Annotated in this window: 107 protein-coding genes and 1 riboswitch (1 of these 108 running past the window's edge); of the genes, 17 read left to right on the forward strand and 90 right to left on the reverse strand. The window is 72.6% G+C overall.

Translation table 11 applies throughout. From position 1 onward, the window contains the following. Positions 1 to 4 precede the first annotated feature (4 nt). The 3 genes from ACGIF2_RS00990 to ACGIF2_RS01000 all read right to left on the reverse strand — a co-directional run bounded on the left by ACGIF2_RS00990 (position 5) and on the right by ACGIF2_RS01000 (position 2,997). On the reverse strand, positions 5 to 736 hold the full coding sequence (locus tag ACGIF2_RS00990) for a class I SAM-dependent methyltransferase (RefSeq protein ID WP_396042541.1): 732 nt from the start codon (positions 734 to 736) through the stop codon (positions 5 to 7). Positions 737 to 855: 119 nt separating this feature from the next. Beyond that, positions 856 to 2,043 carry an aspartate aminotransferase family protein gene (locus ACGIF2_RS00995; RefSeq protein ID WP_396042543.1) on the reverse strand — a complete coding sequence of 396 codons (1,188 nt, stop codon included), beginning with the start codon at positions 2,041 to 2,043 and terminating at the stop codon, positions 856 to 858. A 213-nt stretch (positions 2,044 to 2,256) separates the two neighbouring features. Next, on the reverse strand, positions 2,257 to 2,997 hold the full coding sequence (locus ACGIF2_RS01000) for an SDR family oxidoreductase (RefSeq protein WP_396042545.1): 741 nt from the start codon (positions 2,995 to 2,997) through the stop codon (positions 2,257 to 2,259). Positions 2,998 to 3,094: 97 nt separating this feature from the next. Here ACGIF2_RS01000 and ACGIF2_RS01005 point away from each other — a divergent pair, with 97 nt between their 5' ends. Next, entirely contained in the window at positions 3,095 to 3,646 is a 552-nt protein-coding gene (locus ACGIF2_RS01005; protein WP_396042547.1) for a TetR/AcrR family transcriptional regulator, read from the forward strand. A gap of 168 nt (positions 3,647 to 3,814) precedes the next feature. Beyond that, complete coding sequence (locus ACGIF2_RS01010) at positions 3,815 to 4,672, forward strand: class I SAM-dependent methyltransferase (protein WP_396042549.1); 858 nt, start codon at positions 3,815 to 3,817, stop codon at positions 4,670 to 4,672. A 2-nt stretch (positions 4,673 to 4,674) separates the two neighbouring features. Here ACGIF2_RS01010 and ACGIF2_RS01015 read toward each other — a convergent pair whose 3' ends face one another. Both ACGIF2_RS01015 and ACGIF2_RS01020 read right to left on the reverse strand, forming a co-directional pair. Further along, positions 4,675 to 6,114, reverse strand: a complete 1,440-nt coding sequence (locus tag ACGIF2_RS01015) for an MATE family efflux transporter (RefSeq protein WP_396042551.1) — start codon at positions 6,112 to 6,114, stop codon at positions 4,675 to 4,677. Positions 6,115 to 6,223: 109 nt separating this feature from the next. Continuing rightward, entirely contained in the window at positions 6,224 to 6,670 is a 447-nt protein-coding gene (locus tag ACGIF2_RS01020; protein WP_396042553.1) for a MarR family winged helix-turn-helix transcriptional regulator, read from the reverse strand. Between the two features lie 522 nt (positions 6,671 to 7,192). Between ACGIF2_RS01020 and ACGIF2_RS01025 the strand changes: the two genes are divergently transcribed. Further along, complete coding sequence (locus ACGIF2_RS01025) at positions 7,193 to 8,230, forward strand: nucleoside hydrolase (protein ID WP_396042555.1); 1,038 nt, start codon at positions 7,193 to 7,195, stop codon at positions 8,228 to 8,230. A gap of 43 nt (positions 8,231 to 8,273) precedes the next feature. Here the strand turns inward: ACGIF2_RS01025 and ACGIF2_RS01030 are convergent, their stop codons facing one another. The 3 genes from ACGIF2_RS01030 to ACGIF2_RS01040 form a co-directional block, all read right to left on the reverse strand. Further along, entirely contained in the window at positions 8,274 to 8,891 is a 618-nt protein-coding gene (locus tag ACGIF2_RS01030; RefSeq protein ID WP_396042557.1) for a VanZ family protein, read from the reverse strand. A gap of 210 nt (positions 8,892 to 9,101) precedes the next feature. After that, entirely contained in the window at positions 9,102 to 9,551 is a 450-nt protein-coding gene (locus ACGIF2_RS01035; RefSeq protein WP_396042559.1) for a hypothetical protein, read from the reverse strand. Positions 9,552 to 9,572: 21 nt separating this feature from the next. Further along, positions 9,573 to 10,991 carry a DHA2 family efflux MFS transporter permease subunit gene (locus tag ACGIF2_RS01040; RefSeq protein ID WP_396042561.1) on the reverse strand — a complete coding sequence of 473 codons (1,419 nt, stop codon included), beginning with the start codon at positions 10,989 to 10,991 and terminating at the stop codon, positions 9,573 to 9,575. A 121-nt stretch (positions 10,992 to 11,112) separates the two neighbouring features. Between ACGIF2_RS01040 and ACGIF2_RS01045 the strand changes: the two genes are divergently transcribed. Beyond that, positions 11,113 to 11,814 (forward strand): TetR/AcrR family transcriptional regulator, encoded by a 702-nt coding sequence (locus ACGIF2_RS01045; protein WP_396042563.1) that lies wholly within the window; start codon positions 11,113 to 11,115, stop codon positions 11,812 to 11,814. Between the two features lie 68 nt (positions 11,815 to 11,882). Here ACGIF2_RS01045 and ACGIF2_RS01050 read toward each other — a convergent pair whose 3' ends face one another. Next, positions 11,883 to 12,413: a MarR family winged helix-turn-helix transcriptional regulator gene (locus tag ACGIF2_RS01050; RefSeq protein WP_396042565.1), complete on the reverse strand. Its 531-nt coding sequence runs from the start codon at positions 12,411 to 12,413 to the stop codon at positions 11,883 to 11,885. Positions 12,414 to 12,529: 116 nt separating this feature from the next. Between ACGIF2_RS01050 and ACGIF2_RS01055 the strand changes: the two genes are divergently transcribed. The 5 genes from ACGIF2_RS01055 to ACGIF2_RS01075 all read left to right on the forward strand — a co-directional run bounded on the left by ACGIF2_RS01055 (position 12,530) and on the right by ACGIF2_RS01075 (position 18,475). After that, entirely contained in the window at positions 12,530 to 13,606 is a 1,077-nt protein-coding gene (locus ACGIF2_RS01055) for an FUSC family protein (RefSeq protein ID WP_396042567.1), read from the forward strand. A gap of 167 nt (positions 13,607 to 13,773) precedes the next feature. Continuing rightward, a complete protein-coding gene (locus tag ACGIF2_RS01060) occupies positions 13,774 to 14,886 on the forward strand; it encodes a glutamate--cysteine ligase (protein WP_396042569.1) in 1,113 nt (370 codons plus the stop codon). Positions 14,887 to 15,001: 115 nt separating this feature from the next. Continuing rightward, positions 15,002 to 15,844, forward strand: coding sequence for a putative protein N(5)-glutamine methyltransferase (locus ACGIF2_RS01065; RefSeq protein WP_396042571.1), 843 nt, complete (start codon positions 15,002 to 15,004; stop codon positions 15,842 to 15,844). 4 nt (positions 15,845 to 15,848) lie between these two features. Further along, positions 15,849 to 17,951 carry an ABC transporter ATP-binding protein gene (locus ACGIF2_RS01070; RefSeq protein ID WP_396042573.1) on the forward strand — a complete coding sequence of 701 codons (2,103 nt, stop codon included), beginning with the start codon at positions 15,849 to 15,851 and terminating at the stop codon, positions 17,949 to 17,951. A gap of 113 nt (positions 17,952 to 18,064) precedes the next feature. Next, positions 18,065 to 18,475 carry a hypothetical protein gene (locus tag ACGIF2_RS01075; RefSeq protein WP_396042575.1) on the forward strand — a complete coding sequence of 137 codons (411 nt, stop codon included), beginning with the start codon at positions 18,065 to 18,067 and terminating at the stop codon, positions 18,473 to 18,475. Between the two features lie 28 nt (positions 18,476 to 18,503). Here the strand turns inward: ACGIF2_RS01075 and ACGIF2_RS01080 are convergent, their stop codons facing one another. Further along, positions 18,504 to 19,451: an aldo/keto reductase gene (locus tag ACGIF2_RS01080; protein ID WP_396043330.1), complete on the reverse strand. Its 948-nt coding sequence runs from the start codon at positions 19,449 to 19,451 to the stop codon at positions 18,504 to 18,506. Between the two features lie 183 nt (positions 19,452 to 19,634). On the opposite strand from ACGIF2_RS01080, the gene ACGIF2_RS01085 reads away from it, so the two are divergent. Beyond that, positions 19,635 to 19,979: an RNA polymerase-binding protein RbpA gene (locus ACGIF2_RS01085; RefSeq protein WP_066588806.1), complete on the forward strand. Its 345-nt coding sequence runs from the start codon at positions 19,635 to 19,637 to the stop codon at positions 19,977 to 19,979. Between the two features lie 90 nt (positions 19,980 to 20,069). On the opposite strand, the gene ACGIF2_RS01090 is transcribed toward ACGIF2_RS01085, so the two are convergent. The 10 genes from ACGIF2_RS01090 to ACGIF2_RS01135 form a co-directional block, all read right to left on the reverse strand. After that, the gene (locus ACGIF2_RS01090) at positions 20,070 to 20,864 is read right to left on the reverse strand and encodes a polyprenol monophosphomannose synthase (RefSeq protein ID WP_396042577.1); all 795 of its coding nucleotides are present in this window, start codon (positions 20,862 to 20,864) and stop codon (positions 20,070 to 20,072) included. Continuing rightward, on the reverse strand, positions 20,861 to 22,450 hold the full coding sequence (gene lnt, locus ACGIF2_RS01095) for an apolipoprotein N-acyltransferase (RefSeq protein ID WP_396042579.1): 1,590 nt from the start codon (positions 22,448 to 22,450) through the stop codon (positions 20,861 to 20,863). Before lnt ends, ACGIF2_RS01090 begins: the two co-directional genes overlap by 4 nt. 342 nt (positions 22,451 to 22,792) lie before the next feature. Beyond that, entirely contained in the window at positions 22,793 to 24,442 is a 1,650-nt protein-coding gene (locus ACGIF2_RS01100; RefSeq protein WP_396042581.1) for an amidohydrolase, read from the reverse strand. Between the two features lie 20 nt (positions 24,443 to 24,462). Beyond that, positions 24,463 to 27,324: a DEAD/DEAH box helicase gene (locus ACGIF2_RS01105; protein WP_396042583.1), complete on the reverse strand. Its 2,862-nt coding sequence runs from the start codon at positions 27,322 to 27,324 to the stop codon at positions 24,463 to 24,465. A 22-nt stretch (positions 27,325 to 27,346) separates the two neighbouring features. Next, a complete protein-coding gene (locus ACGIF2_RS01110; protein ID WP_396042585.1) occupies positions 27,347 to 28,261 on the reverse strand; it encodes a diacylglycerol/lipid kinase family protein in 915 nt (304 codons plus the stop codon). Then, positions 28,258 to 29,106, reverse strand: coding sequence for a twin-arginine translocase subunit TatC (tatC, locus tag ACGIF2_RS01115; protein WP_396043332.1), 849 nt, complete (start codon positions 29,104 to 29,106; stop codon positions 28,258 to 28,260). Before tatC ends, ACGIF2_RS01110 begins: the two co-directional genes overlap by 4 nt. Positions 29,107 to 29,150: 44 nt before the next feature. After that, entirely contained in the window at positions 29,151 to 29,483 is a 333-nt protein-coding gene (tatA, locus tag ACGIF2_RS01120; protein WP_396042587.1) for a Sec-independent protein translocase subunit TatA, read from the reverse strand. A gap of 93 nt (positions 29,484 to 29,576) precedes the next feature. Further along, entirely contained in the window at positions 29,577 to 29,903 is a 327-nt protein-coding gene (locus ACGIF2_RS01125; RefSeq protein ID WP_396042589.1) for a hypothetical protein, read from the reverse strand. 17 nt (positions 29,904 to 29,920) lie between these two features. Further along, positions 29,921 to 30,892 (reverse strand): helix-turn-helix transcriptional regulator, encoded by a 972-nt coding sequence (locus tag ACGIF2_RS01130; RefSeq protein ID WP_396042591.1) that lies wholly within the window; start codon positions 30,890 to 30,892, stop codon positions 29,921 to 29,923. After that, on the reverse strand, positions 30,885 to 31,928 hold the full coding sequence (locus tag ACGIF2_RS01135) for a helix-turn-helix transcriptional regulator (RefSeq protein WP_396042593.1): 1,044 nt from the start codon (positions 31,926 to 31,928) through the stop codon (positions 30,885 to 30,887). Before ACGIF2_RS01135 ends, ACGIF2_RS01130 begins: the two co-directional genes overlap by 8 nt. 33 nt (positions 31,929 to 31,961) lie before the next feature. On the opposite strand from ACGIF2_RS01135, the gene ACGIF2_RS01140 reads away from it, so the two are divergent. Then, positions 31,962 to 33,140 (forward strand): DUF3866 family protein, encoded by a 1,179-nt coding sequence (locus ACGIF2_RS01140; protein WP_396042595.1) that lies wholly within the window; start codon positions 31,962 to 31,964, stop codon positions 33,138 to 33,140. A 45-nt stretch (positions 33,141 to 33,185) separates the two neighbouring features. Here the strand turns inward: ACGIF2_RS01140 and ACGIF2_RS01145 are convergent, their stop codons facing one another. The 24 genes from ACGIF2_RS01145 to pyrR all read right to left on the reverse strand — a co-directional run bounded on the left by ACGIF2_RS01145 (position 33,186) and on the right by pyrR (position 57,596). Then, positions 33,186 to 33,701, reverse strand: a complete 516-nt coding sequence (locus ACGIF2_RS01145) for a PH domain-containing protein (protein ID WP_396042597.1) — start codon at positions 33,699 to 33,701, stop codon at positions 33,186 to 33,188. Then, on the reverse strand, positions 33,698 to 34,549 hold the full coding sequence (gene hisG, locus ACGIF2_RS01150) for an ATP phosphoribosyltransferase (protein ID WP_396042600.1): 852 nt from the start codon (positions 34,547 to 34,549) through the stop codon (positions 33,698 to 33,700). The genes ACGIF2_RS01145 and hisG overlap by 4 nt, the downstream gene beginning before the upstream one ends. A 62-nt stretch (positions 34,550 to 34,611) precedes the next feature. Next, positions 34,612 to 34,875 (reverse strand): phosphoribosyl-ATP diphosphatase, encoded by a 264-nt coding sequence (locus ACGIF2_RS01155; protein ID WP_396042602.1) that lies wholly within the window; start codon positions 34,873 to 34,875, stop codon positions 34,612 to 34,614. Next, the gene (gene ribH, locus ACGIF2_RS01160; protein WP_396042604.1) at positions 34,872 to 35,348 is read right to left on the reverse strand and encodes a 6,7-dimethyl-8-ribityllumazine synthase; all 477 of its coding nucleotides are present in this window, start codon (positions 35,346 to 35,348) and stop codon (positions 34,872 to 34,874) included. The genes ACGIF2_RS01155 and ribH overlap by 4 nt, the downstream gene beginning before the upstream one ends. Then, entirely contained in the window at positions 35,345 to 36,742 is a 1,398-nt protein-coding gene (gene ribB, locus ACGIF2_RS01165; RefSeq protein WP_396042607.1) for a 3,4-dihydroxy-2-butanone-4-phosphate synthase, read from the reverse strand. The genes ribH and ribB overlap by 4 nt, the downstream gene beginning before the upstream one ends. Next, positions 36,739 to 37,356: a riboflavin synthase gene (locus tag ACGIF2_RS01170; RefSeq protein WP_396042609.1), complete on the reverse strand. Its 618-nt coding sequence runs from the start codon at positions 37,354 to 37,356 to the stop codon at positions 36,739 to 36,741. Before ACGIF2_RS01170 ends, ribB begins: the two co-directional genes overlap by 4 nt. Next, a complete protein-coding gene (gene ribD, locus ACGIF2_RS01175; RefSeq protein WP_396043334.1) occupies positions 37,356 to 38,399 on the reverse strand; it encodes a bifunctional diaminohydroxyphosphoribosylaminopyrimidine deaminase/5-amino-6-(5-phosphoribosylamino)uracil reductase RibD in 1,044 nt (347 codons plus the stop codon). The genes ACGIF2_RS01170 and ribD overlap by 1 nt, the downstream gene beginning before the upstream one ends. A gap of 141 nt (positions 38,400 to 38,540) precedes the next feature. After that, positions 38,541 to 38,674, reverse strand: a riboswitch (FMN riboswitch). Between the two features lie 74 nt (positions 38,675 to 38,748). After that, positions 38,749 to 39,414, reverse strand: a complete 666-nt coding sequence (rpe, locus tag ACGIF2_RS01180) for a ribulose-phosphate 3-epimerase (RefSeq protein ID WP_396042611.1) — start codon at positions 39,412 to 39,414, stop codon at positions 38,749 to 38,751. 19 nt (positions 39,415 to 39,433) lie between these two features. Beyond that, positions 39,434 to 40,969, reverse strand: a complete 1,536-nt coding sequence (locus ACGIF2_RS01185; protein WP_396042613.1) for an RsmB/NOP family class I SAM-dependent RNA methyltransferase — start codon at positions 40,967 to 40,969, stop codon at positions 39,434 to 39,436. Further along, a complete protein-coding gene (locus tag ACGIF2_RS01190) occupies positions 40,966 to 41,967 on the reverse strand; it encodes a methionyl-tRNA formyltransferase (RefSeq protein WP_396042615.1) in 1,002 nt (333 codons plus the stop codon). Before ACGIF2_RS01190 ends, ACGIF2_RS01185 begins: the two co-directional genes overlap by 4 nt. A gap of 9 nt (positions 41,968 to 41,976) precedes the next feature. Then, complete coding sequence (locus ACGIF2_RS01195) at positions 41,977 to 42,627, reverse strand: HAD family hydrolase (RefSeq protein ID WP_396042617.1); 651 nt, start codon at positions 42,625 to 42,627, stop codon at positions 41,977 to 41,979. Beyond that, a complete protein-coding gene (locus ACGIF2_RS01200; RefSeq protein WP_396042619.1) occupies positions 42,624 to 44,837 on the reverse strand; it encodes a primosomal protein N' in 2,214 nt (737 codons plus the stop codon). The genes ACGIF2_RS01195 and ACGIF2_RS01200 overlap by 4 nt, the downstream gene beginning before the upstream one ends. 72 nt (positions 44,838 to 44,909) lie before the next feature. After that, entirely contained in the window at positions 44,910 to 46,118 is a 1,209-nt protein-coding gene (gene metK / locus ACGIF2_RS01205) for a methionine adenosyltransferase (protein ID WP_396042622.1), read from the reverse strand. A gap of 26 nt (positions 46,119 to 46,144) precedes the next feature. After that, complete coding sequence (gene coaBC / locus ACGIF2_RS01210) at positions 46,145 to 47,356, reverse strand: bifunctional phosphopantothenoylcysteine decarboxylase/phosphopantothenate--cysteine ligase CoaBC (RefSeq protein ID WP_396042624.1); 1,212 nt, start codon at positions 47,354 to 47,356, stop codon at positions 46,145 to 46,147. 40 nt (positions 47,357 to 47,396) lie between these two features. Next, positions 47,397 to 47,660, reverse strand: a complete 264-nt coding sequence (gene rpoZ / locus ACGIF2_RS01215; protein ID WP_396042626.1) for a DNA-directed RNA polymerase subunit omega — start codon at positions 47,658 to 47,660, stop codon at positions 47,397 to 47,399. 40 nt (positions 47,661 to 47,700) lie between these two features. Then, positions 47,701 to 48,270 carry a guanylate kinase gene (gmk, locus tag ACGIF2_RS01220; protein WP_396042628.1) on the reverse strand — a complete coding sequence of 190 codons (570 nt, stop codon included), beginning with the start codon at positions 48,268 to 48,270 and terminating at the stop codon, positions 47,701 to 47,703. Positions 48,271 to 48,320: 50 nt separating this feature from the next. Next, the gene (mihF, locus tag ACGIF2_RS01225; RefSeq protein ID WP_396042630.1) at positions 48,321 to 48,632 is read right to left on the reverse strand and encodes an integration host factor, actinobacterial type; all 312 of its coding nucleotides are present in this window, start codon (positions 48,630 to 48,632) and stop codon (positions 48,321 to 48,323) included. Positions 48,633 to 48,710: 78 nt separating this feature from the next. Next, positions 48,711 to 49,571, reverse strand: a complete 861-nt coding sequence (gene pyrF / locus ACGIF2_RS01230; RefSeq protein WP_396042632.1) for an orotidine-5'-phosphate decarboxylase — start codon at positions 49,569 to 49,571, stop codon at positions 48,711 to 48,713. A 2-nt stretch (positions 49,572 to 49,573) separates the two neighbouring features. After that, complete coding sequence (carB, locus tag ACGIF2_RS01235; RefSeq protein ID WP_396042634.1) at positions 49,574 to 52,930, reverse strand: carbamoyl-phosphate synthase large subunit; 3,357 nt, start codon at positions 52,928 to 52,930, stop codon at positions 49,574 to 49,576. Further along, on the reverse strand, positions 52,930 to 54,117 hold the full coding sequence (gene carA, locus ACGIF2_RS01240; protein WP_396042636.1) for a glutamine-hydrolyzing carbamoyl-phosphate synthase small subunit: 1,188 nt from the start codon (positions 54,115 to 54,117) through the stop codon (positions 52,930 to 52,932). The genes carB and carA overlap by 1 nt, the downstream gene beginning before the upstream one ends. Beyond that, positions 54,114 to 54,653, reverse strand: coding sequence for a hypothetical protein (locus tag ACGIF2_RS01245; protein ID WP_396042638.1), 540 nt, complete (start codon positions 54,651 to 54,653; stop codon positions 54,114 to 54,116). Before ACGIF2_RS01245 ends, carA begins: the two co-directional genes overlap by 4 nt. Before the next feature lie 11 nt (positions 54,654 to 54,664). Then, entirely contained in the window at positions 54,665 to 56,011 is a 1,347-nt protein-coding gene (locus tag ACGIF2_RS01250; RefSeq protein ID WP_396042640.1) for a dihydroorotase, read from the reverse strand. Further along, on the reverse strand, positions 56,008 to 57,000 hold the full coding sequence (locus ACGIF2_RS01255; RefSeq protein WP_396042642.1) for an aspartate carbamoyltransferase catalytic subunit: 993 nt from the start codon (positions 56,998 to 57,000) through the stop codon (positions 56,008 to 56,010). Before ACGIF2_RS01255 ends, ACGIF2_RS01250 begins: the two co-directional genes overlap by 4 nt. Continuing rightward, on the reverse strand, positions 56,997 to 57,596 hold the full coding sequence (pyrR, locus tag ACGIF2_RS01260; protein WP_396042644.1) for a bifunctional pyr operon transcriptional regulator/uracil phosphoribosyltransferase PyrR: 600 nt from the start codon (positions 57,594 to 57,596) through the stop codon (positions 56,997 to 56,999). Before pyrR ends, ACGIF2_RS01255 begins: the two co-directional genes overlap by 4 nt. 253 nt (positions 57,597 to 57,849) lie before the next feature. Here pyrR and ACGIF2_RS01265 point away from each other — a divergent pair, with 253 nt between their 5' ends. Beyond that, positions 57,850 to 60,069, forward strand: coding sequence for a putative bifunctional diguanylate cyclase/phosphodiesterase (locus ACGIF2_RS01265; protein ID WP_396042646.1), 2,220 nt, complete (start codon positions 57,850 to 57,852; stop codon positions 60,067 to 60,069). 101 nt (positions 60,070 to 60,170) lie between these two features. Here ACGIF2_RS01265 and nusB read toward each other — a convergent pair whose 3' ends face one another. The 28 genes from nusB to ACGIF2_RS01405 form a co-directional block, all read right to left on the reverse strand. Beyond that, entirely contained in the window at positions 60,171 to 60,587 is a 417-nt protein-coding gene (nusB, locus tag ACGIF2_RS01270) for a transcription antitermination factor NusB (protein WP_396042648.1), read from the reverse strand. 1 nt (position 60,588) lies between these two features. Continuing rightward, positions 60,589 to 61,152, reverse strand: coding sequence for an elongation factor P (gene efp, locus ACGIF2_RS01275; RefSeq protein WP_396042650.1), 564 nt, complete (start codon positions 61,150 to 61,152; stop codon positions 60,589 to 60,591). A 130-nt stretch (positions 61,153 to 61,282) separates the two neighbouring features. Further along, positions 61,283 to 61,720, reverse strand: coding sequence for a hypothetical protein (locus ACGIF2_RS01280; protein ID WP_396042652.1), 438 nt, complete (start codon positions 61,718 to 61,720; stop codon positions 61,283 to 61,285). Between the two features lie 100 nt (positions 61,721 to 61,820). Further along, positions 61,821 to 62,456 (reverse strand): hypothetical protein, encoded by a 636-nt coding sequence (locus ACGIF2_RS01285; RefSeq protein ID WP_396042654.1) that lies wholly within the window; start codon positions 62,454 to 62,456, stop codon positions 61,821 to 61,823. A gap of 69 nt (positions 62,457 to 62,525) precedes the next feature. Then, positions 62,526 to 62,978 (reverse strand): type II 3-dehydroquinate dehydratase, encoded by a 453-nt coding sequence (locus ACGIF2_RS01290; RefSeq protein WP_396042656.1) that lies wholly within the window; start codon positions 62,976 to 62,978, stop codon positions 62,526 to 62,528. A gap of 25 nt (positions 62,979 to 63,003) precedes the next feature. Continuing rightward, entirely contained in the window at positions 63,004 to 64,137 is a 1,134-nt protein-coding gene (aroB, locus tag ACGIF2_RS01295) for a 3-dehydroquinate synthase (protein ID WP_396042658.1), read from the reverse strand. Then, positions 64,134 to 64,694, reverse strand: coding sequence for a shikimate kinase (locus ACGIF2_RS01300; RefSeq protein ID WP_396042660.1), 561 nt, complete (start codon positions 64,692 to 64,694; stop codon positions 64,134 to 64,136). The genes aroB and ACGIF2_RS01300 overlap by 4 nt, the downstream gene beginning before the upstream one ends. Next, positions 64,694 to 65,884 (reverse strand): chorismate synthase, encoded by a 1,191-nt coding sequence (gene aroC / locus ACGIF2_RS01305; RefSeq protein WP_396043336.1) that lies wholly within the window; start codon positions 65,882 to 65,884, stop codon positions 64,694 to 64,696. Before aroC ends, ACGIF2_RS01300 begins: the two co-directional genes overlap by 1 nt. Positions 65,885 to 65,941: 57 nt before the next feature. Then, positions 65,942 to 66,721: a type 4a pilus biogenesis protein PilO gene (locus tag ACGIF2_RS01310; protein ID WP_396042662.1), complete on the reverse strand. Its 780-nt coding sequence runs from the start codon at positions 66,719 to 66,721 to the stop codon at positions 65,942 to 65,944. Between the two features lies 1 nt (position 66,722). Beyond that, positions 66,723 to 67,418 carry a PilN domain-containing protein gene (locus tag ACGIF2_RS01315; RefSeq protein ID WP_396042664.1) on the reverse strand — a complete coding sequence of 232 codons (696 nt, stop codon included), beginning with the start codon at positions 67,416 to 67,418 and terminating at the stop codon, positions 66,723 to 66,725. Beyond that, positions 67,415 to 68,479 carry a type IV pilus assembly protein PilM gene (gene pilM, locus ACGIF2_RS01320; RefSeq protein WP_396042666.1) on the reverse strand — a complete coding sequence of 355 codons (1,065 nt, stop codon included), beginning with the start codon at positions 68,477 to 68,479 and terminating at the stop codon, positions 67,415 to 67,417. The genes ACGIF2_RS01315 and pilM overlap by 4 nt, the downstream gene beginning before the upstream one ends. Before the next feature lie 82 nt (positions 68,480 to 68,561). After that, positions 68,562 to 69,350: a prepilin peptidase gene (locus tag ACGIF2_RS01325; protein ID WP_396042668.1), complete on the reverse strand. Its 789-nt coding sequence runs from the start codon at positions 69,348 to 69,350 to the stop codon at positions 68,562 to 68,564. Further along, on the reverse strand, positions 69,347 to 70,954 hold the full coding sequence (locus ACGIF2_RS01330; protein WP_396042670.1) for a hypothetical protein: 1,608 nt from the start codon (positions 70,952 to 70,954) through the stop codon (positions 69,347 to 69,349). Before ACGIF2_RS01330 ends, ACGIF2_RS01325 begins: the two co-directional genes overlap by 4 nt. Positions 70,955 to 70,974: 20 nt before the next feature. Further along, positions 70,975 to 71,682, reverse strand: a complete 708-nt coding sequence (locus ACGIF2_RS01335; protein WP_396042672.1) for a type II secretion system protein J — start codon at positions 71,680 to 71,682, stop codon at positions 70,975 to 70,977. Beyond that, entirely contained in the window at positions 71,675 to 73,447 is a 1,773-nt protein-coding gene (locus tag ACGIF2_RS01340; RefSeq protein ID WP_396042674.1) for a prepilin-type N-terminal cleavage/methylation domain-containing protein, read from the reverse strand. The genes ACGIF2_RS01335 and ACGIF2_RS01340 overlap by 8 nt, the downstream gene beginning before the upstream one ends. A gap of 157 nt (positions 73,448 to 73,604) precedes the next feature. Next, on the reverse strand, positions 73,605 to 74,084 hold the full coding sequence (locus ACGIF2_RS01345) for a type II secretion system protein (protein ID WP_396042676.1): 480 nt from the start codon (positions 74,082 to 74,084) through the stop codon (positions 73,605 to 73,607). A gap of 177 nt (positions 74,085 to 74,261) precedes the next feature. Further along, on the reverse strand, positions 74,262 to 75,488 hold the full coding sequence (locus tag ACGIF2_RS01350) for a type II secretion system F family protein (RefSeq protein WP_396042678.1): 1,227 nt from the start codon (positions 75,486 to 75,488) through the stop codon (positions 74,262 to 74,264). Beyond that, positions 75,488 to 76,948: a PilT/PilU family type 4a pilus ATPase gene (locus ACGIF2_RS01355; protein WP_396042680.1), complete on the reverse strand. Its 1,461-nt coding sequence runs from the start codon at positions 76,946 to 76,948 to the stop codon at positions 75,488 to 75,490. The genes ACGIF2_RS01350 and ACGIF2_RS01355 overlap by 1 nt, the downstream gene beginning before the upstream one ends. 139 nt (positions 76,949 to 77,087) lie before the next feature. Beyond that, the gene (locus tag ACGIF2_RS01360) at positions 77,088 to 78,767 is read right to left on the reverse strand and encodes a GspE/PulE family protein (RefSeq protein WP_396042682.1); all 1,680 of its coding nucleotides are present in this window, start codon (positions 78,765 to 78,767) and stop codon (positions 77,088 to 77,090) included. A 99-nt stretch (positions 78,768 to 78,866) separates the two neighbouring features. Beyond that, complete coding sequence (locus tag ACGIF2_RS01365; RefSeq protein WP_396042684.1) at positions 78,867 to 79,742, reverse strand: shikimate dehydrogenase; 876 nt, start codon at positions 79,740 to 79,742, stop codon at positions 78,867 to 78,869. Then, positions 79,739 to 80,971: an endolytic transglycosylase MltG gene (gene mltG, locus ACGIF2_RS01370; RefSeq protein ID WP_396042686.1), complete on the reverse strand. Its 1,233-nt coding sequence runs from the start codon at positions 80,969 to 80,971 to the stop codon at positions 79,739 to 79,741. Before mltG (ACGIF2_RS01370) ends, ACGIF2_RS01365 begins: the two co-directional genes overlap by 4 nt. A 56-nt stretch (positions 80,972 to 81,027) precedes the next feature. Then, on the reverse strand, positions 81,028 to 82,179 hold the full coding sequence (mltG, locus tag ACGIF2_RS01375) for an endolytic transglycosylase MltG (protein ID WP_396042688.1): 1,152 nt from the start codon (positions 82,177 to 82,179) through the stop codon (positions 81,028 to 81,030). Further along, on the reverse strand, positions 82,172 to 82,792 hold the full coding sequence (gene ruvX / locus ACGIF2_RS01380) for a Holliday junction resolvase RuvX (protein WP_396042691.1): 621 nt from the start codon (positions 82,790 to 82,792) through the stop codon (positions 82,172 to 82,174). The genes mltG (ACGIF2_RS01375) and ruvX overlap by 8 nt, the downstream gene beginning before the upstream one ends. A 1-nt stretch (position 82,793) precedes the next feature. Continuing rightward, positions 82,794 to 85,484, reverse strand: a complete 2,691-nt coding sequence (gene alaS, locus ACGIF2_RS01385; protein ID WP_396042693.1) for an alanine--tRNA ligase — start codon at positions 85,482 to 85,484, stop codon at positions 82,794 to 82,796. Positions 85,485 to 85,592: 108 nt separating this feature from the next. Further along, positions 85,593 to 85,958, reverse strand: coding sequence for a hypothetical protein (locus ACGIF2_RS01390; RefSeq protein ID WP_396042695.1), 366 nt, complete (start codon positions 85,956 to 85,958; stop codon positions 85,593 to 85,595). After that, entirely contained in the window at positions 85,955 to 86,323 is a 369-nt protein-coding gene (locus ACGIF2_RS01395; RefSeq protein WP_396042697.1) for a DUF948 domain-containing protein, read from the reverse strand. The genes ACGIF2_RS01390 and ACGIF2_RS01395 overlap by 4 nt, the downstream gene beginning before the upstream one ends. A gap of 190 nt (positions 86,324 to 86,513) precedes the next feature. Continuing rightward, positions 86,514 to 87,140, reverse strand: coding sequence for a 30S ribosomal protein S4 (rpsD, locus tag ACGIF2_RS01400; protein WP_396042699.1), 627 nt, complete (start codon positions 87,138 to 87,140; stop codon positions 86,514 to 86,516). A 227-nt stretch (positions 87,141 to 87,367) separates the two neighbouring features. After that, a complete protein-coding gene (locus tag ACGIF2_RS01405; protein ID WP_396042701.1) occupies positions 87,368 to 88,774 on the reverse strand; it encodes a replication-associated recombination protein A in 1,407 nt (468 codons plus the stop codon). A gap of 70 nt (positions 88,775 to 88,844) precedes the next feature. Here ACGIF2_RS01405 and ACGIF2_RS01410 point away from each other — a divergent pair, with 70 nt between their 5' ends. Continuing rightward, positions 88,845 to 91,091, forward strand: a complete 2,247-nt coding sequence (locus ACGIF2_RS01410; RefSeq protein ID WP_396042703.1) for an MMPL family transporter — start codon at positions 88,845 to 88,847, stop codon at positions 91,089 to 91,091. Positions 91,092 to 91,160: 69 nt separating this feature from the next. On the opposite strand, the gene aspS is transcribed toward ACGIF2_RS01410, so the two are convergent. The 3 genes from aspS to ACGIF2_RS01425 are packed head-to-tail and all read right to left on the reverse strand — an operon-like array spanning position 91,161 to position 95,334. Then, positions 91,161 to 92,987: an aspartate--tRNA ligase gene (aspS, locus tag ACGIF2_RS01415; protein ID WP_396042705.1), complete on the reverse strand. Its 1,827-nt coding sequence runs from the start codon at positions 92,985 to 92,987 to the stop codon at positions 91,161 to 91,163. Positions 92,988 to 93,046: 59 nt separating this feature from the next. After that, positions 93,047 to 93,691 carry a hypothetical protein gene (locus tag ACGIF2_RS01420; protein WP_396042707.1) on the reverse strand — a complete coding sequence of 215 codons (645 nt, stop codon included), beginning with the start codon at positions 93,689 to 93,691 and terminating at the stop codon, positions 93,047 to 93,049. Beyond that, positions 93,688 to 95,334: an MFS transporter gene (locus tag ACGIF2_RS01425; RefSeq protein ID WP_396042709.1), complete on the reverse strand. Its 1,647-nt coding sequence runs from the start codon at positions 95,332 to 95,334 to the stop codon at positions 93,688 to 93,690. The genes ACGIF2_RS01420 and ACGIF2_RS01425 overlap by 4 nt, the downstream gene beginning before the upstream one ends. A gap of 135 nt (positions 95,335 to 95,469) precedes the next feature. Between ACGIF2_RS01425 and ACGIF2_RS01430 the strand changes: the two genes are divergently transcribed. After that, the gene (locus ACGIF2_RS01430; protein WP_396042711.1) at positions 95,470 to 95,937 is read left to right on the forward strand and encodes a PPOX class F420-dependent oxidoreductase; all 468 of its coding nucleotides are present in this window, start codon (positions 95,470 to 95,472) and stop codon (positions 95,935 to 95,937) included. A gap of 3 nt (positions 95,938 to 95,940) precedes the next feature. Here ACGIF2_RS01430 and ACGIF2_RS01435 read toward each other — a convergent pair whose 3' ends face one another. From ACGIF2_RS01435 to ACGIF2_RS01450, 4 genes are all read right to left on the reverse strand, one after another. Next, entirely contained in the window at positions 95,941 to 96,735 is a 795-nt protein-coding gene (locus ACGIF2_RS01435; RefSeq protein ID WP_396042713.1) for a hypothetical protein, read from the reverse strand. A gap of 251 nt (positions 96,736 to 96,986) precedes the next feature. Next, on the reverse strand, positions 96,987 to 98,042 hold the full coding sequence (locus tag ACGIF2_RS01440; protein ID WP_396043338.1) for an Rv2578c family radical SAM protein: 1,056 nt from the start codon (positions 98,040 to 98,042) through the stop codon (positions 96,987 to 96,989). A 91-nt stretch (positions 98,043 to 98,133) separates the two neighbouring features. Continuing rightward, positions 98,134 to 99,513, reverse strand: coding sequence for a histidine--tRNA ligase (gene hisS, locus ACGIF2_RS01445; protein ID WP_396042715.1), 1,380 nt, complete (start codon positions 99,511 to 99,513; stop codon positions 98,134 to 98,136). 5 nt (positions 99,514 to 99,518) lie between these two features. Then, the gene (locus ACGIF2_RS01450) at positions 99,519 to 100,238 is read right to left on the reverse strand and encodes an MBL fold metallo-hydrolase (protein ID WP_396042717.1); all 720 of its coding nucleotides are present in this window, start codon (positions 100,236 to 100,238) and stop codon (positions 99,519 to 99,521) included. 165 nt (positions 100,239 to 100,403) lie between these two features. Between ACGIF2_RS01450 and ACGIF2_RS01455 the strand changes: the two genes are divergently transcribed. The 3 genes from ACGIF2_RS01455 to ACGIF2_RS01465 all read left to right on the forward strand — a co-directional run bounded on the left by ACGIF2_RS01455 (position 100,404) and on the right by ACGIF2_RS01465 (position 103,656). After that, positions 100,404 to 101,156: a peptidylprolyl isomerase gene (locus tag ACGIF2_RS01455; protein WP_396042719.1), complete on the forward strand. Its 753-nt coding sequence runs from the start codon at positions 100,404 to 100,406 to the stop codon at positions 101,154 to 101,156. Further along, positions 101,153 to 102,862: a DUF349 domain-containing protein gene (locus ACGIF2_RS01460; RefSeq protein ID WP_396042721.1), complete on the forward strand. Its 1,710-nt coding sequence runs from the start codon at positions 101,153 to 101,155 to the stop codon at positions 102,860 to 102,862. Before ACGIF2_RS01455 ends, ACGIF2_RS01460 begins: the two co-directional genes overlap by 4 nt. Positions 102,863 to 103,005: 143 nt before the next feature. After that, positions 103,006 to 103,656, forward strand: coding sequence for a hypothetical protein (locus ACGIF2_RS01465; protein WP_396042724.1), 651 nt, complete (start codon positions 103,006 to 103,008; stop codon positions 103,654 to 103,656). Here ACGIF2_RS01465 and ACGIF2_RS01470 read toward each other — a convergent pair. The 11 genes from ACGIF2_RS01470 to ACGIF2_RS01520 all read right to left on the reverse strand — a co-directional run. Further along, positions 103,605 to 105,929 (reverse strand): RelA/SpoT family protein, encoded by a 2,325-nt coding sequence (locus ACGIF2_RS01470; protein WP_396042727.1) that lies wholly within the window; start codon positions 105,927 to 105,929, stop codon positions 103,605 to 103,607. The genes ACGIF2_RS01465 and ACGIF2_RS01470 overlap by 52 nt on opposite strands. Positions 105,930 to 106,007: 78 nt before the next feature. Beyond that, complete coding sequence (locus ACGIF2_RS01475) at positions 106,008 to 106,553, reverse strand: adenine phosphoribosyltransferase (RefSeq protein ID WP_396042729.1); 546 nt, start codon at positions 106,551 to 106,553, stop codon at positions 106,008 to 106,010. A 9-nt stretch (positions 106,554 to 106,562) separates the two neighbouring features. Next, positions 106,563 to 107,660: a protein translocase subunit SecF gene (secF, locus tag ACGIF2_RS01480; protein WP_396042732.1), complete on the reverse strand. Its 1,098-nt coding sequence runs from the start codon at positions 107,658 to 107,660 to the stop codon at positions 106,563 to 106,565. Next, complete coding sequence (secD, locus tag ACGIF2_RS01485) at positions 107,660 to 109,612, reverse strand: protein translocase subunit SecD (protein WP_396042734.1); 1,953 nt, start codon at positions 109,610 to 109,612, stop codon at positions 107,660 to 107,662. Before secD ends, secF begins: the two co-directional genes overlap by 1 nt. A gap of 90 nt (positions 109,613 to 109,702) precedes the next feature. After that, positions 109,703 to 110,116 (reverse strand): preprotein translocase subunit YajC, encoded by a 414-nt coding sequence (gene yajC / locus ACGIF2_RS01490; RefSeq protein ID WP_396042736.1) that lies wholly within the window; start codon positions 110,114 to 110,116, stop codon positions 109,703 to 109,705. Between the two features lie 136 nt (positions 110,117 to 110,252). Beyond that, complete coding sequence (ruvB, locus tag ACGIF2_RS01495; protein ID WP_396043340.1) at positions 110,253 to 111,299, reverse strand: Holliday junction branch migration DNA helicase RuvB; 1,047 nt, start codon at positions 111,297 to 111,299, stop codon at positions 110,253 to 110,255. Positions 111,300 to 111,315: 16 nt separating this feature from the next. Continuing rightward, a complete protein-coding gene (gene ruvA, locus ACGIF2_RS01500) occupies positions 111,316 to 111,933 on the reverse strand; it encodes a Holliday junction branch migration protein RuvA (protein WP_396042738.1) in 618 nt (205 codons plus the stop codon). Positions 111,934 to 112,024: 91 nt separating this feature from the next. After that, positions 112,025 to 112,597 carry a crossover junction endodeoxyribonuclease RuvC gene (gene ruvC / locus ACGIF2_RS01505; protein ID WP_396042740.1) on the reverse strand — a complete coding sequence of 191 codons (573 nt, stop codon included), beginning with the start codon at positions 112,595 to 112,597 and terminating at the stop codon, positions 112,025 to 112,027. A 66-nt stretch (positions 112,598 to 112,663) separates the two neighbouring features. Beyond that, the gene (locus ACGIF2_RS01510; protein WP_396042742.1) at positions 112,664 to 113,419 is read right to left on the reverse strand and encodes a YebC/PmpR family DNA-binding transcriptional regulator; all 756 of its coding nucleotides are present in this window, start codon (positions 113,417 to 113,419) and stop codon (positions 112,664 to 112,666) included. A gap of 55 nt (positions 113,420 to 113,474) precedes the next feature. Beyond that, complete coding sequence (gene pdxT, locus ACGIF2_RS01515) at positions 113,475 to 114,086, reverse strand: pyridoxal 5'-phosphate synthase glutaminase subunit PdxT (RefSeq protein WP_396042745.1); 612 nt, start codon at positions 114,084 to 114,086, stop codon at positions 113,475 to 113,477. 21 nt (positions 114,087 to 114,107) lie between these two features. After that, positions 114,108 to 114,333, reverse strand: partial view of a pyridoxal phosphate-dependent aminotransferase gene (locus ACGIF2_RS01520; RefSeq protein WP_396042747.1) — the end only. 974 nt of this gene lie beyond the right edge of the window; 226 of the gene's 1,200 nt are visible here — the last part of the coding sequence; the start codon falls outside the window, past its right edge — the gene reads right to left on this strand; the stop codon is at positions 114,108 to 114,110.

A 114,333-nucleotide genomic window follows, 5' to 3' on the forward strand; every position in this document is an offset into this window, starting at 1 on the left:
CCCGTCAGCGCCGGAAGAGCCCTGCCCACAGGAACGGCTCGCCGAAGGTCGCGGAGTCGTCCGGCTGGGCGTGCATGCGGCGCAGCGCGAGCTCGTCGAGCCAGTCGAACGTGGTGCGCAGCTCGTCGTCGGAGTAGGCCAGGCCGCCCGCCAGGCTGCCCGTGCGGTACAGGTCGACGTCGGGCGCCTGCGTCCCCATCGCGCCGGCGGCGAAGCACGAGAGCGCGAAGTGGCCGCCGGGGCGCACCATCGCCTCGAGCAGCGACCGGTAGCTCACGCGCCGGTGCGGGGGCAGGTGGTGGAAGCAGCCGCTGTCGTAGACCACGTCGTAGGGCTCGTGCCCGTCAGGCCACGCGAAGATGTCGGCCTGCACGAAGCGCACGGAGACACCGGCCTCGTCGGCCCGTTCGCGCGCCCAGGTCAGTGCGGTGTCCGACAGGTCGAGCGCGTCGACCTCGGCGCCCTGCTGCGCGAGCCACACGGCGTTGCGACCAGGGCCGCACCCCAGCTCGAGCACGCGGGTGCCCGGCCCGATCGGCAGCAGACCCTCGTCGTGCCACGCCACGAGGCTCTCGTCCGGGGCGCTGCGGAAGAACGGCACCGACCGGTCACGGTCGGTGTAGAACGTGTCCCACCAGGCCGCCCCGCCGCGGTCGGTCCACCGGTCGGCCTGCTCCGCGAAGAGCAGGTCGAGCAGCTCCATGACGTCGTCGACGGTCTGTACAGAACGGTTCACGTAGACCCCAGAAATAGGCGCTGACCTGCGAATTCGCAGGTCTCTATTGTACCCCGCCCGGCCCTCCGCGGGGTCCTGGAACCGTCGGTGGCGCACGCCGGATCGGCGCGGTCAGACGGTCAGGTGCGCGCCCGCACCGCGTCCAGGAACCCGTCGATCTGCGCGGGGGTGACAACCAGCGGTGGGTACACGCGGATCGTGTCGTGCGCGAGGTGGGCGCCGACGAGGTAGCCGCTGTCGAGCAGCGACGACTGCGTCTGCGCGGCGGTGCCGGGTGCGACGTCGAACGCGCACATCAGCCCGCGGCCGCGCACAGCCCGCACACCGTGGCCGGACGCGGCGAGCGCGGCCAGTCCGGACGTCAGCTGCGCCCCGCGGTCGACCGCGGCCGACAGCAGGTCCTCCGACTCGATGGCCTCGATGACCGCGAGCAGGACCGCGGCGCCGAGCGGGTCGTCCTGGTGCGACTGCGCGTACCGAAGTCCCGCCTGCTCGACCCGGTCGGCGACCTCGCGGGTGACCACGACGGCGCTGACCGGGTAGCCGTTCCCAGCCCCCTTGCCGACAGCGACGACGTCCGGGCGCACGCCCAGGTGCTGGAACCCGAACCAGCGCCCGGTCCGGCCGAAGCCGGTGGTGACCTCGTCCACGACGAGCAGCCCTCCGGCCGCGCGCACCGCGTCGACCACGCGCGCGACCCGTTCGGCGTCGGGCAGCCGGACCAGGCCGGACGAGTTGCCGGGCTCGAGCACGACCGCGGCGACGCGTGCGAGGGCGTCCCTGCGCTCCGCGCCGCTCATAGCGTCGAGCTCCTCGACGGTCAGCTGCCGGCCCGTCCCCGGCGCCCCCGCCGCCCCGAACGCGGACAGGTAGTGACCGGAGAACCGCAGCACGCCGTCCCGGCCAGTCACCGCCGACGCGATCCGCAGCCCCAGCTCGACCGCCTCGCTGCCGGAGGCGAGGAGCACAGCCCGACCGTCCGGCACCCCCGTCACCTCGCACAACCTCGCGCGAGCCCGCATGACGACCGGATGCGACCACCGGTAGCCCACGTGCGCAACGGCGAGCGCCTGGTCGACCAGCGCCGACGTCACCGCCGGGTGCCCGTGCCCGAGGTTCGCGCACCAGACCCCCGACTCGAAGTCGACCAGCTCCCGGCCGTCGGCCGTCCGCAGCACGCACCCAGACGCCGTGATGACGTCGGGGACCTCCACGGCGAGCCCGGACAGCGGCAGCAGCGACGTCCCGCGGTGGTCCGTGCGCCCGCTCGTGGCGCCCACGGTTGACGGCGCCTGCGTCCCGACCATCTGGACCACCCCGAGTCTCTCGAAGACGGGCCGGCCATCACCGGCGCCCGGGGCTTGTCCGCCCTGGCCCACCGTAGGGAGGGTCAACCACCTCACCAGGGGACCTCCGTCCCCGCGCCCGCACGCCCGCCACAGGGGATCACCACGTGCCAGCCCGAGATCGGCCGGCGCGGGCGCCGGGGGAGAGGTCGTCCAGCGCACCACCCGTGACCGTCAGGCCTGCGCCGTCGGGCGCAGCACGATCTCGTTCACATCGACCTCGGGAGGGCACGACACGGCGAAGGCGATGGCCTCGGCGACGGCGACAGGGCTCAGGGCGATCTCGTCGCGGAGGTCCGCGAGCGCGGCGCGAAGCCGCTCGTCGGGGATGCTGTCGGCGAAGCTCGTCGACACGATCCCCGGGGAGACGACCGAAACCCGGATGCTCGCGCCCGCCTCCTGGCGCAGGCCGTCGCAGATGGCCCGGACGGCGAACTTGGTGCCCGAGTACACGGCTTGGTTGGGCACGGTCTTGAACCCGGCGGTCGAGGCGGTCGTCACGAAGTGCCCGGACGACTGCGCGCGGAACACGGGCAGCGCTGCGGCGATGCCGTGCAGGACCCCCTTGATGTTGACGTCGACCATGCGGTCCCAGTCGTCCACCCGCAGCTCGTCGAGCGGTGAGATGGGCATCACGCCGGCATTGCTGACGAAGACGTCGAGGCGGCCGAAGTGCTCCACCGCGAGGTCGACGAGGGCCTGGACGTCGGCGCGGCGCGCGACGTTGGTAGCGCGCCAGATGGACCGACCGCCGGCGCGCTCGATGCTCTCGGTGAGCTCGACCAGCGGTCCGGGCCGACGGGCGCCCAGGACCACGCGGGCCCCGCGAGCCGCGAGCAGCCTCGCGGTCGCTTCGCCGATCCCGCTGCTCGCGCCGGTGATGGCGACGACCTTGCCGTCGATGGATGCAGACATGGGTTCTCCCACGGGTAGAGTGAGAACCGGAGATATCTCCGGTACGTCGACGACAGTACCGGAGACCTCTCCACTTAGTCGATCGGGAGGGGGCGTCATGGCGCTCGAGATGCGCGCCGACGCGCACGAGAACAGGCAGCGGATCCTCGCGGTCGCGGCAGATGCGCTCGAGGGGGACAGCGCTGTGTCCCTGAACGCCATCGCCAAGCGGGCAGGGGTCGGACCCGGGACCCTCTACCGCCACTTCCCCGATCGCGAGGCGCTCGTCATGGCGGTCTACCGCCACGACGTCACCGAGCTCGTCGCGTCGGCCGAGGAGCTGCTCGTCGGCGCGAGCCCCGTCGACGCGCTGCGGACGTGGTGCCTCCGCCTCGGACGATTCGGGCTGGTCAAGCACGGCTTGACCGAGGTCCTTCGCGCGACCACGAGCGAGCAGCTGCACGGCGAGAGCTACGGCCCGGTCGTGCGTGCCCTCGACACGATCCTGGGTGCGGGCGCGCGGGCCGGCGCGCTGCGGTCGGACATCGCGCCGGAAGAGCTCCTCCTGGTCCTCGGGTTCTTGTGGCGACTCGAGCCCGGCCCCGACTGGGAGGACCGCGCGGGCATCTTGCTGGACGTGGTCATCGCGGGCCTCGAAGCCCGGGACTGAGGCTCCGGGCGGCAGCGACTCGGCACCCATCGGGCCGCGCGGTCATCATGGCCGACGAGAGCGATGCGGGGGAGCGGACCCGGTCGACGCTGCTCAGAAGGGTGAAAGCACGCCATCGGCACGGCGTGGCTCCGGAGGTCGGTGCCGCGTTCGTGATAGTTCATTGAGATGGAAGCACTCTCTGTCCCCAGCCCGACGGCGTTGATGTCGGCAGCAGCTCGCGCCGCGCACCTCCTGGTCGACGGCCCGACGCCCCTCCTGGTGGACGCGCAAGCGCTCGCGCTGTGTCGCGCTGTCGGTTCCTCGCCCCTCGACTACCAGCTGGCGGCTCCCCGTGAACCGGTTCTCGCCGCCGCTCGGCTGAGCGCAGTCGTCCGCAGCCGCTTCGCCGAGCAGATCGCTCGCCGCTCGTCGACGGACCAGTACGTGGTCCTCGGCGCCGGCCTGGACTCCTCCGGCCATCGGCTGCAGGCATCGACGAGGACGTGGCTGGTGGATCTCCCGACGGTCCTGCGCTGGCGCGCGTCAGCCTTCGCCGCGGCGGAGATCGAGGACGTCGGAGCAGCGGTCCCGCTCGACCTGGCGACGGCAGATGTGCCCGCTGCACTCGCGGCCGCGGGGGGCGACCTCGAGCGCCCGGTCGTCGTCTCCTGGCTCGGAACCGTGATGTACCTGGACCTCCCCCAGGTCGAACGCGTCCTCGGGCAGCTGTCTGCCCTGGCGCCCGGGTCGCACCTCGTCTTCGACTGCATCGTGCCGCCGAGCGAGCGGGACCCGGCCGGACAGGCGTACGCCGAGGCGGTGTCCGCGGTCGCGGGCACGTCCGGTGAGCCGTGGCGCTCGACGTTCTCGGCAACTGATGTCGAGGACGTCCTGTCGCGCACCGGCTGGCGACTGGAGCGTTCGGCGAACGAAGCAGAGGTGGTGCCGGACGGGTCGTGGCAGGAGCACGAGGCGCTCCGGCCTCAGCGGCTCGTCCGACTCGTCCACGCGAGCACGAATCCCGACGGACGACCGACACCGTGACCTCAGGTCCCGGTGGGCTCAAGCACGTGCGCCGCTCGATCCGCGCTGCCCTGGTCGAGTCCACGGCTGATCGCGTGACGAGTCGCGAGCCACAGCCCGACGCCGACGACGAGCACGGCGAACTCTGTGACGGTCAGAGCCCAGACGATGCCGGACAGTCCGAACCAGAGCTTGCCGAGCAGGACGACCGGGATGAACAGCAGGCCGTGGGTCGCCGACATCGTGGTCGCAGCCAGCGCACGCCCGGTGGCCTGGAACAGCGACGTGATCAGGCCGCTGAACCCGTTGGCGAGCATCGCGACGAGCTGGGCGGTGAGGAACGTGACGCCGATGGCGAGGACCGAGCGGTCAGCGACGAACGCGGCGAAGACCTGCTCGCGGAACACCAGCACCGCGGTCGAGAAGACGATTCCGAAGGCACCGACCGCTATCGCGGAGGTGCGTAGCGCCGACATCAGGCGTTGGCGGTCTCCACGGCCGTACGTGTAGGCGAGCAGCGGCAGGACGCCGAGCGTGATGCCCATGAGCACGAATTCAGGTACCTGCGCGATGCGGACCGCTACGCCCATCGCCGCGAGCGGGCCGTCGCCGTACGCAGCGGCGAGGTTGTTCAGGACGAGCGCGGTGACGATCATGAACGCGGACTGGACCAGCTCGCCGACACCCACGCCGAACACGGGTCTCAGCACGGCGGGCGCGAGCGTGAACCAGCGGGGCGCGAGGCTGATGTGTGCGCTGTGCCGCGCCAACCAGGTGGCGAAGTAGGCCACGGTGACGACGTTGGCGAGGCCGACCGCCAGGGCAGCTCCGCCGACCCCCCACCCCAGGACGAGGATGAACACGACATCGAGGACGACGTTCGCGACCGTGGAGGTGACCAGCCCGATCATCACCTGCCGTGCCGCACCCTCTGCCCGGACGAGCTGTTCGAGGCAGAAGGCCGCCGCGAGCACGGGGACGAACGCGAGCAGAACCGTGGCGTAAGCGCTCGTGGCGTGTGCGGCGGCGGCATCTGCGCCGAGCAGCCGCACCAGCGGGGCCCGCAGCAGCATCCCGGCGGCCCCGAGCACGGCGCCCACGACAACCGCGCCCCAGACGGCGAACGAGGCGACGTGCTTGATCTGCCCGGCCTGTGCCGGCTCCCGCTCCGCTGCTCCGAGCAGGCGGGAGATGAGCGCGCCGCCTCCCGTGCCGAACACCCCGCCCACCGCCATGACCAAGACGAGCAGCGGTGACCCGAGCGTGACGGCGGCCAGCAGCGAGGTGTCGTGGAGCGCCCCGATGAAGCCGGCGTTGATGACGTTGTAGAGGGCGCTGACGATCAGGGCGGCGGCCATCGGCACGCAGAGGTGCACCAGGGCGCGGACGATCGGTGCGGTGGCGAGGTACCAGTGGTCGGTGCCGACGGCGGCGGCCGGGACGGTGGAGGTGGGAGTGCTCATGGCTGCTTCTTCCGGGCAGGCTCGAGCGCGCGCGCCGGCAGAAAGCAGGCGCGGCGGAGGAGTGGGGTGTGGGGTGGGAGGTCCACGCGGCCGTGCCGCGGGAGGGCGCTCAGTCGCGCGTCGGCTGCGGCAGCTCCGCGGCGATCTTGGCAAGCAGGGCGTGCAGGGTGGCTCGTTCGGACGGGTCGAGCGGGGCGAGGATGGCCTCGTCGACGGCCGCGATCGCGTCGTCGAACCCGGCCACGAGCGCACTGCCCTCGGGCGTCGCATAGACGCGCTTGCTGCGTTCGTTCCCGGGTTCGGTGCGGCGTTCGACGAGACCTCGACGCTCAAGTCCCTGGAGGAGGCTCGAGACGCTCGCCGCGCTCGTGCGGGTCACGGAAGCGATGTCGCGCTGGATGGCACCGGGGTTCTGCACCAGGTAGCCGATGACGAACGCCTGCTCGTGGCTCAGCTTCCGCGCCCGGATCCAGTCCTCGCCTGCCTTGCGCTGCGCCCAACCGATCCAGCGAAAGAGGTCCAGGCTGGTGGTTCGCGGGCTGCTCGGTGCGTCCATGATTCGAACTCTAACGGTTAGAGATCGAACTGACAAGGCTCGAACCGCCAGTGGCGGGGGAGCGGCACCGGGTGCGCCAGGCCGTCGGTGAGCCCGTCGCGCGTTCGTCGACGCGAGCATCGCCGCGGTCAGGTCGCCCGCCGATTCGTCGTCAGTCAGGGGATCGCTCGCCACCGGCATCGAAACTGGTGCATGTGACCCAGGCGTTCAGAAATACGACAGATCGGATCCGGCCCGGCGCGGCACATCGAAAGCGGCGACGTCGACCGGAGGCACAACGGCACACCCGTCCGCACCGCGGACCGCGGGCGCCGCCCGAGGTGCCGCGCGTCAGCGCGGAGGTGCGGTGGCCGACAGCCGCCCTGGAGGCTCGATGACCTCGGTGGGGGCGCCCTCAGTCGCGTGAAATGACATAATGTCCATTATCGGCACGCAACCAGGACGAGCCGAACGAGAGGCGAGGACTCGATCAGTCCAACGGTCCCTCAGAGATGCGATTCGCTCCCGATACGCTCCCACGCCATGGCGACCATCCCCGAAGACGTGACCCGCCCTGACGTCCCGCGATGGCGTCTCGGCGAGCATCCGTGGCTCGAGGGTGCGCCACCAGCACCTTCTGCGGTCCGCGTCATCATCGACAACGACTTCGCGGGCGACCCCGACGACCTGTTCCAGCTCGTCCACCACGTGCTCTCGCCGGCGGTCGACATCGCCCTGGTCGTCTCCTCCCGCCTGCGGATGGAGGACGGCGTCTCCACCACGAGCGCAGCCGACGGGGCGCGGGTCGCCGAGGACGTCTTCGGGCGCATGGGCCTGGAGTCGACCGACCGCGTGGTGGCCGGTGCAGAGGTTCCCCTGCCCGACCGCAACACACCGTGCCCCTCTCCGGCGGTCGACAGGATCATCGCCGAGGCGCTGCGCGATGACCCGCGACCGCTGTTCTACGCCGCCGGCGGAGGTCTGACCGACCTCGCCTCGGCCTACCTTCTGCAGCCTGAGATCGCCGATCGCCTCGTGCTGGTGTGGATCGGGGGCTTCGAGCACGAGCCCGTGCCGTGGCTCGGCGAGCCGGCCCTCGTGTCCGAGGAGTACAACCTCTCGATCGACGTCTGCGCTGCGCAGGTCCTGTTCGACGCGCCGGGCCTGGAGGTCTGGCAGGTGCCGCGCAGCACCTACCGGACGTGCGTGCTGTCGGACGCGGAGATGCGGGTCCGGGTCCGCGCCGCGGGTCCGCTCGGACGCCATCTCGACGACGAGGTGCGTGCCGAGATGCTGCGCCACGCGACGGCAGGGCGACCGCCGTCCGAGGTCTACGTCCTGGGCGACTCCCCGCTCGTCCTCCTCACCGCCCTGCGCAGCTACTGGGAGGACGACGCCACGTCCTGCGAGTACGTCCGCCGGTCGAAGCCCTCGCTCACCCCCGAGGGACGCTACGTCGGCTCCCGCGAGCGCACGCTCATGCGCGTCTACACCCGCGTGGACGCGCGCACGATGAACGAGGACTTCCACGCCAAGCTGGCGCTCTTCGAGGCGTGGCACTCGAACCACGCCGGAACCTGACCGGATCGAGCCGTCGCCTCTCGCTCTTCCAGCGCAGTCGCCGTCAAGACGTGTGCACGCGACGTCGCACGGCGTCGTCGTCGGCTGGTGCGGTGGGCGTCTCGGCGCTCTGCGACGCCGGCCAGGTGGCCGCGTCAGCGAGTCGTGCCAGGGCCGGCACGAGCATCGCGGCGCGCAGGATGCCGTACCCGACCACGGCCCCGAGGGTGTTCGCGAGCAGGTCGTTGACGTCGGCTGCGTGGCCGCCGCCGAGGGTGACGTCGACGACGAGCTGGAGCGTCTCGATGGTGAGGCTCGCCACGAGCCCGCACAGCAGCACGTGGCGCACGGAGCGAACTCGGGCGACCACGGGCAGCAGGACTCCCCAGGGCGCGAAGAGCACCACGTTCTGCAGCATGTCGGCCGGGTCCGTGTTGACCAGCGGAGTCAGGTTCAGGAAGGTGAACCACGCCTGGTCTCTGCCAGGTCTGCCGATGGCGATCGGCAGCAGGACGGCGGTGAGCACGACGGAGCCGTACGCGCACAGGGCGGCGCCGGCTGCCGCCCTCAGTGCCGTGAAGGCGCCCCGCCGGCGAAGTCGCCACCACACCGCCACCACCCCTGCAGCGGTCAGCAGAGCCGCGACCGGCAAGGCATGGATCTCGTAGGAGGTGTCGTGCACTCTCGGTCCTTACGCATCGACGTCAGCCAGCCGTGGACCCCACCCTGACGCACGTCCGGCGGTCGGGAATCCCACCGGAGGACGAAGCCTCCGCGGACCTCGTCCGTCCGCGGGGTGATCCCAGATCGAGGACGGGGCAATTCGCGCTGCGGATCCCCCCGCTTCCCATGCCCCTAACGCCAGCGCGTACTGCGATCGGTCCTCCGGTCGTCAATCAGTTCGCTGCAGCGAGAACCATCGGCGTGCAGCGGCTCGCGTCCGTGGCTCGAAGTCGAGCTGCGCTTCGGGGATGCCGTGGCGTCGGCCGTGTGCGATCACGTCTGTCCATGAGGTCGGCTCGGTCGTCGCGACGAACACCCGGTCCTGGAAGACGACGACCAGCTGATCGTCACGGAAGAAATGGGCGTACCAGCAGTCGTCGTCCGCAGGGATCATCCGCCGACGCAGCTCGGCAACGGTGCGGCCGAGGTCGGCCTCGGGCACGTCCGCCAGGACGACGTCCCATGCACCGACCCGTCGGTGCGCCAGCGCCATCAGGCCATCCCCCACGCCGCGGTCACCGCACGACTGTGCGATCACGACACCCCAATAGCTGCTCACGGCCGGATCGTACAGCTGTTCGAACGTCGCGGCCGCGGTCAGCCTCCCGTGTCGCGGCATGAGGGTCAGGCTCGCCGCTCTTCAGTGCTCCTGCGGTTGCGCCGTGCGCGGCAGCAGGCGCACGAGGAAGCAGCACAGCAGCACGACGGCACCGACCACGGCGAGGCTCGCGAGCATGCCGTTCACGGAGGGCGCATCGGAGACCGCGAAGAAGACGGTGGTGATCGCGGCGCTTCCAGCGGCATTGGCGAGCTGTTGCACCGCGTTGAGGGACCCGCTCGCGCTGCCCGTCTCATGGGCGTCGATGTCGCCCAGGGCGAAGCTGAAGATCGTGCCGAAACACGCCCCCATGCCCAGCCCGACGAGCACCAGCGGGCCGACGAGCGCCCACGTGCCGACGGTCGCGCCCGCGGCGAGCACGATCAGTCCGGCCCAGGCCGTGCCCGCCAGCGTGAGGAGCAGGCCGATCAGCACGAGACCGCGGCCGAGCTTCCCCATGAGGATGCCGCTCACGATCGACGCGACGATGAGGCCGGTTGCGACGGGCGCGAGCGCCAGCGCGGCGCCGAGGGCGTCGACATGGAGCACGCCCTGGACGAACAGCGAGATCGTGTACAGCAACCCTGCCACCGCCGCGAAGAACAGCACACCCATGATGAGACCGGAGGTGAAGCCGCGGTTCCTCAGGAGCGAGGGAGAGATGATCGGCGCCTTGGCCACGCGCTGGCGTCGGACGAAGAGCGCGGACCCGATGATGCCGAGGCCGATCAGGGTGAAGGGCACGGGGCCCCAGCCGGTGGACGAGCCCTCGATCAGCCCGCTGAGCAGGCCCAGCATGGCCACGCTGAGCAGCCCGGCACCGAGCCCGTCGAGCACGACGGACCGATCTCCCCTGTCCCGCGGGACCACCAGGAGGGCCGCGACGATCGCGGCGACGCCGATGACGAGGTTGATGAGGAACATCGGTCGCCATCCGAGTCCGAACAGGTCGGCGTGGATGAGGAAGCCGGCAAGGATCGGACCGCCGACCGCCGCGATGCCCATGGCGGGCCCGAAGGCGCTGAACGCCTTGCCCACCTCCTCGCGCGGGTAGGCGGCCAGCAGGATGCCGAAGCCCTGCGGGATCAAGAGCGCGCCGAAGGCTCCCTGCACGATGCGGCCGGCGATGAACATCTCGGGGTTCAGGGCGACACCGCACGCAGCGGACGCCGCGGTGAACCCGATCAGGCCGATGAGGAACGTCCGGCGCCGCCCGAACTTGTCACCCAGGCGGCCACCCACGACGAGCAGCACGCCGAGTGCCAGCGCGTAGCTCGCTCCGGCCCACTGGATCAGCTGCTGGCCGCCACCCAACGCGTCGGCGATCGTCGGCGCGGCGATGTTGGTGATGGTCGAGTCGAGCAGGTCGAGGATGTCGGCCACGAGCACGACCGCGAGGATGAGGGTCCGTTGCAACGGGCTGGTGAGCGGCGGCTTGACCGCGGTGGCGATGGCGGACATGAGAGCTCCAGGAAGTTGAGAGCGAACGTTGTTCGTTGAGATCGATCACCGCGAACGTACGAGCGAACGGTGTTCGTGTCAAACGTTGTTCGTTCGAAACGTGGTTCGGTACGGTGGGCACATGCGTGATCGTGATCAGTCGCCGGTGAGCCGCCGTGCGCGCCCCGCCAAGCCGCCGTTGAGCCGGGAGACGATCGCGGCCGCGGCGCTTCGCGTGGTCGACGCCGAAGGGCTGGGCGCGCTCACCATGCGCCGGGTGGCGCGCGAGCTCGACACCGGAGCAGCCTCCCTCTACGTCTATGTCGAGAACCGCGAGGACCTGCTCGCGGCCATGATCGACAGCGAGCTCGCGACCGTCGAGAATCCGACGGAGGGCAGCTGGCAGGAGAAGGTCACCGCGCTCGTCCAGTCCCAGATCGCAGCCCTCACCCGCCACCGCAGTCTCGCCGTGGCGGCGCTCGGCGCGATCCCCATCTCACCCAACGCGAGCCGCGTCGGCGAGCACCTGCTCAACGCGGTGCTCGAGTCCGGCGTCGACCAGCGCACGGCGGCGTGGGCTGTCGATCTCATCGGTCTCTGGACCAGCGCGACCGCGGCCGAGAAGACCATCAACGACCAGCGTGGAGCGGACGGTGCGGTCGAGGCCGACTACCTGGACCGCATCGACGAGTACTACCGCACCCTCGACCCGGCGGACCACCCGACCACGCTCGCGATGCGCGACCTGCTGCTCAGCGGAAGTGACGACCAGCGCGCCGCCTGGGGACTGGGCGTGATCCTCAACGGCATCCTTGCGACCCCGGTCCCGGCGCCGACGGAGTAGACAAGACCGCGAGCGCGAGGGCCCTCCGGACGCGTCCCCGTCGCTGTCGCCGTCGCCTCGCCTCGGTGTCAGGACCCGGGCGCGCGGCGCTGCGGGTCGCTCGTGCTGCGCTCCCAGCTGCCGAGCAACGTGCGCAGCAGGTCGCCGACCTGTTCCTGCTGATCGGCGTCGAGCATCGCGATGAGCGAGGCCTCGTGCGCGAGGTATCCGGGCAGCAGCGCGTCGAAGCGCCGCGCTCCGTCTGGCGTGGGCGCGATCAGGAAGCCGCGGGCGTCCTCGGGGTTCACGTCGCGCACGATCCAGCCGCCGTCCTCGAGGCGTCGAAGCCGCTTGGTCGTCGCGGGCCCGGTGAACAGCAGCTCGCGCGAGAGCTCGCCGGGGCTCAGGGGGCGTCCGCTGCGGGTCAGCGCGGAGACGATGTCGAACTCGGCCCGGCTGAGGTCGTGCGGCGCCAGGTACGCCTCGCACGACGCGAGGACGAGCGGCGCCGCCCGCAGCAGCCGGCCGACGACACCCATCGGGACGGTGTCGAGCTCGGGGCGGACCTGGTTCCACGCCGCCTGCATCCGGTCCACGCCGTCGCGTGCCGACTCCTCCACGGCGCACCCCTCTCACGACCGCTCGGATCGAAATAGTTTACCTGTAAAGTAGCCGGGACGGTCGGGCCGTCGCCCCCCATCATTCTCTCCTGCAGCCCTCTGGAGGTCCCACCCTCGTGCCGTTCGCGGACCATCTGCCACACCCCCGCGACCTGGTGCGCTTCGGGCCGCCCGCGGCCAGCAACGCCGTCGCCCTTCGGGCGGGCGTCTCGGTCGCCGTCCCGCTCGCGACGCTGATGCTGACCGGTCACCTCGAGTGGGCTGCCTACGCCGCGTTCGGCGCGTTCACCGCGCTCTACGGGCGCATCGAGGGCTACCGGCGGCGACTCCCGACCCAGCTCGCGGCTGCCGCGGTGCTCGTCGCCGCAACGGGCGGCGGTGCGCTGCTGGCAGCCACGTCCCCCTCGAACGCTGCAGGCACCTGGCCCATCGTCCTGGCCGCAGCCGCGACGGCGGTGGTCGCCTCGCTGATCGGTGACGCGGCGGGCTGGCACCCGGTCGGGCCGTTGTTCGCTGTGTTCGCGATCGCCACCTGTGCCGCCATCCCGACCGACAGCGGTGGCGTCGTCGCGAGCTTCGTCGTCTCGGCCGCGACCGCCGCCTTCGCTGTCGGCGTGGGTGCGCTGGGTGCGCTCAGCCGTCGCCGCCGTGCGGTGCACCATCCGGCCCGGCTGCCGTTCGGGGCTCGGCGCGTCGTCGACGACCCCCAGGTGCTGCGTCATGCGGTCCGCTACGGGCTCGCAGCCCTCGTCGCCGGCAGCGTCGCGAACGTGATCGGGATCGGTCATCCGGGCTGGGCCATGGTCGCCGCGATCGCGTCCCTCGTCGGGCCGGACACCCCCGGGCGGGTGCTGCGCGGCCTGCACCGGGTGGCGGGCACCGCGGTCGGCCTCGTGATCGCCGCCGCACTGCTCTCGCTGCACCTGGACGGCTGGGCGGTCGTGGCCACGGTCGTGGTGCTGCAGACCGTCACCGAGCTCTTCGTCGGGCGCAACTACGGGTTCGCGATGATCTTCATCACGCCGATGGCCCTGCTGATGACGACCATGGTCACGGTGACGCCGACGGACGTGCTGGTCCGGGACCGCGGTGTCGAGACCTTCGTGGGTGCGGTGGTCGGTGTCGGGCTCGCCTTCCTCGCGACCGAGCACCGCGCAGCGGTCCGCACCGCACGGTCGACGCTCGAGGCCTGAGGTCCCGACGCACCGCTCCCCCGCGAGCGGGGCTGCACCGCGGGCCGTCGGGTCTCGACACCCCGCGCACTCGACGGCTAAGGTAAAGCAAACGCCAATAATGGACATTATGAAAGTAAAAAGACGCTCGGCAGGACAGTGGCCGGTCGTCCCACCACACTGTGGTGGTGCGCAGCATCGGGATCGAGGAAGAGTTCCTTCTCGTCGCGCCTGACGGTTCGCTCCGCGCCGTTGCAGCTCCCGCGCTGCAGCACGCGGCAGCGCACGCGTCCGACGCCGTCGCGGGTGAACAACCAGGTGGGACGCTCGAGAAGGAGTTCACCCAGGAGCAGGTCGAGACGTCGACGCGCCCGAGCACCGACCGCGACGGGCTGCTCGCCGAGGTCCGGACGGGCCGGGCCCGCGCGGACGCCTCGGCCCAGCACGTCGGCGCCCGCGTGGTGGCCCTCGCCACCGCGCCCCGTGGCGGTGACCCCACGGTCATCGCGAACCAGCGGGCGCGGGCCATCCGGCACGACTTCGGCGAGATCGCCCGGGAGCAGCTCACGTGCGGCTGCCACGTCCACGTCGAGGTCGGCGACGACGACGAAGGCGTCCAGGTCATCGACCACCTCCGCCCCTGGACGCCGCTGCTGCTCGCCCTCAGCGCCAACAGCCCCTACTGGCACGGCGAGGACACCGCCTACGCGAGCTACCGGTCCCAGGTGTGGGGGCGCTGGCCGACGGCCGGCCCCACGAGCCCGTTCGGCAGCGCGCAGGCCTACCACGACCTGGTCGACGTGCTGGTGGGGAGCGGCACGATCCTCGACCCCGGGATGGTCTACTTCGACGCGCGCCTGTCCCCCCGGTACCCGACCGTCGAGGTCCGGGTGCCCGACGTCTGCCTCGACGCGGCCGACGCCGTCCTCCAGGGCCTCCTCGTGCGGGCACTGGCCGACACGGCCCTCGACCCCGAGCTCACCCGTTCGTCGCCGACCGAGCCTGCGCCACGCACCGAGATCCTGCGGCTCGCCGCGTGGCGCGCGGCACGCTCGGGTGTCACGGGCGACCTGCTGAGCCCGCTGACCGCGCGAGCGGTGCCCGCGGGCGACGCGATCGCGGAGCTCGTCGAGCACGTCCGGCCCGCGCTCGAGCGCACAGGCGACCTCGAGTGGGTCCAGAACCAGGTCCGTGAGGTGCTCGGTCGCGGCACCGGATCCGTGCAGCAGCGCCGGTGGCGCGCCGAGGGCGCGGACGACGCCGCGTTCATGGCGCGGGCCGTGGAGCGCACGCACGCCTGAAGGTGCCGCATGATCGCCCCGGTCGTCGCGGGCGGAATCTCGTGGGCGCTCTGGCCACGCGTCCGGTACGGTCGCCCGATCGTTCGAACTCCGCGCCGGAGGAGCCTTCCCGCCCGTGACCGCGCCACTTCTCCCCCGCCCGGACCTCGTGGACACCCTGCGAGCCGCCGGCTGCGTGTTCGCGGAGGACGAGGCCCTGCTGCTCGTCGAGTCAGCCTCGGGTCCCGACGACCTGGCCCGGATGGTCGCCCTGCGCGTCGCGGGCCTGCCGCTCGAGCAGGTCCTCGGCTGGGCCCAGTTCTGCGGTCTGCGCATCGCGGTCGAGCCCGGGGTGTTCGTCCCCCGCCGACGCACCGAGCTGCTCGTGCACGAGGCCGCCGCCCACGTCGCCGCGACCCGTGCCCGCTCCGCGGGAGCGTCCGGCATGCCCCGCACCGTCGTCGTCGACCTGTGCTGCGGCTCGGGCGCGGTGGCGGCCGCGCTCGCGGCGCAGCTCGGCGCCGTCGAGGTCCATGCGGTCGACATCGAGCCGGCAGCGGTGCGCTGCGCCCGCCGCAACCTCGCGCCCGACGTCGGCCACGTCTACGAGGGCGACCTCGACACCCCGCTGCCCGCGACGCTGCGCGGACGGGTCGACGTCCTGGTCGCCAACGCCCCGTACGTCCCGACGGACGCGCTGGACCTGCTGCCGCCCGAGGCGCGCCTGCACGAGCCCCTCTCGGCCCTCGACGGCGGCACCGACGGGCTCGACGTGGTGCACCGCGTGATCGAGGCGGCACCGGGGTGGCTGGCGCCCGGTGGAGCGCTGCTCGTCGAGACGAGCGAGCGGCAGGGGGCCCGCGTGATCGAGGCGATGACGCGGGGCGGACTGGCCGCGCGGCTCGTCAGCGACGACGACCTGGGTGCGACGGTCGCGATCGGCCTGGCACCGGAGCGGGTGCACGACCCGTCAGACTGACCCCATGACAGCTCCGACTCCCCCACCCGCGTCGTCGCCCGTCCCGGAGCCTGACGAAGCGTCCTCGGGGGCGCTGCTGCGGCGCGTCGGCGGACTCCTCACCCCGTACCGCGGCGAGCTGGTCCTGGTCGGGGTGTCGATCCTCGTCGGAGCCGTGCTCGGCATCATCACGCCGTTCCTGACCCAGCGGGTCTTCGACGACGCGCTGTTCCCCGCCGACGGCTCGGGCGTCGACATGCACCTGCTGCTCGTGCTGGTGGCCGCGATGATCGTCGTTCCGCTGCTCAGCTCGGCGATCGGCGTGGGGCAGACCTACCTCACCACCAAGGTCGGCAACCTCGCGATGGCGGACCTGCGCGGGCGCCTGTTCGCGCACCTCGAGCGCATGGAGCTCGCGTTCTTCACGGCCACCCGCACCGGCTCGATCCAGTCGCGGCTCGCGAACGACGTGGGCGGTGTGCGGTCGGTGCTGACCACGACAGCCTCGTCGATCCTGTCCAACGCCGTCACCGTGATCGCCTCGCTCGTCGCGATGCTGCTGCTGAGCTGGGAGCTGACGCTCGTCGCGGTCGTGCTGATGCCCGTCTTCGTCGTGCTGCAACGGCGCGTCGGTGCCCGCCGGCAGGTCATCGCGCGGGCCACGCAGGAGTCGCTCGCCGACATGACCGCGATCACCGAGGAGGCGCTGAGCGTCTCGGGGGTGCTGCTGACCAAGATCTTCAACCGCTCAGACACCGAGGTCGCTCGCTACCGCGAGGAGAACGACCGTCAGGTCACGCTGCAGGTGCGTCAGGCGATGGCCGGCCAGGGCTTCTTCGCCGTCGTCAGCGCGTTCATGGCGGTCACGCCCGCGCTCGTCTACCTGGCTGCGGGGTACATGATCACCGGCGGTCTCGACGCACGCGCCATCACCGCGGGCACGCTCGTCGCGTTCTCGACGCTCCAGGCCCGGCTGCTCATGCCCGTGGTCTCCCTGATGCGCGTCGCGCTCGACGTGCAGACCTCGCTCGCGCTGTTCCGCCGCATCTTCGAGTACCTCGACCTGCGGCCGGCGATCACCGACCGGCCCGACGCGGTCGAGCTCGACCCCGCGACGACCCGCGGCCGGGTGACGCTCGACGAGGTCTGGTTCCGCTACCCGGCTCCCCCGCAGCTCCAGGAGCCCGCCCCGGTGCGCACGGTGCGGACCGGCGGCGGGGGCGGCGGCGGGATGCGTGGCGCGATGCTGAGCTTCGGCGTGGCCGGCGCGCACCCCGCGGGCGGCGGGGCGGGAGGTGGCATGCGCGTCGAGGTCGAGCACCGGGGACGTCCCGTCGCCGCTCGTGCCGCAGGCTCGTCGTCGCGCACCTGGGCGGTGCGTGACGTCTCGCTCGAGGTCGAGCCCGGGCAGTTCGCCGCGTTCGTGGGCCCGTCCGGCGCGGGCAAGACGACGCTGAGCTACCTCGTGCCGCGGCTCTACGAGGTGGACCGTGGCGCGGTGCGGCTCGACGGCCACGACGTGCGCGACGTGACGCTCTCGAGCCTCGCCGACTCGATCGGGATGGTGACCCAGGACCCGTACCTGTTCCACGCGACCATCGCCGAGAACCTGCGCTACGCGCGCCCCGACGCGACCGATGCCGAGCTCGAGGAGGCCTGCCGGGCAGCCAACATCCACGACCGCATCGAGTCGTTCGAGGACGGCTACCGCACCGTCGTGGGCGAACGCGGGTACCGGCTCTCAGGTGGCGAGAAGCAGCGGGTGGCGATCGCGCGCGTGCTGCTCAAGGACCCGAGCGTGCTGATCCTCGACGAGGCGACCTCGGCCCTCGACACGGCCTCCGAACGGCTGGTGCAGGACGCGCTGGCGCGGGCCGCGCGCCGTCGCACCACGCTGGCGATCGCGCACCGCCTCTCCACGATCCGCGCGGCGGACGTCATCTTCGTGGTGGACGACGGACGGGTCGTGGAGCGCGGCACGCACGAGCAGCTCGTGACGGCCCCCGACGGCCTGTACGCGCGGCTGTACGCCGAGCAGTTCGGCGGCGGCCGCGTCGAGGCGAGGTTCAGCGACGGGGTCATGTTCACCGACGGCGTGGTGCTCTCCCAGCCCGCGCGGCCCGAGTAGCGACGCCCCGGATCCGGCGCCGCGCACCCCCAAGGCCCGCGCGGCGCCGGTCTCCGCACAGGGGTCGCAGCCGTGAGCGCGCCGGTGTCGGCACCGTTGCGGACGGTGGCCGCATGACACCCCGCACGCACGAGCCCGATCCCGACGACGCACTCCTCGACACCCTGCTGAACGTCCTCGGCGACCGACGCGGCGGACCACCCACCCTGTGGTTCCTCGTCCTCGACGACCACGACCGGGCGCTGCCCGTGGCCCTGCCCGTCGAGCACGCACCCCAGAGGCCGTCCGAGGCGGTCGCGGCGCACCTCGTGCTCGTGCTCACGTCCGTGGTCGCCCACGAGGCGCCCGGCGGCTCGGTGCTCGTCGGGTACGTCCACGAGAGCGGTGGCGTGGACGGCGCGTTCGAGCGCGGATGGTCGCGCGTGCTCCGCCTGCACGCGTCGACGGCAGGGCTGCGCATCCGTGCCGAGGTCGCCGTGGGCGCCCACCATGCAGGGGTGCTCCGTGCCCCCGCCACGGACTGATGCCCGTGGCGGGGTGGACGTGCGCCGGTCAGGCGCCGGGCGACACCTCGTCGATCGCGGCCAGCTGCTCGAGCGTGGGCTCCCAGGCGAGGCTCTGGACGTTCTTCCGCAGCTGATCTGGCGTGCGGGCGCCCGCGATGACCGACGACACCCCCGGCTGGGCCGCCAGCGCGCCGAGCGCGAGGGTCGGCAGGTCGATGCCCCATTCCGTGGCCAGCGCGGCCAACGCTTCGATGCGGTCGAAGTCTGCTGCCGCGAGGCGCTCGGGGATCAGCGTCAGGCGGGTGCCCGCGGGGGCGGCCTCGCCGCGGCGGTACTTGCCCGTCAGCAGGCCCGACGCGAGCGGGACGTACGGGAGGATCCCCACGCCCGAACGCTCGGCCGCGGGGACCACCTCGGCCTCGGCGCGGCGGTCGAGCAGGTTGTACCGGTTCTGGGCCGAGACGAACGGCGTGTGGCCCACGCTGCGTGCGGACCAGTCCGCGTCGACGATCTGCCAGCCGCTGAAGTTCGAGCTGCCCAGGTACAGGACCTTGCCCTCGCGCACCAGCTCGTGGAGCGCCGCGAGCGTCTCGTCGATCGGCGTCAGCGGGTCGGGCTCGTGCATCTGGTACAGGTCGATGTGGTCGGTGCCGAGCCGCCGCAGCGAGCCCTCGACCGCCCGACGGATGTACCGGCGCGAGCCGCGCGCCCCGTGGTCGGCGCCGTTGAGCCCCGCGGCGTCCATGCCGAACTTGGTCGCGACCACCGCCTCGTCGCGGCGTGAGCCGAGTGCCGCACCCAGCAGCTCCTCGCTCTCGCCGGGGGTCCCCCCGTAGATGTCGGCGGTGTCGAAGAGGGTCACGCCCGCATCGAGCGCCGCGTGCACCACGGAGGGGACGTCCGCCGGGGGCATGGTCGCGCCGAACGAGTTGCAGCCCAGGCCAGCGAGGGAGACGGACAGGCCGGAGTCGCCGAGACGGCGGTACGTGGTCAGAGTCACCGGTCAAGACTAACGGCGCCCTGACCAGCGGCCGAGCACCGATCGTGCACGTCAGGCGGCATGCCTGCTCGCCGGGCGTTCACGAGACCTTCACGGCACTATGGAACACCAGGGGCCTGTCGGACGTTGAGCCCTGCGGAAGAGTGTTCTCCACGGCAAAAGCACGGAGGTTCCTAGATGTCGAACCGGTCCCTGCGCGGTATGCGCATCGGTTCTCACAGCATGGAGACAGAGGACGGCGTCGACTTCGCCCCCCGTCTCCAGGCACATTACGACTGCCCCAACGGGCACACCATCATTCTGCCCTTCTCGGTCGAGGCGGACGTCCCGGTCACCTGGGAGTGCCGCTGCGGCGAGGAGGCGCTCCTGCGGGACGCCTCGAAGCCCGAGCCGAAGGGTGGCAAGCCGCCGCGCACGCACTGGGACATGCTCCTGGAGCGTCGGACGGTCAAGGAGCTCGAGGAGCTGCTCGACGAGCGGCTCGACCTCCTGCGGGCCGGGAAGCTGCGTCGCAGCGCCTGATCGTGCACAGCGTCCTCGTCGGGCGTCGGTCCTCCGGGACCGGCGCCCGACGTCGTTCCGGGGCCTGACGACCGCGCCCGGCCCGGCGGCTCAGGCCGCGGGTGAGGTGCCGCGCAGCCGCTGCGCGGCACCGAGGAGCTGACGGCCGCGCTCCTGGACACCCCACACCGTGACCTTGACGAGCGCCTCGACGACGATGTTGCTGCTCATCTTCGACCGGCCCTGCTCGCGCTCGACGAACGTGATCGGCACCTCGACGGCGGTGCCCCCGGCCCGCAGCACGCGCCACGCCATGTCGACCTGGAAGCAGTAGCCGTGCGACTCGATCTCGTCGAGCGGCAGCGCGCGCAGGACCGGAGCGCGGTACGCGCGGAACCCGCCGGTGGCGTCGTGCAGGGGCAGCCCGAGCGCGAGCCGCGTGTACGTGTTGGCCCCGCGGGAGAGCAGCTGGCGGTTGAGCGGCCAGTTGACGACCTTCCCGCCGGGCACCCAGCGTGAGCCGAGCACCAGATCGGCGCCGTCGAGCGCCGCGAGCAGCCGCGGGAGGTCCTCCGCGCGGTGCGACCCGTCGGCGTCCATCTCCACGATCACGTCGTACCCGCGCTCGAGGCCCCAGCGGAAGCCCGCCACGTAGGCGGTGCCGAGCCCCTGCTTGCCGGCGCGGTGCATGACGTGCACCGGGTCGCGTCCCGACCGAGACTCCTCGGCGGCCGCGATCGACTCGGCGAGCTCGCCCGTGCCGTCGGGAGACGCGTCGTCCACGACGAGCACGTCAGCGTCGGGCACGTGGGCCCGCAGGCGGTCGATCGCGCCCGGGAGGCTGTCCCGCTCGTCGTAGGTGGGGACCACGACGAGCACGCGGAGATCGGCGGGGCTGGACGTCATCGTGCTCCCTCGGGACGGTCCGGGCGCCGGATGCGTCGTGCTCCGGCCATCCCGGTGACCACGACGCACAGAGCCAGAGCGTCGGCGATCCACGCGGGCCAGCCACCCAGCCGGGCGGCCGGCGTGAGGGAATCCCGCAGCGGAAGCGTAGCGACCAGCTGCTCCGCCGTGAAGAGGCCGGTCTGCTGGCTGACGGCACCGTTGGGCGCGATCACGGCGCTGACCCCCACCGTCGAGATCTGCACGGTGGCACGGCCCAGCTCGACCGCGCGCAGCCGCGACATCGCGAGCTGCTGGGTCGACTCGGCCGTGTAGCCGAAGGTCGCGTTGTTGGTCTGCACGAAGAGCACCTCGGCCCCCGCGCGGACGGCGTCGCGCGCCAGCTCGTCGTAGCCGACCTCGAAGCAGATGATGTCGCCGAGCGGCACCGTGCGCTCGAGCCGGGGGACCTCGACCGGCACGACCCCGACCTCGGTTCCCGCGACCATGTCCGTCGTGACCAGGTCCACCGCCGAGGAGAACCGCCGGAAGAAGTCCCGCATCGGGATGTACTCCGCGAACGGCGCCGGGTGCTGCTTGCTGTACGTCGCGACGACGCCCCGGCCCGGCTCCCACAGGACGGCCGTGTTGTAGCGGCCGCCGGTGGGCGGGTACTCCACGGTGCCGACCAGGAGCGGGGCGTCCACCGCCCGTGCCGCGTCGTCGATGAGCTGCGCTGCCTCGGCGTCGGCCTGCGGGTCCACGTCGGTGCCGTTCTCGGGCCACACGACGAGGTCGAGCTGGCCGGGCGCCACGCGGTCGAGCAGCGCGAGGGTTCCGGCGATGTGGTTGTCGAGGACCTGGCGCCGCTGCGAGAACGCGTCGAGCCCGGGTCGTGGGACGTTGCCCTGCACGGCTCCCACCTCGAGCGTGCCGGACTCCGCACGGGTGTCCAGGGGGACGAAGGTGCCGGCCACGACGAGCACCACGGCCGCGGCGGTGCGCAGCCCTGCGGCCCCGAAGGCCCCTCGGCGCAGCGCGGTCCACACCTGGGCGAGCAGGACGCCCACCGCGACGACGACGGCGGACACGAGCGGGGCGCCGGCGACCCAGGCGAACCCGAGCAGCGGGCTCGACGCCTGCGAGAACGCGAGTCGACCCCACGGGAAGCCGCCGAAGGGCCACGTCATGCGCAGCTCCTCCACGGCGACCCACAGCACCACGAACACCCCGAGCTGGAGCCCTGCGCTGCGCCAGACGGCGTTGCCGCGGCGTGCCCACGTCCAGGCCGCGCCGAGCAGCGCGACGTAGCAGGCCTCGAAGACCGACAGGGCGAGCCACGGCACGCGACCGACCGCGAAGTCCGCCCAGGTGATGTGCGGGGCGAAGAACGTCAGCCCCCAGACGAGCCCGACGAGCGCGTTCCACCAGGCGCTGTCCCGACGGAAGGCCAGGAACAGGGTGGCGACGCCGAGGAAGGCGGTCCCCCACCAGTCGAGGTCGGGGAAGGCCGCCCAGGTCAGCGCACCGCCGGCGACCGCGAGCACCAGGGTTGACCAGCGGGAGGGCTCGCGATCAGGCACCGCAGCAGAGTACGTCAGCCGCATCGTCCCGACCGACCGGCCCGCGTGTCCTTCGTGCCGGGTGGACCCGCGGTGCGGGTGCATCCGTTTTCTACTGAACACGCGGGCCTAGCCGGGTCCTCCTCCGCGGGCGGAGGGCAGGAGCTGTGGGCTTCCGCCGACCGATCATCCGCAGATGCGGAACACCACGCGAACCTACCGCCTGCCCGGGGGCTGTCAAGCACGCGATGCCCCTGCTCAGGCGCGTCCGCGCAGGTCACCGAGTTCCGATATGTCCGGGATCAGACAGGCCGTCACGGCGTGTCGTGCGGAGTGTCGGACGGGTGTCGGGGCACTGAGCCGTCCGGGTGATTCTGCGCGGACCGGTCAGTCCAGCTCGTCGTGGATGACGATCCCCGAACGCACGGTCCGCACGCACCGCGGCTCCGGTGCACCGGGCTCGAGATCGGGCAGCAGCGGGGTGCCGGCGCGAGGGTCCGCGCTCCACCCCGACACCCGCGGGTGCGCGACCTGGACCGCGAGGTGCTCGGCACGCCACAGAGCGAGGTGGGCGGGGGCGCCCAGCCGGATCTCGCCGGCTCCCGTGTGGTCGAGGCCTGCCGCCCGCCACCCTCCACGGGTGTGCGCGCGGAAGGCCGCACGCGCCGAGATGCGCTGGTCGGACTCGTGGTGCGTGACCGCCGCGCGGACGGCCCCCCACGGGTCGAACGGTGTGACGGGCGCGTCGGACCCGAACGCGAGCGGGATGCCTGCGGCGGCGAGGTCGGCGAGCGGGTTCAGCGCGGCCGCGCGACCGGCGCCGAGCCGACGCGCGTACATGCCGTCGGGACCGCCCCACGCGGCGTCGAACGCCGGCTGGACGCTGAGCCGCACGCCGAGCAGCACGAGCGAGGCGAGCGCGTGGGCGTCGATCATCTCGGCGTGCTCGATCCGGTGGCCTGCGCCGCGGATCGCGTCGACACCCTCGACGTCGACGGCCACGCCCAGGCCGAGCATGAACTCGTCCATGGCCCGGTCCCCGATGATGTGGAACCCGGCCTGCAGCCCGGCGCGGGTCACCGCACCGAGGTGGTTGCTGATCTGCTCGGCCGTCAGGTGGAGCACGCCCGCAGGGTGCTCGGCGCCGGGCACGGCGTCGGCGTACGGCGTGCGCAGGGCGGCCGTCCGCGAACCGATCGAGCCGTCGACATTGAGGTCGCCGCCGATGCCCGTGAGGCCCGGTACCGCCTCGAGCAGCGCGTGGGCGTCGTCGCTCGTGACGCACAGCTCGCCGCGGTACCCGACGACGAGCGGCAGCCCGCTCTCGGCGTCCGCCGTCATCGCGAGCAGCTGGGCGAGCCCCTCGCGGGTGTCCACGAACGGTGCGCTGTTCTCGTGCACCGCGACGATGCCCGCGGCGGCTGCGGCCTGCAGGGCGCGGCGGTAGAGCGCCCCGCGCCGGGCCGGCTCGACGTCCCGCGCGAGCGTGCGGGCCGCATGGTGCGCGTCGCGCTCGACGCGGCCGTCGTCGTCCCAGCCGGGCAGCCCGGCCAGGCCCGCGGCCGCCGCGAGCGACGACGAGACGACGGCCGAGTGGACGTCGACCCGGGCGAGGTACACCGGCGCTCCCCCGGCAGCCCTGTCGAGCTCCTCGCGGGTCGGCGCGCGCCCCTCAGGCCACTCCTGCTCGTCCCAGCCGTGCCCGAGGATCGGCAGGCCCGCACCGGCGTCGTGCACCTGCGCTGCCCGGTGCACGGCGTCGAGCGCGTCGGCCAGCGACCGCACCCCCGCCTCGGGCGTCAGCGCGACGCCGTCGAGCGCGAGCGCCGTCTCGAGCACGTGCACGTGCGCGTCGACGAAGGCCGGCGCCACGAGCGCGCCGTCGAGGTCGACCACCTCGTCGGCGCGGTCGACCATGCCGTCAGCCGTGTCGTCGGAGCCGATCCAGACGATCGTGCCGTCCTCGACCACGACCGCCTCGGCGAACGGGTCCGCAGGTGAGTGCACCACGCCGTGCCGGTAAAGAGTTGAGGTCACAGCGAGTCATGATATCTGGGTCACACCGACGAGTACGCGACGACCCCTCGGCGCAGGGCCATCACGGCCCGCGCGGCGGTCTGCCGCACGTGCCCGTCAGGGGCGGCCTGGGCGATCTGGTCGAGCAGGTCGATGAGCTGCTTGCACCAGCGCACGAAGTCGCCGGCCGCGAGCTCGCTGCCGCGCAGCACCGAGTCGAGCGCCCGCCCCGAGGCCCACCGGTGCACGGCCTGGACGAGCCCCAGGTCGATCGTGGCGGTCGCGTCGATCCGGTGCGCGGTCTCGACGTCGTCGAGCTCCGACCAGATCCGCACGGTGTCGTCGAGGGCGCGGGCGAGCGGCCCCTGCGGCCCGCCGGGGACAGCCGGAGCACCCTCCCGGTCGTCCCGTCGCGCCGAGTACACGAGCGTCGAGACGGCGGCCGCGAGGGCCGGGGCGTCGAGACCGTCCCACGCACCCCGGCGCAGGCACTCCGCGACCAGCAGGTCGTTCTCGGCGTAGATGCGCCGCAGCCACCGGCCCTCCGACGTCACGACCGTGCGCCGCCCGCCCTCGTCGTCGTCCTCGGTGCGCAGGTACCCGAGCTCGAGCAGCACGTCGCAGATCCGGTCGAAGACCTTCGCGATCGACCCGGTGCGTCCCTCGATCCGGGCCACCAGGGCGTCGTGCTCGTGCCGCAGCCGCGACCACCGCTCGGCCCACCGCGCGTGGTCCTCGCGGTCGGGGCACGCGTGGCACGGGTGGGCGCGCAGCCTGCGCCGCAGGTCGGCCAGCGCCTGGTCGTCGGCCGCGCCACCCCGGCCGGCGCGTTCGCCCTTCGCCCCGCGGGCCCGCCCGCCACCACGACCGGCCGGCACCTCGAGCTCGGCGAGCACCCCTCGCAGCGCCGCCGCCAGGTCGCGGCGCTGCGTCGACGTGCGCCCCGTGAACCCCTTCGGCACCCGCAGCGACCCGATCGTGCGCACCCCGTCGCCGACGTCGTCCACCGTGAGGCGGCGCACGTGCCGGTCGGTCGTCAGCACGGTGGGCCGTGGTCCCTCGAACCCGCCCGCGGTGCCCGGGTCGAGCACGACCGCGTGGCCCGAGCGGCGTCCGGCCGCGATCTCGAGCACGTCGCCGACCCGCAGGCCCTCGAGCGAGCGGCCCACGTCACGCCGCCGGGCCGACGTCGCCTGGCGCTTCAGGTCGCGCTCGCGGTCCGAGATCGCGCGCCGCAGCGCGGCGTACTCGGCGAAGTCCCCCCGGTCGCAGCGCATCGCCTCGGCGTAGCCCTCGAGGGCCTCGGTGTGCGCCTGCGCCTGGCGGGCCAGGCCGACCACGCCCCGGTCGGCCTGGAACTGCGCGAACGACGTCTCGAGGACCTCCCGGGCCCGCGGGCGCCCCACCTGGGCGACCAGGTTGACAGCCATGTTGTACGTGGGCCGGAAGCTCGAGCGCAGCGGGTACAGCCGCTTCGACGCCAGCCCCGCGAGCCCCACGAGGTCCAGGGCCGGGTGGTCGACCACGACAGCGTGGCCCTCGGTGTCGATCCCGCGGCGCCCCGCACGCCCCGTGAGCTGCGTGTACTCCCCCGGCGTGATCTCGACGTGCCGCGAGCCGTCCCACTTGACCAGCTTCTCGAGCACGACCGAGCGCGCTGGCATGTTGATGCCGAGCGCGAGCGTCTCGGTCGCGAAGACGACCCGCACCAGGCCGCGCGCGAACAGGTCCTCGACCGTCTCCTTGAACAGCGGGAGCATCCCCGCGTGGTGGCTCGCCACGCCGCGCGCGAGCGCGTCGACGAACGACCAGTAGCCGAGCACGTCGAGGTCCTCGGACGGGATCGACGCGCAGCGCTCCTCGACGACCCGCCGGATCTCGGCCTCCTGCTCGGCGTCCGTCAGTCGCAGGCCGGCGGCGACGCACTGCGCCACGGCTCCCTCGCAGCCCGCGCGCGAGAAGATGAACACGATGGCGGGCAGCAGCCCGGCCTGGTCGAGCAGGTCCACCACCATGAAGCGTGGCGTCGGACGCCCCCGCCCCTGGCCCGGGCCGCCGTGGTTGCTGTGACCGCCACGGCCCCGGTAGCCGCGGTCGCCCGGCCCCCGGCGCCCCTGGTGCGCCGGTCCGCCGTCGCGCTCACGGCGCACGAGGTGGGCGAGCTCGGGGTTGATGGGCGGGTTGACCCCTGGATCTGTCGGGTCGACGTGCCCGGCGTACAGGTCGTGCAGCGCACCGCGGACGAGCACCTGCTGGCCGAGCGGCACGGGACGGTGCTCGCTGACCACCACGGCGGTGTCGCCCCGCACCGCGGTGAGCCAGTCGCCGAACTCCTCGGCGTTCGAGACCGTCGCCGAGAGCGAGACGAGCTGCACGTCGTCCGGAAGGTGCAGGATGACCTCCTCCCACACCGGGCCACGGAACCGGTCGGCGAGGTAGTGCACCTCGTCCATGACCACGTACCCGAGCCCGTCGAGCGCCGGAGAGCCCGCGTACAGCATGTTGCGGAGCACCTCGGTGGTCATCACGACCACGGGGGCGTCCCCGTTGACGGACGTGTCGCCCGTGAGCAGCCCCACGTCGGCGGACCCGTGCCGGCGCACCAGGTCGCCGTACTTCTGGTTCGACAGGGCCTTGATGGGGGTGGTGTAGAACGCCTTGCGGCCCGTCGTGAGGGCGCGGTGCACAGCGAACTCGCCGACGACCGTCTTGCCGGCCCCGGTCGGCGCCGCGACGAGCACCCCGCTGCCCCGCTCGACCGCTGCGCACGCCTCGACCTGGAAGTCGTCGAGCGGGAAGTCGAGGAGCTCGCGGAACCGCGTCAGGTCGCTGTCCTGGGTCGCCGCACGTCGACGTGCCGCTGCGTAACGCTCCGCCGGGGACTGCTCAGGACTTCGTGCCACACCGTCAACCCTAGGCGACCGGTCAGGCGAGCACCCGCACCGCGCCCGGGTGGACCTGGGCGGCGAGGGGTGAGGGACCCACCCGCTCGCCGTCCGCGAAGGCGTCGGGCGGGGTGGGCCCGAGACCCGGGACCGGCTCGATGAGCGCCGTTCGCGTGCGGAAGACCTGCACGGCGGGGTGGCGCACGTGGCGTCCCGCGTACATCCCCGGGAAGACCCTCACGACCCCGCCGCGGGTGAACGGGCCCGCGACCACGACGTCGAGCAGACCGTCGTCGATCACGGCGTCGGGCGCGATCTTGACCCCGCCGCCGATCCACGGGGCGTTGGCCACCGCCACGACCGAGCCCGCCGACTCCCACACCACGTCGTCGAGCGTGATCCGGTACCCGTAGGGGGTGAACCTCCGCAGCTCGGACACGAGCGCGCGGACGTACCGCGCCCCGCCCTGGGGCCAGGTCAAGGCGTTGGCGCGCGCATTGACCGCGGCGTCGACCCCGCACGAGAGCGCACCGAGGAACCACGAGCGCGCCGCGTGGCGCGGCGGCCCCACGCTCACGGCGTCGATCGCCCGGGCCCCCCGCGCCAGCCCGTGCTCGATCGCGCGGACCGACGCCTCGACGTCGCCGCGGGGCAGGTCCAGCGCCCGCGCCAGGTCGTTGCCGGTACCGACCGCCACGATGCCGAGGGGCAGGTCGGTGTCAGCGACGACGTTCGCGCCGAGGTTGACCATCCCGTCGCCGCCGACCACCACGAGGGCGTCCAGGCCACGCACCGAGGCGTGCCGTGCCCGGGCGCTCGCGGCCTCCAGGTCGGTCGCCGACAGGTCCTCGACGTGGTGCCCCCGGCGGCGCAGCGCGTCGACGGTGGCGGACCCGGCGTCCGAGCCGCGCCCGCGTCCGGCCGTGGGGTTCACCACGACACCGATGTGCGTCATGCGCGTTCGTGACCGCTCTCGTCGGCCTGCTGGGCATCGGCCTGCTGAGCGCCGGCCGCCGCCCGGCCGACCTCGTCCGCGTCGGGCATCGTGCCGTCGAGCCGCGGCAGCCCTGCGGCGACCCGAGCACGGTCGACCCGGCGGTCGTGCAGCAACGAGATGCCCAGGGCGATGAAGTACAGGGCGCAGATGGGCAGCGCCATCACGACCATGGTGATCATGTCCGGCGTCGGCGTCATCACGGCGGCGAACACGAACGCGAGGAGCACGGCCCAGCGCCAGCCCTTGGCCATCGTCGACGCCCGCACGAGGCCCGCGAAGTTCAGGCAGACCATGATGACCGGCAGCACGAACGCCAGACCGAACGCCAGGATGAAGCGCATCACGAAGCTGAGGTACGTCTGGGCGTCGATCAGGTTGGTCGCGTCCTCGGGGATGAAGTCAGTGAGGACCTTCACCGCGGTCGGCATGGTCGACCACGCCATGTAGGACCCGGCGAGGAACAGCGGCACCGACGCGCCCACGAAGCCGATCGCGTAGCCACGCTCGCGCCGGGTCAGACCCGGCGTCACGAACGCCCACAGCTGGTAGAGCCACCACGGGCTGGTGATGATCGCGCCGAGGAAGAGGGAGATCTTCAGGCGCATGTCGAACGCCGTCGCGAGACCCCCGAAGTTCACCGAGGCTGTCGCGCCCCGGGCGGCCGCGGCGTCGAGCAGCGGCTGCTGCAACGCCGAGAACACCGGGTTGAACAGGATCCACCCGACGACGCCGCCCACGGTGAGGCCGCAGGCGACCAGGAACAGGCGCTTGCGGAGCTCGCGCAGGTGCTCACGCAGCGGCATCCGGCCGCCGGTGACCTCGCGGCGGGTGTCGTCGTCCATGTGCGTCAGCTCGCGGGCTGGTCGCTCCCGGCGGCCGGCGCCGGTGCCGAAACCTCAGGGGTGCCGGACGCGGCCGGTGCGGGCGCAGGTGCGGGCGGGGCCGGCTGGGCGACGGGAACGACCGGCGGGACCACGACGGGGGCGACGGCGACCGGTGCGACCGGTGCCACCGGGGTGTCGTCCTTGTCGTCGGTGAGGTCCTTGATCTCGGCCTTGAAGATCTTCAGCGACTGACCGACGCTCTTGGCCAGGTCGGGGAGACGCTTCGCCCCGAAGAGGAGCAGCACGATGATCAGGACGATCAGGACGTGCGTGGGCTTGATGGCGTTGCCGAACATGACGGGTTCTCCCTCGGACCTCTTGCAGTGCTCACGATCCTAACCGGCGCCTGGCGCGCGGCCGTGCACCGCAGGTCCCAGGTGGGGCCCCGCTCACCTGCTGTACGCGCGCCAGCGGGCGTACGTCTGCTCGTGCCGTGCGGCGCGACGCACGGCACGCTCCGCACGCTCGCGGCGCAGCCGCGCCAGCTCCTCGTGGTGCTCGGCCGGGTCGTCGAAGACCTGCGGGCGGAGGGCAGGTCCGGCAGCGGCGGCCGCCGACAGCTCGGCGGCGCGGTCGGCGAGCTGTCCGAGCACGTCGGCGGCACGGCCGAGCTCGGCGAGCAGCGCCGTGGCCTTGCGCCACAGGTCGCGCCCGAGGAAGAAGGCGCCGACGAGCGTCCCCACGACGAGGACCGTCCACACGATGAACCAGAGCACGGCCCCACCCTAGGGCGTCAGGCGCCCGACGCGAGCGGCCCGTACGCGGCGAGCGCGTCGCGCGCGGCGGCGGCCACCGCGTGGGCGACCTCAGGCGGGCGCACGTCGAGCACGTCGTCGGCCACCCGCAGCACGAGGTGCCGCAGCCACGCCTGGTTGCCGACGCGCAGGTCGACCTCGAACGAGCCGTCGGGCAGGTTGCGCACCTCCTCGACCGGGACGCTCTCGGCGACCCAGCGGGCCTGGCTGCCCAGGTGCAGGGTCACGAGCCCGCCCGACGCGTCGGGCCGGAACTCCTCGGCGTCGGCCCGCACCACGTGCTGAGCGACGGGCACCTCGAGCACCTCGGCCTCGAGCACCCGGTCCACGCGGAACAGCCGTTCGCCGTCGGCCCGCAGGCACCACGCGAGCAGGTAGGAGCGCTCGTCGGACGTCACGAGCCGCAACGGGTCCACCTCGCGCTCGCTCGCCACGTCCGACGCGTTCACGTACCGCAGGCGCAGGCGCCGCCCCTGCTGGAGGGCCGCACCGATCGTCGCGACCACGTGCGGGGCGCCGTCGACCGCGAGGCGCACGTCGACGCTCGCCGCGGCCTCGCCCGTCGCCGCTGTCAGCTTCTCGAGGGCCGAGGCGAGGACCTGCGCCCGCTCGGTGTCGAGGGTCGGGCCCATCGCCTCCTGCATCGCGCGCAGCGCCGCGACGAGCGCGACGGCCTCGCGGGTGCCGAGCCGCAGCGGGCGCGTCATGCCGCGCGACTCGGTGAGCCGCACCACGCCCGCCTCGTAGGACGCGGCGTCGAAGTCGATCAGGTCGTGCGGGTAGTACCCGGGCGTGCCGGTCATCCAGAGGGTGTCGACGTCCTCGATGACCTGCCGGGGGCTCACCCGGAAGTGCTCCGCGACCTGCTCGACGGGCACCCCCTGATGCCGGTCCAGGTACGTGATCATGCCGAGCAGCCGCAGCAGCCGCTCGCTCGCGCGTTCAGCCATCTGAGCTCCTCGGCACCTCGAGCGCCGCCGCGACCCGCAGCAGCCGCACCACCCGGTCACGCAGGTCGGCTGGGGCGAGCACCACGACCGCGTCGCCGTAGCCGACGACGTCCTCGGCGAACTCACCCCGCGACGTGTACGGCACGCGCACCACGTCGCGGTCCGCGAGCACTGTCGCCACGGCGGGATCACCCAGGTCGACGCCGTCCTCGACCCGGACGTCGACGCCGCCGTCGGGCACGATCGCGCGGGCACGCAGCGCCTCGGCCCGCTCGGGCCGCACCGCGAGGACCGCCACGTGCTGCTCCCCCGCACGCCACGAGCGCATCGCCGCCTCGAGGGTGACCGGGTCAGGCTCGTCGAACGCCCCCGCCGGGCCCGTCGGACGCACCCGGCCCTCGATCCGGCTCAACCGGTAGGAGCGGGCCGCCCCGCGCTCGCGGTCGTGCCCGACGAGGAACCACCCGCCCCGGCGGGCCAGCAGCCGCCACGGCTCGACGGTCCGTTCGCGCACCTCGCCGGTGTTCGCGGCACGGTAGGTGAAGGTCACGGCCTGGCGGGCCTGGACCGCGTCGAGCAGCGGACCGAACGCCCCGCCGGCGGCACGCACGCGCGGCGTGAGGCCGGCGACGAGGTCGGCCGCCTCGGGGTCGGTGCCGACCGCGCGGAGCTTGGTGAGCGCCCGGGTCGTGTCGGTGCGCACCGACTGGTCCTGCCAGAACTGCGACGCGAGCGAGAGCACCCCGAGCTCGGCGGCGGTCAGGTCGATCGCCGGCAGCGCGTACGCCTCCTGGTCGATCCGGTACCCGATGTCGTCGCCGTGACCCGCCCCCGTGACGGTCAGCACGGGGATGCCCAGGTCACGCAGGGTGTCCTTGTCGCGCTCGAACATCCGCTCGAAGGCGTCGTCGGACGGAGCGTCGCCGTAACCGGCGACGCTCGTGCGGATCTGGTCCTTCGTCATCCGGGCCGAGGTGTTGACCAGGGCGATGACGAGGTTGAGCAGCCGCTCGGCGGGGTGGATCGGATCTGGCATCGGCACCACGCTAGTGGCCGGTAGCGTGATCCGGTGATCACGTGGCGTGCAGGAGTCGTGGTGTCGCACGGCAAGCAGTGGCCGGGAGCGGCCGAGCTCGAGGTCGACCTCGAGGGGACGGGCACCGGCGACCTCCCGGCGCGGGCCCGGGTCAGGGCGCTCGCCTACCCCGCCCTGGTGGGGCTCCCGGCGGTCGGTGAGCGGGTGCTGCTCAACGTCACGGCCCTCGCGCGCGGGCTCGGCACCGGGGGGTACGCCCTGGTCGTCGCCCCCGCCGACTCGCTCCCCGAGGACCCCGACGCCGGCCCGGGCCACCTCGTGAAGGCCCGGTACACCCCGCTCCAGGACATGGTGCTGGGGGTCGACGACCAGGAGTCCGCGCATCACGAGGTGCTGCGCGACGCCGACGACCTCGCGGGGCTGCCCGTCGTCGTCGCGGACCTGCACTCGGCGCTGCCCGCGATCGTGGCCGGCGCCCGGCACGCCGCGGCGCTCGCGGGCCGGTCCGCCCCCCGTGTCGCGTACGTCATGACCGACGGCGGCGCGCTCCCCGCGTGGTTCTCGCGGGCCGTGGCCGGGCTGCGCGACGCCGGCTGGATCGAGGCGTGCGTCACGACCGGACAGGCGTTCGGTGGTGACCTGGAGGCCGTGACGGTGCACACGGGTCTGCTCGCGGCGCGGCACGTGGTCGGTGCGGACCTCGTGGTGGTCGCCCAGGGGCCCGGCAACCTGGGCACCGGCACCCGGTGGGGCTTCTCGGGGGTCGCGGCCGGTGAGGCCCTCAACGCGACGTCGACCCTGGGCGGTGCGCCGGTCGCGTCGCTGCGAGTCTCGGGGGCCGACCCGCGTGAGCGGCACCTCGGCATCTCGCACCACTCGCTCACGGCCTACGGGCGGGTGGCGCTGTCCCCCGCCGACGTGGTCGTGCCGCGATTCTCGCCCGACCTGGCCGCCAGCGACCTCGTGGCCGACGCGGCGGCGCTGACGGACCTCGGGAGCCGCGTCCACGCGCAGGCTCAGGACCTCGTCACCCCGCACGGGCGCCACCGCCTCGTCGAGGTCGACGCGGGTGCGGGGCTGCTCGAGGCGCTCGCGGGCTCGCCCGTGCGGCTCTCGACCATGGGACGGGGCCTGGCGGCCGATCCGGGAGCGTTCCTCGCGGCGGCCGTCGCCGGGGTGCACGCCGCGGGCCTGGCGGGTCTCGGCGGCTGAGCGGCGAGGGCGCCGGAGCCGTTGCCGAGCGGGCGGCCAGGCGGCTCAGTCGTCGCGCGAGGTGCGCGAGTGCAGCGCGACGAGGGTCGCCAGCCGCTCGGCCTCGCGGACCGCGAACGCCCCGTCGGCGCGCTGCACCCCCATCACAGCGATCGTGTCGCCGTCGGCCAGGTCCAGCTGGACCCACGGTCGCCCCTGGCCGAAACGCACCAGCACCACCTCGGGCCACTCGAGCCGACGCGAGAACAGCAGGTTGCGCACCAGGACGCCCTGCTCGTCGACCTCGGCCCTGACCGCGGCCTGCCGCCAGCAGAACCAGACCACGCCGATGGCCACGAGCCCGACGCCCAGCTGGTCGCCCAGCGGGTCCGAGTCGGGCGCGAAGCCGGGCAGCGCGACGATCAGCGCCGCCGCGAGCACGACCACCACGACCGCGAGCGTGAGCACCACCACGCGCGCGTAGCGCGGGCGGAACGGCGCGTACAGCGCGCGGTGGTCCGCCGGGGGCAGGTCGCCTGACCCGCCCTCGTCCTCGGCCCCGTGCGGGTCGGGTGACGTCATAGGCGGCAGGCGTGGATCGACGTGACGAGGATCGCGCGGGCACCCAGGTCGTAGAGCGTGTCCATGACCCGGTTCGTCTCGTTGCGGCGCACCATCGCCCGCACGGCCGCCCACTCGCGGTTGTGCAGCGGCGACACGGTCGGCGACTCCAGGCCCGGGGTGACGGCGACGGCCTGGTCGACGAGCGCGAGCGGGACGTCGTAGTCCATGAGCACGTACTCGTGCGCGGTCAGCACGCCCTGCAGGCGCCGGGTCAGGACGTCGAGGCCGGCCGGTTCGGGCCCGTCCGAGCGGCGCACGAGCACAGCCTCGGAGCGCAGGATCGGCTCGCCGAAGATGGCCAGGCCGGCCGCCCGCAGCGTCGTCCCCGTCTCCACGACATCCGCGATCACGTCGGCCACACCCAGGCGGATCGCGGTCTCCACGGCGCCGTCGAGGCGCACGATCTCGGAGGCCGCGACGCCGTGGGCCGCGAGGTAGTCGCGCACGAGCGTGGGGTACGAGGTGGCGACGCGGCGCCCCGCGATGTGCGTCACATCGGAGAGCTGCTGGGTCGCGGGCGCCGCGAAGCGGAACGTCGAGCGGGCGAACCCGAGATCGAGGTGCTCGGTGGCCGAGGACTCCGAGTCGAGCAGCAGGTCACGGCCCGTGATCCCGACGTCGACGGTCCCGGCCCCGACGTACACCGCGATGTCGCGGGGACGCAGGAAGAAGAACTCGACGTCGTTGTCCGGGTCGGGCAGGACGAGCTCGCGGGAGTCGCGGCGCTGGCGGTAGCCCGCCTCGCGCAGCATGTCGGCGGCCGGCTCGGACAACGAGCCCTTGTTGGGTACGGCGATCCTCAGCACGTGGTCCTCACGGTTCAGTCGGGTTCGAGGTGCCGCGCACGGCGGCAGGGAAGCGGAACCGCTCACAGATGGGTGTAGACGTCCTCGAGGGTCAGCCCGCTCGCCAGCATGAGCACCTGCAGGTGGTACAGCAGCTGCGAGATCTCCTCGGCGGTGCGCTCCTGGCCCTCGTGCTCGGCCGCCATCCAGACCTCGGCGGCCTCCTCCACGATCTTCTTGCCGATCGCATGGACGCCGGCGTCGAGCTCGGCGACGGTGCCGGAACCGGCAGGGCGGGTCGTGGCCTTCTCGGCCAGCTCAGCGAACAGTGCGTCGAACGTCTTCACGATCCGAGCCTAGACGCCCGCAGGGCCAGGACGGTCGCGACGGCCGCCTCCGCGGCCTCCGCGCCCTTGTCCTCGTGCGAGCCGGGCAGGCCCGCCCGGTCGAGGGCCTGCGCCTCGTCGTCGCACGTCAGCACCCCGAAGCCGACGGGGACCCCGGTGCGCACCGCGACGTCGGTCAGGCCCGCCGTGGCGGCCTGGCACACGTACTCGAAGTGCGGGGTGCCCCCACGGATCACGACGCCGAGGGCGACGACGGCGTCGACGTGCTCGGCCGCGTACCGGGCCGCGACGGGCAGCTCGAACGTGCCCGGGACCCGCACGAGGGTGACGTCGCTCACGTGCGCCGCGGCGAGCGCGCGCTGCGCCCCCGCGACCAGGCCGTCCATCACGACCGTGTGCCAGCTCGCCGCGACCACGGCCACGCGCAGGCCGGTGCCGTCGACGTCCAGCGAAGGTGCTCCTGCGCCGCTCATGACGTGATCTCCTCGGAGGTAGGGGTACGGAGGTCGTCCTCGGCGAGGACGTGGTCGTCGGTGTCGGTGCCCGGGGTCGCGGGTGCCGCCTCGACGGGTTCGAGGTGCAGGGGCTCGGTCTGCTGGGTGCCCGGGGGCAGGCTCAGCACGTGGCCCATCAGGGTGGCCTTGGTCCGCAGGTAGGCCTCGTTGTGCGGGGTGAGCCCGACCTCCAGGCCCTGCACCTGCGCCACGTCGATCCCGTGGGCCCGCAGCCCGGTGACCTTGGCCGGGTTGTTCGTCAGCAGGGTCACGCGCTCGACGCCCAGGTCGGCGAGGATCGCCGCGGCGGCCCCGTACTCGCGACGGTCGGCCGGCCAGCCGAGGTCGATGTTGGCCTCGACCGTGTCGCGGCCCTGGTCCTGCAGCGCGTAGGCCGCGACCTTCGCGAGCAGCCCGATCCCCCGGCCCTCGTGACCACGCAGGTAGACGACAGCGCCGCCCTCGCGGGCCGCGAGCTCAAGCGCAGCGTCGAGCTGCGGGCCGCAGTCGCAGCGCGCCGAGCCGAACGCGTCGCCCGTGAGGCACTCGGAGTGGACGCGGACCACGGGCTGCTCGGTCAGACCCTGGGTGGCGACGAGCGCGACGTGCTCGGCGCCCGTGCGCAGGTCGCGGTAGCCGTGGATGCGGAACTCGCCGTGCCGGGTGGGCAGGTACGCCGTGTGGGTCGCGTGCACGCGCGGGGTCGCCGCCGTGGCCGGGGCCGGCGACTCGTGGTCGGCAGGCACGTCGTCGCCGTGCTCGGTGCGCCACGCCACCAGGTCGGAGATCGTGACGAGCACCAGGCCCGCCTCGGCCGCGACCCGCGCGGCGTCGTCGAGCCGCGACATCGTGCCGTCGTCGTTGACCAGCTCGGCGATCGCGCCCACGGGTGCCAGCCCGGCCAGCCGGCACAGGTCGACAGCGGCCTCGGTGTGCCCGGCCCGGTGCAGCACCCCGCCGGGCACGGCCCGCAGCGGCAGCACGTGCCCCGGCCGGATGAGGCTCTCGGCACCCGACGCGGGGTCGGCGAGCACCCGCAGCGTGTGCGCGCGGTCGGCGGCCGAGATGCCGGTCGTGACGCCCGTCGCTGCGTCGACCGTGACCGTGTAGGCCGTGCGGCGCGGGTCCTGGCTCTGCGGCACCATGAGCGGGAGCTCGAGCGCGTCCGCGCGGGCCGAGGTCATCGGCGCGCACAGGTAGCCCGACGAGTGCCGGATCGTCCAGGCGACCCACTCGGGCGTCGCCGACTCGGCCGCGAGCACCACGTCGGCCTCGTTCTCCCGGTCCGGGGAGTCCGCGACGAGCACCGGACGGCCCGCCCGCAGCTCGGCGAGAGCCTCGTCGATCGTTCCCAGGCGCAGGTCGTCGCTCATCGGGCCACCGCCCCGAGCGTCAGCAGCCGTTCGACGTACTTCGCGAGCACGTCGACCTCGATGTTGACCCGGTCCCCCGGGGTGAGCGCACCCAGCGTCGTGGCCGCGAGCGTCGTGGGGATCAGCGAGATGCCGAACGCGTCGTCGCTCACGTGCGTGACCGTCAGCGAGACGCCCGAGACCGTGACCGAGCCCTTCTCCGCGACGTAGCGGGCCAGCTCCGGCCCCACCTCGACGACCAGGTCGTCCCAGCGCGGACCCGGCGTGCGCGAGCGCAGCACCCCGACCCCGTCGACGTGACCCTGCACCACGTGCCCGCCGAGCCGGCCGTCGGCCCGCACCGCGCGCTCGAGGTTCACGGGCGAACCCACCTCGAGGCCGCCCAGCGACGTGCGGCGCAGCGACTCGGGCATGACGTCGGCGGTGAACGTGCCGTCGCCCGGCAGGTCGGTGACCGTCAGGCACACGCCCGAGACGCAGATCGAGTCGCCCAGCGAGGCGTCCTGCACCACGAGCGGGCCGCGCACCGTCAGTCGGACGTCGGACCCCTCGCCCGCTCCCCCGGGTGCGACGGCGACGACCGTCCCGATCTCCTCGACGATTCCGGTGAACATCAGCTCTCCTCGCTGGTCGTGCGGACGATGGATGTCTGGGGTGCGGCAGCGCCGCGGGGGCGGGCGACGACGAGCACGTCGGGGCCGAGCCGGTAGACCTCGTGCGGCTCGAGCCGCACGGCCGCGTCGATCGTGCCGATGCCCAGGTCCCCGATCGCGGACGGGCCCGATCCCAGCAGCACGGGCGCGACGTAGGCGTGCACCTCGTCGACGACCCGGGCCCGCAGGAAGGCCGCGGCGAGCGTGGGGCCGCCCTCGACGAGCACGTGGCGCACCTCGCGCCCGTGCAGGGCAGCGAGGACCTCGTGCGGGTCGTGGCTGGCGATCTGGACCAGCTCACCGCCCGGGCCGCGCAGCCGGGCCCCCGCGGGCACCTCGGTGCGGCCCACGACGACCCGCAGCGGCTGGTGCGCGGTCAGGGTCGCGTCGTCGCCGCGGGCCGTCAGCGACGGGTCGTCGGCCCGGACCGTGCCGGAGCCGACCGCGATCGCGTCGACCTGGGCCCGCAGGGCGTGCGCGTGGCGGCGTGACTCCTCGGACGTGATCCAGCGGCTCGACCCGTCGGCCGCCGCGACACGACCGTCGAGGCTCGCCGCGACCTTGAGCGTCACGAACGGTCGCCCCCGGCTGACCGCCTCGAACCACGGACCGAGCACCTCACGGCCCTCGTCGGCCAGCAGCCCGGCCTGCACCTCGACGCCCGCGGCACGCAGCGTCCGAGCCCCGCCCGACGCGAGCGGGTTCGGGTCCTCGACCGCGAGGACGACCCGCGCGACGCCCGCCTCGACGAGCGCCCGGCTGCACGGACCTGTGCGGCCCGTGTGGTCGCAGGGCTCGAGGGTCACCACGGCTGTCGCGCCGCGGACGTCCGAGCCGCGCTCGCGGGCATCGGTCAGGGCGGCGAGCTCGGCGTGCGGGGTGCCTGCGCCCCGGTGCCAGCCCTCGCCGAGCGTGGCGCCGTCGGCACCGAGCAGGACGCAGCCGACGCGCGGGTTGGGGCCGTGGGCCGGACCGCGCCGGGCCAGCTCGAGCGCGCGCGCCATCGCGTGCTGCTCCGCCGTGCCTGGCTCGTCCACCGCTGCCTCCCGTGCCGTCTCGAGGCTCCGGGGCTGCGGGAGGACCAGGGCACCCCCATCGAGAGGGCACCCCTGATCCACGGCACACACCCCTGAGGGCATGCGCCGCCACGTCTCCTCCCATCCGGACTTTCACCGTCGGTCCTGGAGTTCCACCAGGTCAACCGCACCGCCGGTGAAGGCTGTGCGGGTCGCGGACTGTCACCGCCGGCTCGGAATTGCACCGACCCCGGAGCACGTGTGTGCGTTCTGGTCAACGATCATGCCACACGACTCATTCCCGGCCCGGGACGTCCCGCCGTCCGGGACGTGCACCTCAGGGGCGTGCGGCGCCGTCCGCGATCGCGCGCAGGGCGGCGATCTCCGCAGCCGGGTCGCTCGCCCCGTACACCGCGGAACCGGCGACGAACACGTTCGCGCCGGCTTCGGCGATGGCGGCGATCGTGTCGCGCGAGACGCCGCCGTCCACCTGCACCCACGTGGCCGCGCCCGCGGCGTCGATGGCCGCCCGGGCCCGTCGGACCTTGGCCAGCGTCCCCTCGATGAACGCCTGCCCCCCGAACCCGGGCTCGACGGTCATCACGAGGATCATGTCGAACTCGTCGAGCAGGTCCAGGTACGGCTCGACGGGGGTCGCGGGCCGCAGCGCGACACCGGCCCGGGCCCCCCGAGCACGCAGCTCGCGCGCGAGGCGCACGGATCCCTGCGCGGCCTCCGCGTGGAACGTGACCGACGCGACGCCCGCCTCGGCGAACGCGGGCGCCCACCGGTCCGGGTCCTCGATCATGAGGTGCACGTCGAGCGGCACGGGCGAGACCTCGACGAGCCGGCGCACGACCGGCAGCCCGAGCGTCAGGTTCGGCACGAAGTGGTTGTCCATGACGTCCACGTGGACGTAGTCGGCGTCGGCGATGACGCCCAGGTCGCGCTCGAGGTTCGCGAAGTCGGCGGACAGGATGCTGGGACTGATCAGTACGGCCACCGGGCCAGGGTATCGGCGCTCAGGTGCGGCGGCGCAGCAGCGTCAGGTGCATCGCGTCCGTGGCGTGCACGTGGGGCCACAGCTGCACGTCCGGCCGGTCCGAGAGCTCGATCGTCGGCGCGATCTCCCGCATCGGCTCGCGCGCGTCGATCACCTCGACCTCGACGCCCCGCTTCGCCGCGGCCCGCAGCGCGTCCTTGACCACGAGCTGGGTCTCGACGAGGTGCGGCGAGCACGTCACGTACGCGACCACACCCCCCGGGCGGACGGCGTCGATCGCCGAGCCGAGCAGCGCACGCTGCAGCTCACCGAGGCCCGCGAGGTTCGCCGGGCTGCGACGCCACCGGGACTCCGGACGCCGGCGCAGGGCGCCGAGACCCGTGCACGGGGCGTCGACGAGCACCCGGTCGTACGCGCCCGGCTCCTGCTCCCCGACCGTGCGCCCGTCGCCGGTGCGCACCGCCTCGACCGCGCCCTCGGGCAGCGCGGCCACGGCCCGCTCCACGAACCGGGCACGGTGCGGCTGGATCTCGTTCGCCACGAGCCGGGCCCCGCGCTGCGCGGCCAGCGCACCCAGCAGGGCTGCCTTCCCGCCCGGGCCCGCGCACAGGTCGAGCCAGCGCTCGTCGGGGCCGTCGAGGGGCACCTGCGCGAGGGCGAGGGCCATGAGCTGGCTGCCCTCGTCCTGCACGCCCGCCGCACCCGAGCGCATCGCCGGGAGCGTCGCGGGGTCGCCCGCGTGGAGCACGACGGCGGTCGGCGCCCAGCGGCCCGGGCGGCTGTCGGGCAGCTCGGCCGCGAGATCGGTGGCCGACGTGAGCCCCGGGCGCGCCACGAGCGTGACCCGGGGGGCGTCGTTGTCGGCCCGCAGCAGCGCACCGATCTCGTCGGCCGGCCGGCCGTTGCCGACGAGCGCCTCACGCATCGCCCGCACGATCCACGCAGGGTGGCTCTCGGTCACGGCGAGCCGCTCGACCGGGTCGTCGCCCGACGGGTCCGCCGCGTCACCGATGCGCTCGAGCCACGTCTCGAGGGAGTCAGCGCTGATCCGGCGCAGCACCGCGTTGACGAACTGGGCAGCCCCCGCGCCGACCTGCTCGCGCGCCAGGCCCACGGTCTCCGAGACCGCGGCGTGCGCGGGCACCCGCATGCCGAGCAGCTGGTGCGCGCCGAGCCGCAGCACGTCGAGCACCGGAGGGTCGATCGCGGCGACCGGACGGGCCGCGCACTGCTCGATGATGGCGTCGTAGCGGCCCTGCATCCGCAGCGTGCCGTAGGCCAGCTCGGTCGCGAAGCCCGCGTCCCGGCCCTGCACCCCGCGCTCGCGCAGCAGCGGCGGCAGCACCAGGTTCGCGTAGGAGTCCGTCACCGCGACCGCGCGCAGCACGTCGAACGCCGCCGTGCGTGCGGCGTCCGCACCCCGGCGCCGCTGCGACGGGGCGTTCGCGGTCCGGGTGCTCCGGCCGTCGGCACGGGCCGCACCGCGCTCGCGGCCCTGCGCGTCGCGGCGGGCGGGGCCGGCTCCGCGGGCTCCGCGGTCCTCGACGGGGCTCATGCTCCGACCTCCGTGTCGTCGTGCGTGGCAGGCGCGCCACCGAGGACTGCCTGTCCGAGGACTGCGCCGTCGGGCAGCGGGGTGCCGTCCGCGAGGCGGGCCCCACGGGCCCAGGCACCCGCGTCCATCGTCCGTTTGCCCGCGGGGGTCACCGCACCCAGGCGTACGGCGTGCGTCCCGGTGCCGACCAGCACGTCGTTCTTGCCGAGCCGCAGCTCGCCGGGGGCCAGGTCGTCGACGTCCGGCACGGGCGTGAGCGGGCCGAGGCCCAGCCGCGTGCCGTCGGGCAGCGTGGTCCAGGCGCCGGGGGCGGGGGTGCACCCGCGCACCAGCCGGTCGACCGCGTACGCCGGGTGGAACCAGTGGACACGCGCGTCCTCGACCTCGAGGCGCGGGGCCTGGCTCACGCCGTCGGCGGGCTGCGGCACCGGGCTCACGATGCCGTCCTCCATGGCGTCGAGCGTGCGGACCAGGAGCTCGGCGCCCGCGACCGCGAGGCGGCCGAGCAGGTCGCCCGACGTGTCGCGCGGCCGGATCGTCTCGGTGAGCATCCCGAACACGGGGCCCGTGTCCAGGCCCTCCTCGAGCAGGAACGTGCTCGCGCCGGTCACCTCGTCGCCCGCGATGATCGCGCGCTGCACCGGAGCGGCACCCCGCCAGGCGGGCAGCACCGAGAAGTGGAGGTTGACCCAGCCGAACCGCGGCACGTCCAGGGCCGCGGCGGGCACGAGGGCGCCGTACGCGACCACGGGTGCCGCGTCGACCTCGAGCGCGGCCAACCGGTCCAGGAACTCGGGCTCGCGGGGGCTGCGCGGGGTGAGCACCTCGATCCCCGCGTCGAGCGCGCGCTGCTTGACGGGGCTCGCCGCGAGGGTCCGGCCGCGTCCCGAGCGGGCGTCGGGACGGGTCAGGACCGCCACCACGTCATGACGCGAACCGAGGAGGGCGTCGAGCGCGGGGACGGCCACGTCGGGCGTGCCGGCGAAGAGCAGTCGCATGCACCGATCCTAGGCGCCCGCGGCTCCCGCTCCGGTCGCCCCGACCGGCAGCCCGCGGGCCACGAGGTCGCGGCGCAGGGTCGCTGCGTCGGTGAACAGGAGCGCGTCGAAACCCTCGGCGGCGGCGGTCGCGACGTTCGCGGGCGAGTCGTCGACGAACACTGTGCGCGCCGGGACCAGGGCGTGGCGGCGCACCAGCAGCCGGAAGATCGCGGGGTCGGGCTTGGCCACGCCCACGTCACCCGAGACCAGGACGTCGTCGAGCAGCCCGATGGCAGGGGCGGCGGGCACCGCGTGCGGGAACGTCTCGGAGGACCAGTTGGTCAGGCCCAGGAGCCGGACACCGGTGGCACGCAGGTCGCGCACGAGGGCCTCCGAGCCCTCGACCGGTCCCGGGAGGGACGCGGCGAAGTTGCGTCGGTACAGGCGCAGGGCCTCGACGCGGTGGGGGAACCGGGCCGCGACGTCGTCGAGCGCCTCGTCCCACGGCCGTCCCGCGTCCTGCAGGTGGTTGAACGCGGCGAAGTCGACCTCGTCGAACAGCTCGTCGACCTCGCCCGCGGACAGGTGGCCGACGAAGGCCAGCACGGGGTCCCACCGCACCAGCACGTTGCCCAGGTCGAGCACCACCGCGTCGACCGTCCCGATGAGCGGTCTCACAGCATCTCCGCGGGGTCGACCTGCACGCGTACCGTGCCGCCCTCACGCCGGGCGCTGCGCACCGCGAGAGACGCCGCGACAGCCCGCACCAGCCCGGGCCCCTCGCCCAGCGGCGCCCGGACGAGCGCGCGCACCTGCGGGTCGAACGCCTCCTGCGTCGGGGCGCGCGGCCCGCTCGGACGCCGCGCGACCCCGATGGCCTGGCTGTCCCCCGTGACCGGCACCGGCCCGAGCACCCCACCCCCCGGCGGCAGGTCGATCCGGTCGACCAGCGCCTGGACGGCCTCGCGCGTGCCCGTGACCGCCACGACCCGCACCACGGGCGGCAGCGCGAGCTCGGCGCGCTCGACCAGGTCACGCGCCGCGAGCCCCGCGGGGTCCCACCGCACCAGCGCCTGGGTCGGAGCGGGCGCTCCGTCACCCACCAGCGCGACGACACCCCCCTCGGCGTGCGACCGCACCAGCGCCGCGGCTGCGAGCCACCGCCGCAGCGCCTGCTCCCCCGCGCTCAACGACTCGGACGTGGACCCCACCGCGGCGTCGAGCAGCACAGCCCCCGCGTACCCGGCGGCGCACACCGGCTCGGCACCCGTCGTCGCCACCACCAGGGACGGCGAGTCCGGGACGCTCGCGAGCACCCCGCCCGCGGCCCTCGCCCCCGACACCCGCACCGGGACTCCCGGGAACGCGCGACCCAGCTCCTCGGCGGTCCGGTCCGACCCGACGCGCACCGACCGCAGACCACCCGCACCGCACTCCGCGCACCGCCACCCCGTCGCGAGCCGACCGCACCACTGGCACTGCGGCACCGCGTCCGCGGACGTGAGCGCGAGGGCGCCGTGGCACCCCGTGCACCGGGCGACCGTGCGGCACCGCTCGCACGCGACGACCGGCAGGTACCCGGCACGCGGCACCTGCACCAGCACCGGACCTACCGCGAGGCGCTCGCGGATCAGCCGGGTCGCAGCGCTCGGAAGCCGCGCGCCCGCCGACGCGCCCTCACGGGCGAGCTCGACGCTGGTCAGGGCCCGGACCTGCGGCGTGCGCGCGCGCACCACGGCGCGGTCGGCCGCGACCTCGCGCGCCCAGCCGCTCTCGACGAGGGCTTGCGCCTCGACGGTGCGGCCGTACCCCGCGAGGAGGAACGCGGCGTCCTGCTGCACGGCGCGCAGCGCGAGCACCTCGCGCACGTGCGGGTGGGGCGTCCGGGGCTCGACGTGCAGGTCGTCGCCGTCGTCCCAGCAGACGGCCAGGCCCAGCCGGGCCACCGGCGCGAACGCGGCGGCCCGCGTTCCCACGACCACGTCGGCCTGCCCGCGCAGCGCCGCGAGGAACGCCCGGTACCGCGCCGCCGGGCCGTCCTCGGCCAGCAGCCGCACGTGACCCCCCTGCGTGCCCGGCACCCATGCGCGCACACCGGCCCGGTCGAGCGCGTCGCACACCTGGGCGACGTCGCGCGCGTCGGGCACCACCACGAGTGCGCCCCGACCGCCCACGACGCACGCGGCAGCGGCCTGCGCGACGGCGTCGGGCCAGCGTTCACCGGCGGGGCCGGGCAGAGCCGACCACACGGCACGGGGCGCACCGCCCGCCGTGAGGTGCTGGAGGAAGGCCGGACCGCCCCGGTACGGCTGCCACGCGGTCGCCGACAGCTGCGGCGCGGGGACCCGGTCCACCTCGACCGGCGCGACCTCGACCTGCGCGCCCTCGCCGTCGTCGGGCCCCGGGGCCGGCTGCTGGCGGGCCGCGGGCCGTTCGCCCTCGACGCGCGCGTGGCGCGGCGGGATCGCGAGCCGCAGCACGTCCGCGAGCGTCCCGGCGTACCGGTCGGCGACCGCACGTGCGAGCACCCGCACCTCGGGGGCCAGCACCGGCTCGGCCGAGACCACGCGGCGCAGCGGCGCGAGCGTCCCCTCGTGCTCTGCGGTCTGGGTGCGCTCGAGCAGGTACCCGTCGACGTCCTGGGCGCCGAAGCGCACCTTGACCCGCGCGCCGGGCTGCGCGCTCGCGTCGAGAGACGCAGGCACGACGTACTCGAAGGGCCGGTCCAGGTGCGCGGGCGGCAGGTCGATGCACACGCGGGCCACCGGCAGCACCTCCGCCGCCTCGACCCCACGCCGGGCCGCTGCGGCGCGGCGCGAGGCAGCGCGAGGCGTCGGCAGCCCCGCGAGGGTCAGCTGCTCGCCCTGCGATGCTGCCGTCGTCTCCACGGTCCTCCCACCATCCACGACCCGGAACGACGTGCGTCCCGGCCCCGGGGGGTCAGGACGCACCGCGGGACCTCAGCCGACCGCGGACTGCAGGTCGGCGACGCGGTCCGTGCGCTCCCACGTGAACTCGGGCAGCTCGCGCCCGAAGTGCCCGTAGGCGGCGGTGCGCTGGTAGATCGGGCGCAGCAGGTCGAGGTCCCGGATGATCGCCGCGGGGCGCAGGTCGAAGACCTCCCGGATCGCCCGGGTGATGCGCGCGAGCGGGACCGTCTCGGTGCCGAACGTCTCGACGTACAGACCCACCGGCTGCGCCTTGCCGATCGCGTACGCGACCTGCACCTCGCACCGGGTCGCGAGCCCCGCCGCGACGACGTTCTTCGCGACCCACCGCAGCGCGTACGCGGCCGAACGGTCGACCTTCGAGGGGTCCTTGCCCGAGAACGCGCCACCGCCGTGACGGGCCATCCCGCCGTAGGTGTCGACGATGATCTTGCGTCCCGTCAGGCCCGCGTCACCCTGCGGACCGCCCACCACGAACGTGCCCGTCGGGTTGACGAGCAGCCGGTGGTCGCGCACGTCCAGGTCGATGTCGAGCTCGGCCAGCACCGGGGCCACCACGTGCTCGGCGATCGCCGGGGCGAGCACCGACTCGAGGTGCAGGTCCGGGTCGTGCTGGGTCGACAGCACCAGGGTGTCGAGCCGCACAGCGCGGTCGCCCTCGTAGCCGATCGTGACCTGCGTCTTGCCGTCCGGGCGCAGCCCCGGGACCACGTCCTCCTTGCGGACCTGGGCCAGGCGCTCCGCGAGCCGGTGCGCGAGCCAGATCGGCAGCGGCAGCAGGCTCGGGGTGTCGTTGCTCGCGTACCCGAACATCAGGCCCTGGTCGCCCGCGCCCTGCAGGTCCAGCGGGTCGTGGTCCGCGTCGTCCTGACGCGCCTCGAGGGCCTTGTCGACGCCCTGCGCGATGTCGGGCGACTGCTGCCCGATCGAGACGGACACCCCGCACGAGTCGCCGTCGAAGCCGATGTGCGAGGAGGTGTACCCGATGCCGCGCACCACCTGGCGCACGACCTGGGGGATCTCGACGTAGGCGCTCGTCGTCACCTCACCCGCGACGTGCACCAGTCCGGTGGTGACCATGGTCTCGACCGCGACACGCGCCGCGGGGTCCTGCTCGAGGATCGCGTCGAGGATGGCGTCCGAGATCTGGTCACAGATCTTGTCGGGGTGACCTTCGGTGACGGACTCGGAGGTGAACAGTCGCATGTCAGGCGCGGTCATGCGCACCAGCGTAGTGCGCGACGGGGTCACAGACGTGCGAGTACCGCATCCCAGACGGTGTGAGACACAGCATCCTTGCTTCCCGCCGCGGCGGCCACGACCTCACCCGTGCCGTCGAGCACCGTGACGTCGTTGTCGGGCGTGCCGAACCCCCTGTCGGGGCCCACCGCGTTGACCACCAGCAGGTCCGCACCCTTGCGCAGCGCCTTCGCGCGACCGTGCTCGAGCACGCTGCCGTTCTCGTCCCCCGTCTCCGCGGCGAACCCCACGACGACCTGACCGGCGCGCAGCCGGTCCGCGGCGAGCTCCGCCAGCACGTCCGGGTTCTGCACGAGCTCGATCACCGGGGCGCCGCCGCCGGGCTGCTTCTTGATCTTGCTCGACGCGTGGGTCGCGGGCCGGAAGTCGGCCACCGCGGCGGCCATGACCACCACGTCCGCGTCCTTGGCCGCGGCACGCACAGCGTCGCGCAGCTGGGCCGTGGTCTCGACCCGCACGACGTCCACACCCTCCGGGTCGGCAAGGTCCACGTTGGCCGCGACGAGCGTGACCCGCGCACCGCGCTCGCGGGCCGTGCGGGCCAGCGCGTAGCCCTGGCGCCCCGAGGAGCGGTTGCCGAGGAAGCGCACCGGGTCGAGCGGCTCGCGGGTCCCCCCGGCCGAGACGACGACGTGACGTCCGGCCAGGTCGCCCGAGGTCGGCGCGTCGTCGGGGTGCCCGACGAGAGCCAGGGCCGCGGCGGCGATGACCTCGGGCTCGGGCAGGCGCCCGGGACCGGTGTCGGCACCGGTCAGGCGCCCCGAGGCCGGGTCGAGCACGTGCGTGCCTCGATCGCGCAAGGTGCGCACGTTCGCGACGGTCGCCGGGTGCTCCCACATCTCGGTGTGCATCGCGGGGGCGAGCAGCACCGGGCAGCGGGCCGTGAGCAGCGTCGCGGTGAGCAGGTCGTCCGCGCGGCCCGTGGCGGCCCGCGCGAGCAGGTCGGCGGTCGCCGGGGCCACGATCACGAGGTCGGCGGACTTGCCGAGGGTGACGTGAGGGACGTGAGGGACGTCCTCGAACACCTCGGTTGCGACCGGGTGGCCCGAGAGCGCCTCCCACGTGGCCTGTCCCACGAACTCGAGCGAGGCGCGCGTGGGGATGACGCGTACGTCATGACCGGCCTCGGTCAGCAGCCGCAGGAGCAGCGCGGCCTTGTAGGCGGCGATGCCGCCCGAGACGCCGAGCACGATGCGCATGGGGATCTCCGGCTGACGCACCCGCCCGGCGGCGAGGGCGTCAGCCCTCGGTCGACTCGACGGTGAGCAGGCCGCCGTCGATCTCGCGCATCGCGATCGAGAGCGGCTTCTCCTGCGGGCGCGTCTCGACGAGCGGGCCCACGTACTCCAGGAGGCCCTCGTTGAGCTGCGAGTAGTACGCGTTGATCTGACGCGCGCGCTTGGCGGCGTAGACGACGAGCGCGTACTTGGAGTCGGCGCGCTCGAGGAGCTGGTCGATGGGCGGGTCGGTGATGCCGACGGGGGCGGCGACGGTTCCGGACACGGTGAAACTCCGCACGTTGAAGGGTTGGGCTCCGAGCATTCTACCCGGTCGGGAGTCCCATCAGACGGACCAGCTCGTCGGTGGCCCGTCGCACGTCGTCGTTGACGATGACGTGGTCGAACTCCGGCTCGGCGGCGAGCTCGACGCGCGCGGTCGCGAGCCGACGCTCACGCTCCTCGGCGTCCTCGGTGCCCCGGCCCACGAGACGACGCACGAGCTCGTCCCACGACGGCGGGGCCAGGAAGATGAACCGTGCCTCGGGCATCGACGCCCGGACCTGACGGGCGCCCTGCAGGTCGAGCTCGAGGAGCACGGGCTCCCCCGCCGCCAGGTGGTCCTCGACCGGGCGACGGGGGGTGCCGTAACGGTTGCGGCCGTGGACCACGGCCCACTCGAGCATCTCGCCGCGCTCGACCATGCCGTCGAACTCGGCGGGAGAGACGAAGTGGTAGTGAACGCCCTCGACCTCTCCGGGTCGCGGTGCGCGCGTCGTCGCGGACACCGAGAGCCAGAGCCCGGGGTACCGCGACCGCACGTCGGCCGACACGGTGCCCTTGCCGACGGCGGTCGGTCCGGCGAGAACGGTGAGCCGGGCGGGCGTCGTCGTCATGAGGGTGTGATGCTCCTGCGGAAGTGGTTCAGAGGACCACTGACGCTACCTCACCCGTAGCGTTCGACCAGCGCCTTGATCTGGTGCGGACCGAGCCCGCGCACGCGGCGCGTCTCGGAGATCCCGATCTCGGACATGATCGCCCTGGCCTTGACCTTGCCCACACCGGGCAGGGACTCGAGGAGGGCGACCACCTTGAGCTTGCCGATGGTGTCGTCCTGCTGCCCCTGGGCGATCACCTCGGACAGCGTCCCCTGGGAGTACTTCAGCCGGTTCTTGACCTCGGCGCGAGCCTGCCGCGCAGCGGCGGCCTTCTCGAGTGCCGCGGCGCGTTGTTCGGGAGTCAGCGGAGGAAGAGCCACGCGAGTCACCTTCTCGTCAGTGGGACGTGATCGTCTCCCGAACCTAGCGAGCATCCGCACAGGTCGGCAACGCGAACGTCAACGCAGGGCCGAGGCCGCGTCGGCCGAGGCACGCAGCGCGGCCGACCGCAGGGCGTCCGGATCGGGCCCCGCGGCGAGGACGCCGCGCGACGACGAGGCCAGCACCGCGCGCCGCGCACCGCCGAAGACCGCGTCCAGCTCGGCCGCGCCCGCCCCCTGCGCCCCGACCCCGGGGGCCAGCAGAGGCCCCTGGACGGCGGCCAGGTCGACCCCGAGCCGGTGGGCGGAGTCCCTGGTCGTGGCCCCCACGACGAGGCCCACAGAGCCCAGCCGGCCACCGGTCGCCGCGAGCTCGCGCTCGTTGACCGCCTGGGCCTCGCGGGCGATCCGCGCGGCGACCGCGACCCCCTGCGTGTCGACCGCGTGCTGCACGCTCGCCCCCTCGGGGTTCGAGGTGAGAGCCAGCACGAAGAGCCCACGACCGGTGGCCAGCGCGGCCTCGACCGCGGGCGCCAGCGAGCCGAAGCCCAGGAACGGCGAGACGGTCAGGGCGTCGCCGGCCAGCGGCGACCCGTCGCGCAGGTACGCGTCGGCGTAGGCCGCCATGGTCGAGCCGATGTCGCCGCGCTTGGCGTCGACGATCACCAGCGTGCCCGACGCGCGACCCGCGGCCACGACCTCCTCGAGCACAGCGACACCTGCCGCGCCGTGCCGCTCGAACAGCGCCGACTGCGGCTTGAGGGCCGCCACCCGCCCGCCGACCGCGTCGAGCACGGTGCGGGTGAAGTCCCGCAGGCCGTGCACGTCGTCCGGCAGGCCCCACGCGGCCAGCAGGCCCGGGTGGGGGTCGATGCCGACGCACAGCGGACCGTGCGCGTCCATGGCCGCTGCGAGGCGGTCGCCGAAGGGACCGGTCATGCTCACGCCACCTCGCTCGCGGCGGCGCGTGCCGCTGCTGCCGTCGCGCGGCGGACCCGTGCCGCCTCGTCGTGCTCCTGGAGGCTCGTGACGCTGAACGGACCGGCCATCGCGGCCTCGATGCCCTGCACCGCGGCGCCGAGCTGCTGCACCGTCGTCACGATGGCCTTGTCGGCCGCGATGGTCGCCGCGCGGATCTCGTAGCCGTCCGCGCGGGCGCCCTGGCCCGAGGGTGTGTTCACCACCATGTCCACCTGCCCGGCGGTGATGAGGTCGACGATCGTCGGCTCCCCCGCCGCGCCCCGACCCGCGGAGTACTTGCGCACCACGCGCGAGTCGATCCCGCTGCGGCGCAGCACAGCGGCGGTGCCCTCGGTCGCGAGGATCTCGAAGCCGAGCTCGGCCAGCCGCTTGACCGGGAAGACGATCGAGCGCTTGTCGCGGTCGGCGACCGAGATGAACGCGGTGCCGGACATGGGCAGCCCGCCGAACGCGGCGGCCTGCGACTTGGCGAACGCCGTCGGGAAGTCGACGTCGAAGCCCATGACCTCGCCCGTCGAGCGCATCTCGGGGCCGAGCACGGTGTCGACCACGGTGCCCGCGGTCGTCCGGAAGCGCTTGAACGGCAGCACGGCCTCCTTGACCGCGATCGGCGCCTGCAGGTCCAGCTCGCTCGCGTCGACGGGCGGCAGCACCCCCGACGCGCGCAGGTCGGCGATCGTCCGGCCCGTCATGAGCAGGGCGGCGGCCTTCGCGAGCGAGACGCCGGTGGCCTTGGAGACGAACGGCACGGTGCGCGAGGCCCGCGGGTTCGCCTCGAGCACGTAGAGCACGTCCGAGACGAGCGCGAACTGGATGTTGAGCAGCCCGCGCACCCCCACGCCCTGGGCGATGGCCTCGGTCGAGCGGCGGATGCGCTCGAGCTCCGACGTCGAGAGCGTCACGGGCGGCAGCACGCACGCCGAGTCGCCCGAGTGGATCCCGGCCTCCTCGATGTGCTCCATGACGCCGCCCAGGAACAGCTCGTGACCGTCGTAGAGCGCGTCGACGTCGATCTCGATCGCGTCGTCCAGGAAGCGGTCGATGAGCAGCGGCGGCAGCGCGCCGGCGCGACCCGTGTGGTCCACCGCGGCCTCGAGCGCGCGCTCGACGTACTCGGTGAGCTGGGCGTCGTCGTAGACGATCTCCATGCCTCGCCCGCCGAGCACGTACGAGGGACGCACGAGCACCGGGAAGCCGATGCCGCGGGCCGTCTCGCGGGCGACCTCGAGGGTCGTGGCCGTGCCGAAGGCGGGGGCCGGGAGGCCCGCTGCGGCGAGCACCGCACCGAAGGCCCCGCGGTCCTCGGCGGCGTCGATCGCCTCGGGCGAGGTGCCCAGGATCGGCAGGCCCGCGTCGGCCAGCCGCTGCGCGAGCGACAGCGGGGTCTGCCCGCCGAGCTGCACGATGATGCCCGCGACCGGTCCGGCGGCGAGCTCGGCCTCGTACACCTCGAGGACGTCCTCGAAGGTCAGGGGCTCGAAGTACAGCCGGTCGGAGGTGTCGTAGTCGGTCGAGACCGTCTCGGGGTTGCAGTTGACCATGACGGTCTCGTACTCGCCCTTGAGGGCGAGCGCCGCGTGCACGCACGAGTAGTCGAACTCGATGCCCTGCCCGATGCGGTTGGGGCCCGACCCGAGGATGAGCACGGCGGGCCGCTCGCGCGGGGCGACCTCGGTCTCCTCGTCGTAGGCCGAGTAGTGGTACGGCGTGCGGGCCTCGAACTCGGCCGCGCACGTGTCGACCGTCTTGTACACCGGGCGGACGCCGAGCGCGTGGCGGGTGCGACGCACCTCGTCCTCGGTCGCGCCGCGCAGCGCCGCCACCTGCACGTCGGACAGCCCGTGCCGCTTGGCGTGCGCGAGCACGTCAGCGGTCAGCGCGGGGGCGTCCGCGGTGTCCTGCGCGACCTCGTTGACGAGCACGATCTGGTCCAGGAACCAGGGGTCGATGCCGGTGCGCTGGTAGACGTCCTCGATGCTCACGCCCGCGCGCAGCACCTGCTGCACGTCGACCATGCGGTGCTCGGTGGGACGCGAGACCGTGTCCAGCAGCGCGTCGAGCCCGGCACCGGTGAGCGGCTCGCCGTCCCAGTGGAACGTCGAGCCCTTCTTGTCGAGCGACCGCATGGCCTTGCCGAGGGCCTCGGAGTAGCTGCGGCCCAGGGCCATGGCCTCGCCGACCGACTTCATGGTCGTGGTGAGCGTGTCGTCCGCCGCAGGGAACTTCTCGAACGCGAACCGCGGGACCTTGACCACGACGTAGTCGAGGGTCGGCTCGAACGACGCCGGGGTCGAGCCCGTGATGTCGTTGGGGATCTCGTCGAGCGTGTAGCCGACCGCGAGGCGGGCCGCGATCTTCGCGATCGGGAAGCCCGTGGCCTTCGAGGCGAGCGCCGACGAACGGGACACGCGCGGGTTCATCTCGATGACGATGATGCGCCCGGTCTCGGGGTCGATCGCGAACTGGACGTTGCAGCCGCCCGTGTCGACGCCGACCTCGCGGATGATCGCGATGCCGATGTCGCGCATGCGCTGGAACTCGCGGTCCGTGAGCGTGAGCGCCGGGGCCACGGTCACGGAGTCGCCCGTGTGCACGCCCACCGGGTCGACGTTCTCGATCGAGCACACGACGACCACGTTGTCGGCCTTGTCGCGCATGAGCTCGAGCTCGAACTCCTTCCAGCCGAGGATGGACTCCTCGAGGAGCACCTCGGTGGTCGGCGAGTAGTGCAGGCCCTGACCGACGATGCGGCGCAGGCCGTCCTCGTCGTAGGCCATGCCCGATCCGAGCCCGCCCATCGTGAACGAGGGGCGCACGACCATCGGGTAGCCCAGCACGTCGGCCGCGGCGACGGCCTCCTCGACCGTGTGGATGATCTCCGAGCGTGCGCTCTCGCCGCCGCACTTCTCGACGACGTGCTTGAACTGCTGGCGGTCCTCGCCCTTCTGGATCGCGGCGATGCTCGCCCCGATCAGCTCGACGCCGTACTCCTCGAGCACACCGGCCTCGTCGAGCTCGATGGCCGCGTTGAGGGCCGTCTGGCCGCCGAGCGTCGCGAGGATGGCGTCGGGGCGCTCCTTGGCGATGATCGAGGTCAGGACCTCACGCGTGATGGGTTCGACGTACGTGGCGTCGGCGAACTCGGGGTCCGTCATGATCGTGGCGGGGTTGGAGTTGACCAGCACCACGCGGATGCCCTCGTCGCGCAGCACGCGGCAGGCCTGCGTGCCCGAGTAGTCGAACTCGCACGCCTGGCCGATGACGATCGGCCCGGAGCCGATCACGAGGACGCTGGAGATGTCTGTGCGACGGGGCATCAGGCGTCGGCACCCTTCTGCGCACCCGAGGTGCGCATGAGCTCGAGGAAACGGTCGAAGAGGTAGGCGGCGTCGTGCGGGCCCGCGGCTGCCTCGGGGTGGTACTGGACGGAGAAGGCAGGCAGGTCCAGGGCGGAGAGCCCTTCGACCACGTCGTCGTTGAGGTCGACGTGGGAGACCACGACCCGGCCGTACCGGCCGTCGTCGTGCGGGGCGGTCGACTCGCCGTCGAGCGGGGCGTCGACCGCGAAGCCGTGGTTGTGCGCGGTGATCTCGACCTTGCCGGTGAGCCGGTCCATGACCGGCTGGTTCACGCCGCGGTGGCCGTAGCCCAGCTTGTACGTGCCGTAGCCGAGGGCCCGGCCGAGCAGCTGGTTGCCGTAGCAGATGCCGAAGAACGGGATGCGGCGGTCGAGGACCTCGCGGAGCAGCTCGACCTCGTGGGTCGCGGCTCCCGGGTCGCCCGGGCCGTTCGAGAAGAACACGCCGTCGGGCGAGGTCGCGAGCACGTCCTCGATGGTCGAGGTGGCGGGCAGCACGTGCACGCGCATGCCGCGCTCGGCCATCCGCCGGGGCGTCATGGCCTTGATCCCCAGGTCGAGGGCCGCGACCGTGGCGACCGGCTCGGCGAGCGGTGAGCCGTCGGGCGCGAGGGCCTCGACGACGTACGCCTCGGTGGTCGTGACCTCGCCGGCCAGGTCGGCGCCCTGCATCGCGGGGGCGGCCAGCACCTCGGCCAGGAGCGCGTCGTCGGTGCGCACGGCGCCGTCGACGACCAGCGCGTCGCCCGAGAAGATGCCGGCACGCATGACGCCGCGGTCACGCAGGTGACGGGTCAGCGCGCGGGTGTCGACCCCGGAGATGCCGACGACGCCTTGCGTGACGAGCTCGTCGTCGAGGGTGCGGCTCGCGCGCCAGCTCGACGCGCGGCGAGCGGGGTCGCGCACCACGTAGCCCGCGACCCAGATGCGCCCCGACTCGGGGTCGTCGTCGTTGACGCCGGTGTTCCCGATGTGCGGCGCCGTCATCACCACGATCTGGCGGTGGTAGCTGGGGTCGGTCAGGGTCTCCTGGTAGCCGGTCATGCCGGTGTTGAAGACGATCTCGCCCACGGTGGACCCGGTGGCGCCGTAGGCGCGGCCGCGGAAGGTCCGCCCGTCCTCGAGGACCAGGACTGCGTCGGTCATGACTGCTCCTTCTGCGTCGCGGACGACGCCGGGTCGATCAACGTGCGGGCTGCCTCGACAAGGCGGGTGCGGTCCGCGGCACGCCGTGCGCGCACGCCCGTGTCGAGGCCGCGCTCGTCGCCCTCGGGCGCCCAGGTCAGGACGACGATCCCGTCGCCGCCCACGTACTTGCCGGCCATGCCGGAGGTGGTGCCCACGCCGCGCAGGGCCTCGGCGCCGATCCACACGTCGCGGGCGCCGCGCCGCGCGAGCAGCACGCCGCGCTCGAAGACCTGCACCGCGACGGCGCTGCGCACGCCCAGGTCGTGCGCCACGACCCGGTCGAGCCAGTCGCCCGCGCGGGTCGAGGAGACGTACGTCGCGTCCATGGCAGGCGTGGTGGGCGCCCCCCGGGTGCCGGGTCCGGTGCCCTCCGGGGGGACCGGTGCCAGGTCGGGGACCTCGGTGGCGGTGCGGTCGCCGCGGCGGTGCCAGCCCCGGCTCATCCCCCACAGCGCGAGGGCGCCGAGCGCGAGCAGCAGGGCGGTCGTGATCAACGCGCGCCCGGTCATGCGAGGCGCGCCCGTCCGGCCGCGCGCTGCGAGCCGTCGGCATCGTCCTGCGGGATCCCGTCGAGCACGGTGGCGCGGCCACGCAGGAACGTCGCGACGACGGCCCCCGGCAGCTCGCGGCCCCGGAACGGGGAGTTGACGCTCGCCGTGCCCTGCTCCTCGGGGACCACGGTGCGGCGGGCCGACGGGTCCACGAGCGTGAGGTTCGCGGGCTCCCCCACGGCCACCGGGCGGCCCTGGTCGGCCACCCGTCCGATCTCGGCGGGGGTCGTGGACAGCACCCGGGCGACGTCCGCCCAGGTCATCCGGCCGGTGTCGACCATCGTCTCCTGGACCACGGAGAGGGCGGTCTCGAGACCGGTCATGCCGAACGCCGCCGCGGCCCACTCGCAGTCCTTGTCCTCGCGCGGGTGGGGCGCGTGGTCGGTGGCCACGATGTCGATCGTGCCGTCGGCCAGGCCCTCGCGGACGGCCTCGACGTCGGCTGCCGTGCGCAGCGGCGGGTTGACCTTGAACACCGGGTCGTACCCGCGCACGAGCTCGTCGGTCAGGTACAGGTGGTGCGGGGTGACCTCGGCGGTCACGGCGATGCCACGCGACTTGGCCCAGCGGATGATCTCGACCGAGCCGGCCGTCGACAGGTGGCACACGTGCAGGCGCGCACCGACGTGCTCGGCGAGCAGCACGTCCCGCGCGACGATCGCCTCCTCCGCGACGGCCGGCCAGCCCGCGAGCCCGATCTCCGCCGAGACCACGCCCTCGTGCATCTGCGCGCCCGCCGTGAGCCGCGGCTCCTGCGCGTGCTGCGCGACGACGCCGTCGAACGCCTTCGTGTACTCGAGCGCGCGGCGCATCAGCACCGGGTCGTGCACGCACCTCCCGTCGTCCGAGAAGACGCGGACCCGGGCAGCCGAGCCGGCCATGGCCCCGAGCTCGGCGAGGTGCTCGCCCTCGAGACCCACGCTGACAGCACCCACCGGGTGGACGTCGACCCACCCGGCGTCGCGCCCCAGCCGCCAGACCTGCTCGACCACGCCCGCCGTGTCCTGCGTGGGGGTCGTGTTCGCCATCGCGTGCACCGCCGTGAACCCGCCCAGCGCGGCCGCCCGGGTGCCCGAGAGCACCGTCTCGGCGTCCTCCCGGCCCGGTTCGCGCAGGTGCGTGTGCAGGTCCACGAGCCCCGGCAGCAGCACGAGGCCGGTGCCGTCGATCTCGGTCACGTCGGCGCCCGCACGCGAGCCCGCGTCGGGCCCGATCGCGGCGACCACGCCGTCGGCGAGGAGCACGTCGACCGGCTCGCCGCCCAGCGGCGCCACCGAGCGCAGCAGATATTCCGTCGTCACGCCGCGTCCACCTTCACGTTCGTCGTCGGCTCCCCCGCGAGGAGCATGTACAGGACCGCCATGCGCACCGCCACACCGTTGGCCACCTGCTCGACGATCACGGACCGTGCGGAGTCCGCCGCCTCGGCCGAGATCTCGAGCCCGCGGTTCATCGGACCGGGGTGCATGACGATGGCGTGCTCGGCGAGCGACCGCAGCCGCCGGGCGTCCAGGCCGTAGCCGCGCGAGTACTCGAGCGGGCTCGGGAAGAAGCCGCCGCCCGCGGTCGACATCCGCTCGCGCTGCACGCGCAGCATCATCACCGCGTCGGGCTGCAGCTCGGCGAGCACGCCGTCCAGGTCGTACGACACCTGCGCGGGCCATGCCTCGACCCCCACCGGGACCAGCGTGGGCGGGGCCACGAGCGTGACGTGCGCACCCAGGGTGTGCAGCAGCTGCACGTTCGAGCGGGCCACGCGGCTGTGCAGCACGTCGCCCACGATCGCGACCTTCAGTCCCGCCAGGTCGCGGCCCGTGACGTCGGCCCGCCCGCCGTCGCCCACGAGGTGACGGCGCAGCGTGAACGCGTCGAGCAGCGCCTGCGTGGGGTGCTGGTGCGTCCCGTCACCGGCGTTGACGACCGCCCCCGTGGTCCAGCCCGAGTGCGCGAGCGTGTGCGGTGCCCCCGAGGCGTGGTGGCGGATCACGACGGCGTCGGCGCCCATGGCCTGCAGCGTGAGCGCGGTGTCCTTGAGCGACTCGCCCTTGGACACGCTCGAGCCCTTCGCCGAGAAGTTGATGACGTCGGCCGACAGGCGCTTGGCCGCCGTCTCGAAGGAGATGCGGGTGCGCGTCGAGTCCTCGAAGAAGAGGTTCACCACGGTGCGGCCGCGCAGCGTGGGCAGCTTCTTGATCTCGCGGGCCTGCGTCGCCGCCATCTGCCCGGCGGTGTCGAGCACCCGCACGGCCGCCGCGCGGTCGAGGTCCTGTGCCGAGAGCAGGTGCTTCATCGGGCCACCTCCCCCGAGATGAGCACGGCGTCCTGGCAGTCCGTCTCGGTGAGCAGCACCCGCACGCGTTCCGACGTCGAGGTCGGCAGGTTCTTGCCCACGTAGTCGGCGCGGATCGGCAGCTCGCGGTGGCCCCGGTCGACCAGCGCGGCGAGCTGCACAGCACTGGGTCGCCCGAGGTCGCTCAGCGCGTCGAGCGCGGCGCGGATCGTGCGGCCCGAGAAGAGCACGTCGTCGACGAGCACGACCACACGTCCGTCGATCCCGCCCGCGGGCAGGTCCGTCTGGCCGATCGCCCGGGTCGGGTGGTGCGCCAGGTCGTCGCGGTGCATCGTCACGTCGAGGCTCCCGACGAGGTCCGCGACCGACAGCCCGGGTTCGACCTCGGCGATGCGGCGGGCCAGGCGGTGCGCGAGGGGCAGGCCGCGCGTCGGGATCCCCAGCAGGACCAGCTCGGAGCCGCCCTTGTTCCGCTCGAGGATCTCGTGGGCGATGCGGGTCAGCGCCCGCCCGATCTCGGGGGCGCCGAGGACGACGTTCGCGTCCGGGGTGGTGTGCTGTGCGCCGTCAGAGGGCGCACCGGTGCCAGAGCTCATCTGGCGACCTCCTTCCCCGCCTCACTGGACGGGCCTTAAAGGAATGTCTGTCAGGGGCCGACGATACCTCCGTGCGGGCACTGCTCCCGCACTCCGCCACGCAGTGGACGCCACGGTGACCCAGCCCACACCGCGGGCACACCGCTCGACGTCCGTCCGTCGTCGGTGCCCGACGTCGGACGTCACCCCGTCGAGTGGTGCCGTCACCCGGTTGCCGACTCAATGCCGTCCTCCCACGGACCGATCCAGCGGCATGGGGTTCTCTGCGCCGACGTGGGCGGCGCTCGTGCAGTTCGGCGCTGCCGGACTCGTCGGTGGGTTCTGCGTGCTGCACTGGGTCTGGTGGCGCGGACAGCTGCGCCAGGCCGGCGCGGCGTGGACGCTCATCTGGTCGACCATGTTCGCGCTCCTCTTCCTCGCGAACGGCCTCCTGGCGGTGATGCCCGCGGGCAGCACCGGGATCCTGCACTTCGTCCGCGCCCAGCTCCTCGCCGCGACCGTGGTCCTCGCCCTGCCCGCGACCCGCGCCTACGCCCAGGGGCCGCCCGTGCGCATGCACGTGGTCGTCGCGACCCTGCTCTACACCGCGCGCGCCGCCGCGTGGATCGGGGTCGGGCTCGCCGGAGGGACCGGCTCCCCCGGGCTCACCCTCGGGGCCGTCGACAGCGTGACCTTCCTGCTCCCGGTCGTCCTCGTGGGCGTGTACGTCGTCAAGGCCGTCGGCAAGGCGCCGCTGACCACGATCGGATCCGTCCTCGTCACCCTCTCGGCCGTCTCCACGGTCGCCCTCGTCGCCTCGGTGCTCGTCGCCGACCCCACGCTGCGCGAGACGCTCACCATCACCTGGGCCCTGCCCTTGTGCGTAGGGCTCGAGGCCCTCGGGCTCGCCCGGCTGCGCCACGCGCAGTGGGAGGCGCAGCGTCAGAACCTCATGCGCGACGCCGTCGCCCGCATCTCCAACGCCGCCTGGTTCCTCAAGGACCCCGAGTCGCTCCTGCTGAGGGCCCGGGACGAGAGCCGCACGCTCCTCGCCGACCCCACCATCGAAGGGTCGCTGCGCACGCTCTCCCGCGGACGCTTCGTCACCGAGCTCTTCTCCGACGCGGGCCGACCTCTTGACCTGCGCGAACGCGGGTTCCTCATCGACCTCGCGCAGATCGTCTCGGCCCACGCCGAACGCGCCGAGCTCGCGGAACGGCTCGCCCGAGCCGCCTTCACCGACTCCCTGACGGGGCTGCCCAACCGGCACGCCCTCGACGAGCTCCTCACCGCCGCGCTCGACCAGGCCGACGTCGAACGCACCCGCGTCGCCGTCATCTACTGCGACGTCGACCGCTTCAAGCAGGCCAACGACCACCACGGCCACTCCTGGGGCGACGCGCTCCTCGTCCAGGTCGCCGACCACCTCCGCTCGGTCGTCCCGACCGAGTCAGGGGTCGCACGGGTCGGCGGCGACGAGTTCGTCGCCGTCATCTCCCGCGCCGGCACCGACTGCGACCTCGTCGAGCTCGGCAGCGCGCTGCGCAACGGCTTCACCGGGGGCGGCACCTCAGCCAGCGCACCCCGGCTGAGCGTCGGCATCGCCACCTGGGAACCCGGCGAGCCCATCGACCCCGAGAACCTCCTGCGCGACGCCGACACCGCGATGCTCGAGGCCAAGCGCACCCGCAGCGGCGTGCTCGTCTTCGACCGCCCCCTGCGCCGCCGCGTGCAGTCCGAGCTGCGGCTCCGCCGGGCCCTCGACGCCGGCATCGCCGACCGCGAGTTCACCACGCACTTCCAGCCGATCGTCGACGCCCGCACCCTCGAGGTCGTCGAGCTCGAGGCCCTCGCCCGGTGGACCCACCGCGGACAGATGCTCCAGCCCGCCGAGTGGCTCCCCCTCGCCGAGGACTCCGGCCTCATCGTCCCCATCGGCGAGACCCTCATCGCCAGCGCCCGCCACGGGCTCGACCGGTTCCAGCTGCCCGTCGCCGTCAACGTCGCCGCCCGGCAGATCTCCGACCCCCACTTCCTCGAGCTCGTCGAACGGGCCTGGGGCGACAGCGAATGGGTCCGGCTGACCATCGAGGTCACCGAGAGCGCCCTGCTCGCCGACGACGCCGCCGCGACCCTCACCCTGCAGGCCCTGCGCGACCGCGGCGTGCGCATCTCGCTCGACGACTTCGGCACCGGCTACAGCTCGCTCTCGCGCCTGGCGACCCTGCCCGTCGACATCGTCAAGATCGACCAGTCCTTCGTCCGCGAGATCGGCACCGCGCACGGCGAGGCTGTGCTGCGGGCGATCCTCGCGCTCGCGGACGCGCACCGCCTCGAGGTCATCGCCGAGGGCGTCGAGACGGCCGCGCAGCTCACCGCCCTCGTCGGGCTCGGCGTCACCCGGGTCCAGGGCAACCTGCTCGGCCGGCCGTCGCCCGACCTGCCCGTGCGTGGGCCGCGTCCCCGCCGGCACGGTGTGCTGCCCGCACGCTGAGCACCTGCACAGGCCGTTGGCCAGCGCGGCCCGTCGGCCTCCTCACGCACGAAGAGCGCCCCACGACCGGTGTCGGTCGTGGGGCGCTCTCGTGCGTGTCGTCAGAGCAGCAGCGTGGGCTTCAGGTCCACGATCCGGCCCAGCAGGCCGTTGACGAACGTCGGCGACTCGTCGGTCGACAGCCCGCGTGCGAGCTCGACCGCCTCGTCGACAGCCACCGCGTCCGGCACGTCGTCGTTGAAGAGGACCTCCCAGATCCCCAGCCGCACCAGCGCCCGGTCGACGGCCGGCATGCGCTCGATGGTCCACCCGTGGGCGTGCGTCGAGATCAGCTCGTCGATGCGGCGGCGGTGCGCAGCGACACCCTCCACGAGCTCGACCGAGTACTGCGGCAGGGCCGCCTCGGTGCCGGGCTCGGTGATCCGCTCCGCGAGCAGGGTGACAGGGTTCATGCCGCGCTGCTCGGCCTCGAACAGGACGTCGAGCGCGCGCTTGCGTGCCTTGGTGCGAGCTCCCACGTCAGTCGTTCACGCGGCCGAGGTAGCTGCCGTCGCGGGTGTCCACCTTGACCCTCGTGCCGGCCTCGAGGAACAGCGGGACCTGGATCTCGTAGCCCGTCTCGACGGTGGCAGGCTTGGTGCCACCCGTCGAACGGTCGCCCTGCAGGCCCGGCTCGGTGTACGTGATCTCGAGCACGACCGACGGGGGCAGCTCGACGTACAGCGGCACGCCCTCGTTCGTGGCGACCATGACGGTCTGGTTCTCGAGCAGGAAGTTCGCCGCGTCGCCGACGACGGTCTCGGAGACCGGCATCTGGTCGAACGTGTCGGTGTCCATGAAGACGAAGTCCGCGCCGTCCTTGTACAGGTACTGCATGTCGCGCTTGTCGACGTTCGCCGTCTCGACCTTCAGGCCCGCGTTGAACGTGCGGTCGACGACCTTGCCCGAGAGCACGTTCTTGAGCTTGGTACGGACGAACGCGCCACCCTTGCCGGGCTTCACGTGCTGGAACTCCACGACGGTCCAGAGCTGGCCGTCGATCTTCAGCACTGTGCCGTTCTTGAGGTCGTTGGTGGTAGCCACGGGAGCTGCTTCCTGTCGAGTTGAGAATGTGCGAGTCGGCACCTCGCGCGCCGGAGACGGCGGGGGCGACCAGACCGCCGACCATCGTACAGGCGTCAGCGGGGAACGGGCGGGACGTCAGGTCATGACGTCAGACCATGAGCAGGGCTCGGCCTGCGAGGCCGACGAGTGCGGCCCAGAGCATCGACGTCAGGGTACCGATCACGAACCGCTCGGACGCCCCCGGGTTCTCGCGCAGCTCGGGGTACCGGCCGAGGCCCTTGACCGCCACGACGATCGCGATGCCGCTCGACTCGCCCGCGAGCAGGCACCCCGTCACCGCGACCCGTTCGAGCAGACCGATCCACGTGCCGCCGCGCAGCACCGCGCGCGCCACCTCGCCGTCGGGGCCGTCGGAGACCGCCGCGGCAGCCGGCCCCGGGGCGCCCGCGGCCGCTGGGGTCTCGGCCGCACCGGCGTCCGACGACCTGCCCGCGAGGTGCAGGACGCCGGTGGTCAGGACCCAGCCCCCTGCTGCGCTGAGCGCGAGCATCAGGATGACGACGAGCGGCATGAGCAGTGCGTGCACCGGTTCTCCTCGGGTCGATGCGGGGCGCTCACCTGGACGGCGCCGACGTCGGACGGATCCTCTCGCACGCCGTGGTCGCGGGCGTGGCGCGACCCGCAGGTCAGGCGCAGGGGTCGGGGCCGCCCGCAGCGGCGTCGAGCAGCCTCACGGCGAGCGGACGGGCAGCGAGCTCCTCGCTCCACAGCGCGCTGCGCAGCCGCTGGCTGACCGCCTGCTGCGTGACGCCGAGCGCCCGGGCCACGTCCTCCTGACGGTGCTCGCCGGCGCTCCGGGAGGCGTCGACCGCCTGCCAGCCGGCAGCCGTCCGTCGGCGCACCAGGGTGCCGAGGAGCACGAGCAGGGCCTCGGCGTCCTGGGCGCACCCCGCGTTGGTGCCGCGGACGACGAGCGGGACCGGGCGGAGCCGGCTCTTGGCCTGCGTGACGGCGTCCCGGGCGAGGACGAAGGCCAGCCCCGAGCCGGCCCGGGAGGAGGCAGGGAGCGGTTCGTGGACCGGTCCGGCGCCGATGCCGATGGTCCACCCGCCCCAGCGCAGGATCGCGAGGGCGACGTCGAGCGCGAGGCCGGCATCGGACAGCACGCACTGCACCTCGTCGCCGACCGTGCGCTCGAACGCGGCAGCAACCCCTGGTGCACCGACGTCGAGGTCGGTCCGCGCCCTCAGGCGCGTGAGCAGGTCGTCGACCTGGTCGCCCCGCGTGCGGCTGCCTTCCTGGTCCACCGTCAGCACGAACATGGGAACAGCCTAGGGCCTGGTACGGGCTCTTACAAGGCTCTAGACCTGTTCTTTGACCTACAAGGTTGGCTACTGGTCCTGACCCAGCCGACCGGCGATCGCACCCAGGGCCAGCCGGTACGAGTCGAAGCCGAACCCCGCGATCGTGCCGGTCGCGACCGCACCGATCACCGAGGTGTGCCGGAACTCCTCACGGGCGTACGGGTTCGACAGGTGCACCTCGACCAGGACGAGCCCCGCCTTCGTCACCTGCGCGGCCGCGTCCCGCACCGCGTACGAGTAGTGCGTGAAGGCCGCCGGGTTGAGCACCACGTGCGACGACGAGTCCACGGCCTCGTGCAACCAGCCCACGAGCTCGGCCTCGGAGTCCGTCTGCCGCACCTCCACGTCGAACCCCAGGTCGGAGCCCCAGGCGCTGCCCGCGGCGACCAGGTCGGCGTACGACGCCGAGCCGTACACGTCCGGCTCACGCACACCGAGACGACCGAGGTTGGGCCCGTTGAGCAGCAGGACGCGTGTCATGCCGCGAGCCTAAGGGACGTGCCGCTCACAGCGGGATCGCCCGGCTGGGCGGGGCGGCACCCTCGCTGACCTCGGCGTACGCCGCGACCAGCAGCGTCGGATCGGGCCCCTCGAGGCGCGTCGGGCGCCCGATGGCCTCCAGCACGACGAAGCGCAGCAGGTCCCCGCGCGTCTTCTTGTCCCGCCGCATCGCCGCGAGCAGCTGGTCCCAGCGGTCCCCCCGGTACGACACCGGTAGCCCGACCGACGTCAGGATCGACCGGTGACGCTCGACCACCGCGTCGTCGAGCCGGCCCGCGAGCCGCGCGAGCTCGGCCACGTACACCATGCCCACGGACACGGCAGCGCCGTGCCGCCACGAGTACCGCTCGACCTGCTCGATCGCGTGCGCGAACGTGTGGCCGTAGTTGAGGATCTCGCGCAGCCCCGACTCGCGCAGGTCCTCCCCCACGACCCGGGCCTTGACCGTGATGGCGCGCTCGACCAGCTCGAGCAGCACGGGCGACTGCGCAGCCCGCACCGGGTCGGAGACCAGCTCGGGGTCTGCCTCGACCAGCTCGAGGATGCGCGGGTCCGCGATGAACCCGGCCTTGATGATCTCGGCGAGCCCCGCGACGTAGTCGTACCGCGGCATGGTCTCGAGCGCGGCCAGGTCGCACAGCACCCCGGCCGGCGGGTAGAACGTGCCGACCAGGTTCTTGCCCTCGGCGGTGTTGATGCCCGTCTTGCCGCCCACCGCCGCGTCGACCATGCCGAGCAACGTGGTCGAGACGTGCACGACCTTGATGCCCCGCAGCCAGGTCGAGGCCACGAAGCCCGCGAGGTCGGAGGTCGCGCCACCACCGAGCGAGACGATCGCGTCCGAGCGCGTGAAGTCCGCCTGGCCCAGCACCTGCCAGCAGAACGCCGCAACCTGCGCGGTCTTGGCCGCCTCGGCGTCCGGCACCTCGGCCACGAGCGCCTCGAGGCCGTGCGCCAGCAGGTCCTCGCGCACGGCCTCGGCCGACGTCGCGAGGGCCGTCGGGTGGATCACCAGGACCCGCTTGACGCCGTCGCCCAACAATCGGGGCAGCTCGCCGAGCAGGTGCCGACCGATCACCACGTCGTACGGCTGCTCACCCTCGACCCGCACGACCCGCGTGGCCTGCCCGGTGCTCACGAACCGCTCCCCTCGTCCTGCGACGGCGTACCCGGCGCCTGCCGGACCACCCGGTCGATCTCCTCGGCGACCTGCGCCGGCCCCCGGGCGTCGGTCGACACGCGCAGCGTCGCCAGGCGCTCGTACACGGGCCGGCGGGCCTCCATCAGCGCCTGCCACTGAGCGCGCGGGTTGCCCAGCAGCAGCGGGCGGGCCGTGTTGAACCCGACGCGCGGCGCCGCGTGGGCCAGGCTCACGTCGAGGAACACCACGACACCGCCGGCCGCCGAGTACGCCGCCAGCGCCTCCTGCGTGACCGGGTCGAGCACCGCGCCGCCACCGAGGGCCAGCACCCCGTCGTGCTCACCCAGCGCGTTCACCACCGCGGTGCGCTCGAGCGCCCGGAAGTGCGCCTCGCCGTCCTCGACGAAGATCTCACCGATGCTCTTGCCGGCGACGACCTCGACGTCGGCGTCCGTGTCGCGGGCCGTGACCCGCCAGCGCGCCGCGAGCTGGGTCGCGACCGTCGACTTGCCCGATCCGGGCGGGCCGACCAGCACGATCAGAGGAGCCGGCATCAGCGCTGCAGCTCGGGGATCGCCGCGAGGTAGCCCTCAAGGTTGCGCCGGACCTCGGCGAGCGAGTCGCCACCGGTCTTCTCGAGCAGCGCGTCGGCCAGCACGAGGGCGACCATCGCCTCGGCGACCACAGCAGCCGGTGGCACCGCGCACACGTCGGACCGCTGGTGCTGCGCCCTGGCCGGTTCGCCCGACGCGGTGTCGACCGTCTCGAGCGCCTTCGGCACCGTCGAGATGGGCTTCATCGCGGCACGCACCCGCAGCACCTCGCCGTTGGTCATGCCCCCCTCGAGGCCACCGGCACGGTTCGAGCGGCGCACGATGCGCCCCGACGCGTCGCGCTCCATCTCGTCGTGCGCCTGCGAGCCGCGACGGGTCGCGGTGCGGAAACCGTCACCGACCTCGACGCCCTTGATCGCCTGGATGCCCATGAGCGCCCCCGCGAGACGCGCGTCGAGCCGCCGGTCGCCGTGCACGTACGAGCCGATACCCGACGGCACCCCGTACGCGAGCACCTCGACCACGCCGCCGAGCGTGTCGCCGTCCTTGTGGCACTCGTCGATCTCCGCCACCATCGCGGCCGACGTCGCCGCGTCGAAGCAGCGCACCGGGTCGGCGTCGAGGGCCGCCACGTCGCCCGGACCGGGCAGAGCCGCGTCGTCGGGCACCACGACCGGGCCGATGCCCACGACGTGCGACACGAGCCGGATGCCGGCCGCCTGCTCCAGGAGCTTCGCGGCGAGCGTGCCCAGCGCCACCCGCGTCGCCGTCTCGCGGGCGCTCGCGCGCTCGAGGACCGGGCGGGCGTCGTCGAACGCGTACTTGCGCATGCCCACCAGGTCGGCGTGCCCCGGACGCGGCCGCGTCAGCGGGGCGTTGCGGGCGCGGTTCAGCAGCTCGGGGTCGTCGACCGGGTCGGAGGACATCACGTCGACCCACTTGGGCCACTCCGTGTTGCCGATCTCGACGGTGACCGGCCCGCCCTGCGTCAGGCCCAGCCGGACACCCGCGAGGATGCGGACCTCGTCCTGCTCGAACTTCATCCGCGCGCCCCGGCCGTAGCCGAGCCGGCGACGGGCCAGGGCGTCCTGGATGTCGGACGAACGGACCTCGACGCCCGCGGGCAGGCCCTCGAGGATGCCCACGAGGGCCTGGCCATGGGATTCACCTGAGGTCAACCAACGAAGCATGGTCGGCATCTTTCCATGTCTTCGATTCCGCAGCCGCGACCGTCCGGCGTGGACCGGCTATTCGCCGCCGACGGGGACCAGCGGGTTCTTCCCGGCGACCGCACCCGGAAGGGCGGGTGCGGGATCGACGACGTCCGCCGGCACGGCAAACGGGTCCAGGAGGGTGAACGCGAACCCGGTGATGGTGACCTCGAGGTCGCCTACCGCGGTCGCGGGCCGACCGCTTCCCGCATCGGACTCCTTCTGTGCGGTCCCCGTGAGCCCACTGACGAGGAAGAGTCGCGGCGTGGCGTTCTGCAGGTCGCCGATGAAGGAAAGGACGTTGTCGTACGTGCCGACCGCGGTCATCGAGACGGGCAGCGTGACGAATCCCGCAGGCAGGACCGACGCGACCGACGGCGTGGTTTCTGACGTCGTGGCACTCTCTTCCGTGCCCGACGTGGCAGCATCGGTCGGTGCAGCCGTCGCTGCCGGCGCGGCCGGCTCAGCCACGGCTTGCGGCTCGCCAGGCGAGATCGCCGTGAGCGTGACCCCGTGCGACACGGCCACGACGTCGAACTGTCGAAGCAGGCTGGAGAGCTCTGCCGTGGTGGGGATCTGGACGCGCAGCGTCGCGAGCTCGTCCTTGTAGACGTCGAGCTTCGCGAAGTCGGAGGCGAGCTTGGTCACCTTCATCTGCAGGATCTCGTTCTGCTGCCGGGTCGACTCGGTCTCGGCCCGGGACTCGCTCGCCCGCGTGAGCAGTGGTGAGATCGCGAGCAGGTAGGCAGCGGCAACGATCACCAGGGCGAGGAAGACCGTCCCCCCGATCCAGGTGCTCTTCTTGGCGCCGCCCATGTCAGCTCGTCCCTTCCGCTGCGCTGAACCGGTGCGCTAGCGCCGCATCGGTGTACTGAACGGACCCGGCCACCGTGTAGTAGACCGTCGAGTCGGTCGCGGCGATGGCCGCCGACGAGGCCCACGCGCTCGCGAAGCCGGGGATCGAGTTCAGCGAGTCGATCCACGAGGCCAGGTCGGGGACGGTGGCCGTGCGGCCCGTGAACTGGATCTCGCCGGAGCTCGCACCCTTGAGGGGGTTGGTCGAGTCGCCGGCCGACGCCGTGCTCGCCGGCGAGACGCTGAACGACTCGATGCTCACCCCTTCAGGGAGCACCGCCGTCACAGCGTCGAGGTACCCCTTCCACTGCACCTCCGTCGCCATCCCGGCCTCCCGCGCGATCTTGACGGAGGTGAGCGCGTTGAGCACCCGCGGGACTTCCGCGTACTTCTGCTCCTCGACCTGAAGGTCCGACGTGACCTTCTGCTCGGCCGTGAGGTCCTTGGCGGCCATCGAGGCCGAGACCAGGCTTCCCGCGTACGCGACGGCGCACAGCGCGAGCGTCGCGACGAGCGAGACACCCAGCCACCGCTTGACGACAGTGAGTCCACGTGCCGCCCGAACCTCTGGCGGAAGGAGGTTGACCTGCGGAAGGGCCCCTCGGTAGGGGGTGACGAGGGGGGCTTGCTGAGCCCCTCGGTCGATCGCTGCGCTCATGCTGCCACTCCGTACGCGAGGCCGACGGGCAGGGCGACCAGCGACTCGAACCCGTTCAACGAGCCCCGATCGAAGGACTTGGCCACCTTGAGCCCGACGAGGGCATCGCCCAGGATCACGGGAAGCCTGCTCGCGCTCGAGAGGTACTGACCCAGCCCCGGCAGGTGAGATCCCCCGCCGGTCATGATGGCGACGTCGATCCCTGCGCCGGGGTTGTTCCCGGAGTAGTAGACGAACGTGTTGCGGACTGCCTCGATGAGGGTGCGCGAGACCTCACTTATGGCCTCGGCGGCAGCGCTCTGCTCGGGCCCCACCGCGTACCCGACACCGATCTCTCGTTTGAGGACCTCTGCCTCCGCCCCGGCGATCCCGAGGGAGCTGGCCACCGCGTTCGTGATGCTGTGCCCCGCGATGGCGAGCGTCCGGACGAGCCTGGGGACTCCGTGCGAGGCGATGACGACGTTCGTGACGCTCGCCCCGATGTCGACGATCGCCACCGTGCGCTCGGCAAGGTCGCCGCGCGCCACGGCGCGCATCAGGGCGAAGGCGTTGAGGTCGACCATGGTGGGACGCAGGCCCGCGCTCTCGACGGCGAGGACGTTGGCGTTCACCGTGTCCCGCTGCGCCGCGACGAGCATTCCCTGGACGGTGCGGCCGCTCGGGCCGGCGAACTCGCCGGTCGGGAAGTAGTCGAGCAACGCCTCGTCGACCGACATGGGCAGGAGCTCCTGCACCTGGAAGGGCAAGGACGACCTGAGCTGTGCGGGGGGCATCCACGGGAGGTCGAGCTCGCGCACGAGAACCCGCTGGTTTCCGACACCGATGACGACCTCGCGCGAGCTGAACTTGAACTGGAGCCAGAGCTGCCTCAGGGCGCTCGTCACCGTCTCCGGCTGGACCACCTCGCCGTCACGCACGGCTCCGAGCGGCAGTCCCACCTGTCCGTAGCGCAGCAGCGTCGGCGCCGAGCGCCCTGACGGGCCGGACCCCCCGAACTCGAGCTCGGCGGCCCGGACAGCTGTGGTGCCGATGTCGAGCCCGATCACGCGTGTGCTGGCCACTGGCGTCCTTTCCTCCGCATCGCGATTCTGATTGCTCTATCGGGCACTCCCCGGCCGACCTTGAGGCCTCGATCCCGCGGGGTCACACAAGGAAGCCCTGGTACCAGTCCCAGATCGTGGTGCCACACGCGACTCCCACCGCGCCGCCGAGCAGCAGCCACGGACCGAAGGGGATGCCCGACTTGCGGCCGGCGCGTCCGGTGAGCAGGAGACCCACGGAGAAGACGCCACCGAGCAGGAATGCTGAGAACCAGCCGACGACCAGGGCGCTCCAGCCGAACCAGCCCAGGAACAGACCGAGGACTCCCGCCAGCTTCACGTCTCCCAGGCCCATACCCGGGGGGTAGACGATCACCAGGACGAAGTAGGCGAGGAACATCGAGGCGCCACCGATGAGGGCCCGGACCAGGGCCCCCCAGTCGCTCGCACCGCCGGGGTTCCAGCTGGCGAGCGCCAGCAGCGCGACGGCGACCGGATAGCTTGGGAGGACGATGGCATCCGGCAGGCGGCGGACGTCGATGTCGATCAGCGCGAGCGCGACCGAGATCGCCACGACGTACAGCACTGCCGGGAGCACGGCCACCGCGCCGAAATGCCACGCGACGAGCGCGAACAGGATCGCCGTGGTGGCCTCGACGAGCGGGTAGCGGACCGAGATCGGAGCCGCGCAGTCCCGGCACCGGCCACGCAGCACCAGCCACGAGAGCACCGGGACGTTGTCCCGCGCCCGGATCGCGTGCCGGCACCGCGGGCAGGCGCTGGGCGGCGACACGATCGACTCGCCGCGCGGGACCCGCCACACCACCACATTCAGGAACGAGCCGATCGCCAGCCCGAAGACCCCGACCGTCGCGACGATCGCAGCCGTCACGGCGTCCTGATCTCGCGCTTGTAGACGATGTCGACACGGTACCCGGACGTGGCCGTCGGGTTGGTGTTCGGGAAGGTCACTCCCGGGATGCCGATCGGGACGTACCGCATCGTCATGTTGTTCCGCAGGGTCACCTTGCCGCCGTACAGCTGCCCGTAGAACGTCATCGTGTTGTTGGTCTCGAGCTCGCACGGCGTGTACCCGAAGAAGGTGATGGGCGCGATCGCGAGGCTGCCGGAGTCGAACTTGATGTTGCCGGACGTGTTGGCGCCGACGGTCTTGCCGCACTCCGCTGTGCCGTTGGGGGCGACGTCGGGATCGGGGACGATGATCCAGACGTTGTGCTGAGCTCCGTCTGCGGAGGTGATGCTGAAGTTGCCTGTCCCATAGAACTTGTTCGCGTAGATGACCATGTCCGCTCGGAGGCGGATGTTCGTGTTGCCCTCGAGCTTCGTCTCCGCGCAGTAGCGCGTGTCGAACACCGTGGCGACCGTGGGTCCGATCAGGGGCCCGTTCAGGCTCCAGTTGTCGCCCGCGATGGTGCACTGCGTCTTCGCGGGGTTGCGGGCATCCGACCAGGTCGGGGCGCCGTTGGCCACGGCGTTCGCGATGACCCAGTCGCGGTAGGCCTGCGCCCGGTCTCCGGTATTGGCAAATCCGGTCCAGTCGGAGGGCTTGTAGACGACCTCCGGCAGACCGACGGGCAGGTACTGCGGGATCGCACCGGCTCCGACCCCGCTCGCCAACGTCCCGCCGACGACCGGCCCGGTCCCCCACGTGCTGTACGCCCCGGCAACGATGAGGTCACGCCCGTACTTCGAGCCTTCGGCGACTCGCGCGTCCGCGGCGACATAGGTGTCCTGGCCGACCGTGTTCAGTCCAGCCGACTGCATCTGGTGCACGGTGAGCTTCTTGCTGCTCCACAGGTTCTGAGTGATCCTGCACCCGCCGGATATGTCCGTCGTTCCGTCTACGACGATGAGGTTGCCGTCGATCGTCACATTGGAGTTGCAGTTCACGTCACCCGTGTCGACCCAGACATCGACCGGGGTGTCCGGGAGCGAGGTCTCGAGCGTGAACCCGTTCGTCGACATGATGGCGTTCGCCGCGAAGATCGCTGCGCCCCGCCCGGGAACCGAGGTCGGCGTGAGGTTGACCTTCGCCTGGACCGTGCGCTTCGGCGCGACCCCGACGACGCTCGAGCTCGTCACGCTCGTGGATGTGATCACTGCGGTCACCGGGGAGCCCGTCACGACACCTGCCGCGCACGGCAGCTCCGTCCCGAGGGCGTCCCAGTAGGTGACGGTGGCAGTGACCGACGTCGCGCTCGGGGACGTGTCCTGCACGAGGGCGCCGCTGGCCGGCCACACGCACGGGGTGGTCGTCTCGAGCTCGGAGAAGACGGCATCGACCGCTCCCTCGGCGCTATGGACCTCGAGGGTCCGCGCCCGGTCACGCCCGGAGTCGTTGGCCGCGACGATGGCGTTGGCCACGACCACCGAGGCGAGCGCGATCCCGATGAGCGCCACCGCGAGGGCGGCGACGAGCGCGCTCCCGCTCTCGGGGTCGCCCGACGCGCGACCTCCGGTCAGGTTCTTGAGCATCCTGGCTCCTCGTTCCTGGGTCATGGAGGTGGCACCACGCCGCACTTGTCGGCCGGGTAACCGAAGACTGTGTTGCGTCCCGTCAGCACGGACGTGACGCTCGCGGGCTGGGACGACGCCCGCTGCTCGGGGTCCTTGAGCCGGAGCGTGACGCGGATCGTCTGCGCCGCGGAGTTGGCCTGGGCGACGGACGCGGGGTCGACGTAGAACGGGGGCCACGTCGACGGGTCCGAGTCGACGATGACGGTACCCGCGGGCCGTACGACGTTCCGGGCTACGACGCTCCAGTCGCGGACGCCGCCGACCACTGTCCAGTCGGGCCGCCACGAGCGGTACTCGAGCGCGCCGACGTCCGCGCCCGGGGCGAAGATCACGCGCCACTGCACGCACTGGAACACACCGTCGGTCTGCGTGTAGACACGCAGCGAGTAGTACGGCTCGACCCCCGAGCTCGCCAGGGTCTCGACCGAGGGATCCGAGATCACGTTGCCCGAGCGCACCTGTCGATCGATCTGCATCAGACCGAGCTGGGCTTCTGACACGGAACGGGTGCGCGCGAGGTTGTCCTTGGCCTGCAGGCTGACGTTCAGGAGGATCGTGAAGACGATGCCGAGCAGACCGATGAAGATCGTCATCGAGATCAGCAGCTCGACCAGCGTCCAGCCGTCGTCGCTGCCAGCCTCTCGATCCTGCGAGCGAGGCTCCTGGCCCCGGGTGCCGTCACGCATCGGGGGCCGCCTTGTACGACGCGTTGACGTGCGAGGTCCCGAGCGAGGTGGCGGCAGTGAAGGCCGTCGAGCCGGTCGCATCGGTGAGCGTGTAGGTCACCGCGACGGTCACGTCACCCGCGCTCGTGTCGATCGCGCAGCCGTCCGTCTTGCATGCCACGTCTGGGTTCGACGCGATCGACATGCTCGGCGTGATGACCACGGTGGCCTGCGCCGTCACGGTCACCCCGGCAGCGGTCCAGGTCACCGGCGCGCTGACAGCTGTCTGGTTCGTGAGGGGCCCGAGTGTCAGGTCCGTGTACGCGGTGCCGTTCCAGTAGGAGACCAGGCCCGAGCGCGTCGCCACCCCATCGACGACCGGCTGCGAGACCCCGCGCTCGACCCTCGCGGAGTCGTGGTAGCCCGTGACCCTGACCAGCCCATTCGGCGCCGAGCCAGCGACCCACGCCGCCGTGCCGAACGACATCGTCCCGACGGTGCGTTCCGCCCCGGCCGACGCGCACCCCGAACCGGTCAGCACGGTGCAGCCCACCGGGACGCCCCCCGCGGTCGTGCCGAAGCGCGCACCGAACGTCTTGGAGGTCCCACCGCCGGCGACGGAGACGACTCCCATCGTCGTGGCGCCGACGCTGAACGACACCGACGACGGTGTTCCTCCGGTCACCGTCGCAGCGCCGCACGGTTGGGCTGAGGGGATACCCGTCGCGCACGAGGTCGTGGTGGACGCCTTTGCCACGCCGCTGACCCCGCCGCCCGCAGCGAAGCTGAGCGTGTAGGGGCCCGAGCCCGCCGAGAGCGAGGCCGACGACGAGACGCCGGTGGAGTCCGGCGGGGAGGCCGGAGCTGCACCGCTGGCCCCGACGTCGTTCGACGCGCTGTTGAGGACCTTCGCGAAACCGTCGGTCCCGATGGGCACCTCGGGGTCGACGCCCTGCAAAAGCACACCAGCCTGGGTGACCTGCGAGTCCGTCGTGCTGGCCTGCTGCGAGCTCACGCTCGAGCCGGCCTTGCCGAGGCTCATGGTGGCGGTGATCACCGGGGATCCAGGGAGCACCGGGACCGCTCCGACGGGCGCCGGTGTCGGGGACGGCCCGGCCGCGCCACCCGTGACTGTCACCGAGGGACCGTCAGCGCCGCCCGAGCTCGAGAAGAGAGCTTGGCACGCGCCGAGGAAGGGCTGGTTCGACACGTCGCCGCAGCCACCCGCGGGCGCGTACGCCTCGGTTCGCGTCACGACGAAGCCGGTCGTCGTGCGGCCGGACCGCGTCCACGTCGTGACGACCGTCAGGGTGAGGACGTTCGGCTGCGTCGCGGCCGAACGGGTCACGTACACCCTGGACGTGAACACCGTGGCGGCGTTCGAGGGATCGACCGATATGACCTTGTTCGAGCCCCCTGTGCCGGAGAGCGGGGGCACGTCGGTCGCCTGCGTGCTCGTGGTCACGAGGGTCTCGTCGAGCGTGGCTCCGACCGTCGGGCGGAACCTGCCGCTCGAGATGTTCGCGTCTCCGCCAGCGGCGGCCGCGAAGTTGGGGTGGAGGCCCTTGTTGAGGACGAGCCACGGGAGGGCCCGGAGCTCTTCCATGATCTGGTTCGAGACCGCGGTTGCCTGGGTGCGCTGGCGGCTCTGGGCCGTGGTGACGAGCGCTGACGTCTGGACGGCCATGAGCACCAGGAGGACGCCCGTGATGACCATCATGGCGACGATGAGCTCGATCAGGGAGAAGCCGTCATCACTGCGACTTGAGCAAGTCGGTTGAGTCACCTTCGCCAGTTCTCCTCTCGGTCCACTACTGGCGGCGTGCTCGGTCAGAACGTAGCGGTGGGGCAGAGGCACAAACGCCTTCACCCCACCGCTTGAACTCCACCCGCAGAGGCATCAACGGCAGGCCGCGCGAGTCCGCCTGCGGATGGAGCTCACATCACGGCCTGGCTGTGATGACCACGCTGGCGCCGCAAGTAGTACCGAGAGCGCCCAGACCCCCGCCTGCGCTGTAGCTGACCGATGTGTTCGTGCCGTCTTCGTAGGTGAGCTGGACGCACCACGTCGTGTCGCTCGTGCCGGTTGTTCCGACGCCCGTCACGTTCGAGCTCGCAGGACCGAGATCGGCGTTCACTCCGGTCACTGTGGACGCGTAGGCGTAGTGCGCAGTAGCACCGGACCCCGAGAAGGTGATGCTGGGAGCAGCACCGGTGCCGTCGACGTAGTACGCCGCAAGCTCCTTGCCGAGCGTCGAGATGTCCGCGCGGGCGGCGGTGTCACGCGCCTTGGCGCGCTGGTTGAGGAACACCGGGATCGCGATCGCCGCGAGAATGCCGATGATGATCATGACGACGAGGAGCTCGATCAGGGTGAAGCCCTGGTCCTTCTCCTTCATGGACTTGCGGATGCGAGCGTTCACGTCAGTGCTCCCGTTCAGGATGGTCGGGCGTGGTCTTCGATGTCATTCCGGCGGGGCCGGATCGGGTGTTGCGATATCTCCATCGGCGCCCCGCCGACCCGCCTTGAGCATGTGACGAGCCCGACAGGGAATTCACTCGTCCGGCGCAACTCATTCGTCCGGTTTGTCGCCGATTGCTCAATTGATGAGGTCGAAGATCCCGAAGATGGGCATGTACATCGCAATGATCATCGAGCCGATGATGGCGCCGATCACGACGATCATCAGGGGCTCGATGAGGCTCGTGAGCTGGTCGGTCGTCGCCTCGACCTCCTGGTCGTAGAAGTCGGCGATCTTGGCGAGCATCGTGTCGAGCGCACCCGTGTCCTCGCCGACGGCCATCATCTGCACCACCATGGGCGGAAACACGGGGTGCTGTGACAGAGGTCCCGTGAGCGACTCACCACGGCGAACGGACTCCTCGACCGCCTTGGATGCCTTCTCGATGACGAGGTTCCCGCTCGTCTCACCGACGATGTCGAGCGCCTGGAGGATAGGGACGCCCGCATGGATCATCGTGCCGAAGTTGCGGGTGAACCGGGACACTGCGATCTTCTGGAAGAGCTTGCCGAAGATGGGCGCCTTCAGCTTCCACGGGTCGACCCGTTCACGCACCGCGCGGTCGTTCTTGTGCTTGCGCCACCACGCGGCGAAGACAGCCAACGCGACCACGAGCGGAATGATCGTCCACTTCATGATGGCGGACATCGTCACGAGGATCTGTGTCGGAAGAGGTAGTTCCCCGCCGAGCGACGTGAACATCCCGGAGAACACCGGCACGATGAACAGGAGCATGCCGATGGTCGCCAGGATCGCGATGACGAAGACGACCACCGGGTAGGTCATGGCCGACTTGATCTTGCCGTGCAGCTTGACCTCGGACTCGAAGTTCTCGGCGATGGACACGAGCACCTGGTCGAGGAACCCCCCGATCTCGCCCGCCTTGACCATGTTGATCATCAGCGGGGGGAAGACCTCTGCATGCTTCCCGAGGGCCGTCGAGAACGCGACCCCGGTCTCGACGTCGTTGCGCACCTGCGCGAGCACCTTGGCGAGGGGCTTCGACTCGGTCTGCTCGGCAAGGATGGACAGCGCGCGGAGCAGCGAGAGCCCGGCGGTGATCATCGTCGCCAGCTGGCGCGCCATGATCGCGAGGTCCTTGAGGCCGATCTTCTCCCCGAACCCGGGGATGGTGATCTCCTTGTTCATGCCGGTGTTCTTCACCTCGGCGATGGACATCGGCGCGAGCCCCATGCCCTTGAGCCGGTTCGCCACGGCGGCCTGGTTCGAGGCCTCGATCCGACCCTTGACGATGTTGCCGGAGCGGTCACGGACCGCGTACTCGAACGTCTTGCCTGCTGCCATCAGAACTCCTGCGTCCGGAATGCGGCGACGCCGCCCTGAGGTGCGCCCTGTGCCCCACCGGAGAACCGACCGGTCAACCGGTTGAAGTCCTCGACGTGCTGGCACTTCTCGAGCGCCGTCTCATAGGTGACCTTGCCGGTCTTGACCAGGTCCGCGAGGTGCTGGTCGAGCGTGTGCATCCCGAGCTGCGCGCCGGCCTGCATCGCCGAGTAGATCTGGTGCGTCTTCCCCTCACGGATGAGGTTGCGGATCGCCGGGGTCGCGAGCAGCACCTCGGTCGCCACCACACGACCTGGGCTGTCGGCCCGCTTGCAGAGCGTCTGGCACACGACGCCCTGCAGCGCGCCGGCGAGCTGGGTCCGGACCTGCGACTGCTGGTGCGACGGGAACACGTCGATGATCCGGTCGATCGTCTGGGCCGCGTCCTGCGTGTGCAGGGTCGCGAACACGAGGTGGCCGGTCTCGGCTGCGGTGAGGGCGACCGAGATCGTCTCGAGGTCGCGCATCTCGCCGACGAGGATGATGTCGGGGTCCTGCCGCAGCACGTGCTTGAGCGCCGCGGCGAACGAGTGCGTGTCGGAACCGACCTCGCGCTGGTTGATGAGGCACTTCTTGTGCCGGTGGAGGAACTCGATCGGGTCCTCGACCGTCATGATGTGGTCCTCGCGCGTGCGGTTCGCGAGGTCGACGATCGCGGCGAGGGTCGTGGACTTGCCCGATCCGGTCGGACCGGTCACGAGCACGAGCCCGCGCGGCATCCCGGCGAAGTTCCCGACGACCGGCGGCACGCCCAGGTCCTCGAGCGGCTTGATCTCGTACGGGATGACGCGGAACGCCGCACCGATCGAGTCGCGCTGCATGTACAGGTTGACGCGGAACCGCGCGACGCCGCGCACGGCGTAGGCGAAGTCGAACTCGAGCTCGGACTCGAAGGTCTCGCGCTGCTTCTGGGTGAGGATCGAGAAGATGCTCCGTTGGAGCGCGTCGCCCGCGAGGACTCCGAAGCCCTCGAGCGGTCGGAGCGACCCGCTCTTGCGGACCATCGGCGTCGCGCCCGTGGTCAGGTGGAGGTCAGAGGCGCCCGTCTGGACCATCGCCGAGAGTGCCTCGTCGAGCACGAGGTCGCCCTCGTGCGTCTCCTGGCTCATGCCGATCCGCGAGGCGCGGTCGCGTGAGGAGGATCGGGCGACCGGGGGCGCCGCGGCCGGGCGCTCCTCGGGACGGGCGTCACGCGGGTCGACCGGAGCCTGCCTCGCCGGGGCCTGGGGCGGCTCGGGCCGGTACGGCGACGCGGGGACGCCGCTCTGCGACGGGATGGGCGAGTACATCGGCTGCGGGGCGTGCGCGGGCGCCGGGAGCCCAGGGGGGCCGGCCGCCGGTCCGGCCTGCGGTCCCGCGGCGTGGTACGGCGGCAACGGGGGCGTGGCCCCCCCTGCCGGGGCCTGGTACGGGTCGCTCACGGGTCTGCCTCCAAGTCGTCGCACACCTGCCTGCGGTCGGCGCCACCAGATGGCCCGGCCGGGTCGTGTCCACGAACCTCATCGGCGGCCCGGCGCCCCTCCTTGAGCGCGACGTCGACCCAGGCTCGGGACTCCACCCTCAGGCGACGACGCGCAGGATCTCCTCGATCGACGTCTGCCCGAGCACGACCTTCATCCAGCCGTCGTCGCGCAGCGGGACCATGCCCTGCCTGCGGGCGGTCCCGGCGATCTCGGCGGCCGACGCGTGCGAGACAGCGAGCCGCTCGACCTCCTCGGTCACGCGCATGACCTCGTGGAGCGCGAGGCGCCCGCGGTACCCGGTCTTGGAGCACGCGATGCACCCGACCCGGCGGTACAGCACGGGCTTCGGCTCCCCCGGCATCCACGGGAAGCGTGCGCCGACGAGCTCGACCTCGGTGGGCTCGTAGGCCTCCTTGCACTTGTCGCACAGCTTGCGAGCGAGCCGCTGCGCGACCACGGCGTCGAGCGCCGAGCCGACGAGGAACGGCTCGATGCCCATCTCGACGAGCCGCGTGATCGCCGACGGCGCGTCGTTGGTGTGCAGCGTCGAGAGCACGAGGTGACCGGTGAGGGCGGCCTCGATCGCGATCTGCGCGGTCTCGTGGTCACGGATCTCACCGAGCAGCACCACGTCGGGGTCGGACCGCAGGATCGAGCGGAGCGCGCCGGCGAACGTCAGGCCCGCCTTGGGGTTCACCTGGACCTGGTTGATGCCGGCGAGCCGGTACTCGACCGGGTCCTCGACGGTGATGACGTTGATCTCGGGCTTGGACACCGCGTTGAGCGTCGCGTACAGCGTGGTCGACTTGCCCGATCCCGTGGGGCCGGTCACCAGGATCATCCCGTAGGGCTTCGTGAACGCCTCGTGGTACGTCGCATAGTTCTCGTCGAGGAAGGACAGGTCGCGCAGGTCGAGGCTCGCGGTCGAGTTGTCGAGGATGCGCATGACGATCTTCTCGCCCCACACCGTGGGCAACGTCGCCACGCGAAGGTCGATCTTGCGCCCGTTGTGGGTCACCGACATCCGCCCGTCCTGGGGCTTGCGGCGCTCGGCGATGTCGATGTCCGACAGGATCTTGACGCGGCTGATCACGCCGCCCTGGATCTGCTTGGGTGAGCGCTGCATCTCGTGCAGCACGCCGTCGATGCGGTACCGCACCCGCAGGTCGTGCTCGGTCGGCTCAATGTGGATGTCAGAGGCCCGGTCGGTGATCGCCTGTGTGACCAGCAGGTTCACGTACCGCACGATCGGCGCGTCGTCGTCGACCTGCTCCCCGATCCGCGAGAGGTCCAGGTCGGGGTTCGAGAGCCGCGACTCCTCCTCGAAGGCGGAGGACAGGTCTTCCAGCTCGCCGTCCGCGCGGCAGAACCGGTCGATCGCGCGGGCGAGGTTGTCGAAGGTGGCGACCACGGGGGTCACGGGCATGCCCGACATGGTGCGCACGTCGTCCACCGCCACCACGTTCCCGGGGTCCGCGGTGGCGAGGATGAGCGCCCCGTTCGCGATCTTGACCGGGAGGACCGTGTACCGCCGGCACAGGCTCGCGGGCACGAGCGCGACGGCGGCCCGGTCGACGGGGTAGTCGTCCAGGTCGATGAAGTCCATGCCGACCTGGCGGGCCAGCGCCGAGACGAGCTGTCCCTCGCTGAGCACACCGATCTCGACGAGGGTGCGCCCGAGCGACTGCCCGCTGCTCAGCTGCTCGTCCATCGCGGCGAGCAGCTGACCCTCGGTGACCAGGCCTTCGTCCAGCAGGATCTCGCCGAGCTGCTTCAACCGATCGTCCTCTCGCCCGAGCCCGCGCGGCGTGCACGGGTTCTCTGGGACTAGATCGGCACGCGGGCGCGTGGCCTGAGGGCGAAGGTGCGGGTGAAGTCAGCCGAGCCGGGCGGTGAGCGCGGCGTCCATCGCGGCGAGCGGTCCGGGCAGGCCGGTCATGAGGCGCACCTGCTCGGCGGCCTGGTGCAGCAACATGCGCTCTCCCCCGACGACGGTGCCGCCGCCGCGGTGCCAGGCGGCCGCCAGCGCGGTCGGTCGGGGGTCGTACGCGACGTCGAGGAGCACACCGTGCGGGGTGCAGCCGTCGAGGGCCGCCGCGAGAGGGTCGGCGCCGTGCGGGGGCAGGGTGGAGACGACGAGGTCCGCCCGGGGGATCTCCGCCGCGGCGCTCTCGAGCGAGGCGTACCGCGGTTCGACGCCCATCCGGTGCGCGGCCCGCATGAGGGGGCCGATGCGCGCCATGGAGCGCACGTACACCACGGGCGTGGCGCACCCGAGCTGGGCGAGCGCCGCGAGCGTCGATGCGGCGGTCGCCCCGGCCCCCAGCACGGCAGCGGTGCGGTGCGGTGCCGGCCCCGTGGCTGGCGCGAGCCCTTCGCCGAGCGCGGCGACGATCCCGTGCACGTCCGTGTTGGCGCCCGTGAGCACGGGTCGACCGCTCCCCACCTGCTGGACCAGCACGGTGTTCACGGCACCGACGACCTCGGCGAGCGGCTCCACGTGGTCGAGCAGCGGCAGCACGGTCTGCTTGAGCGGCATGGTGAGGCTCAGCCCTGCCCACTCGGGGCCGAGCGCGGCGACGAGCCCCGGCAGCTGCTCCTCGGTCGTGTCGAGCGCGTCGTACGACCAGGTGGACAGCCCGAGCGCGGCGTAGGCGGCCCGGTGCAGCGTCGGCGACAGCGAGTGGGCGACGGGGTGCCCCAGCACCGCTGCCCGGCGGCGGGCGGGCGGCTCGGTGGGCGGATGGCTCACAGGTGCCCGTCCTCCCACTCGCGCAGCCGCTCGAGGTTGGCGTTGTGCTCGGCGAGGGTGTCGGAGAACGCCATCTCGCCCGTCTCCGGGTCGACCACGGTCCAGAAGATCCAGGTGCCCGATGCCGGGTTGAGCACCGCGGCGATCGACTCGGCCGAGGGTGAGCCGATGGGCGTCGGCGGCAGGCCCACGTTCTTGGACGTGTTGTACGGGTGGTCGAGCAGCCGGTCGTCGCTCGTGATCTCGGCGACGGGCTTGCCGAGACCGTAGGCCAGGACCGCGTCGATCTCGAGGCGGTTGGCGCGGGCGAGGCGGTTGTCGATCGCCCGGGCGACCTGTGCCCTGTTCTCCGGGGTGGTCCCCTCGGCCTGGACCAGCGAGGACTTGATGAGGACGGTCTGCCAGCTGTCCTCGGGCACGCCGTTCGCGGTGAGGGTCTCGACGGTCTTGGCGACCATCGTCTGCAGGATCGCCGTCGCGGAGGCGTCAGCGTCGATCTGGTAGGCGTCGGCGGCGAGCCAGCCCTCGACGTTGCCACCGGCCTCGGCGGGCAGCCCGATCGCGGCCGGGTCGGCCGCTGCGGCGGTGAGCTGCTCGACCGGGATCCCCAGCACCCCGCCGATCTTCTCGAAGATCTGGCTGGCGGTCTGGCCGGCGTCGATGGTGACCTTGAGCGAGACACGGTTCGCCGGGTCCAGCAGCGCCGCCAGCGCGTCGGCGGCGCTCATCTCGAGCCGGAGCTTGTACGTGCCCGGTTCGATCGTCGCGGAGCCCTCGGACACGACGTAGACGTCGGTGAACGCGGCGACCGTGGCCACCACTCCCCCGTCGACGAGCTTCTGGGCGATCGTCTCGGGCGTGTCATCGGCGGCGATCGTCACCGTCGCCTCTCCGATCCCCGGTCCGGAGTGGTCGGCGACGGCCGGGGAGGCGTCGTGCGCGCTGCCGCCCGGGGCAGGGCCGACGATGCTGTACACCACGTACCCCGCGCCGAGCAGCAGCCCCACGATCATGAGGGTGACCATGACCTTGCGCCGGCGCCGGTGGCGGCGCTGCAGGGAGCGCTGGGCCTTGACCTCACGGCGCGAGCGTCGCCGGGGCGCCACGGGGTGCTCGTCCGGCCCGCCGGGCTGCGCGGCCCGGCTCGGGGCCGCCACGGGCTCGCCCTGGTGCTCGTCGGACTCGGCACGGCGGCGCGCACGCGTCGGGGGCGCGTCGGTGCCGCGCACCTCTCCCCACGCTCGCACCGGACCCCGGTCGTCGAGGCCACCGCGGTCGGACGGGTTCACCGGTTCGCTGCGAGCCACTGCTGGTACTGAGCCTTGTACACGAGGAACTCGTCGTACGACGAGGTGAACTTCGTCTCGCCGGAGTCGAGGTCGACGGTGATGAAGTACAGCCAGTCGCCGTCCGCGGGGTGCAGCGCGGCGTTGATGGCCTCGGCGCCGGGGTTCCCGATCGGGGTGGGCGGCAGACCCGTGTGCATGCGCGCGTTGTACGGGTTGTCGACCGCGAAGTCGGACGCGACGAGGTCCATCGCCGACTTGCCCAGGCCGTACGCGTTGATGGTGTCCATGCCGAGCGGCATCCCGGTCGCGAGCCGGTTGTCGACGACCCGGACGACCTTGGCGTACTCCTCGGTGAAGCTGACCTCCTGCTCGGTGATCGAGGCCTTGATGAGCACGGTCTGCCGGTCGGCGGCGGGGACGCCGAGGTCGTCGAGCGTGCGGACGGTGCCGGCGACCATGGTGGACAGGATCGCCGCGGCGGACTCGTCGGGCGCGATCGTGTAGGTGAGCGGCGAGAGCCAGCCCTCGACCTCGCCGCCGGCCTCGGGCGGCAGCCCGATCGCGGCGGGGTCGGCCGCGGCGGCCTCGAACTCCTCGACCGCGATGCCGGTCTGCTCGGAGAGCCGCGCGAAGATCTTCTCGGCGGTGAAGCCCTCGGGGATGGTGACCTTGGTCGACACGAGGTTGGTCGGGTCGAGCAGGGCCTCGACCGCGTCCGCGGCCCGCATCTCGAGCCGGAGCTGGTACGTGCCCGGCTGGATCGAGGCGGCCACGGGGTTCGCGGCGAACGCGGCGGTGAACGCCTTGACGGTCGCGACCACCCGGGCGTCGACGAGCGTGCTGCCCATCGCGGACCCGGTGTCACCCGCGTTGATGACCACCTGCGCGGAGTCGTGCCCGGGGCCCGGGTAGTCGGTCACGGTCTGCTCGCCGCCCGAGAACAGGCCGCCCACGAACTCCTTGACGACGTAGCCGCCGCCCACGACCAGGGCCAGCGCGAGGATCACGACCAGAAAGCTGCGCCGGCGCCGGTTGCGTCGCTGACGAGAGCGGTGGGCCTTGTTGTCCCGTGCGCTGCGCGAGCGGCGCGACGGAACCGGGGGCTCGCCCTCGTGCTGGCTCAGCGTCCCGAGGAAGAGATCACTCACCGGGTCGTTCCTCCGCTCCGTCGTGTCCGGCGCGCCCGGCGGGCAGGCTTGCGCCGTGCTGGTCGTTCTCGACCCCGCACGTCCCCTCGCGCTCGTCGGAGGTGCTCGCGGGTGGGTCCAGCTCCACCCGCTCCCCGGACCGTCGGCCCGTGGCACGTTCCGCGTCGAGCGCGGCCTGCAGGATCACCACGGCGGCCGCCTGGTCGACGACCGTCCGATGGTGGCGACCGGGTCGTCCGGCCGCACGGAGCGCCTGATGGGCGGACACCGTGCTCATCCGCTCGTCGACGAGCCACACCGGAACCGGTGCGATCGCCTGCGCCAACGCAACAGCGTACGCGCGTGCAGCCTCCGATGCCGCCCCTTCGGCCCCCGAGAGGTGCCGCGGGAGCCCGACATACACGACGGCGACCGCGCGTTCGGCGACCTCGGCGACGATGCGCGCCACGTCGGTGGGCAGCGCGCCGGGCGCCGGCCTGCGGGTGTCGCGGGCCAGCGTCTCGACCGGGGTGGCCACGAGACCGTCGGGGTCGCTGCCGGCCAGCCCCACCCGGACGCTGCCCACGTCGACCGCGAGGCGTGCTCCCCGTCCGACGGGTGCGTCGTCGCGCATGTCAGCCTGCCGTGCGCGTCCCGGCGCGGACCGCGTCGAGGGCGTCCGCGAGGCGCGTCGCGTCGGTGCCGCCACCCTGGGCGAGGTCGTCCTTGCCGCCGCCACCGCCACCGAGCACGGTCGAGGCGGCCTTGACGAGCGCACCGGCGCGGATGCCCTGCGCGCGGGCGCCCGCGTTGGTCGCGACGACCACGAGGGGCCGTCCCTTGCTCACGCCTGCGACGGCGACGACCACGGGGAGCGAGTCGCCGAGCCGTCCGCGCACGTCCAGCACGAGGGTGCGCAGGTCGTCGGCCGACCCGACGTCGCCCGCGTCGTGGGCGACGACGCGCACGCCGTCGATCTCGGCGGCACCGGCGGCGAGCGAGGCCGCCGCCGCGAGCACCTGGGCCTGGCGGATCGCCGCGAGCTCCTTCTCGGACTCCTTGAGCCGCGTGAGCAGCGACGAGACCCGGTCGCCCAGCTCGTCGGGCCGCGAGCCGAGCAGCCCGCTGAGCTGGCCCACGAGCGCGTGCTCCTTGGCCTGGTACCCGTACGCGCCCGCGCCCACGAGGGCGTCGATGCGGCGCACACCCGATCCGATCGAGGACTCGCCGAGCAGCGTCACGAGCCCGAGCTGGCCCGAGCTCGCCACGTGCGTGCCTGCGCACAGCTCGCGCGACCAGTCGCCACCGATCGACACGACGCGGACCCGGTCGCCGTACTTCTCGCCGAACAGCGCCATCGCGCCGAGCGCGCGCGCCTCGTCGATGGCCATGATCTGGTCGGTGACCTCGAGGTTCTCGGCGAGCTGGGTGTTGACCCGCTCCTCCACCTCGGAGAGCACCCCGGCGGGCACGGCGGAGCTCGCACGGAAGTCGAAGCGGATGCGGCTCGGGGCGTTCTCGGACCCGGCCTGGGTCGCGGTGTCGCCGAGCGCCTCGCGCAGCGCCTTGTGCACCATGTGGGTCGCGGTGTGGGCACGGCTGATCGCCTTGCGGCGCGCGAGGTCGATCGTGGCGGTGCCCTCCTCGCCGACCGTCAGGGTGCCGTCGACCAGCCGGCCGTGGTGCACCGACAGGCCCTTGACGGGTGCCTGGACGTCGTCGACCTCGACCCGTGCGCCGCCGTCGAGCACGATCGTGCCGTGGTCGGCGAGCTGTCCACCGGCCTCGGCGTAGAACGGCGTGCGGTCGAGCACGATCTCGACGTCGGCGGGCGCGACGGCCACGGGGCCGGGCACGCCGTCGACGAGCAGCCCCACGACGCGCGAGCGTGCCGTGGTGTCGGTGTACCCGAGAAACTGCACCGGGCCGCCGTGCGAGGAGCTCAGGTCGGCGTGCAGCTCCTGGTAGGCGGCCGTGTCGGCGCGTCCGGCGCGCTTCGCGAGGGCGTCGGCGCGGGCGCGCTGGCGCTGCTCCTGCATGAGCGAGCGGAACGCGGTCTCGTCGACCGTCACGCCCTGCTCGGCGGCCATCTCGAGGGTCAGGTCGATCGGGAAGCCGTAGGTGTCGTGCAGCTGGAAGGCCTGCGCGCCCGAGAGCACCGGGGTGGTCGCCGTGCTCTTGACCTCCTGCACCGCGGTGTCGAGGATCGTGGTGCCCGCGACGAGGGTGCGGCGGAACGCCTCCTCCTCGGCGTACGCGATCCGGCTGATGCGCTCGAAGTTGGCCTCGAGCTCCGGGTAGGACGCCTTCATGGCGTCCTTGCTGACCGGCAGCAGCGCCGGCAGAGCGGGCTCGTCGACACCGAGCAGCCGCATCGCCCGCACCGCACGGCGCAGCAGCCTGCGCAGCACGTAGCCGCGGCCCTCGTTCGAGGGCGTGACGCCGTCGCCCATGAGCATGAGCCCGCTGCGCACGTGGTCGGCGACGACGCGCATGCGCACGTCGTCCTCGTGCACAGCGCCGTAGCGGCGGCCCGAGAGCTCCTGCGCGGCCTGGATGACGGGGAAGACCTCGTCGATCTCGTACATGTTGTCGACACCCTGCAGCAGGTAGGCGACGCGCTCGAGGCCCATGCCGGTGTCGATGTTCCTCTGCTTGAGCTCCCCGAGGATCGGGAAGTCGTCCTTGCCGCCGCCGTCACCGCGCTCGTACTGCATGAACACGAGGTTCCAGATCTCGATGTAGCGGTCCTCGTCGACGACCGGTCCACCCTCGGCCCCGTACGCGGGCCCCCTGTCGACGTAGATCTCGGAGCACGGGCCGGCGGGGCCGCGCGCCCCCGTGGACCAGAAGTTGTCCTTCATGCCCCGGCGCTGGATGCGCTCGTCGGGCATGCCGGCGATCTTCTTCCACAGCGCGGCGGCCTCGTCGTCGTCGTGGTAGACGGTGACCCAGATCGTCTCGGGGTCGAAGCCGTAGCCGCCGTCGTCCTGGGAGTTCGTGATGAGCTCCCAGGCGAACGTGATCGCCTCTTCCTTGAAGTAGTCGCCGAACGAGAAGTTGCCGTTCATCTGGAAGAACGTGCCGTGCCGGGTCGTCTTGCCGACCTCTTCGATGTCGAGCGTGCGCACGCACTTCTGCACGCTGGTCGCGCGCGGCCACGGCGCGGTCTGCTCACCGAGCATGTACGGGATGAACGGGACCATCCCGGCGATGACGAACAGCGTCGACGGGTCGGGCGAGATCAGCGGGGCCGACGGCACGACGGTGTGGCCGCGGGCCTCGAAGTGGTCGAGCCAACGCTTGCGGATCTCGGCGGTGCGCATGATGTCCTCGGTGTTCGTGATTCTCAGGTCGGTCGGGCCCTGCGGGCCGGTGGTGCAGTCCTCGGTTGAAGCGTCGGATGACGCCTCGGTGTTCCGTGAGCGGTCTCGTCAGAAGAACGAGTAGGGCACGTGCGGGTCGTCCTCGGGGTCCTCGGTGGGCCCGTCGGCCCAGTCACGGGTCGCCGCGTGACGCCGGCGGCCCGCGGCGTGGGCGGTCCGCATCGCGGTGCGGGTGGCGCGCGCGGCCTCGACGTCGACGTCACCGACCAGGTCGTGGCGCAGCTGGGCCTCCCGCTCGCTCATCGCGGTGAGGAACTCGGCCTTCGCGCCGCGCGCTGCTGTGCCCAGGTGCGCGAGCGTGCCGGCGGCCTGCCGGGCGTTCGCGGGCACGTAGCGGTCGAGCACGTCGGTGGCCTTGCGGAACACCAGCACGGTGGCGCCGACCCCGACGGCGACCCAGAACAGGCGCTTCATCGCCGACCCCGCAGCCCGTCGCCCATGCTCGCGAACGCGCGGCGCGCACCGTAGGAGAAGGCGGCGACCTTGACCATCGGGGCACCGACCGTCGCAGCGAACAGCGAGGTGAGGGCCGAGACGTTCTCGGAGACCTGCGCGGCGGACGACGTGATCGTGTCGACGCGCTCGATCTGGGAGTTGGTCGACGCGACAGCGGTGGCCGCCTCGTCGAGCACCGGCACGGTGTGGTCGGTGAGCTCCTTGACCGACGTCCGCGCCTCGTCGAGCACACGGCCGAGCTTCACGAGCGGCACCGCGAGCACACCGACGAGCAGCACGAACGCGATCGCGGCGATCAGACCTGCCACGTCTCCGAGCGACATGTCCTGTCCTCCCTGGGCACGGGCCCCGGTCGTGTGCCACCGGCTCGTGGTGCCCCGGGCGGGGCGTGACGAGCGACCGGTGGTCCGTCGGTGCCGGGCGCACGCCCGGCTCAGCGAAACCCTACCCGGACAGCCGAACGCCCCGTGTGCGCCACAGGGCGCGCACGGGGCGTTCAGACGGGGACTCGCGTCAGCGGGCGTAGTACTCGACGACCAGCTGGACCTCGCAGGTCACGGGGATCTCGGCGCGCTTGGGGGCGCGGACGAGGACGGCGGTCAGCTTCTCGAGCTGCACGTCGAGGTACCCGGGGAGCGTGGGCAGCACGTCGCGGTGCGCACCGGCGGCGGCGACCTGGAACGGCACCGTCGTCTGGCTCTTCGGCTTGATCTGGATCGTCTGGCCGGGCTTCACCCGGAACGAGGGACGGTCCACGATCTTGCCGTCGACGAGCACGTGACGGTGCACGACGGTCTGGCGGGCCTGGAGGATCGTGCGGGAGAAGCCGGCACGCAGGACGAGGGCGTCGAGGCGGGTCTCGAGGTTCTCGACGAGCGCCTCACCGGTCAGGCCCGGGGCCTTGCGGGCGTCCTCGTACGCACGGGCGAGCTGCTTCTCGCGGAGCGCGTACTGCGCACGCAGACGCTGCTTCTCACGCAGACGGACCGCGTAGTCCGACTCGGTGCGGCGACGGGCGCGGCCGTGCTCGCCCGGGGGGTAGGGGCGCTTCTCGAAGTGCTTGACAGCCTTGGGCGTCAGCGCGAGGCCGAGGGCGCGGGAGAGCCGCACCTGGCGACGCGAGCGGGTCACACTGCTCACAGAGGTACATCCTGTCGTTGTAGACGTCACACCCGCCACGGAGGTCTCCGGCGGGGGTGGGGCCGACCATGGGCGCCAGGACCTCCTCCGACGTGCGAGGGGAGTGTCCTGGTGGTTGGCGGCTGAGGCCCCAGGTGGTCGTCCGACGCGCACTGCACGTCCGGCGACCGGTCCACCTTACCTGGTGCGGACCTCCGGGGCCGAATCGGCCCGCGGCGGCGACGCGCTCAGGACCGGTCGTCGAGGATCGTGCGGATCTTGTCGAGCCGCTCGGAGACCGAGCGCTCGAAACCACGGTCGCTCGGCGAGTAGTAGCGCGTGCCCACGAGCTCGTCGGGCAGGTACTGCTGGGCCGCGACGGCGTGCGGCTCGTCGTGCGAGTACACGTAGCCCTTGCCGTGGCCCAGGGAGCGCGCCCCGGCGTAGTGCGCGTCACGCAGATGCTCGGGAACCGAACCCATGCGTCCGGCCCGCACATCCGCCAGCGCTGCCTCGATGCCCCGGTAGGCCGCGTTCGACTTCGGGGCCGTCGCGAGGTGCACCACGGCCTCGGCCAGGATCAGGCTCGCCTCGGGCATGCCGATGAGCGCGACGGCCTGCGCGGCGGCCACGGCCGTCTGGAGCGCGCTCGGGTCCGCCATGCCGATGTCCTCCGCGGCCGAGATGACGATGCGCCGCGCGATGAACCGCGGGTCCTCCCCCGCGGCGATCATGCGCGCGAGGTAGTGCAGCGCGGCGTCGACGTCCGAACCGCGCACCGACTTGATGAAGGCCGACACGACGTCGTAGTGCTGGTCGCCGTCCCGGTCGTAGCGCACGGCAGCGACGTCGATCGCCCGCTCCATGGTCGCGAGGTCGATCGGGACGGGGGCCTCACCCTCGTCCTGCCCGGCGCGCTCGTCGCTCTCCGCCGCCGCCGGGTGCGACAGCGCAGCCCCGGCCGCGGCCTCGAGGATCGTCAACGCCTTGCGCGCATCACCGCCCGCGAGCCGCAGCAGGTGCTCCTCGGCGTCCTCCGCCAGCACGACCGAGCCGCCCAGGCCCCGCTCGTCCTCGACCGCGCGCCGCACCAGGGTGCGCACCTGCTCCACGTCGAGCGGCTGGAGCGTGAGCAGGAGCGAGCGCGACAGGAGCGGGGAGTTGACCGAGAAGCTCGGGTTCTCGGTGGTCGCCGCCACGAGGGTGACCCAGCGGTTCTCGACGCTCGGCAGCAGCGCGTCCTGCTGCGCCTTGGTGAACCGGTGCACCTCGTCGATGAACAGCACGGTCTCGGTGCCGTCGGCCGCGAGCCGCCGCCGCGCGCCCTCGATGACAGCCCGCACGTCCTTGACCCCCGCCGTGACCGCGGACAGCTCGACGAAGCGCCGACCCGAGGTCGCTGCGATCAGGTAGGCAAGCGTCGTCTTCCCGGTGCCCGGGGGGCCCCAGAGCACGACCGACGTGGGGGCCGCACGGCGTCCCCGCTCATCACCCGGGTCCACGAGCCGGCGAAGCGGGGAGCCCGGCACCAGCAGGTGCCCTTGCCCGGCCACCTCGTCGAGCGTGCGCGGACGCATCCGCACCGCGAGCGGTGACCCGGCACCGGGGGCCGGGATCCCCTGCTCCGTCGTGATGACGGAGTCGAACAGGTCCATGCCCCGAGCCTACGCACCCCCGCCGACACACCGGTCCACGGGATGTGCAGAGCAGGTCCCACATGCTGCGATGCTGACGACCGTGTTCGAGAGCCTAGGTCGCCGCGTCGCCCACCACCCCCGACTGACCGTCATCGTCTGGCTGGTCATCACCGCTCTCGGCTTCAGCCTGGCCATCTTCGGGGTGCACGGCGAGAACCTGTTCGAGCGGCTCACGACCGGCGAGCCCGCCGTCCCCGGCTCCGAGAGCGACGCGGCGAACAGCATCCTGCGCGACAACGACGACCGCGGCCAGTCCCTCAGCCTCGTCGTCAGCGGCGTGGACCCCGCCGACCCCGCGATCCTCCCCGTGCTCGCCGGCGCCCGCACCGAGCTCGCCGAGATCGACGGCGTCGCCTCCGTCATCGACCCCTCGGCCCTGCCCGACGGCGCGGCCAACCCCGCCGCGGCGCCCCTCATCGCCCAGGACGGCAACGGCTTCCTGCTGGTCGTCGAGCTCGAGCCCCGCCTCGACGAGGCCACCGAGGACGCGGCCCTCACGCAGGTCCAGAACGTGCTCGAGACGATCCCCGGCGAGCTGCGCACAGTGGCCCCCGACGCCACCGGGATCGTCGGCGGCGCACCCCTCATCTACGACGCCATCACCAGCCAGGTCGAGAAGGACCTCGCCACGGGCGAGGCTGTCGCGCTGCCCGTGGCCCTGCTGATCATGGTCCTCGTCTTCGGCGGCTTCCTGGCCGCCGCGATGCCCATGGTCGGAGCCATCGCCTCGATCGCCGGCGGCCTCGCCGCGCTGCTCGGCTTCTCCTACCTGATGGACCTCGACTCGTCCGTCGTGAACGTCGTCACGCTGCTCGGCCTCGGCCTGTCGATCGACTACGGGCTCCTGATCGTCTCGCGCTTCCGCGAAGAGCTGCACCCCCTCGTCGACGACGACGGGGGCGAGCGCGCCCGCCGCCGCCGTGGTGACGGCGCCGTCACCACGGCGCTGCTGCGCACCATGTCGACAGCAGGACGCACCGTCGCCTTCTCTGCCCTCACCGTCGCCATCTCGATCGCCGGGCTGCTCGTGTTCCAGCCCGCGATCCTGCGCGCCTTCGGTGCCGCGGGTGTCGCGATCATCCTCGTCGCCGTCGCGACCGCCCTGACCCTCGTGCCCGCTCTGCTCGTCCTGCTCGGACGCCGCATGGTGCGCCCCGGCCTGATGTCCCGGATCCCCGGCCTGCGGCACCTGCTCACCCGTACAGCCGACGTGCAGTCCGAAGAGGGCGTCTTCTCGCGGCTCGCCGCCCGCGTCCAGCGCCACCCCTGGTGGGTCGTCGCGGCCACCCTCGCGCTGCTCGGCGCGCTCGCCTCACCGCTCGCCCACATCGAGCTCCGCAACTCGACCGTCCAGCTGCTGCCCCAGGACAGCACCCAGCGCGAGTACCTCCAGGCCATCGCCGAGAACTACCCCGCAGCGTCCTCCGCCGCCGTCACCGTCATCGCCGAGACCTCGCTCGAGGAAGCCACCGCGTGGGCCGCAGAGCTCACCGGGCTCGACGACGTCGCCGCGGTCGACACCCCGGCGCCGATGGGCCCCTACGTCGTCATCGGTGTCCGCCCCGACTCGACCGACGCCGGCGGCACCGAGGCGCAGGCCGTCGTGCGGGAGATCCGCGACCTCGACCCACCCTTCTCCACCTGGGTCGCCGGCCAGGCCGCCGGGCAGATCGACTTCACCCAGGCGCTCGGGGACCGCGCCCCCTGGGCCATCGGCATCGTCACGATCGCCACGCTCGTGCTGCTGTTCCTCATGACCGGCTCGGTCGCCATCCCGATCAAGGCGCTGCTCACGAACGTCCTGTCGATCGCCGCCTCGCTCGGCGTCCTCGTCTGGGTCTTCCAGGACGGGCACCTGTCCGGGGTGCTCGGCTTCACCTCGACCGGCGGCATCGAGACCTACGTCGTCGCCCTCGTCATCGCGTTCGCGTTCGGCCTGGCCATGGACTACGAGGTGTTCCTGCTCTCCCGGATCAAGGAGCTCCACGACTCCGGCCTGTCCAACGACGACGCCGTGCGCCTCGGCCTGCAACGCTCCGGGCGGATCATCACGTCCGCTGCGGCCATCATCGTCGTGGTCTTCGCCGGCTTCGTGTTCGGCAAGCTCCTCGTCATCAAGGAGGTCGGGTTCGCGCTCGCGGTCGCCGTCCTCATCGACGCGACGATCGTGCGCATGCTGCTCGTGCCGGCGACCATGACGATCCTCGGCGACGTCAACTGGTGGGCCCCGGGCTGGCTGCGGCGGGTCTACGACCGCGCAGCCATCACGCACTGACGGTTCGCAGCAGAGCAGAACGGCCCGGTCGGGAGATCCCGACCGGGCCGTTCCTGTGCTGCGTGGGGCTCAGGCCCCGGCGGCCTGCGTGTCCTCAGCCTGCTCGGGCTGCTCGGCCTTCTCGGCCGTCTTGGCGACGGCGGGCTTCGGCGTGAAGTCGACGCCGGCCTCGCGGCGCTGGGCCGCGGTGATCGGTGCGGGGGCACCGGTCAGCGGGTCGTAGCCGCCGCCCGACTTCGGGAACGCGATGACGTCGCGGATGGACGCCGACCGGGTCAGCAGCGCGACGATGCGGTCCCAGCCGAACGCGATGCCGCCGTGCGGCGGGGCGCCGAACGCGAACGCGTCGAGCAGGAAGCCGAACTTCTCCTGCGCCTCGGCCTCGTCGATGCCCATGACCTGGAACACGCGCTCCTGCACGTCGCGGCGGTGGATACGGATCGAGCCGCCGCCGATCTCGTTGCCGTTGCACACGATGTCGTAGGCGTAGGCCAGGGCCTCACCCGGGCTCTCCTCGAAACGGTCCAGCCACTCGGGCGTGGGCGACGTGAACGCGTGGTGCACGGCGGTCCAGGCGCCCTCACCGACGGCCACGTCGTCGTCCTCGCCCGTGGGCTTGAACAGCGGCGCGTCGACGATCCAGACGAACTCCCAGGCGTCGGGGTCGATCAGGTCGCCGCGACGGGCGATCTCGAGGCGGGCGGCACCGAGCAGCTCCTGAGCCTGCGTGCGCTTGCCGGCGGCGAAGAACACGGCGTCGCCGGGCTTCGCGCCGACGGCCTCGACGAGACCGGCGCGCTCGGCGTCGGACAGGTTCTTCGCGACCGGGCCCGCGAGCTCGCCCGTCTCGGACACCGTGACATAGGCCAGGCCCTTGGCACCGCGCTGCTTGGCCCACTCCTGCCAGGCGTCGAAGCCGCGGCGCGGGGTGGACGCACCGCCGGGCTGGACCACAGCACCCACGTACGGCGCCTGGAAGACGCGGAACGGGGTGTCCTTGAAGTAGTCGGTCAGCTCGACGAGCTCGAGGCCGAAGCGCAGGTCGGGCTTGTCGCTGCCGAAGCGGTTCATCGCGTCGGCGAACGTCATGCGCGGGATGGGCGTGGGGATCGTGTACCCGATCAGGTCCCACAGCGAGACGAGGATCTCCTCGGCCACCTCGATGACGTCGTCCTGCTCGACGAAGCTCATCTCGACGTCGAGCTGGGTGAACTCGGGCTGACGGTCCGCGCGGAAGTCCTCGTCGCGGTAGCAGCGGGCGATCTGGTAGTACCGCTCCATGCCCGCGACCATGAGCAGCTGCTTGAACAGCTGGGGCGACTGCGGCAGCGCGTACCAGGAGCCGGGGGCCAGCCGGGCCGGGACCACGAAGTCGCGGGCACCCTCGGGCGTCGAGTGGGTCAGCGTCGGGGTCTCGATCTCGACGAACTCGTGCGCGTCGAGCACCCGGCGGGCGGCCTGGTTGACCTTCGACCGCAGCCGCAGGGCGTGCGAGGGCGCGGGCCGGCGCAGGTCGAGGTAGCGGTACTTGAGGCGCGCCTCCTCCCCCACGGTCTCGTCGAGGGCCGACGACACCTGGAACGGGAGCGGTGCGGACTCGTTGAGCACGACGACCTCGTCGGCCACGACCTCGATCTCACCGGTGGCAAGGTTCGTGTTCTCGTTGCCCTCGGGCCGGCGGCCGACCTGCCCGGTCACCTGCAGCACGTACTCGTTGCGCAGCTCGTGGGCCACGGCCTCGTCACGGATGACCACCTGGGCGATGCCCGTGGCGTCACGCAGGTCGATGAACGCCACCCCACCGTGATCCCGGCGCCGGTCCACCCAGCCCGTGAGGGTGACGGTGGTGCCGATGTGCTCGGCTCGCAACGAGCCGGCGGTGTGGGTGCGGAGCACGACGGGGTCCTTCCGGGACGGGCTGGGGGGCTGCGCGACGTTCCGCGCACCCCCAGATCCTAGTCAACGTCCGAGCGGCCCGGACCAGCGTGGGTCGGGGCGCGCTCCACGTGGCTCGTGACGCGGGTGACCGAGGGCGTGCGGGGCACCGAGCCGAAGCCGAAGCGCACGGGCGGGTCGATCGGGACCAGCGGTCCGAGGTCGGTGCCGCCCCAGGCCTGGCGGGCATCGACGATGCGGTGCTGGTCGGCGGCCGCGTACCGCTCGTGGGCGCCGTCGCGTGCGCTGCCGCTCGTGCGGACCCCACCCAGCAGCACCCGGGCCACCGGGTCGGCCAGGCTCGCGAAGCCCTGGGTGCGGGTCACGGCCGCGGGCAGCAGGCGCAGCACCTGGCCGACCCCCGTGCGCGCGCCGATCGTGAGCGTGGCCTCGTACCGTCCCGCCCGGACGTGCCAGGTGCGCGTCCGGGGGTCCGTCCGGATCATGACCGGGGCGACGAGCACGTCGTCGAACGTGTAGGTCGCGGCGACGAGCCGCGCGACCGGCAGGTCAGGGGCCAGCAGCAGCCGCGTCCCGTCGGCGCGCTCGACCATCACGTCCGCGAAGCGACCGAGCGGACTGGTCAGCCACCGCCCCACCACGACCCGGGTGCCGTCGGCCGCCCCCACGCCCGCGATGTGACCGCCGAACACCTCCGTCGTCACGAGACCGTCGCTGGGCGTCGCGGTCCGGACGGCTTGCGTCGCACGGTCTCCTCAGGTCGGCCGGACGGCAGCAGCGCTGTCGTCGCGAGCCCCACGGCGACGAGCCCGGCGGCGACGAACGAGGTCCGGCGCAGCGCCTCCGCGAACGCCTCGGTCGCTGCCTGGGCGACGGGCTCGCCGTCGGGCCTGCGGGCGATCTCGGAGATGGCGACACCCGAGGTGCTCTCCACAACCCGGCCGATCTCGGTGGCCTGCTCGGTGGACACGCCCTCGACCTGGCTGACCTTCTGCTCGGTGTCGTGCTGCAGACCCACGAACAGGATCGTCCCGATCACGGCGCTGCCCAGCGCGGTGCCGATGCGCCGGGCCGTCGCCTCGGTGCCCGAGGCCTGCCCGCTCTCCTCGACCGGGACGTTGCTCAGGATGATGCTCACGAGCTGGGACTGCGCGTAGCCGATGCCCAGGCCGTAGATCACGAGCGCCACCACCATGTGCCAGGTCGGGACCGTCGCCGAGACCACGAGGCCCAGCGTCACGATCCCCACGACCTCGAGCGACATGCCGACGCGCGTCACGAGGCGTGGGCTCGTCCGGTTGGCGATCACAGCCGCTGTGCTGCCTGCGACGAGCGCACCGGCCGCGACCGATGCTGTCAGGGCCCCCGAGCCGAGGGGGCTGTACCCGAGCGCGTTCTGGACGAACAGCGGCAGCGCGAACAGGATGCCGAACTCGCCGAGCGAGACGATCAGCGCGACGAGGGACCCGAAGCCGAAGGACCGGATCTTGAACAGGGTCATGTCGATGAGCAGCGCGGCCTTCGCGCGGCGGCGGGCCTCCTCGTAGAACCACAACGACACGAGCGTCACGGCGGAGATCGCGAACGCGATCGGCACGGGCGAGATGCCGCCCTGGGGGAACGTCAGGCCGAGCACGTGGACGTCCCGCACGGCGATCCACCAGCCGTCGCTGCGTCCCTCGATGAGGCCGAAGATGAGCGCGCCGACCCCCACGGCCGACAGGGCCATGCCCACGAGGTCGCGGCCGAGCGCCTTGTCGTCACGCGTGTTGGGCACGAACAGCAGGGCCCCGACGATCACGACGACCGCCAGCGGCACGTTGACGCCGAACGCGTGCCGCCACGAGTAGTACTGGGTGAGGTATCCGCCGAGCAGCGGGCCCACGCCTGCCATGCCCGCGAGGATGGCGCCGTACACCGCGAACGCCACGGCCCGGCGCTTGCCGAAGTACAGCGAGTTGAGCAGCGACAGCGAGGTCGGCGAGATCATCGCCCCGCCGACGCCCTGGACCGCACGGATCGCGATGAGCTCGCCGCCGGTGCTGACCTGCGTCGCGACGAGGCTCGCGACGCCGAAGACGACGGCCCCCACGACGAACACGGTGCGGCGTCCCACCTTGTCACCGAGCCGACCGAAGGTGATGAGCAGGGACGCGAAAACGAGCGAGTACATCGACTGGATCCACTCCGAGTCGATCGAGCTCATGTCGAGGTCTTCGATGATCTGCGGCAGCGACGTGTTCACGATGGTGACGTCCATGACGATCATGGACAGCCCCAGCCCGATGAAGACGAGCGGCGTCCAGCCCACCACCGTGCCCGTGTCCGGGCCGGACTTCTCGCTCATGGGCCCACGCTAGGTCGGTGGGACGTTCCGCGCTTGTCGGGCACCGACGCACGGACGTCGCATACTGGGCGGGCGACGACGTGCCACCCCGACGGTCGTCGCGCACGACCCGGACCCGACCCCCAGGAGCTGCAGGTGTCCCGTCGCATCGCCACCACCGAGCGCGTCTCGCGTGAGGACCTGCTCGCGTTCGTGGCCGCCCGCCACCACGCTGTGCTCCTGACGCGCCGGTCGTCCGGCGCACCCCAGATGTCCCCGGTGACCTGCGGGCTCGACGCGGCGGGCCGCGTCGTCGTGTCGACCTACCCCGACCGCGCCAAGGCCGTCAACGCCCGTCGCGACCCCGCGGTGTCGGTCTGCGTGCTGTCCGACGACTTCGACGGTCCGTGGGTGCAGCTGGACGGCCGGGCCGAGGTGCTGGACCTGCCCGAGTCGGTCGAGCCGCTCGTCGAGTACTACCGCGGCATCGCGGGAGAGCACCCAGACTGGGACGAGTACCGGGCGGCGATGGTCGCGCAGGGCAAGTCCCTGCTCCGCATCACGATCGACGCCTGGGGCCCGATCGCCACGGGTGGGTTCCCGGCGCGCCTCGCGGACGACTGACGCTCAGGGGCGCGCGACCGCACGGACGTCGCGGACGGTCACGTCGGCCACCGGGTGCCCCTGCGCGGCGAGGGCGTCACGCACGGTCGCGAACGACAGCCGCAGGCCCCGGCGACTGATCGCGAGCCCGGCCGGGACCGTGAGGCCCGTGCGCCGGTCGACCGCCGCGTGCAGCCGCACCCACAGGGCTCCCGGGTCGCTCCCCTGGAGCCGTGAGACCGCATCGGCCCGGACCTCGAGCCACCCCTGCAGGGCGCGGCGCGCGGCATCGGACGGCGCGCGCACCAGGCCGAGGTCGCCCTGGACGTCGCTCACGCGCAGGCGGGCCAGCTCGTCCTCGCGCTGACCGACCGCCGCGAGCAGGTGCACGTGGGCGGTGAACCGTGCCCAGATCGCCGGGGGCACCGCGCGGGGTGCCCCGTGCGACGTCGCAGCGAGCAGGCGCCGGCCTCTGTCGGCGTCACGGTCCGCCGGAGGCGGGGTGGGCAGCGCGAGGACCTTGCCCGGGACGTCGAGGTCGGGCACGAGTCGACGTTTCCGCGCGAACTCGACCAGGGCGCGCGCCGCGCTCGCACGGGCCCGCTGCGTGGCGACGGTCGACCCTCCCGCACGGTCGGCCAACCAGTCCCCCAGCGCCTGAGGCTCGAGCGCGGCCCGCGCGTCGCGGCCCCCGGGGCTCGACGCCGCGAAGTCAGCGAGGTCGCGCAGGGCCCACCGCCGCTGCCGCACGGTGGCCGGTGACGCCGCGAGCTGGTCGAGGTAAGCGCTGACGAGGTCCTCGACGTCCGGTGACCTCATGACTGCGCCGCCCTTCGTTCGTGGTCCTCGTCCCGTGACGCGGATCCGCCGTCGACCGGTCTGATGATAACGGAACCAACCTCCGCGGTCCTGCGCTCTGTGTCGAGGTGAGGCGCGGCACCGACGGTGGGAGGTCGCCTCCCGAGGCGCATGCTTCCGTTATCAGACGCTACGCAGATCTGAGCCGACGAGACCTGGCTCGCTCCGTCGACGCAGCCAGGCCGGGCCGGGCCGGGCCGGCCTTGGGGCCGTCAGAACAGCACGGGTTGCTCCACGTCCACCGTGGCGCCCGGGTGTCGGCCGCCTCCCTGGGGCCCCGTACCGGTCGCCCCCTCCTCCCCCACCCCGTCCGGTCCGGCGTCTGAGGAGAAGCCGCGCGCTGCCAGCAGGGGGCGCACGCGCGCGTCGAGCCACACCGTGTACTCGACAGGCAGGTACGCACCTCTGCCGTAGAGCCGGCGGTAGCGCTCCACGAGCTCCGGTCGCTCGCGCGCGAGCCATCCCGCGAACCAGGGCTTGACGGACCCCCGCAGGTTGAGCGGCAGCACGGTGACACCCGTGGCGCCCGCCGCCGCCAGCTCGGCGAGCAGGGCATCGAGGTGCTCCACCGAGTCGGTGAGGCCGGGCATCACGGGGGCCACGAAGACCCCGCAGGGCAGCCCCGCGTCGCGCACGGCCCGGATGAGGTCGAGCCGGGCCCGGGGAAGCGGCGTGCCGGGCTCGAGCGACTGCTGGAGCGCCGGGTCGAGCACAGCGAGCGAGACCGCGACGGCGACCGGCACACGTCGGGCCGCGGCCACGAGGAGCGGGAGGTCACGGCGCAGCAGCGGACCCTTGGTCAGCACCGAGAACGGCGTGCCCGATGTCGCCAGGGCGTCGATGATGCCGGGCATGAGCCGGTACCGGCCCTCGGGGCGCTGGTACGGGTCGGTGTTGGTGCCCAGCGCCACCGGTTCACGGCGCCACGACGGCCGTGCGAGCTCGGCGCGCAGCACCTCGACGACGTTCGTCTTGACGACGATCTGCGTCTCGAAGTCGGTGCCGGCGTCGAGCTCGAGGTACTCGTGCGTCGGGCGGGCGAAGCAGTAGGTGCACGCGTGCACGCAGCCGCGCATCGGGTTGATCGTCCACCGGAAGGGCATCCCCGAGGCCTCGTGGACCTTGTTGAGCGCGCTCTTCGCGGCGACCTCGTGGAACGTGACCCCGGCGAAGTCCGGGGTGCGCACGCTGCGCACGAACCCTGACAGGCCCAGTCCCGGCAGGGCTCCGTCGTCCCGCTCCCCCACCGACTGACCGTCCCAGCGCATACGCCATTCGAACATCTGTTCGACCGCGCGTCAAAGCGCGAGACGTCGCCGCAGGTCGGGGCGCGGCGCCGGGACGGGACGGCAGCAGGCCTCAGGCCCCGGGCACCACGCGCGGCCACCAGTCCTCGGCGGGCGGCTCCCACGTCGCCGCGTCCGCGTCGTGCTGCTCGCCCGAGCGGATGTCCTTGACCTGGTCCGCGCCGAGCACGCCGTCCTCGTCGAGGGCGCCCGGGAACCAGACGAACGGGATGCCACGACGGTCGGCGTGCCGGATCTGCTTGCCGAACTTCGCCGCGGCGGGTGCGACCTCGACCGGGATGCCCCGGCTGCGCAGCGCGTGCGCCACCGCGTCCGAGGCCGGGCGCGACTCCTCCGAGGTCACCGCGACCAGCACCGCGCTCGGCACCGAGCGGGTCGCCCGCACCAAGCCGGCGCCGAGCAGGCGCGACACGAGCCGCGTCACGCCGATCGACAGCCCGACACCCGGGTAGGTGTTCGCTCCGTCCGACGCGAGCGTGTCGTAGCGACCACCCGAGCAGATCGAGCCGAGCTGCTCGTGGCCCACCAGCACGGTCTCGTAGACCGATCCGGTGTAGTAGTCCAGGCCGCGGGCGATCTTCAGGTCCGCGACCACGACGCCCGGGGCGCGTTCGGCCGCGGCGCTCACGAGCGCACCGAGCTCGGCGAGACCCTCGTCGAGCAGCTCGGAGCTGATCGCGTGCGCCGCCGCGAGGTCCCGCACCCGGGTGACGACCGAGCCGTCCGAGCCCGAGATCGCGGCGAGGTCGAGGCACGCCCGCGCCTGGTCCTCGGACGCGCCGGTCTCGGCGACCAGCAGAGCGGCGACGGCGTCGGCGCCGATCTTGTCGAGCTTGTCGATGCTGCGCAGCACGCCGTCGACGTCCTCGAGCCCGAGGCCCCGGTAGAAGCCCTCGGCCACCTTGCGGTTGTTGACCAGGATCCGCACGGGTGGGACGCCGATCTCGCGCAGCTGCGCGAGGGCCTCGGCCATCACCAGGGGCAGCTCGACCTCGTAGTGGTACGGGAGCGACCCCGCGCCGACCACGTCGATGTCCGCCTGCACGAACTCGCGGAACCGCCCGTCCTGGGGCCGCTCGCCGCGCCACACCTTCTGGATCTGGTAGCGACGGAACGGGAACGCCAGGTGACCGGCGTTCTCGAGCACGTAGCGGGCGAACGGCACCGTCAGGTCGAAGTGCAGCCCGAGCTGGCCGGCCCGGTCGGCCTCGTCGGACCCGGCCTCCTCCTGCAGACGTCGCAGGACGTAGACCTCCTTCGAGGTCTCGCCCTTCCGCAGGAGCTGGTCGAGAGGTTCGACGGCGCGGGTCTCGATCCCGGCGAAGCCGTGCAGCTCGAACGTGCGGCGCAGGGTGTCGAGCACGTGCTGCTCGACGGTGCGCCCGTCGGGCAGCCACTCAGGGAATCCGGACAGCGGGGTGGGGCGGGCCATGGCCCTCATCCTGCCAGGAACGGGTTGCGGCCCAGCTCGTCGTCCATCGTGGTGCCCGGTCCGTGGCCGGGCAGGGCAACCGTGTCACCGTCGAGCACCCGGACCACGTCACGCAGCGTGCGGTCCATCACCCGCTGGTCTCCACCGGGCAGATCGGTCCGCCCGATCGTCCCGGCGAACAGCACGTCGCCCGTGAAAGCGACGGGTGCGGGGACGGCGTCGAGCAGGTACAGCGTCGAGCCCTCGGTGTGCCCCGGGGCGTGCCGCGCGACGAGTCGCAGGCCGCCCAGCTCGAGCGTGACGTCGGGCGTCGGGCCGCCGTCCGGCCCGTCCTCCGCACCGAACGGCTCGATCCGGGACGGGACCCGGTAGTCGCTCGGTCCGGCACCGATCGCTGTGAGCGACTGCGCGAGCGGGCCACCCGCGTCGTGCGCGGAGCCGAGCCCGAGGGTGCCGAACGGGTCGGCGAGCCGGTACGCGTCGGCCCGGTGCAGCAGCAGCGGCACGTCGTACTCCTCGACCAGCTCGGCCGCGTCCCATGTGTGGTCCACGTGGCCGTGGGTGGCCAGCACGGCGACCGGGACGAGCCCGTTCTCGTCGACCGCACGGCGCACCCCGGGGGCCGCACCGCCGCCCGGGTCGATGACGACGCACGTCCTGTCGTCGGCCGCGAGCACGTAGCAGTTGGCCCCGAAGACGGGTGCCACGACGGTGATGAGCTGCATCCCGCCACGGTACCGACGAGGCGGGCACGGGCACGCACGACGAACCGCTCGGAGGTTTCCCGACGTGGCATGGCGTCTCTGGGCCCAGCGTTGCCTAGACTGTCCCGGTCAGGAGTGCGGGGTCGCAGGCCAGAGCCGTGCGACCGCCCGTCGTCGAGGAGTGTCGTGGCACCGAACAAGCGCGAGCGCGAGTACGAGCGTCGCCGGTACGAGAAGTGGCAGCAGCGTCAGGCGACCCGCAACGCGCGTCGTCGGCGTCAGCGCGCTCTCGCCGCGGTCCTGGTGGGTGCCCTCGTGATCGGGATCGGCATCACCGCCGCCGTCACGCTGTGGGACGACGGCGCGGACGACCAGGCCGCGAGCGACCTCGGTGCGAGCGACGCCGCCACGAAGGACTCGCTGGTGCCCGACCCCGCGCTCGCGCAGGGACGCACCTGGACCGGGACGCTCGCCACGAACCAGGGCGACATCGCCTTCGAGCTCGACGGTGCCGCCGCCCCGCAGGCCGTGGCGAACTTCGTCTCGCTCGCGGGTGACGCCTACTTCGACGGCACGTCCTGCCACCGTCTCGTGACGAGCGGCATCCACGTGCTGCAGTGCGGCGACCCGACGGCGACCGGGACCGGTGGCCCGGGCTACACGTGGGGCCCCATCGAGAACGCGCCCGCCGACAACGTCTACCCCGCGGGCACGATCGCGATGGCCCGGACGGCTGGCGACGGCTCGTCGATGGGCAGCCAGTTCTTCCTCGTCTACGAGGACTCGACCATCCCGTCCGACGCGGCTGGTGGATACACGGTGTTCGGCCGCATCACGTCCGGTCTGGACGTGGTGCAGGCAATCGCTGACGCAGGGAACGGTGCCGACGGTGTCGCGCCCGCCCTTGACGTCATCATCGAGGGAGTGGAGACCCAGTGACCGAGAACCCTGCCGCCCAGCAGCAGAGCGAGCCCGACGAGGTCGCCGAGTCCACCGTCGCGGAAGGCGCAGCCCCCGAGGCCGCTCCGACCGAGACGCCGACGCCCGAGGCAGACGCAGCCGTGGTCGAGACGTCCGAGGTCGAGACGTCCGCGCCCGACGCCGAGGCCTCCGATGACGCCGAGGCTTCCGATGACGCGGCGCCGGACGCCGACGCCTCCGATGACGCGGCACCCGACGCCGAGGCTTCCGATGACGCGGCGCCTGCCGACGTCGACGCGACCACGGCTCCTGCCGCGACCGAGCCGCCCGCCGCGGCGACGCCTCAGCCCGGCCCGCGTCCCGTTCCCCGCCCGATCCCCCGCCCCCGACCGGTCACCCCGGCCGCGGTGTCCCCCGTAGGCTCCGACGCCCCCGCGCCGGTCGTCCCGCCGCTCGACGCCGCCGAGGCCGCGCACGCCGCGACGTTCGGTCGCGTCGACGAGGACGGCACCGTGCTCGTGCGCGAGGAGTCCGGCGAGCGGGTCGTCGGACAGTTCCCGGGTGCGACGCACGACGAGGCGCTCGGCCTGTACGTGCGCCGGTACCTCGACCTCCAGGCGAAGGTCGTCCTGTTCGAGGCCCGCCTCACGGCGCGCGACCTCTCGATCAAGGAGATCGACCAGACCCTCACCAAGCTCACCGAGGAGCTCGCCGAGCCGGCCGCCGTCGGTGACCTGGACGGCCTCCGGGCGCGTCTCGAGGCGCTGCGCAGCGTCGCGGCCGAGCGTCGCGCCGCGGTCGAGGCCGAGCGCGCCGCCGCCCGCGAGGCCGCCGTCGCAGCCCGCACCGAGATCGTCGAGCAGGCCGAGAAGATCGCCTCGACCGACCCGGAGCGCATCCAGTGGCGCCCGGCCGGCGAGCAGCTGCGCATCCTGCTCGACCAGTGGAAGGACGCCCAGCGCAACGGGCCGCGCATCGACAGGCCGACCGAGGAGAGCCTGTGGAAGCGGTTCAGCCACGCGCGCACCACGTTCGACCGTGAGCGCCGGCACTTCTTCGCCGAGCTCGAGTCCCGCAACGCGGGAGCCAAGGCTGCCAAGGAGGCCCTGGTGCAGGAGGCCGAGCGCCTCTCGACGAGCACCGACTGGGGTCACACGGCCGGCGCGTACCGCGACCTGATGACCCGCTGGAAGGCGGCGGGCCGCGCGAGCCGCGCCGACGACGATGCGCTGTGGGCCCGCTTCCGCGCCGCGCAGGACGCGTTCTTCGCGGCCCGCGACGCGGAATCCGCAGCCACCGACAGCGAGTTCGCGGCGAACCTCGAGGTCAAGGAGGCCATCCTGGTCGAGGCCGAGCGCCTCGTCCCGGTGACCGACCTCGCGGCCGCGAAGGCGACCCTGCGCACGCTCCAGGACCGCTGGGAGGCCGCAGGCAAGGTGCCGCGCGGTGACGTGCAGCGCGTCGAGGGCCGTATGCGTGCCGTCGAGACGGCTGTGCGCGACGCCGAGCAGAGCGTGTGGAAGCGCAGCAACCCGGAGACGCGCGCACGCGCCGAGGGTGCGGCCGCGCAGCTCGAGAACGCGATCGCGGGGCTCGAGGCCGACCTCGCTGCCGCCCAGGCCAAGGGTGACGCCCGCAAGGTCGCCGACGCTCAGGCGGCGCTCGACGCCCGCCGCGCGTGGCTCGAGCAGGTGCAGCGCGCCGCGCAGGACGCTCGCGGCTGAGCATCCGGCTGACGTCGGTCCACGAGGCCGGAGGGAGCACCCGCTCCCTCCGGCCTCGTGCTGTCGGTGGGGCCGTGGGTCGCGCCGTCCACAGCCTCGGCGAAACCCTGGTCGGGCCGGGGTCGCCCGGGGATCCTGGGACGGTGACCAGAGCCCCTTGGATGCCCCGCGCCGGCCTCGCCCCGCGTTCCGACGCCGTGTGGCGCGACACGGTCGGCCCGGTGGCCTTCGACGCGCTGCTGCGCGACGGCCACGTGCACCGGGTGTGGGGCGACCTCGCCGTGACCGATGGTCTCTCGGTCTCCCCCGCGCACCGCGCTGCCGCGGTCCGTGCGCTCGTGCCGGCCCGCGCGGCGCTGGGGCGCAGCACGGCCTGCTGGGTGCACACCGGGGTCGGCCTTCCCGGGCGGGTCGAGGTGCTGGTCGGTCCCCGGCGACGCCGACCCGACCCGCACCCGTCGCGCTCGACGCACGAGTGCGAGCTGCCGCCCGAGGACCTCGTGCTGCTGGCGGGGGTCCAGGTCACGTCGGTGCAGCGCACCGGCCTCGACGTGGCCCGCTGGGAGCCGCGCAGCACGGCCCGTGCCCTGCTCGTGGCGCTCCGCCAGGTTGGTTTCGACCCGTACGCGGCCCTCGGGCAGCTCCCTGACCTGCGCGGCTACGCCGGGGTCACGGACGCGCGGCGCGTCCTGGAACCGCTGGCCGCCACCGAGGACGCGTCAGAGGCCGCACCCGTCCGGCGTCAGGCGCGGATCACCGGCTCCTCGGCGGCCTTGGCCCCCGTGATGCGGTAGACGTCGAAGACACCCTCGACCTTGCGGACCGCGGAGAGGACCGAGGTCAGGTGCGACGGCTCGGCCATCTCGAAGACGAACCGCGACATCGCGACCCGGTCACGTGACGTCGACACGGACGCCGAGAGGATGTTCACGTGGTGGTCGGACAGCACGCGCGTGACGTCCGAGAGCAGGCGGCTGCGGTCGAGGGCCTCGACCTGGATCTGCACGAGGAACAGCGCGCTGCTCCCCTGCGTCCACTCGACGTCGACGATCCGCTCAGGCTGGTTGCGGAGCTGGTCCACGTTGACGCAGTCGGTCCGGTGCACGCTGACCCCCTGCCCGCGCGTCACGAAGCCCATGATGTCGTCGCCCGGCACCGGCGTGCAGCACCTCGCGAGCTTGACCCAGATGTCGTCGACACCCTTGACCACGACGCCCGGGTCGCCGGTCCGCACCCGCCGCGCGGTGTTGCCCGGACGCGCCGTCTCGGCGATGTCCTCCTCGGCACCGGGCTCCCCGCCCATCGACTGCACCAGCCGGTGCACCACCGTGGCCGCTGAGACCTGACCCTCGCCGATCGCGGCGTAGAGCGCCGAGACGTCCGCGTAGCGCATCTCGTTCGCGAGGGCCACGAGCGACTCGTGCGAGAGCAGGCGCTGGATCGGCAGGTTCTGCTTGCGCATCGCCTTCGCGATGGCGTCCTTGCCGTGCTCGATGGCCTCCTCGCGGCGCTCCTTGGAGAACCACTGCCGGATCTTGTTGCGCGCGCGAGGACTCTTGACGAAGCCGAGCCAGTCACGGCTGGGGCCGGCGGTCTCGGACTTCGACGTGAGCACGTCGACCACGTCGCCGTTCTCGAGGGCCGAGTCGAGCGGCACGAGCCGCCCGTTGACCCGTGCGCCCATGGTGCGGTGGCCCACCTCGGTGTGCACCGCGTACGCGAAGTCGACGGGGGTCGACCCCGCGGGCAGCGCCATGACGTCGCCCTTGGGCGTGAAGACGTAGACCTCGGCGCCCGCGATCTCGAACCGCAGCGAGTCGAGGAACTCGCTCGGGTCGGCCGTCTCCTTCTGCCAGTCGACGAGCTGACGCAGCCACGTCATGTCGTTGCCGGCCGGGTCGGTCGCCCCCTGCGTGTTCTTGGCGTTCTCCTTGTACTTCCAGTGCGCCGCGACGCCGTACTCCGCGCGCCGGTGCATGTCGTGCGTGCGGATCTGGATCTCGACGGGCTTGCCGCCCGGCCCGATCACCGTGGTGTGCAGCGACTGGTACAGGTTGAACTTGGGCATCGCGATGTAGTCCTTGAACCGTCCGGGGACGGGGTTCCACCGCGCGTGGAGGGCTCCGAGGGCCGCGTAGCAGTCGCGTACCGAGTCGACGAGCACGCGCACGCCCACCAGGTCGTAGATGTCGGCGAAGTCGCGGCCCCGCACGATCATCTTCTGGTAGATCGAGTAGTAGTGCTTCGGCCGGCCGGTGACCGTCGCCTTGATCTTGGCGGTCCGCAGGTCGGCGCCGACCTGGTCCCGCACGACGGCGAGGTACTCCTCGCGAGCCGGTGCCCGCTCGGCCACGAGGTGCACGATCTCGTCGTAGACCTTGGGGTAGAGCGTCGCGAACGACAGGTCCTCGAGCTCCCACTTGATCGTGTTCATGCCGAGCCGGTGGGCCAGCGGGGCGTAGATCTCGAGGGTCTCGCGCGCCTTCTTCTCCGCCGAGGCCGCCGCGACGAACTTCCAGGTGCGGGCGTTGTGCAGCCGGTCGGCGAGCTTGATGACGAGCACGCGGATGTCGCGCGACATCGCCACGACCATCTTGCGCACGGTCTCGGCCTGCGCGGCGTCGCCGTAGGCGACCTTGTCGAGCTTGGTCACGCCGTCGACGAGCATCGCGATCTCGGGACCGAACTCGGCCCGCAGCTGGTCGAGCGAGTAGTCGGTGTCCTCGACCGTGTCGTGCAGCAGCGCGGCGGCGAGCGTGGGCGGCGTCATCCCCAGGTCGGCCAGGATCGTCGCCACGGCCACCGGGTGCGTGATGTACGGGTCGCCGCTCTTGCGCAGCTGACCGCGGTGCGCCCGCTCGGCCACGACGTAGGCCTGCTCGACGACCGACAGGTCGGCCTTCGGGTGGTTGGTGCGGATGGCCTGCAGCAGCGGCTCGAGGGCGGGTGAGGTGGCCTGTCCGCGCGTCCCGAAGCGGGCGAGCCGCGACCGCACCCTGCTCGAGGGCACACCGTCGGTCACGGCCGCAGGGACGTCCGCGGCGTTCGTGCGTACGTCGTCGCTCATGTGTCACCCCTTCCGCGGGTCGCTCGCAGCACGGGCCTCTGACGGGTCCGATCCGCAGAAGTCTACGTCGACGACCTGTCAGTTCACGGTGATGAGGGACTCGACACGGTGACCGGCCAGGACGTCGCGCCCCGCCAGGAACCCGAGCTCGACCAGGAACGACAGCCCGACGACGTGCGCGCCGCACCGCTCGAGGAGCCGGATCGTGGCCGCAGCCGTCCCGCCGGTGGCGAGCACGTCGTCGACCACCAGGACACGGGAGCCCTCGGGCACCGTGAACGGGTGGACCTCGACCGTGGCGGTGCCGTACTCGAGCGTGTACTCCTCCGCAGCCGTGGGGCCGGGAAGCTTGCCGTGCTTGCGGATCGGCACGAAGCCCGCGCCGAGCGCCACGGCCACGGGGGCGGCGAGGATGAACCCGCGCGCCTCCGTGCCCGCGACGAGGTCGACCGGACCGTCGACGCTGCCGGCGATCTCGGCGACGACGGCGGCGAACGCCTCGGCGTCCGCCAGGAGCGGCGTGATGTCCTTGAAGCCGACGCCGGGCGTCGGGAAGTCCGGGACGTCCCGGACGAGCTCGTGGACCCGGGCGACGAGCGCGTCTCCGCGCAGTGGTGCAGACATGATGAGGTGCTACTTCTTCCCTGGCTTGCGACGACGGGGTTGTGCGGCGGTACCGAGGTGGGTGCCGGGGCGGAGCTGCCCGACGTGCAGCACCGGCGCCGCTGCTTCGCCCTCGGACCCGCCCTCGGCCGCGGCCGCACGGGCGGCGCGGACCTTGGCGGTGTGCGCCACGATCTTGGGCTCGCGCTCCCGCAGCGTCACCTCGACGGGCGTCGCGAGGAAGATCGAGGAGAACGTCCCGACGGCCATGCCGACGAAGAGCGCGAGGGCGATGTCCCGCAGCGTTCCGGCACCGAGCAGGAACGCCCCGATGAACAGGATCGCACTGACGGGCAGCAGGGCGACGACCGACGTGTTGATCGAACGCACGAGCGTCTGGTTGACGGCGAGGTTCGCCTTCTCGGCATAGGTGTAGCGCGTCTGGTCGAGGGCGTCGACAGTGTTCTCACGGACCTTGTCGAAGACCACGACGGTGTCGTAGATCGAGTACCCGAGGATCGTCAGGAAGCCGATCACCGTGGCCGGCGTGACCTCCCAGCCCACCGCCGCGTAGATCCCGACCGTGATGATCAGGTCGTGGAACAGCGCGATGAGTGCGGCCGCGGCCATGCGCCAGTTGCGGAAGTACAGCGTCATGACGGCGGCGACGAGCACCAGGAAGACCACCAGGCCGTTGATGGCCTTCTGGGAGACGTCCTTGCCCCACGACGGACCGACGAACGAGCTCGCGACGTCGTCGACCGTCACACCGAACGCCTCGGCGAGCGCCTCGCGACCCTGCTCGAGCTGGTCGGGGTCGAGGGCGACGGTCTGGATGCGCAGCGCCGAGCCGCCGACGGTCGTGACGCGCGGCACCTCCTCGGGGGCGATCTCCTCGATCACGTCGCTCGCGAGCGTCTGGTCGGTCTCGGACACCCCCGAGACGACGAACTGCGAGCCGCCGCGGAACTCGATGCCGGGGTTCAGCCCCGGCCAGATCAGCAGCAGGCCCGAGAGCACGACCAGCACGGCCGAGATCAGGTACCAGGTGCGGCGACGTCCGACGATGTCGTACGAGCGGCGCCCGGTGTACAGGTCGTTGCCCCACTGGGCGAATCCGACGGCCATCAGTGCTCGTTCCCCTCGGTGCGACCGGACCCGCGCTGTTCGCCCGACTCATCCGGAGGTGTGCTGGCGCCGTTCGACGTCCCGGGCTGCTCAGCGGCGGCCTCGGGCTCCTCGACGGACCCGTTGCTGGTGCTGCGGCCTTCCGCGGCGGCACGCTCAGCCGCCCGGCGCTCCGCGATGGTCATCGTGTGCCCGCTGACGCCGGCACCGACGGGGACACGGTGGTCAGCGTCGAGCGCGTGCGTCTCGCCCGCCCCTGCGGCGCCCTTCGTGACGACCTTGCCGCGTCCGACGTAGCGGGTCGTGGAGACGCCGAGACGGCGCGGGTCGAGACCCGAGAACCGGTGGCCCTCGGCGAAGAACGGCGTCCGCGCGATCAGCGTCATGAGCGGGTGCGTGAAGCAGAAGACCACGAGGAGGTCGATCAGCGTGGTCAGGCCGAGCGTGAACGCGAACCCGCGGACCCCGCCGACCGCCAGGAAGTACAGCACCACGGCGGCGAGGAAGTTGACAGCGTCGGACGCCAGGATCGTGCGCCGGGCGCGGTCCCACCCGCGGTCGACCGCGGCCCCCAGGGTCCGCCCGTCGCGCAGCTCGTCACGGATGCGTTCGAAGTACACGATGAACGAGTCCGCGGTGATGCCGATGGCGACGATCAACCCGGCGACACCGGGCAGCGACAACCGGTAGCCCTGCGTCCACGACAGCAGCGAGATCACGCCGAACGTCACGATCCCGGCGATCAGCAGCGACGCGACGGTCACGAGACCGAGCGCGCGGTACTGGAACAGCGAGTAGACGACGACGAGCAGCAGGCCGATGGCGCCCGCGATGAGCCCCTTCTGGAGCTGCTCGGTGCCGAGCGTCGCGGAGATCTGCTCCTGGCTCTGCATCGTGAACGTCAGGGGCAGCGCACCGAAGTTGAGCTGGTTGGCGAGCGTCGCGGCGGTCTCCCGCGTGAACGAGCCCGAGATCTGGGCCTCGCCGTTGCTGATGATGACGCCAGGATCGAGCGACGGCGCCGAGACGACGAGGCCGTCGAGCACGATCCCGAACTGGTTCTGCGGCGACGACAGGGCCTGCAGGCGCGTCGTCGTGTCCCGGAAGAGCTTGGTGCCCTCGGAGTTGAACTTGAGGTCGACGACCCACTGGTTGGTCTGGACGCCCGTCGAGCTTCGCCCCAGGCCGGAGGTCGCGGAGGACACCTCGGTGCCCTTGACCTCGACCGGGCCGAGCAGGTACTTGGCCGTGCCGTCGGTGTCGCACGTCACGAGGGCCTTGTCGGCGGGCGAGAGCTCACCGCCGACGAGGTTCGCCGGGTCGGTGCAGTCCAACGCGTTGAACGCCGCCTCGACCGCGGGCGTCACGTAGTACTCCGTGTCGCTCGGCGAGTCGGGCGCTGCCTTGGTCGGCGTGTCCGAGGGTGCCGTGGCCTCGGCGGACGGCTCGGCGCTCGGCGCCTCGGTCGCGCCCTCCGTCGCGCCCTCGCTCGGCGCCTCGGTCGCACTCTCGGTGGACTCGGGCGCGGGTGTCGCGGTGTCGGTCGTCGGGGTCGGGGCGGCGACCGCCAGCACGGGCCGGAACGTCAGCTGCGCCGACTTGCTGACGAGGGCGATCGTCTCCTCGTTCGGCGTGCCGGGCAGCGAGACGACGATGTTGCGCCCACCCTGGCTCGTGATCTCCGCCTCGGAGACCCCCGAGGAGTCGACGCGCTGGCGGATCACGTTGATCGCCTGCGAGATCGTCTCCGACGTGATCGGCTCGTCGTTCTCGGTGACGGCCGTCAGGATGATCTGCGTACCGCCCTCGAGGTCGAGCGCCAGCTTCGGCGTCCACGACGCGTCCGAGAGCTGGGTGCCGGTGAAGATGGTGCCGAACAGGGCGACCAGGAGGGCACCGAGCACGACGAGCGTGCGGACCGGCCGCGAGCGGCGGGTGGGGGGCTGGGCCAACGGAGTGTCTTCTCTCGTGCGCGCACCGCCCGGGACTGACCGGACGGTGGGACCGTTCCCGCGCGGCGCCGGGCGCCGCGGGGCTGAGGGCTACTTCTTCTCGTCGTCGTCGGTGTCGTCGCGGGCGGGCGGCAGCGTGGACAGGTCGTCCGGGACCTCGATGACCTCGTCGTCGGCTGCGCCGTACGACTCGTTCTCGTCGTCCTCGTCGTAGTCCTCGTCGTCGTCCCCGTCCGACTCGTCCTCGACCGGCGGCTCGACCAGCTTCGCGATCGCGGCACGCAGCCAGCGCGACTCGTTGCCGGGCGTCGACTCGAGCGTGATGATGTCGTCGTCGATCGCCACGATGGTGCCGAACAGACCCGACCCGGTCATGACCTCCTGACCCACCTCGAGGTTCGCCCGGAAGTCGGATACCTGTCGCTGCTGCTTGCGGGTGCGGCTGGTCATGAGCCACATCGCGCCGAAGGCGAGAGCGATGATGAGGAGGAACGAAGCGTCCATGAAAGGCTGAGTCTCCATCTGGGTCGTGATGTCCGCCGAAGTCTAGGCGCCTCGGCTGCCCGTGCCCAACATCCTGGGCGCGTCCGCACGTGACAGACGTGCGAGGCGCGCGGGCCGGCTCCTGGAAGAACGATCGTCAGGAGAACAAGGTTCCCGCCGCAGGGGGTGCCGTGAGCCCCAGATGCGCCCATGCGCCGGGCATCGCGATCCGCCCCCGGGGCGTGCGTCCGACGAGCCCTTCGCGCACCAGGAAGGGCTCGGCCACGGTCTCGACCGTCTCGGGCTCCTCCCCCACGGCCACCGCGAGCGTCGTGAGCCCCACGGGGCCACCCCCGAACCGGGTGCACAGCGCCGTCAGCACCGCGCGGTCGAGGCGGTCCAGGCCGAGCGCGTCGACCTCGTAGACCTCGAGCGCGGCGCGCGCGGCGGCGAGCGACAGCCGGCCGTCGCCCCGCACCTGCGCCCAGTCCCGGACCCGGCGCAGCAGCCGGTTCGCGATGCGGGGCGTGCCGCGCGAGCGCGAGGCGATCTCGCCGGCCGCGTCGGCGTCGAGCGGCACGCCCAGCAGGCCCGCCGACCGAGTCAGCACGCGCTCGAGCTCGTCGGCCGAGTAGAAGTCCAGGTGGCCCGTGAAGCCGAAGCGGTCACGCAGGGGTGCGGGCAGCAGTCCGGCGCGGGTGGTCGCACCCACCACGGTGAACGGTGGGAGCGACAGCGGGATCGCGCTGGCCCCGGCCCCCTTGCCCACGATCACGTCGACCCGGAAGTCCTCCATCGCGACGTACAGCAGCTCCTCGGCCGGACGTGCCAGCCGGTGGATCTCGTCGAGGAACAGCACCTCGTTCTCCTCGAGCGAGGACAGCACCGCCGCGAGGTCGCCCGCATGCTGGATCGCGGGGCCGCTCGTGACCCGCAGCGACGCACCGAGCTCGGCGGCGATGATCATCGCGAGCGTCGTCTTGCCGAGCCCGGGAGGTCCCGAGAGCAGCACATGGTCGGGCGCCTTGCCGCGGCCCATCGCCGCCTGCAGCACGAGCGAGAGCTGGTCGCGCACGACGTGCTGGCCCACGAACTCGTCGAGCCGTCGGGGCCGGAGCGCGGCCTCGGCGGCGCGTTCGAGGTCGTCGGCGGTCGAGCGGACGATCGAGTCGTCCTCGCCGGGGTGCACGCGCTCGGTGGTCACCTCGTCCTCGCGGTCGTCAGGCACGCCCGCCACCCAGCGAACGCAGCGCGGCACGCAGGACGCCCGCGACCTCCTGCGCACCGACCGGGGCGTCGCTGCCCGCGAGCACCTGCGCCACGGCGTCCTCGGCCGCCCGCACGTTCCAGCCGAGCCCGACGAGCGCCTCGACGACCTGGAGCCGGCGGTCGGTCGGGGCCGCCGTCGCCGACGCCTCGGCGCCACCGACGGTCGTGGGCGCCCCCAACCGGGCACCGAGCTCGAGCACGATGCGCTGGGCACCCTTGTGCCCGATGCCCGGGACCCGCTTGAGCGCGGCCAGGTCCTCCGACCCCACGGCTCGACGCAACGCGTCGGGCGAGTGCACAGCGAGCATCGCCAGGGCCAGGCGCGGCCCGACGCCGCTGACCGTCTGGAGCACCTCGAAGACCTCGCGCTCGTCCGCCTCGGCGAAACCGAACAGCGTCAGCGAGTCCTCGCGGACCACGAGCGACGTCCACAGCAGCGCCTCGGCACCGACGCGGAGCGCACCGAGCGTGGTGGGCGTGGCCTGCACCAGCATCCCGACGCCGCCGACCTCGACCACCGCGGCATCGAGCCGCACCGCCAGCACCGTGCCCCGTACCGACGCGATCACCGTGGCTCCCTCTCCTCGTCCTGGGCGCGAGCTCTCGCGCCCCCCGCACTATCCCACGCGCACGAACACGTGTACGAACGACACGCACCGCTCAGGGGCGTCCGCCGCGGCGCGCAGCCTGCTCGGCCGCCGCCCACGCGCGCTGGGCGGACGTGAGCGAGCCGGGGGCACGCTGCGGCGAGCCGAGCGCGCCCGCCGGGCGCCACAGGTGGCAGATGGCCAGCGCGAGCGCGTCGGCGGCATCGGCCGGGCGGGGCAGCTCGTCGAGCGAGAGCAGCCGCTGCACCATCGCCTGGACCTGGGCCTTCTCGGCACGCCCGTTGCCGGTGACCGCGGCCTTGACCTCGCTCGGGGTGTGCAGCGCGACAGGGATGCGACGGCGCGCAGCCGCGAGCATCGCGACCCCCGCCACCTGTGCGGTGCCCATCACCGTGCTCAGGTTGTGCTGCGCGAAGACCCGCTCGATGGCGACGGTGTCGGGAGCGTGCTCCTCGATCCACTCGTCGAGCTGCAGGGCGATCGCGAGCAGTCGCTGGTCGACCTCGTGCGAGGCGTCCGACCGCGCCACCCCCACGGCGACGAGACGCACGCGGCGCCCCGCCAGGCCGTCCACCACGCCGAGACCGCACCGGGTCAGGCCGGGGTCGACTCCGAGGACGCGCACGCGCTCAGTCTCCCAGCGCCGGGCCACGCCGGGCGGCAGCGCCGCCCGGCGAGCCGGACAGGAACGTCACTCGGCGTCGAGCTCGGCCATGACCTCGTCGGAGGCGTCGAAGTTCGCGTAGACGTTCTGCACGTCGTCCGAGTCCTCGAGCGCGTCGATCAGGCGCATGATCTTGCGGACACCCTCGACGTCGACCTCGATCTGCGTCGCGGGGTAGAACACGACGTCCGCGGAGTCGTACTCGATGCCGGCCTCCTGCAGGGCCGTCCGCACGGGGACCAGGTCGGTCGCGGCCGACAGGACCTCGAACGAGTCGCCGAAGTCGTTGACCTCCTCGACGCCGGCGTCGAGCGCGGCCTCCATCACGGCGTCCTCGTCGGTGCCCTCCTTGGGCACCATGACGACCCCGCGACGCGAGAACAGGTACGACACCGAGCCCGGGTCGGCCATCTGGCCGCCGTTGCGCGTGAACGCGACCCGCACGTCCGACGCGGCACGGTTGCGGTTGTCGGTGAGGCACTCGACGAGCACAGCGATCCCGCCGGGGCCGTAGCCCTCGTACATGATCGTCTGGTAGTCCGCGCCGCCTGCCTCCTGGCCCGAGCCCCGCTTGACCGCACGGTTGATGTTGTCGATCGGGACCGACGTCCGCTTGGCCTTCTGGATCGCGTCGAACAGCGTCGGGTTGCCCGCGACGTCGCCGCCGCCCGTGCGCGCCGCGACCTCGATGTTCTTGATGAGCTTCGCGAAGAGCTTGCTCCGCTTGGCGTCGACGACGGCCTTCTTGTGCTTGGTGGTGGCCCACTTGGAGTGACCCGACATCGCTCTACCCCTTCGGTTCCGCCCTGCGAGCCCGACCTGCCCCGCGTCGGGCGGATCAGCGGCTGTCGCGGACGATCTGCACGAACAGTCGGTGCACCCGCGAGTCTCCGGTGACCTCCGGATGAAAGGAGGTCGCGAGCAGTGGGCCCTGGCGCACCGCGACAATCCTACCGGCGGCGGGACCGTTCTCGACGCGCGCGAGCGCGGTGACCTCCGGGCCGACCTCCTCGACCCACGGCGCACGGATGAACACGGCGTGCAGCGGGTCCTCGACCGAGTCCTCGATCCCCTCGAACGCCAGGTCCGTCTCGAACGAGTCGACCTGCCTGCCGAACGCGTTGCGGCGCACGGTGACGTCGAGGCCGCCGAGCGTCTGCTGGCCCTCGGCACCGCCCAGCACCCGGTCGGCGAGCAGGATCATCCCGGCGCACGAGCCGTAGGTGGGCAGGCCCTCACGGAGCCGCTGCTGCAGCGGCTCGAACAGCTCGAACGCGCGCAGCAGCTTGTCGATGGTCGTGGACTCCCCGCCCGGGATCACCAGGCCGTCCACCGCCTCGAGCTCGGCGGTCCGGCGCACCGGCACGGCACGGGCCCCCGCGTGCTCGAGCGCACGCGCGTGCTCGCGCACGTCGCCCTGCAGGGCCAGGATGCCGATGGTCGCCGTCACGGTCGCCGATCCTACGGCGCGTCAGTCCGCGTGCGCCGCCGCGACCGGGACAGCGGCCGTCGGGGTCGCGGCCCACTCGTCGACGAGGTCGGCCAGCCGCTCGAGACCCGTGAGGATCGCGGTGCGGTCGGACGCGAGCGACACCCGTACCTGGCCTGCGCCGCCCGCCCCGAACGCGGTGCCGGGAGAGACCGAGACGTGCTTCTCGCGCAGCAGCCGCAGCGCGAACTCGTCGCTGTCCGGGGTC

Source organism: Cellulomonas sp. P22 (assembly GCF_044392165.1).

Coding starts and splice junctions, on each gene's coding strand:
- ACGIF2_RS00995 (WP_396042543.1), bottom strand. CDS start 2,043: ATGGTCGGGACGCAGGCGCCGTCAACCGTGGGCGCCACGAGCGGGCGC.
- ACGIF2_RS01000 (WP_396042545.1), bottom strand. CDS start 2,997: ATGTCTGCATCCATCGACGGCAAGGTCGTCGCCATCACCGGCGCGAGC.
- ACGIF2_RS01005 (WP_396042547.1), top strand. CDS start 3,095: ATGGCGCTCGAGATGCGCGCCGACGCGCACGAGAACAGGCAGCGGATC.
- ACGIF2_RS01010 (WP_396042549.1), top strand. CDS start 3,815: ATGGAAGCACTCTCTGTCCCCAGCCCGACGGCGTTGATGTCGGCAGCA.
- ACGIF2_RS01015 (WP_396042551.1), bottom strand. CDS start 6,114: ATGAGCACTCCCACCTCCACCGTCCCGGCCGCCGCCGTCGGCACCGAC.
- ACGIF2_RS01020 (WP_396042553.1), bottom strand. CDS start 6,670: ATGGACGCACCGAGCAGCCCGCGAACCACCAGCCTGGACCTCTTTCGC.
- ACGIF2_RS01025 (WP_396042555.1), top strand. CDS start 7,193: ATGGCGACCATCCCCGAAGACGTGACCCGCCCTGACGTCCCGCGATGG.
- ACGIF2_RS01035 (WP_396042559.1), bottom strand. CDS start 9,551: ATGCCGCGACACGGGAGGCTGACCGCGGCCGCGACGTTCGAACAGCTG.
- ACGIF2_RS01040 (WP_396042561.1), bottom strand. CDS start 10,991: ATGTCCGCCATCGCCACCGCGGTCAAGCCGCCGCTCACCAGCCCGTTG.
- ACGIF2_RS01045 (WP_396042563.1), top strand. CDS start 11,113: ATGCGTGATCGTGATCAGTCGCCGGTGAGCCGCCGTGCGCGCCCCGCC.
- ACGIF2_RS01070 (WP_396042573.1), top strand. CDS start 15,849: ATGACAGCTCCGACTCCCCCACCCGCGTCGTCGCCCGTCCCGGAGCCT.
- ACGIF2_RS01075 (WP_396042575.1), top strand. CDS start 18,065: ATGACACCCCGCACGCACGAGCCCGATCCCGACGACGCACTCCTCGAC.
- ACGIF2_RS01085 (WP_066588806.1), top strand. CDS start 19,635: ATGTCGAACCGGTCCCTGCGCGGTATGCGCATCGGTTCTCACAGCATG.
- ACGIF2_RS01090 (WP_396042577.1), bottom strand. CDS start 20,864: ATGACGTCCAGCCCCGCCGATCTCCGCGTGCTCGTCGTGGTCCCCACC.
- lnt (WP_396042579.1), bottom strand. CDS start 22,450: ATGCGGCTGACGTACTCTGCTGCGGTGCCTGATCGCGAGCCCTCCCGC.
- ACGIF2_RS01110 (WP_396042585.1), bottom strand. CDS start 28,261: ATGACGCACATCGGTGTCGTGGTGAACCCCACGGCCGGACGCGGGCGC.
- tatC (WP_396043332.1), bottom strand. CDS start 29,106: ATGCCGCTGCGTGAGCACCTGCGCGAGCTCCGCAAGCGCCTGTTCCTG.
- tatA (WP_396042587.1), bottom strand. CDS start 29,483: ATGTTCGGCAACGCCATCAAGCCCACGCACGTCCTGATCGTCCTGATC.
- ACGIF2_RS01130 (WP_396042591.1), bottom strand. CDS start 30,892: ATGGCTGAACGCGCGAGCGAGCGGCTGCTGCGGCTGCTCGGCATGATC.
- ACGIF2_RS01135 (WP_396042593.1), bottom strand. CDS start 31,928: ATGCCAGATCCGATCCACCCCGCCGAGCGGCTGCTCAACCTCGTCATC.
- ACGIF2_RS01145 (WP_396042597.1), bottom strand. CDS start 33,701: ATGACGTCACCCGACCCGCACGGGGCCGAGGACGAGGGCGGGTCAGGC.
- ribH (WP_396042604.1), bottom strand. CDS start 35,348: ATGAGCGGCGCAGGAGCACCTTCGCTGGACGTCGACGGCACCGGCCTG.
- ribB (WP_396042607.1), bottom strand. CDS start 36,742: ATGAGCGACGACCTGCGCCTGGGAACGATCGACGAGGCTCTCGCCGAG.
- ACGIF2_RS01170 (WP_396042609.1), bottom strand. CDS start 37,356: ATGTTCACCGGAATCGTCGAGGAGATCGGGACGGTCGTCGCCGTCGCA.
- ribD (WP_396043334.1), bottom strand. CDS start 38,399: ATGGCGCGCGCGCTCGAGCTGGCCCGGCGCGGTCCGGCCCACGGCCCC.
- ACGIF2_RS01185 (WP_396042613.1), bottom strand. CDS start 40,969: ATGAGCCCCGTCGAGGACCGCGGAGCCCGCGGAGCCGGCCCCGCCCGC.
- ACGIF2_RS01190 (WP_396042615.1), bottom strand. CDS start 41,967: ATGCGACTGCTCTTCGCCGGCACGCCCGACGTGGCCGTCCCCGCGCTC.
- metK (WP_396042622.1), bottom strand. CDS start 46,118: ATGACCGCGCCTGACATGCGACTGTTCACCTCCGAGTCCGTCACCGAA.
- coaBC (WP_396042624.1), bottom strand. CDS start 47,356: ATGCGCATCGTGCTCGGCGTCTCGGGCGGCATCGCCGCCTACAAGGCC.
- gmk (WP_396042628.1), bottom strand. CDS start 48,270: ATGACGACGACGCCCGCCCGGCTCACCGTTCTCGCCGGACCGACCGCC.
- pyrF (WP_396042632.1), bottom strand. CDS start 49,571: ATGACCGGTCCCTTCGGCGACCGCCTCGCAGCGGCCATGGACGCGCAC.
- carB (WP_396042634.1), bottom strand. CDS start 52,930: ATGCCCCGTCGCACAGACATCTCCAGCGTCCTCGTGATCGGCTCCGGG.
- carA (WP_396042636.1), bottom strand. CDS start 54,117: ATGACCGACGCAGTCCTGGTCCTCGAGGACGGGCGGACCTTCCGCGGC.
- ACGIF2_RS01255 (WP_396042642.1), bottom strand. CDS start 57,000: ATGAAGCACCTGCTCTCGGCACAGGACCTCGACCGCGCGGCGGCCGTG.
- pyrR (WP_396042644.1), bottom strand. CDS start 57,596: ATGAGCTCTGGCACCGGTGCGCCCTCTGACGGCGCACAGCACACCACC.
- ACGIF2_RS01265 (WP_396042646.1), top strand. CDS start 57,850: ATGGGGTTCTCTGCGCCGACGTGGGCGGCGCTCGTGCAGTTCGGCGCT.
- ACGIF2_RS01285 (WP_396042654.1), bottom strand. CDS start 62,456: ATGTTCGTGCTGACGGTGGACCAGGAAGGCAGCCGCACGCGGGGCGAC.
- ACGIF2_RS01290 (WP_396042656.1), bottom strand. CDS start 62,978: ATGACACGCGTCCTGCTGCTCAACGGGCCCAACCTCGGTCGTCTCGGT.
- ACGIF2_RS01300 (WP_396042660.1), bottom strand. CDS start 64,694: ATGCCGGCTCCTCTGATCGTGCTGGTCGGCCCGCCCGGATCGGGCAAG.
- aroC (WP_396043336.1), bottom strand. CDS start 65,884: ATGCTTCGTTGGTTGACCTCAGGTGAATCCCATGGCCAGGCCCTCGTG.
- ACGIF2_RS01310 (WP_396042662.1), bottom strand. CDS start 66,721: ATGGGCGGCGCCAAGAAGAGCACCTGGATCGGGGGGACGGTCTTCCTC.
- ACGIF2_RS01315 (WP_396042664.1), bottom strand. CDS start 67,418: ATGAGCGCAGCGATCGACCGAGGGGCTCAGCAAGCCCCCCTCGTCACC.
- ACGIF2_RS01330 (WP_396042670.1), bottom strand. CDS start 70,954: ATGCTCAAGAACCTGACCGGAGGTCGCGCGTCGGGCGACCCCGAGAGC.
- ACGIF2_RS01335 (WP_396042672.1), bottom strand. CDS start 71,682: ATGCGTGACGGCACCCGGGGCCAGGAGCCTCGCTCGCAGGATCGAGAG.
- ACGIF2_RS01350 (WP_396042678.1), bottom strand. CDS start 75,488: ATGGCAGCAGGCAAGACGTTCGAGTACGCGGTCCGTGACCGCTCCGGC.
- ruvX (WP_396042691.1), bottom strand. CDS start 82,792: ATGCGCGACGACGCACCCGTCGGACGGGGAGCACGCCTCGCGGTCGAC.
- alaS (WP_396042693.1), bottom strand. CDS start 85,484: ATGCGCACCGCCGAGATCCGCAAGCGTTGGCTCGACCACTTCGAGGCC.
- ACGIF2_RS01390 (WP_396042695.1), bottom strand. CDS start 85,958: ATGAAGCGCCTGTTCTGGGTCGCCGTCGGGGTCGGCGCCACCGTGCTG.
- ACGIF2_RS01395 (WP_396042697.1), bottom strand. CDS start 86,323: ATGTCGCTCGGAGACGTGGCAGGTCTGATCGCCGCGATCGCGTTCGTG.
- ACGIF2_RS01405 (WP_396042701.1), bottom strand. CDS start 88,774: ATGGACCTGTTCGACTCCGTCATCACGACGGAGCAGGGGATCCCGGCC.
- ACGIF2_RS01410 (WP_396042703.1), top strand. CDS start 88,845: ATGCTGACGACCGTGTTCGAGAGCCTAGGTCGCCGCGTCGCCCACCAC.
- ACGIF2_RS01425 (WP_396042709.1), bottom strand. CDS start 95,334: ATGAGCGAGAAGTCCGGCCCGGACACGGGCACGGTGGTGGGCTGGACG.
- ACGIF2_RS01435 (WP_396042713.1), bottom strand. CDS start 96,735: ATGAGGTCACCGGACGTCGAGGACCTCGTCAGCGCTTACCTCGACCAG.
- ACGIF2_RS01440 (WP_396043338.1), bottom strand. CDS start 98,042: ATGCGCTGGGACGGTCAGTCGGTGGGGGAGCGGGACGACGGAGCCCTG.
- hisS (WP_396042715.1), bottom strand. CDS start 99,513: ATGGCCCGCCCCACCCCGCTGTCCGGATTCCCTGAGTGGCTGCCCGAC.
- ACGIF2_RS01450 (WP_396042717.1), bottom strand. CDS start 100,238: ATGCAGCTCATCACCGTCGTGGCACCCGTCTTCGGGGCCAACTGCTAC.
- ACGIF2_RS01470 (WP_396042727.1), bottom strand. CDS start 105,929: ATGAGCGACGACGTACGCACGAACGCCGCGGACGTCCCTGCGGCCGTG.
- ACGIF2_RS01475 (WP_396042729.1), bottom strand. CDS start 106,553: ATGTCTGCACCACTGCGCGGAGACGCGCTCGTCGCCCGGGTCCACGAG.
- secF (WP_396042732.1), bottom strand. CDS start 107,660: ATGGCCGTCGGATTCGCCCAGTGGGGCAACGACCTGTACACCGGGCGC.
- yajC (WP_396042736.1), bottom strand. CDS start 110,116: ATGGACGCTTCGTTCCTCCTCATCATCGCTCTCGCCTTCGGCGCGATG.
- ACGIF2_RS01510 (WP_396042742.1), bottom strand. CDS start 113,419: ATGTCGGGTCACTCCAAGTGGGCCACCACCAAGCACAAGAAGGCCGTC.